At 60.1% G+C, this 115343-nt stretch carries 104 protein-coding genes and 1 tRNA gene (1 of these 105 running past the window's edge); 38 read left to right on the top strand and 67 right to left on the bottom strand.

What is annotated here, in order from left to right; all coding sequences use genetic code 11:
- Positions 1-13 carry the 3' end of a pilus assembly protein gene (locus ACQAYK_RS00525; RefSeq protein ID WP_483167717.1) on the top strand. It extends 3479 nt beyond the left edge of the window, so 13 of the gene's 3492 nt are visible here — the last part of the coding sequence; the start codon falls outside the window, past its left edge; it ends in the stop codon at positions 11-13.
- A 471-nt stretch (positions 14-484) separates the two neighbouring features.
- Here the strand turns inward: ACQAYK_RS00525 and ACQAYK_RS00520 are convergent.
- The 7 genes from ACQAYK_RS00520 to ACQAYK_RS00490 all read right to left on the bottom strand — a co-directional run bounded on the left by ACQAYK_RS00520 (position 485) and on the right by ACQAYK_RS00490 (position 4065).
- Positions 485-561 (bottom strand) — tRNA-Met (locus ACQAYK_RS00520).
- A gap of 134 nt (positions 562-695) precedes the next feature.
- On the bottom strand, positions 696-1022 hold the full coding sequence (locus ACQAYK_RS00515; protein ID WP_215871373.1) for a type II toxin-antitoxin system PemK/MazF family toxin: 327 nt from the start codon (positions 1020-1022) through the stop codon (positions 696-698).
- The gene (locus tag ACQAYK_RS00510; protein ID WP_215871374.1) at positions 1019-1276 is read right to left on the bottom strand and encodes an AbrB/MazE/SpoVT family DNA-binding domain-containing protein; all 258 of its coding nucleotides are present in this window, start codon (positions 1274-1276) and stop codon (positions 1019-1021) included. Before ACQAYK_RS00510 ends, ACQAYK_RS00515 begins: the two co-directional genes overlap by 4 nt.
- A 66-nt stretch (positions 1277-1342) precedes the next feature.
- Complete coding sequence (locus tag ACQAYK_RS00505; protein ID WP_215871375.1) at positions 1343-2116, bottom strand: ABC transporter permease; 774 nt, start codon at positions 2114-2116, stop codon at positions 1343-1345.
- Positions 2116-3045: an ABC transporter ATP-binding protein gene (locus tag ACQAYK_RS00500; RefSeq protein ID WP_255789924.1), complete on the bottom strand. Its 930-nt coding sequence runs from the start codon at positions 3043-3045 to the stop codon at positions 2116-2118. The genes ACQAYK_RS00505 and ACQAYK_RS00500 overlap by 1 nt, the downstream gene beginning before the upstream one ends.
- Positions 3026-3754: an alpha/beta hydrolase gene (locus ACQAYK_RS00495; protein ID WP_215871376.1), complete on the bottom strand. Its 729-nt coding sequence runs from the start codon at positions 3752-3754 to the stop codon at positions 3026-3028. The genes ACQAYK_RS00500 and ACQAYK_RS00495 overlap by 20 nt, the downstream gene beginning before the upstream one ends.
- Positions 3754-4065: a (2Fe-2S) ferredoxin domain-containing protein gene (locus tag ACQAYK_RS00490; RefSeq protein WP_215871377.1), complete on the bottom strand. Its 312-nt coding sequence runs from the start codon at positions 4063-4065 to the stop codon at positions 3754-3756. The genes ACQAYK_RS00495 and ACQAYK_RS00490 overlap by 1 nt, the downstream gene beginning before the upstream one ends.
- A 63-nt stretch (positions 4066-4128) precedes the next feature.
- Here ACQAYK_RS00490 and coq7 point away from each other — a divergent pair, with 63 nt between their 5' ends.
- On the top strand, positions 4129-4758 hold the full coding sequence (gene coq7 / locus ACQAYK_RS00485; protein ID WP_215871378.1) for a 2-polyprenyl-3-methyl-6-methoxy-1,4-benzoquinone monooxygenase: 630 nt from the start codon (positions 4129-4131) through the stop codon (positions 4756-4758).
- Between the two features lie 16 nt (positions 4759-4774).
- On the opposite strand, the gene ACQAYK_RS00480 is transcribed toward coq7, so the two are convergent.
- The 17 genes from ACQAYK_RS00480 to ACQAYK_RS00400 all read right to left on the bottom strand — a co-directional run bounded on the left by ACQAYK_RS00480 (position 4775) and on the right by ACQAYK_RS00400 (position 20963).
- Complete coding sequence (locus ACQAYK_RS00480; protein WP_215871379.1) at positions 4775-5263, bottom strand: RrF2 family transcriptional regulator; 489 nt, start codon at positions 5261-5263, stop codon at positions 4775-4777.
- Complete coding sequence (locus ACQAYK_RS00475; protein ID WP_215871380.1) at positions 5264-5689, bottom strand: OsmC family protein; 426 nt, start codon at positions 5687-5689, stop codon at positions 5264-5266.
- Positions 5690-5846: 157 nt separating this feature from the next.
- Complete coding sequence (gene trpC, locus ACQAYK_RS00470; protein ID WP_215871381.1) at positions 5847-6641, bottom strand: indole-3-glycerol phosphate synthase TrpC; 795 nt, start codon at positions 6639-6641, stop codon at positions 5847-5849.
- Between the two features lie 23 nt (positions 6642-6664).
- The gene (gene trpD, locus ACQAYK_RS00465) at positions 6665-7684 is read right to left on the bottom strand and encodes an anthranilate phosphoribosyltransferase (protein WP_215871382.1); all 1020 of its coding nucleotides are present in this window, start codon (positions 7682-7684) and stop codon (positions 6665-6667) included.
- On the bottom strand, positions 7681-8250 hold the full coding sequence (gene pabA, locus ACQAYK_RS00460) for an aminodeoxychorismate/anthranilate synthase component II (RefSeq protein WP_215871383.1): 570 nt from the start codon (positions 8248-8250) through the stop codon (positions 7681-7683). The genes trpD and pabA overlap by 4 nt, the downstream gene beginning before the upstream one ends.
- A gap of 4 nt (positions 8251-8254) precedes the next feature.
- Positions 8255-9751 carry an anthranilate synthase component I gene (trpE, locus tag ACQAYK_RS00455; protein WP_215871384.1) on the bottom strand — a complete coding sequence of 499 codons (1497 nt, stop codon included), beginning with the start codon at positions 9749-9751 and terminating at the stop codon, positions 8255-8257.
- 120 nt (positions 9752-9871) lie between these two features.
- Positions 9872-10543: a phosphoglycolate phosphatase gene (locus tag ACQAYK_RS00450; RefSeq protein ID WP_215871385.1), complete on the bottom strand. Its 672-nt coding sequence runs from the start codon at positions 10541-10543 to the stop codon at positions 9872-9874.
- A gap of 10 nt (positions 10544-10553) precedes the next feature.
- Positions 10554-11216, bottom strand: coding sequence for a ribulose-phosphate 3-epimerase (gene rpe, locus ACQAYK_RS00445; RefSeq protein WP_215871386.1), 663 nt, complete (start codon positions 11214-11216; stop codon positions 10554-10556).
- A gap of 86 nt (positions 11217-11302) precedes the next feature.
- Positions 11303-12373, bottom strand: coding sequence for a class II fructose-bisphosphate aldolase (gene fba / locus ACQAYK_RS00440; protein WP_215871387.1), 1071 nt, complete (start codon positions 12371-12373; stop codon positions 11303-11305).
- A 39-nt stretch (positions 12374-12412) separates the two neighbouring features.
- On the bottom strand, positions 12413-13849 hold the full coding sequence (pyk, locus tag ACQAYK_RS00435; RefSeq protein ID WP_483167716.1) for a pyruvate kinase: 1437 nt from the start codon (positions 13847-13849) through the stop codon (positions 12413-12415).
- Positions 13850-13855: 6 nt separating this feature from the next.
- Positions 13856-15052: a phosphoglycerate kinase gene (locus tag ACQAYK_RS00430; protein WP_483167715.1), complete on the bottom strand. Its 1197-nt coding sequence runs from the start codon at positions 15050-15052 to the stop codon at positions 13856-13858.
- Positions 15053-15067: 15 nt separating this feature from the next.
- Entirely contained in the window at positions 15068-16075 is a 1008-nt protein-coding gene (gene gap, locus ACQAYK_RS00425) for a type I glyceraldehyde-3-phosphate dehydrogenase (protein ID WP_483167714.1), read from the bottom strand.
- A 32-nt stretch (positions 16076-16107) separates the two neighbouring features.
- A complete protein-coding gene (gene tkt / locus ACQAYK_RS00420) occupies positions 16108-18108 on the bottom strand; it encodes a transketolase (protein ID WP_483167713.1) in 2001 nt (666 codons plus the stop codon).
- 59 nt (positions 18109-18167) lie between these two features.
- Positions 18168-19115 (bottom strand): class II fructose-bisphosphatase, encoded by a 948-nt coding sequence (glpX, locus tag ACQAYK_RS00415; RefSeq protein WP_483167712.1) that lies wholly within the window; start codon positions 19113-19115, stop codon positions 18168-18170.
- A gap of 160 nt (positions 19116-19275) precedes the next feature.
- Entirely contained in the window at positions 19276-19614 is a 339-nt protein-coding gene (locus tag ACQAYK_RS00410; protein WP_483167711.1) for a type II toxin-antitoxin system HicB family antitoxin, read from the bottom strand.
- Positions 19611-19865 carry a type II toxin-antitoxin system HicA family toxin gene (locus ACQAYK_RS00405; RefSeq protein ID WP_483167710.1) on the bottom strand — a complete coding sequence of 85 codons (255 nt, stop codon included), beginning with the start codon at positions 19863-19865 and terminating at the stop codon, positions 19611-19613. Before ACQAYK_RS00405 ends, ACQAYK_RS00410 begins: the two co-directional genes overlap by 4 nt.
- 267 nt (positions 19866-20132) lie before the next feature.
- Positions 20133-20963, bottom strand: coding sequence for an inositol monophosphatase family protein (locus ACQAYK_RS00400; protein ID WP_483167709.1), 831 nt, complete (start codon positions 20961-20963; stop codon positions 20133-20135).
- Positions 20964-21040: 77 nt separating this feature from the next.
- Here ACQAYK_RS00400 and ACQAYK_RS00395 point away from each other — a divergent pair, with 77 nt between their 5' ends.
- Positions 21041-21772: a 16S rRNA (uracil(1498)-N(3))-methyltransferase gene (locus tag ACQAYK_RS00395; protein WP_483167708.1), complete on the top strand. Its 732-nt coding sequence runs from the start codon at positions 21041-21043 to the stop codon at positions 21770-21772.
- A 52-nt stretch (positions 21773-21824) separates the two neighbouring features.
- The gene (ispH, locus tag ACQAYK_RS00390; protein WP_483167707.1) at positions 21825-22775 is read left to right on the top strand and encodes a 4-hydroxy-3-methylbut-2-enyl diphosphate reductase; all 951 of its coding nucleotides are present in this window, start codon (positions 21825-21827) and stop codon (positions 22773-22775) included.
- Here ispH and ACQAYK_RS00385 read toward each other — a convergent pair.
- From ACQAYK_RS00385 to ACQAYK_RS00360, 6 genes are all read right to left on the bottom strand, one after another.
- Positions 22723-24270: a DNA recombination protein RmuC gene (locus ACQAYK_RS00385; protein WP_483167706.1), complete on the bottom strand. Its 1548-nt coding sequence runs from the start codon at positions 24268-24270 to the stop codon at positions 22723-22725. The genes ispH and ACQAYK_RS00385 overlap by 53 nt on opposite strands.
- 15 nt (positions 24271-24285) lie before the next feature.
- Positions 24286-24738, bottom strand: coding sequence for a large conductance mechanosensitive channel protein MscL (gene mscL / locus ACQAYK_RS00380; RefSeq protein ID WP_483167705.1), 453 nt, complete (start codon positions 24736-24738; stop codon positions 24286-24288).
- Positions 24739-24823: 85 nt separating this feature from the next.
- Positions 24824-25357, bottom strand: coding sequence for a hypothetical protein (locus ACQAYK_RS00375; protein WP_483167704.1), 534 nt, complete (start codon positions 25355-25357; stop codon positions 24824-24826).
- Between the two features lie 46 nt (positions 25358-25403).
- A complete protein-coding gene (locus ACQAYK_RS00370; RefSeq protein ID WP_483167703.1) occupies positions 25404-28496 on the bottom strand; it encodes an efflux RND transporter permease subunit in 3093 nt (1030 codons plus the stop codon).
- Positions 28493-29629, bottom strand: a complete 1137-nt coding sequence (locus ACQAYK_RS00365; RefSeq protein ID WP_483167702.1) for an efflux RND transporter periplasmic adaptor subunit — start codon at positions 29627-29629, stop codon at positions 28493-28495. The genes ACQAYK_RS00370 and ACQAYK_RS00365 overlap by 4 nt, the downstream gene beginning before the upstream one ends.
- Positions 29626-31053 (bottom strand): TolC family protein, encoded by a 1428-nt coding sequence (locus ACQAYK_RS00360; RefSeq protein WP_483167701.1) that lies wholly within the window; start codon positions 31051-31053, stop codon positions 29626-29628. Before ACQAYK_RS00360 ends, ACQAYK_RS00365 begins: the two co-directional genes overlap by 4 nt.
- Before the next feature lie 195 nt (positions 31054-31248).
- Here ACQAYK_RS00360 and ACQAYK_RS00355 point away from each other — a divergent pair, with 195 nt between their 5' ends.
- The 3 genes from ACQAYK_RS00355 to ACQAYK_RS00345 are packed head-to-tail and all read left to right on the top strand — an operon-like array spanning position 31249 to position 33748.
- Positions 31249-31761 (top strand): hypothetical protein, encoded by a 513-nt coding sequence (locus tag ACQAYK_RS00355; protein ID WP_483167700.1) that lies wholly within the window; start codon positions 31249-31251, stop codon positions 31759-31761.
- On the top strand, positions 31758-32486 hold the full coding sequence (locus tag ACQAYK_RS00350; RefSeq protein ID WP_255789921.1) for a response regulator: 729 nt from the start codon (positions 31758-31760) through the stop codon (positions 32484-32486). The genes ACQAYK_RS00355 and ACQAYK_RS00350 overlap by 4 nt, the downstream gene beginning before the upstream one ends.
- Positions 32483-33748, top strand: coding sequence for an ATP-binding protein (locus ACQAYK_RS00345; protein ID WP_483167699.1), 1266 nt, complete (start codon positions 32483-32485; stop codon positions 33746-33748). The genes ACQAYK_RS00350 and ACQAYK_RS00345 overlap by 4 nt, the downstream gene beginning before the upstream one ends.
- Here the strand turns inward: ACQAYK_RS00345 and ACQAYK_RS00340 are convergent.
- A complete protein-coding gene (locus ACQAYK_RS00340) occupies positions 33728-34084 on the bottom strand; it encodes a hypothetical protein (protein ID WP_483167698.1) in 357 nt (118 codons plus the stop codon). The two genes, ACQAYK_RS00345 and ACQAYK_RS00340, sit on opposite strands and share 21 nt — an antisense overlap.
- 20 nt (positions 34085-34104) lie before the next feature.
- Entirely contained in the window at positions 34105-36231 is a 2127-nt protein-coding gene (locus ACQAYK_RS00335; protein WP_483167697.1) for a UvrD-helicase domain-containing protein, read from the bottom strand.
- A 100-nt stretch (positions 36232-36331) separates the two neighbouring features.
- Between ACQAYK_RS00335 and ACQAYK_RS00330 the strand changes: the two genes are divergently transcribed.
- The gene (locus ACQAYK_RS00330) at positions 36332-37273 is read left to right on the top strand and encodes a DnaJ C-terminal domain-containing protein (RefSeq protein WP_483167696.1); all 942 of its coding nucleotides are present in this window, start codon (positions 36332-36334) and stop codon (positions 37271-37273) included.
- A gap of 3 nt (positions 37274-37276) precedes the next feature.
- On the opposite strand, the gene ACQAYK_RS00325 is transcribed toward ACQAYK_RS00330, so the two are convergent.
- Positions 37277-39175, bottom strand: a complete 1899-nt coding sequence (locus ACQAYK_RS00325; protein WP_483167695.1) for a sensor domain-containing diguanylate cyclase — start codon at positions 39173-39175, stop codon at positions 37277-37279.
- Between the two features lie 20 nt (positions 39176-39195).
- Complete coding sequence (locus tag ACQAYK_RS00320; protein WP_215872367.1) at positions 39196-39864, bottom strand: SIMPL domain-containing protein; 669 nt, start codon at positions 39862-39864, stop codon at positions 39196-39198.
- Between the two features lie 191 nt (positions 39865-40055).
- On the opposite strand from ACQAYK_RS00320, the gene ACQAYK_RS00315 reads away from it, so the two are divergent.
- The 3 genes from ACQAYK_RS00315 to ACQAYK_RS00305 all read left to right on the top strand — a co-directional run bounded on the left by ACQAYK_RS00315 (position 40056) and on the right by ACQAYK_RS00305 (position 42536).
- Complete coding sequence (locus ACQAYK_RS00315; RefSeq protein ID WP_483167694.1) at positions 40056-40433, top strand: hypothetical protein; 378 nt, start codon at positions 40056-40058, stop codon at positions 40431-40433.
- Positions 40434-40606: 173 nt separating this feature from the next.
- Positions 40607-41680 carry a linear amide C-N hydrolase gene (locus ACQAYK_RS00310; RefSeq protein WP_215872365.1) on the top strand — a complete coding sequence of 358 codons (1074 nt, stop codon included), beginning with the start codon at positions 40607-40609 and terminating at the stop codon, positions 41678-41680.
- 31 nt (positions 41681-41711) lie between these two features.
- Positions 41712-42536, top strand: coding sequence for a copper resistance protein NlpE N-terminal domain-containing protein (locus tag ACQAYK_RS00305; protein WP_215872364.1), 825 nt, complete (start codon positions 41712-41714; stop codon positions 42534-42536).
- Between the two features lie 47 nt (positions 42537-42583).
- On the opposite strand, the gene dinB is transcribed toward ACQAYK_RS00305, so the two are convergent.
- Positions 42584-43708, bottom strand: a complete 1125-nt coding sequence (dinB, locus tag ACQAYK_RS00300; RefSeq protein ID WP_483167693.1) for a DNA polymerase IV — start codon at positions 43706-43708, stop codon at positions 42584-42586.
- Between the two features lie 534 nt (positions 43709-44242).
- On the opposite strand from dinB, the gene ACQAYK_RS00295 reads away from it, so the two are divergent.
- Positions 44243-45763: a SulP family inorganic anion transporter gene (locus ACQAYK_RS00295; protein ID WP_483167692.1), complete on the top strand. Its 1521-nt coding sequence runs from the start codon at positions 44243-44245 to the stop codon at positions 45761-45763.
- A gap of 244 nt (positions 45764-46007) precedes the next feature.
- On the opposite strand, the gene glmS is transcribed toward ACQAYK_RS00295, so the two are convergent.
- The 21 genes from glmS to def all read right to left on the bottom strand — a co-directional run bounded on the left by glmS (position 46008) and on the right by def (position 67369).
- Positions 46008-47843 carry a glutamine--fructose-6-phosphate transaminase (isomerizing) gene (glmS, locus tag ACQAYK_RS00290; protein WP_483167691.1) on the bottom strand — a complete coding sequence of 612 codons (1836 nt, stop codon included), beginning with the start codon at positions 47841-47843 and terminating at the stop codon, positions 46008-46010.
- Positions 47844-47864: 21 nt separating this feature from the next.
- Complete coding sequence (gene glmU, locus ACQAYK_RS00285; protein ID WP_215872110.1) at positions 47865-49244, bottom strand: bifunctional UDP-N-acetylglucosamine diphosphorylase/glucosamine-1-phosphate N-acetyltransferase GlmU; 1380 nt, start codon at positions 49242-49244, stop codon at positions 47865-47867.
- A gap of 84 nt (positions 49245-49328) precedes the next feature.
- Positions 49329-49754 carry a F0F1 ATP synthase subunit epsilon gene (locus ACQAYK_RS00280; protein ID WP_215872111.1) on the bottom strand — a complete coding sequence of 142 codons (426 nt, stop codon included), beginning with the start codon at positions 49752-49754 and terminating at the stop codon, positions 49329-49331.
- Positions 49755-49759: 5 nt separating this feature from the next.
- On the bottom strand, positions 49760-51169 hold the full coding sequence (atpD, locus tag ACQAYK_RS00275; protein ID WP_215872112.1) for a F0F1 ATP synthase subunit beta: 1410 nt from the start codon (positions 51167-51169) through the stop codon (positions 49760-49762).
- A 28-nt stretch (positions 51170-51197) separates the two neighbouring features.
- Positions 51198-52064 carry a F0F1 ATP synthase subunit gamma gene (atpG, locus tag ACQAYK_RS00270; RefSeq protein ID WP_215872113.1) on the bottom strand — a complete coding sequence of 289 codons (867 nt, stop codon included), beginning with the start codon at positions 52062-52064 and terminating at the stop codon, positions 51198-51200.
- 9 nt (positions 52065-52073) lie between these two features.
- Positions 52074-53618, bottom strand: coding sequence for a F0F1 ATP synthase subunit alpha (gene atpA, locus ACQAYK_RS00265; RefSeq protein ID WP_215872114.1), 1545 nt, complete (start codon positions 53616-53618; stop codon positions 52074-52076).
- Positions 53619-53632: 14 nt separating this feature from the next.
- Positions 53633-54172 (bottom strand): F0F1 ATP synthase subunit delta, encoded by a 540-nt coding sequence (locus ACQAYK_RS00260; RefSeq protein ID WP_215872115.1) that lies wholly within the window; start codon positions 54170-54172, stop codon positions 53633-53635.
- 11 nt (positions 54173-54183) lie between these two features.
- Entirely contained in the window at positions 54184-54663 is a 480-nt protein-coding gene (locus ACQAYK_RS00255) for a F0F1 ATP synthase subunit B (RefSeq protein WP_215872116.1), read from the bottom strand.
- Positions 54664-54707: 44 nt separating this feature from the next.
- Positions 54708-54962: a F0F1 ATP synthase subunit C gene (gene atpE, locus ACQAYK_RS00250; protein ID WP_215872117.1), complete on the bottom strand. Its 255-nt coding sequence runs from the start codon at positions 54960-54962 to the stop codon at positions 54708-54710.
- Between the two features lie 44 nt (positions 54963-55006).
- Positions 55007-55756: a F0F1 ATP synthase subunit A gene (atpB, locus tag ACQAYK_RS00245; protein WP_215872118.1), complete on the bottom strand. Its 750-nt coding sequence runs from the start codon at positions 55754-55756 to the stop codon at positions 55007-55009.
- Positions 55757-55759: 3 nt separating this feature from the next.
- Complete coding sequence (locus ACQAYK_RS00240) at positions 55760-56155, bottom strand: ATP synthase subunit I (protein WP_226827225.1); 396 nt, start codon at positions 56153-56155, stop codon at positions 55760-55762.
- 49 nt (positions 56156-56204) lie between these two features.
- Positions 56205-57062, bottom strand: a complete 858-nt coding sequence (locus tag ACQAYK_RS00235; protein WP_215872119.1) for a ParB/RepB/Spo0J family partition protein — start codon at positions 57060-57062, stop codon at positions 56205-56207.
- The gene (locus tag ACQAYK_RS00230) at positions 57059-57814 is read right to left on the bottom strand and encodes a ParA family protein (protein WP_215872120.1); all 756 of its coding nucleotides are present in this window, start codon (positions 57812-57814) and stop codon (positions 57059-57061) included. The genes ACQAYK_RS00235 and ACQAYK_RS00230 overlap by 4 nt, the downstream gene beginning before the upstream one ends.
- A 24-nt stretch (positions 57815-57838) precedes the next feature.
- On the bottom strand, positions 57839-58546 hold the full coding sequence (rsmG, locus tag ACQAYK_RS00225; RefSeq protein WP_255789877.1) for a 16S rRNA (guanine(527)-N(7))-methyltransferase RsmG: 708 nt from the start codon (positions 58544-58546) through the stop codon (positions 57839-57841).
- The gene (mnmG, locus tag ACQAYK_RS00220) at positions 58547-60421 is read right to left on the bottom strand and encodes a tRNA uridine-5-carboxymethylaminomethyl(34) synthesis enzyme MnmG (RefSeq protein ID WP_215872121.1); all 1875 of its coding nucleotides are present in this window, start codon (positions 60419-60421) and stop codon (positions 58547-58549) included.
- Between the two features lie 114 nt (positions 60422-60535).
- Positions 60536-61057 (bottom strand): molybdenum cofactor biosynthesis protein B, encoded by a 522-nt coding sequence (gene moaB / locus ACQAYK_RS00215; RefSeq protein WP_215872122.1) that lies wholly within the window; start codon positions 61055-61057, stop codon positions 60536-60538.
- On the bottom strand, positions 61057-62454 hold the full coding sequence (locus tag ACQAYK_RS00210; RefSeq protein ID WP_215872123.1) for a sigma-54-dependent transcriptional regulator: 1398 nt from the start codon (positions 62452-62454) through the stop codon (positions 61057-61059). The genes moaB and ACQAYK_RS00210 overlap by 1 nt, the downstream gene beginning before the upstream one ends.
- Complete coding sequence (locus ACQAYK_RS00205; protein WP_215872124.1) at positions 62451-64676, bottom strand: sensor histidine kinase; 2226 nt, start codon at positions 64674-64676, stop codon at positions 62451-62453. The genes ACQAYK_RS00210 and ACQAYK_RS00205 overlap by 4 nt, the downstream gene beginning before the upstream one ends.
- Complete coding sequence (gene rsmB / locus ACQAYK_RS00200) at positions 64673-65941, bottom strand: 16S rRNA (cytosine(967)-C(5))-methyltransferase RsmB (RefSeq protein ID WP_215872125.1); 1269 nt, start codon at positions 65939-65941, stop codon at positions 64673-64675. Before rsmB ends, ACQAYK_RS00205 begins: the two co-directional genes overlap by 4 nt.
- Positions 65938-66873, bottom strand: coding sequence for a methionyl-tRNA formyltransferase (gene fmt, locus ACQAYK_RS00195; RefSeq protein ID WP_215872126.1), 936 nt, complete (start codon positions 66871-66873; stop codon positions 65938-65940). Before fmt ends, rsmB begins: the two co-directional genes overlap by 4 nt.
- Positions 66866-67369 (bottom strand): peptide deformylase, encoded by a 504-nt coding sequence (def, locus tag ACQAYK_RS00190; protein ID WP_215872127.1) that lies wholly within the window; start codon positions 67367-67369, stop codon positions 66866-66868. The genes fmt and def overlap by 8 nt, the downstream gene beginning before the upstream one ends.
- Positions 67370-67444: 75 nt before the next feature.
- Here def and ACQAYK_RS00185 point away from each other — a divergent pair, with 75 nt between their 5' ends.
- Genes ACQAYK_RS00185 through corA form a run of 9 tightly spaced genes read left to right on the top strand, consistent with a single transcriptional unit; the run spans position 67445 to position 75732 of the window.
- Positions 67445-68497: a LysM peptidoglycan-binding domain-containing protein gene (locus tag ACQAYK_RS00185; protein WP_215872128.1), complete on the top strand. Its 1053-nt coding sequence runs from the start codon at positions 67445-67447 to the stop codon at positions 68495-68497.
- A complete protein-coding gene (gene dprA, locus ACQAYK_RS00180) occupies positions 68494-69567 on the top strand; it encodes a DNA-processing protein DprA (RefSeq protein WP_215872129.1) in 1074 nt (357 codons plus the stop codon). Before ACQAYK_RS00185 ends, dprA begins: the two co-directional genes overlap by 4 nt.
- A gap of 9 nt (positions 69568-69576) precedes the next feature.
- Complete coding sequence (locus tag ACQAYK_RS00175) at positions 69577-70017, top strand: Smg family protein (protein WP_215872130.1); 441 nt, start codon at positions 69577-69579, stop codon at positions 70015-70017.
- A gap of 3 nt (positions 70018-70020) precedes the next feature.
- Positions 70021-72474: a type I DNA topoisomerase gene (gene topA, locus ACQAYK_RS00170; RefSeq protein WP_215872131.1), complete on the top strand. Its 2454-nt coding sequence runs from the start codon at positions 70021-70023 to the stop codon at positions 72472-72474.
- 3 nt (positions 72475-72477) lie between these two features.
- Positions 72478-72810, top strand: coding sequence for a ferredoxin FdxA (gene fdxA, locus ACQAYK_RS00165; RefSeq protein ID WP_215872132.1), 333 nt, complete (start codon positions 72478-72480; stop codon positions 72808-72810).
- Positions 72811-72827: 17 nt separating this feature from the next.
- Positions 72828-73520, top strand: coding sequence for a septum site-determining protein MinC (gene minC, locus ACQAYK_RS00160; RefSeq protein ID WP_215872133.1), 693 nt, complete (start codon positions 72828-72830; stop codon positions 73518-73520).
- 16 nt (positions 73521-73536) lie between these two features.
- Positions 73537-74346, top strand: a complete 810-nt coding sequence (gene minD / locus ACQAYK_RS00155) for a septum site-determining protein MinD (protein ID WP_215872134.1) — start codon at positions 73537-73539, stop codon at positions 74344-74346.
- Position 74347: 1 nt separating this feature from the next.
- The gene (gene minE / locus ACQAYK_RS00150; protein ID WP_215872135.1) at positions 74348-74608 is read left to right on the top strand and encodes a cell division topological specificity factor MinE; all 261 of its coding nucleotides are present in this window, start codon (positions 74348-74350) and stop codon (positions 74606-74608) included.
- Between the two features lie 11 nt (positions 74609-74619).
- On the top strand, positions 74620-75732 hold the full coding sequence (gene corA, locus ACQAYK_RS00145; protein WP_215872136.1) for a magnesium/cobalt transporter CorA: 1113 nt from the start codon (positions 74620-74622) through the stop codon (positions 75730-75732).
- 38 nt (positions 75733-75770) lie between these two features.
- On the opposite strand, the gene dhaM is transcribed toward corA, so the two are convergent.
- Genes dhaM through glpD form a run of 6 tightly spaced genes read right to left on the bottom strand, consistent with a single transcriptional unit; the run spans position 75771 to position 83689 of the window.
- Positions 75771-78071, bottom strand: a complete 2301-nt coding sequence (gene dhaM / locus ACQAYK_RS00140; protein WP_215872137.1) for a dihydroxyacetone kinase phosphoryl donor subunit DhaM — start codon at positions 78069-78071, stop codon at positions 75771-75773.
- Complete coding sequence (gene dhaL / locus ACQAYK_RS00135) at positions 78068-78673, bottom strand: dihydroxyacetone kinase subunit DhaL (RefSeq protein WP_215872138.1); 606 nt, start codon at positions 78671-78673, stop codon at positions 78068-78070. Before dhaL ends, dhaM begins: the two co-directional genes overlap by 4 nt.
- 10 nt (positions 78674-78683) lie before the next feature.
- A complete protein-coding gene (gene dhaK, locus ACQAYK_RS00130) occupies positions 78684-79685 on the bottom strand; it encodes a dihydroxyacetone kinase subunit DhaK (protein WP_215872139.1) in 1002 nt (333 codons plus the stop codon).
- Positions 79682-80656, bottom strand: a complete 975-nt coding sequence (locus ACQAYK_RS00125) for an MIP/aquaporin family protein (RefSeq protein WP_215872140.1) — start codon at positions 80654-80656, stop codon at positions 79682-79684. The genes dhaK and ACQAYK_RS00125 overlap by 4 nt, the downstream gene beginning before the upstream one ends.
- Position 80657: 1 nt before the next feature.
- Complete coding sequence (gene glpK / locus ACQAYK_RS00120) at positions 80658-82163, bottom strand: glycerol kinase GlpK (protein WP_215872141.1); 1506 nt, start codon at positions 82161-82163, stop codon at positions 80658-80660.
- 23 nt (positions 82164-82186) lie between these two features.
- A complete protein-coding gene (gene glpD / locus ACQAYK_RS00115; protein ID WP_215872142.1) occupies positions 82187-83689 on the bottom strand; it encodes a glycerol-3-phosphate dehydrogenase in 1503 nt (500 codons plus the stop codon).
- A gap of 174 nt (positions 83690-83863) precedes the next feature.
- On the opposite strand from glpD, the gene ACQAYK_RS00110 reads away from it, so the two are divergent.
- From ACQAYK_RS00110 to ACQAYK_RS00030, 17 genes are all read left to right on the top strand, one after another.
- The gene (locus ACQAYK_RS00110; protein ID WP_483167690.1) at positions 83864-85486 is read left to right on the top strand and encodes a MutS-related protein; all 1623 of its coding nucleotides are present in this window, start codon (positions 83864-83866) and stop codon (positions 85484-85486) included.
- Positions 85467-86936, top strand: a complete 1470-nt coding sequence (locus ACQAYK_RS00105) for a MutS-related protein (RefSeq protein ID WP_483167689.1) — start codon at positions 85467-85469, stop codon at positions 86934-86936. The genes ACQAYK_RS00110 and ACQAYK_RS00105 overlap by 20 nt, the downstream gene beginning before the upstream one ends.
- A 222-nt stretch (positions 86937-87158) precedes the next feature.
- Complete coding sequence (locus tag ACQAYK_RS00100) at positions 87159-88076, top strand: ribokinase (RefSeq protein ID WP_483167688.1); 918 nt, start codon at positions 87159-87161, stop codon at positions 88074-88076.
- A complete protein-coding gene (locus ACQAYK_RS00095; RefSeq protein WP_483167687.1) occupies positions 88073-88981 on the top strand; it encodes a substrate-binding domain-containing protein in 909 nt (302 codons plus the stop codon). The genes ACQAYK_RS00100 and ACQAYK_RS00095 overlap by 4 nt, the downstream gene beginning before the upstream one ends.
- Before the next feature lie 10 nt (positions 88982-88991).
- A complete protein-coding gene (locus ACQAYK_RS00090) occupies positions 88992-89750 on the top strand; it encodes an ATP-binding cassette domain-containing protein (RefSeq protein ID WP_483167686.1) in 759 nt (252 codons plus the stop codon).
- Positions 89743-90699: an ABC transporter permease gene (locus tag ACQAYK_RS00085; RefSeq protein ID WP_483167685.1), complete on the top strand. Its 957-nt coding sequence runs from the start codon at positions 89743-89745 to the stop codon at positions 90697-90699. Before ACQAYK_RS00090 ends, ACQAYK_RS00085 begins: the two co-directional genes overlap by 8 nt.
- A 48-nt stretch (positions 90700-90747) precedes the next feature.
- Positions 90748-92205, top strand: coding sequence for a hypothetical protein (locus tag ACQAYK_RS00080; RefSeq protein ID WP_483167684.1), 1458 nt, complete (start codon positions 90748-90750; stop codon positions 92203-92205).
- 23 nt (positions 92206-92228) lie between these two features.
- Positions 92229-93509: an ABC transporter substrate-binding protein gene (locus ACQAYK_RS00075; RefSeq protein WP_483167683.1), complete on the top strand. Its 1281-nt coding sequence runs from the start codon at positions 92229-92231 to the stop codon at positions 93507-93509.
- Positions 93510-93581: 72 nt separating this feature from the next.
- A complete protein-coding gene (locus ACQAYK_RS00070) occupies positions 93582-94472 on the top strand; it encodes a carbohydrate ABC transporter permease (RefSeq protein WP_226827294.1) in 891 nt (296 codons plus the stop codon).
- Positions 94472-95314: a carbohydrate ABC transporter permease gene (locus ACQAYK_RS00065; protein WP_483167682.1), complete on the top strand. Its 843-nt coding sequence runs from the start codon at positions 94472-94474 to the stop codon at positions 95312-95314. Before ACQAYK_RS00070 ends, ACQAYK_RS00065 begins: the two co-directional genes overlap by 1 nt.
- A gap of 3 nt (positions 95315-95317) precedes the next feature.
- Positions 95318-96433 (top strand): ABC transporter ATP-binding protein, encoded by a 1116-nt coding sequence (locus ACQAYK_RS00060; protein WP_483167681.1) that lies wholly within the window; start codon positions 95318-95320, stop codon positions 96431-96433.
- A gap of 25 nt (positions 96434-96458) precedes the next feature.
- Positions 96459-97808, top strand: a complete 1350-nt coding sequence (locus tag ACQAYK_RS00055; protein ID WP_483167680.1) for a sugar porter family MFS transporter — start codon at positions 96459-96461, stop codon at positions 97806-97808.
- Between the two features lie 130 nt (positions 97809-97938).
- A complete protein-coding gene (locus ACQAYK_RS00050) occupies positions 97939-99510 on the top strand; it encodes a type I restriction-modification system subunit M (protein WP_215885370.1) in 1572 nt (523 codons plus the stop codon).
- Positions 99507-100547, top strand: coding sequence for a PDDEXK nuclease domain-containing protein (locus ACQAYK_RS00045; protein WP_215872153.1), 1041 nt, complete (start codon positions 99507-99509; stop codon positions 100545-100547). The genes ACQAYK_RS00050 and ACQAYK_RS00045 overlap by 4 nt, the downstream gene beginning before the upstream one ends.
- Positions 100544-101728, top strand: coding sequence for a restriction endonuclease subunit S (locus ACQAYK_RS00040; RefSeq protein WP_215872154.1), 1185 nt, complete (start codon positions 100544-100546; stop codon positions 101726-101728). Before ACQAYK_RS00045 ends, ACQAYK_RS00040 begins: the two co-directional genes overlap by 4 nt.
- Positions 101725-102330 (top strand): protein adenylyltransferase Fic, encoded by a 606-nt coding sequence (fic, locus tag ACQAYK_RS00035; RefSeq protein ID WP_215872155.1) that lies wholly within the window; start codon positions 101725-101727, stop codon positions 102328-102330. The genes ACQAYK_RS00040 and fic overlap by 4 nt, the downstream gene beginning before the upstream one ends.
- Before the next feature lie 79 nt (positions 102331-102409).
- Positions 102410-105535 (top strand): type I restriction endonuclease subunit R, encoded by a 3126-nt coding sequence (locus tag ACQAYK_RS00030; RefSeq protein ID WP_215872156.1) that lies wholly within the window; start codon positions 102410-102412, stop codon positions 105533-105535.
- 41 nt (positions 105536-105576) lie between these two features.
- On the opposite strand, the gene ACQAYK_RS00025 is transcribed toward ACQAYK_RS00030, so the two are convergent.
- The 5 genes from ACQAYK_RS00025 to dnaA all read right to left on the bottom strand — a co-directional run bounded on the left by ACQAYK_RS00025 (position 105577) and on the right by dnaA (position 115246).
- Complete coding sequence (locus ACQAYK_RS00025; protein ID WP_226827296.1) at positions 105577-109056, bottom strand: FAD-dependent oxidoreductase; 3480 nt, start codon at positions 109054-109056, stop codon at positions 105577-105579.
- Between the two features lie 59 nt (positions 109057-109115).
- A complete protein-coding gene (gene gyrB / locus ACQAYK_RS00020; RefSeq protein WP_215872158.1) occupies positions 109116-111515 on the bottom strand; it encodes a DNA topoisomerase (ATP-hydrolyzing) subunit B in 2400 nt (799 codons plus the stop codon).
- Positions 111512-112558 (bottom strand): DNA replication/repair protein RecF, encoded by a 1047-nt coding sequence (gene recF / locus ACQAYK_RS00015; RefSeq protein WP_215872159.1) that lies wholly within the window; start codon positions 112556-112558, stop codon positions 111512-111514. The genes gyrB and recF overlap by 4 nt, the downstream gene beginning before the upstream one ends.
- On the bottom strand, positions 112558-113655 hold the full coding sequence (gene dnaN, locus ACQAYK_RS00010) for a DNA polymerase III subunit beta (protein ID WP_215872160.1): 1098 nt from the start codon (positions 113653-113655) through the stop codon (positions 112558-112560). The genes recF and dnaN overlap by 1 nt, the downstream gene beginning before the upstream one ends.
- 241 nt (positions 113656-113896) lie before the next feature.
- The gene (gene dnaA, locus ACQAYK_RS00005; protein WP_215872161.1) at positions 113897-115246 is read right to left on the bottom strand and encodes a chromosomal replication initiator protein DnaA; all 1350 of its coding nucleotides are present in this window, start codon (positions 115244-115246) and stop codon (positions 113897-113899) included.
- Positions 115247-115343: the final 97 nt, after the last annotated feature.

The following is a 115343-nucleotide window of genomic DNA, read 5'->3' as shown; positions in this document are numbered from 1 at the left end:
GCTGACGCAATGATGGGTATCCTGCTAGCGGAAGCGCCAGAGGACACCTCGCCCGAGAACTGCCGGAAGCGGTTAGCTCGCGCGGCGTGCCCCTGAGATTTATGCTCGCGATGCAGTCGCTTTGTGCCGGGAAGAACGCCGCTCGGCGAGCGGTTATGCTTAGACCGCCCTGTCAGGCCACCTGAATGATCTGATTCAGGATGCCGCACACCTGTCCAAAAACGGCATCCGATACGGTTTTCATCGGATGAGGGGCTGCCTGCCTTGCCCTCCAGTCAAAGGACTTTGGTTGATGGCACAGAATGAAACTGGTTTTCCCTGCCTTCCGCCTAGAGGCAAGGCCCGCAGCAATCGCGAATGGGTTGGGAGAAGGCTGGGAAGCCTACACCCGAAGCCTCACAGAGGAAGCGCTTTGGGTTTTGGTCTGATCAAAGCAGGGTGCCGAAAAAGAAGCTGGAGAGACAATCTCCATTTGTTGCTTTATTGGTGGCGCTTCAGGGACTCGAACCCCGGACACGCGGATTATGATTCCGCTGCTCTAACCGACTGAGCTAAAGCGCCATTGCAGGCCCGCTATTTAAGCCGCTCGGGCAAATCCTGTCAATAGGAAGTCCGCGCCAAGAAATGGGCGCGGACTGCGCGGAAGAGCAGCCGTTGCTTGACCGGTGTTTGCGCGCGCGTTTGCCAGTCGCCAATCACTGGAAAAGTGTGACGACCCTTGCCAACACCTCGTCCATGAGCGCTGCGGGCAAGGTATCCACCTTGCGGGCATGGCGTGCTGCCAGGTCAATGACGCGCGGCTGGTCACAGCGCACAATGCCGGTAGTTTTGATCCCGGTCAGCGGTACGGCGAAGCCAAGGCGGCGGCTGAACTCGCCGCCGTTGGTAATCGGCAGGATAACGGGCAGCCTGGTTACTTCGTTGAATTCCGCTGGGGATACGATCAGTACAGGACGACTCCCGCTTTGCTCATGCCCCGTAGTCGGATCGAGCGACACGAGGTAAATATCACCCCGCTTCACAGCAATTCATTACCCACAGCGGGCGCATCGACCCATTCGCGCTCATCGGCGGGCTGCGGCTGTGAATAGTCCGACGCAGCCAACAACTCCGCAAGCGTGTAGCGCGGACGTGGATGGGGATTGACCACCAGGCAACCATGATCGACCACAAGGCCGACCGTTGCGCCAACTTGCAGATGCAGCTGATCGAGAAAGGCGGGCGGTACGGCCAGCATGACCGAGCCGCCAACCTTGCGGAGACTGGTTGTGTGCATAATGTAACCCCAAGAATCAAGTTATATTGAAGTATAACTACGCGGTTTTTCGCCTGCAAGGAGAAATCAACGCAGTAGGCGCCGCCGCAACAGAACGGTGGCGAGGACATAGGCGCTGAGTGCGTAGGCCAGCAGGACGGCAAGATGCAGCGCCACCTGCGTAGGCGCGTGCCCGGTCAGGAGCGGACGCAAGAGCAGCACGGCATGGGTGAGAGGCAGGACTGCGGCGATGTTCTGCGCAAAGGCCGGCAGGGTATGCAGCGGATAGAAGACGCCACAAAAGAGGAACATGGGCGTCACCGCCAGGGTGAAGTAGTACATGAAAAAATCATAGCTACGCGACAGGGCAGTAAAGGCCAGGGCGATGGCACCAAAACTCAAACCCGTGAGCAGAATGACCGGCAGGGCGAGAAGGACCTGCCAGTGCCAGTCGATGGCACCGAAAAAGCTCGCCACGATGATGATCGCCAGGGCACTGATGGCCCCCTTCAGCGCACACCAAAGCAGCTCGCCGGTGACGATGTCGCCCATCTGCAGGGGCGTCGCCAGAATCGAGAGATAGGTATTCTGCACCGCCATGCGCGTGTACGCCGAGTAGAGCCCCTCGAAGGTTGCGGTGTTCATTGCCGAGCTGGCGACGATCCCCGAGGCAATGAAGGTGATGTAGGGCATGCCTTCCATCCGCCCGACGAAGTGCCCCAGTCCGTAGCCGAGCGCCAGTAGATAGAGCAGCGGGTCGACAAAATTGCCGAGCAGGCTGGGCAGGAGCAACTTGCGCCAGACCAAAAAATTCCGCCGCAGTACCGCCAGGGCGCCCCAGCTGGGCAGAAACCAGGCCATCAGCCTTCTTCCTCCCGCAGTTCGCGTCCGGTCAGACGCAGAAAGACATCCTCCAGGGTCGCCGGGCGCTGCAATAACTGGTACTGCGGATCAGCGGCAAAGTGGGCGCGGGCGGCATCAAGCCGGGCATCGAAGAGCAGCAGGGTATCGCCGGCGCGTTCGGCCGCAGCTACCCGCCCCTGGTGCCAGTTTTCCGGATCAGGCAGGCCACCATCGCGGCGGCGTAGCTCCAGCACCTCCCCGGGGATGTGCGCCCGGATCAGGCCCTCGGGGGAATCCTCCGCGCGGATGCGCCCACCATCAAGGATCCCCACGCGATCCGCCAGGCGTTCCGCCTCGTCCAGGTAATGGGTGGTGAGCAGCAGGGTAACGCCGCTGCGCTGCAGCTCCCGCAGTCGCTGCCAGAGCAGATGGCGGGCCTGCGGATCGAGGCCAGTGGTCGGCTCGTCGAGGAGCAAAAGCTGCGGCTCGTGCATCAGGGCGCGGGCCACGGAAAGACGGCGGCGCATCCCACCGGAAAGGGCCTGGATGGGACGGCGGGCAAAATCTTCAAGGGCCAGAAAAGCCAGCAGCTCTTTGCTGCGACGACGGATCTCGGCGGCCGGCAGGCGAAAGTAGCGTCCGTAGATCCAGAGGTTTTCTTCGACCGTGAAATCAGGATCGAGCTGATCGCTCTGCGGCACCACACCAATCCGCCCGTGCCCCCCTGCCGGCCATTGCGTCAGCGGCCGGCCATCGAGGCGGATCTGGCCAGCATCAAAGGGCGTCAGGCCCTGAATGCAGCGTACAGAAGTGCTCTTGCCAGCACCGTTGGGGCCGAGCAGGGCGTAGCACTCGCCAACGCCCACGGCAAAAGACAGGCCGCGCAGCACGGGACGCCCGCCATAGGCCTTGGCGACGGCATCGAGCTCAAGCCGGGGAGAAGGCACGGCAGGGCTTGGCGTTGGGTATTTCTTCTCCTAGCTGCAACTGGAAGCGGTCGAGCAGGGCGTTTTGCAGTAGATTCAGCTTGCCGTGGAAAAAATGATCAGCGGGTAGGTCGATCCGTTCCGGCTGGGCCGCGAGCCCTGCCAACCAGGCGCTGACATCCTTGGCCGGCACCAGCTCGTCATTCTGCCCCTGTACCACGGTCCAGGGACAGCGGGGGACGGGCGCCACCGAAAAATCAAAGAGATTGACTGGGGGCGCCACCGTCAAGAGGCGCTCGACGCGGGTATCGCGGCTGGCCGCCTGATAGGCGACAAAGGCACCAAAGGAGAAACCTGCGAGCCAGATGGGAAAGCCGGGACGTCGCCCTGCCACCCAGTCGAGGACCGCCAGGCAATCCTCTACCTCGCCACGTCCGGCATCATAGTGCCCGGCGCTCTTGCCCACCCCACGAAAATTGAAACGCAGGGAGGGAATGCCAAGGAGATTGCAGGTGCGGCTCAGATAATGCACCACCTTGTTATTGAGGGTGCCCCCGTAAAGGGGATGCGGGTGCAGAATCACCGCAACGATGCCGCGCGTCTCTTTCTCCGGACACGCGGTCAGGCCTTCCAGCATCCCGACCGGACCGGGGATCTCCACCGCCTCGCCGACGCATTCGAGGGCGAGTTCCTGGCCGTCATAGAGGTGACTGCGATCGATGGGCAGCATCAGATGCGTAACCGCTCCACCGGCTTACCGTCGCGCAGGTGCGATTCGACAATCTCTTTCACATCCTCGGCGTCGACGTAGGTGTACCAGACCGCGTCCGGATAGACGACGGCCACCGGACCCTCGCTGCAACGTCCCAGACAACCGGCACGGTTGACGCGCACCTGCCCGTCACCGTGAATGCCCAGCTTCTTGGCGTGTTTTTTGGCCTGATGAAAGACCTCTTCTGCCAAGCCGCCGTTGTTGCAGGCTTGCTCGCCATTTTCGCGCTGGTTCAGACAGAGGAACAGATGGCGCTGATAAAAACTCATGTTTGACCCTCCACTGGCATGGCGCCATGATAACCCGAAATGGCAGCTCGGGTCAGATAGCTTATGGATTTCCTCGATCAGGCAATACTCTCTGTCGACAATGCCTTGCGCACCCTCAGCGGGCAAAGCCGGGGCAGCGGTCGCGCCAATCCCGCCGCCGCGTCACCCGACACGCTCTTGCGCCCTTGGGAGCGTCGCCGTGCCGGGCGCATGATGCGCGTCAACCACGCCGGCGAGGTCATGGCCCAGGCACTCTATACTGGTCAGGAAGCTGGCAGCAGCGACCCGGAATTGCGCGCCGTGCTGCGCAAAGCGCGCAGCGAGGAAGAAGATCATCTGCGTTGGTGCGAGGAGCGCCTGCGCGAACTCCACAGCCGCCCCAGCCTGCTCGGGCCGCTCTGGTACGCCAGCGCCTGGGGTATGGGCTATGCCGCCGCGCGCCGCGGTCGCGGGGCCAACCTGGGCCTGGTCGTGGCCGTGGAAAATTTGGTCGAGGAACATCTCAAGGAGCATCTACAGGATCTCTCCCCGGAAGACGAACGCAGTCGCCGTATCCTGGAACAGATGGAGTGCGACGAGGTGGGGCACGCCGAGAAGGCCGAAGAACTGGGCGCTGTGGATTTGCCCCGCCCCCTGCGCATGGCCATGCAGGGCCTGTCTCGGGTGATGACCCGCGGCGCTCTCTGGATTTAGGGAAATCCGGGCGAAGCTAGGCGGAGGCCTTGACCCGCAGCGTGCTGCCGCCGGGCAAATGGATGCGATACTTGCCCGCACGCACAGCCTCCGCCATGCTGCCGATGGTCTGCTGGCTGAGCAGCTCGATGACCTCGGCCTTGAGAGGCTTCCAGGCATAGTGTACCGGGCAGGCGGTGGCGTCTTCGCACTTTTTCAGACCCAACACGCAGCCTTGCCCCAGGGGTTTGCGCTCAACGATTTCCACCACATCCAGAATGTTCTTGTCTTCTGCCCCCGGCGCCAACACAAAACCACCGCCGCGACCCTTGCGCGATTCGAGAATGCCGGCCTTGCTGAGGTCCTGCAGGATCTTTGCCAGATATTGGCGCGGTGGCACGCGCGGGTCGTCCGGATCCTTGAGGTACTCCCAGATTTCGCCGCTCAGCACCAACTCTCCCGGCGGCTGGGTGGCAAGATAAATCAGGGCCTGCAGGGCATATTCGCTGGTTTTGCTGAGTAACATTCAGTCTACCGCCGTAAGGGTATAGTCGTGGGTGATTTTGGCCGTCTTGGCCAGCATGATGCTCACCGAGCAGTACTTGTCCGCGGAGAGCTGAATGGCATGGGCAACGCGGCGCGGATCGAGGTCTTTGCCGGTCACGAAAAACTGGAGATGGATTTCGGTAAAGACCTTGGGGTCTTGCTCGGCGCGTTCGGCGCTGATCTCGACCCGGCAGGAGCGAACGTCCTGGCGCGACTTCTGCAGAATCATCAGCACATCGATGCTGGAGCAACCGCCCAGTCCCATGAGGACCATTTCCATGGGCCGCGCGCCGAGATTGTGCCCACCGATGTCGGGCGAGCCATCCATCACCACGCCATGGCCGCTGTCGGCATGGGCTACGAAGGCCACCCCTCCCGAACCCGTCCATTCTACCGTCGCCTGCATAGATTTCTCCTAGGTTACTGCACTCCCCGATTACACTACCACAGCGGGAAAGATGCAATCGCAGGATCTGCAAGAGGCGCGCGCCGAGGGCCAACGCCTGCAGCAGTTCGCCGCCGACATTACGCCGTAGGCTTCCTATTCCGCGAGCAGGGCCAGGTTACTCGCCGGCAAAAAGCTCCTGCAGTGCCTGACCCGGCTGCGCTACGCGCATCAGCCCCTCGCCCACGAGGAAGGCATGAATACCGGCGCTACGCAGGGTTTGCACGTCCGCCGGCTGGCGGATGCCGCTTTCGCTGATCAGCAGTCGCCCCGTGGGAATTTGCGGCAAGAGTTCGATGCTGCGCTGGATATCGGTGACGAAAGTCCGCAAATCGCGATTGTTGATCCCCATCAGGGGGGTCCGCAGGCGCAAGGCGCGGTCCAGCTCTGCGGCATCGTGCGATTCGACCAGTACGCTCATCCCCAGCTCCAGGGCACACGCCTCCAGTTCCGCCATCTGCGCATCGGCTAGCGCCGCCACGATGAGCAGAATCGCATCCGCACCGATGGCGCGCGCCTCCCAGACCTGATAGGGATCGATGAGAAAATCCTTGCGCAGCAGCGGCAGCGCACAGGCCGCGCGCGCCGCCGTCAGATAGCTGTCGCAGCCCTGGAAGAAGGACTCATCGGTGAGCACCGAGAGGCAAGTGGCGCCATGCGCAGCGTAGTCGCGGGCGATTTCCACCGGGTTGAAGTCCTCGCGAATGACCCCTGCCGACGGCGAGGCTTTTTTGATCTCGGCAATGACCGCGGCCTTGCCCGCCCCTGCCCGGTCCAGCAAAGCCTGCGCAAAGGGCCGTGGCGGCGAGGCCAGACGTGCCGCCGACTGGAGATCGGCGAGTGGCAGACGCCTTTGCCGCTGCGCCAGCTCGCGGCGTTTTTCCGCCAGGATTTTTTGCAGTATGTCTTCCATATTTCCTCAGCTTTCGCGGCCCCTCAAAGCTCGCGAGCGCAGTGTAACAGGGCTTCCCATTTCGCCCAGGCGGCACCGCTATCCATCGCCGCGCGTGCGCGCTCTACCCCCGTTGCCAGATCGGGAACCACATCGGCGGCGTAGAGGGCCGCTCCGGCATTGAGGAGGACGATGTCGCGGCGCGGGCCGGGCTCGTTGCGCAAAACCGCCAGGAATACCTGCGCCGCCTCCTTCACATCGGCGATCTGCAGCGCCGCCAGCGGCGCCGCCGGTAGTCCGAATTCCGAAGGTTGCAGACGGTAGCGATGCACCTCACCGGCGCGCAACTCCGCCACTTCCGTGGGGCCAGAGAGGCTGATCTCGTCGAGTCCGTCGTGCCCATGTACCACCAGCACGTGACGCGCGCCCAACTCCCGCGCCGCCTCGGCCAGGGGGGTCAGCCAAGCCTCGCTATACACCCCAAGGACCTGATGCGGGGCACCCGCCGGATTGCTCAGCGGGCCCATGAGATTGAAGAGGGAGCGTATGCCCAGCTCCTTGCGCGGACCGACCGCATGACGCATGGCGCCATGATGGGCGGGGGCGAACAAGAAACCAATGCCAACACTCGCAATACAGGCCGCTACCTGCTCGGGGCGTAGATCCAGGTTGAGGCCAACGGCCTCCAGCACATCGGCGCTGCCACTGCGCCCCGACACCGCACGGTTGCCATGTTTGGCCACCCGCGCCCCAGCCGCAGCGGCCACCACTGCAGCGGCCGTGGAGATATTGAAGGTGCCGCAGGCATCGCCGCCGGTGCCGCAGGTATCCACCAGGTGGCTGTCATCGACCTCGACACGGGTCATAAACGCGCGCAGTGCACGCGTCGCGCCCACCAGCTCCTCCACCCGCTGCCCCTTCATGCGCAGGCCCATGAGCAGGGCCCCCAACTGCGCCGGGGTCCACTCACCGCGCATGATGGCCGCGAAGGCCTCTTCCGCCTCCCGCGCCGAAAGGTCCTGTCCCGCAATGATCCCCTGCAGGATTTCCGGGATCGCTCTCATCGTCCCACCTCCAGGAAATTGCGCAGAAGCTCCTTGCCGTGGCTGCTGAGAATGGATTCGGGATGGAACTGCACCCCTTCCACGGGCAGCTCGCGATGGCGCAGGCCCATGATCTCGCCCTCGGCGGTCCACGCCGTCACCTCCAGACAGTCGGGCAAGGTGTTTCTGGCAACGATCAGGGAATGGTAGCGGGTTGCCGTAAACGGGTCGGGCAAGCCGGCAAAAACGCCCTGCCCGCGATGGTGGATGGGAGAGGTCTTGCCGTGCATCACTTGCTGCGCGCGCACGACCTCGCCACCAAAGGCCTGGCCGATGGCCTGGTGCCCAAGACAGACCCCAAGGATGGGAACCTTGCCGGCAAATTCGCGGATGGCAGCGAGAGACACGCCCGCCTCGTTGGGCGTGCACGGCCCCGGTGAGATACAGATGCGCTCGGGTGCCAGGGCGGCGATGGCCGCCAGGTCGATGGCATCATTGCGTTCCACTCGCACCTCGGCGCCAAGCTCGCCGAAATACTGCACCAGGTTATAGGTAAAGCTGTCGTAATTATCGATCATGAGCAGCATCGGCTTATCTCCCCTCGGGATCGAGACCGTTCTCGGCCATATCCACAGCGCGAAACATGGCGCGGCGCTTGTTCAGGGTCTCTTCCCACTCGGCGGCAGGCGCAGAATCGGCCACGATTCCGCCACCGGCCTGGATGTGTAACTGCCCGTCCTGTACTACTGCCGTGCGGATGGCAATGCAGGTATCCATGTTGCCATTCCAGCCCCAATACCCGACGGCGCCGGCATAGACCCCACGTGCCACCGGCTCTAGCTCGCGGATGATCTCCATGGCGCGGATCTTGGGGGCACCGGATACCGTCCCGGCAGGAAAGGTAGCGCGCAGGGCGTCCATGGCATCGAGCCCGGGGCGCAGACGACCGGTGACCTGCGAGACGATGTGCATGACGTGGGAGTAGCGTTCGATGGCAAAGGAGTCCGTCAGCTGCACAGTACCGGTACTGGCAATCCGCCCCACGTCGTTACGAGCGAGATCGATGAGCATCAGGTGCTCGGCACGCTCCTTGGGATCCGCCAGCAGTTCTTCTTCCAGGGCCTGATCGGCTTCTGCCGTCTTGCCGCGCGGGCGCGTGCCGGCAATGGGCCGCACGGTGACCTCGCCATCCTCCACGCGCACCAGGATTTCCGGCGAGGAACCCACCAGCTGCGTGCGCCCCAGATCCACATAGAACAGATAGGGCGAAGGATTGATACGGCGCAGGGCGCGATAGAGATCCAGGGGCGGCGCGGCGAAGGGGATCGACAGGCGCTGCGAGGGCACGACCTGCATCACATCGCCGGCGCCAATGTATTCGCGAATCCGCTCCACGGCGGCCATATAGCCCGCGCGGCTGAAGCTTGCCTCAAAGTCTTCTTCGTCTACCCGCCCACGCCGCTGCGTCTGGCTCGCGGGTGGCAGCGGACCACGCAGGCGTTCCTCCAGCTCGGCGAGGCGGGCCTGCCCAGCGCTATAGGCATCGGGACGTTGCGGATCGAGTTGCAGCAGAAGTCGCAGGGTACCACGTAGATTGTCGAAGAGCAGGATCTCGTCAGCCACCAGCAACTGGATCTCGGGGAGGTCGAGGGGATCGGGCAGGGGTTCCACCCGCGCCAAACGCGGCTCGATATAGCGGACGATGTCGTAACCAAAATAGCCCACCAGACCGCCGGTAAAGCGGTCGGCGAGATCGTCCGAGGGTGCCGCGCGGAAGCGCTGTCGGAATTCGCTGACCCAGACGAGGGGGTCTGGATGACGGCATTCTTCCTGCAAGACCCCGTCTACGAAGCGCTGGATTCGCTGCCCACGGATCTCGATGCGCTCCCGCGCGGGCAAGCCTATGATGGAATAGCGCCCCCATTTTTCGCCGCCCTGCACCGACTCGAAAAGGTAGGCATAGGGTCCATCTCCGACTTTGAGAAAGGCGGAGAGGGGAGTATCGAGATCGGCAGGGATCTCGCGACTCAGGGGAATACGGTTGTAGCCCTCATGGGCCAGGAACTGAAAACGCTCGGCACTCAGCACGGGTCACCTCGAAATTTGGCAATGAAAATCACAGACCGCCTGCAATCAGCAGCCGCGCCATCGCCAAGCTTTCGTCGCGTACCCGAGAGGTTTCATAGCATCAGAAATTCCAAACCGTCGCTACCGCAACAGGGGTAGCAGTTGCGGCAGTGTATCGATAACGGCATCGGCTGCCAAGTCTGCCAGGGGCATATCGCCACGATAGCCATAACTGACCGCCACCACCGGCATCCCGGCGGCACGGGCGGCCTGGGTATCGTTGATCGAGTCGCCAACCAGCAGGCCACTGTCCGGCCCCACGCCAAAATGCTCCGCCGCGTGCAGAAGGGGCAAGGGATCCGGCTTTTTGCGCGGCAGGCTGTCACCCGACAGAACCAGATCAAAATAGTCGCACAGCCCCAGACGCTCGAGCAGCGGAGCGGTAAACTGCTCCGCCTTGTTGGTGATGCAAACCAGTTTGCGTTGCTGTTCCCGCAGGGTCCGCAGGGCATCCTCTACCCCCGGGTACACGACACTATGGGCCGTCAGATGCGCGCCATAATACGCAGAAAACTCCTGCATGGCGGCATCGAGTTCGGCCTCACTGGGCTCATCCTGAATGGCCAGGGCCCGCCGCATCAGCTCCCGCACGCCATTGCCAATAAACCCGCGAATGACAGGCATGGCTGCCGGCTCTCGCCCCAAGCTGTGCAGGGCGTGATTGGCCGCCCCGGCAAGATCTGGGGCCGTGTCGATGAGGGTGCCATCGAGATCGATCAGCACGATGTCTGCGGCGAAGCTTGCCTGGCTCATCCGCAAGCCCTCAGCCGGCCAGCGCTGCCCGGAAGGCAGCGATGGTGGCCTTGTAATCCGGGGTATTGTAGATGGCACTGCCAGCGACAAACACATCGGCACCAGCGTCGGCCACCTGCCGCACGTTGCTCACCTTCACACCACCATCAACTTCCAGCTCGATGGCCTTGCCGGTAGCGTCGATCCGTTTGCGGATGGCTTCGATCTTGCGCAGACTGTAGTCGATGAAGCTCTGCCCGCCAAAACCCGGATTGACACTCATCACCAGCACCAGATCGATGCTTTCGAGGACGTAATCGAGCACTTCCAGGGGCGTTGCCGGGTTCAGCGATACACCGGCCTTGCATCCAACGCTATGGATGAGCTGGATGGTGCGATCCAGGTGGATGGTCCCCTCCGGATGCACGGTGATGATGTCCGCACCGGCCTTGGCAAACTCCGGAATGATGGCATCCACCGGCGAAATCATCAGATGGACATCGAGCGGCTTCTGGGTATGCGGCTTGATCGCCGCCGCCACCAGCGGTCCGATGGTAAGGTTGGGAACGAAGTGGTTGTCCATCACATCGACGTGGATGTAATCGGCGCCGGCCTCGTCCACCGCGCGCACTTCCTCACCCAGACGGGCGAAGTCGGCCGACAGGATCGAGGGGGAAATCTTGTACTGAGGCATAATACGGCTCCTTGCAAAACGGCTGGAGCGCCCGGAGGCGCCCCAGCACAGCATGCCACCCGCAGGCGGCAGAGGGGCGCAAAGGCTTAGACGCCCTTGACCCGCGGATCGAGATCACCCGCCTTGTACTTCTTGACCATGGTATCCATGGGGATCGCCTTGATCTTGCTGGCCTGACCGGCAGAACCGAAGGCCTCGTAGCGCGCCTTGCAGATGTCACGCATGGCGTCCAGAGAGGCGGTCAGGAACTTGCGCGGATCGAAGTTCTTGGGATTCTTGTACAGGCTCTGGCGCACCGCACCGGTTGCGGCCAGACGCAGATCGGTGTCAATGTTGACCTTGCGCACGCCATACTTGATACCTTCCTGAATCTCTTCCACGGGCACGCCATAGGTCTCGCCGATGTCGCCACCAAACTCGTGAATGATCTTCAGCCAGTCCTGCGGCACCGAGCTGGAGCCGTGCATCACCAGGTGGGTGTCGGGGATGCGCTCGTGGATCTCCTTGACACGGTCGATGCGCAGGATCTTGCCGGTCGGTGGCTGGGTGAACTTGTAGGCGCCGTGACTGGTACCGATGGCGATGGCCAGGGCATCCAGCTTGGTCGATTTGACGAACTGCGCAGCCTCTTCCGGATCGGTAAGGAGCTGGTCATGGCTCAGGCAACCCTCGGCGCCGACGCCATCCTCTTCACCGGCCATACCGGTTTCCAGGGAGCCCAGACAACCCAGCTCACCTTCGACAGTCACGCCCACGGCATGCGCCATTTCCACCACCTTGGCGGTCACCGCGACATTGTAGTCATAGCTGGCGGGGGTCTTGGCGTCTTCCAGCAGGGAGCCGTCCATCATAACGCTGGTGAAGCCAGAACGGATGGCCTGGATGCAGACGGCGGGGCTGGCGCCGTGGTCCTGATGCAGCACCACCGGAATGTCCGGATATTCCTCGACCGCTGCGAGGATCAGATGCCGCAGGAAGGGCTCGCCCGCGTATTTACGGGCACCCGCCGAGGCCTGCAGGATGACCGGCGCGTCGACGGCAGCCGCCGCTTCCATAATCGCGCGCACCTGCTCCAAGTTGTTGACGTTAAAGGCAGGAATGCCATATCCGTGCTCGGCGGCGTGATCGAGCAGTTGCCGCATAGATACCATTGCCATCGCTGTTACCTCACTAGCAGTAGAAAAAACAGTTACGGTTCAAATCTGGCTGGCCGCGCCCACGCGCACCAGCTTCAGGGTATTCGTCCCCCCCGGCGCACCAATCGGCTCACCGATGGTAATCAGGATCAAATCGCCATCCCGCACGACGCCGCGGCGGCGCAACTCATCTTCCGCCGAGCGCATGACCTGCAAGGGATCATCGTGACGACTCTGCGGAAAATTGACCGGATGTACCCCACGATACAGGGTCACCTTGCGTCGCGTATAGACCTGCGGTGTGAGCGCGTAGATCGGCACCCGCGAGTCGGCCCGCGACAGCCACAATGCCGTCGAGCCGCTCTCGGTGAAGGCGGCAATGGCCGCAATTGGCGCGCGTTGGGTGGCAAGGATGGCGGCAGCAGCAATGGTCTCGTCCACCCGCTCCAGAGTTCGGTCGAAGAACGGTTCATCGACATCACAGGGCATCTGCCGCTCGACTTCGAGACAGGTACGCGCCATGGCCGCCACCGCCTCCACAGGATACTGACCGGAGGCCGTCTCGGCGGAGAGCATGACCGCGTCAGTACCATCGAGGACGGCATTGGCAACATCCGATACTTCTGCCCGCGTCGGAATCGGCTGATGGATCATCGATTCCATCATCTGCGTTGCGGTGATGGTGATGCGATGATAGCGATGTGCCATGGCGATGATGCGCTTCTGCACTGGCGGCACCGCAGCATCGCCGATTTCGACGCCCAGGTCTCCGCGGGCGACCATCACCGCCTCGGAAGCCTTCAGGATGTCCTCGATGGCCTCCACCGCCTCGGCGCGTTCGATCTTGGCCACCAGTGCACCATGACCACCGGCTTCCCGAAACAGCCGCCGCGCCTCGTCCATGTCGGCGCCACTGCGCGGAAAGGAAACCGCAAGATAATCCGCCTCCAGCTGCGCAGCGGTAATGATGTCCTGCCGGTCCTTGTCGGTGAGGGCGGGAGCCGTCAGCCCGCCGCCCGCCCGGTTGATGCCCTTGTTGTTGGAGAGTTCGCCACCCTGCACCACGCGAGTGTGGATTTCGTTGCCCTGCACCTTGTCCACCCAGAGCACGATCATGCCGTCGTTGAGCAGCAAGGTCGCGCCGCGCTCGACGTCCTTGACGAGTTGCGGATAGGTCACCCCCACCCGGGTCTGGTCACCAAGTTCGCAGTGGATATCGAGGATAAAGGGGTCCCCCTCGCGTAATTGGATCTTGCCCTCGGCAAACTTGCCGATGCGGATCTTCGGTCCCTGCAGATCGGCGAGAACACCGATGGCACGGCCATGGGCCCGTGCCCGTTCCCGCACCAGTTCCGCCGTGCGCAGGTGCCCCTCGGCGCTGCCATGGGAGAAATTGAGACGCACGACATCCATGCCCGCCTCAATCAATCGGTCGATGACCTCGGCGGAGCTGCTCGCCGGTCCTAACGTCGCAACAATCTTGGTGCGGCGAATCATATGGGCCTACCCCCGGGCACGAGCCTCTAGAATCTCGAAGGCCGGCAGGGTCTTCCCCTCGAGTACCTCGAGGAAAGCGCCACCACCGGTAGAGATGTAACCGACGCGATCGGCAATGCCGTACTTGGCAATTGCGGCCAAGGTATCGCCACCACCGGCGATGGAAAAACCATCACTAGCCGCAATGGCCTCGGCAATGGCCTTGGTACCGCTGGCGAAAGCGTCGAACTCAAACACGCCCACCGGACCATTCCACACGATCGTACCGGCCTTCATGAGCTGATCGGCAAGATGAGCGGCTGTCTTCGGCCCGATGTCCAGGATCATGTCATCGGCGCTGACGTCTGTAGCGGCCTTGACCGTGGCCTTGGCGTCGGCGGCAAAGCGATCCGCGACCACCACGTCGACGGGGATCGGCACTTCCGCACCGCGCGCCTTCATCTTGGCGATGACTTTCTTCGCTTCCTCGACAAGATCGGGCTCCGCCAGGCTTTTGCCAATGGGCAGACCAGCGGCAAGCAGGAAGGTGTTGGCGATACCCCCGCCGACAATCAGCCCATCAACCTTGTCCGCCAGGCTCTGCAGGATGGTGAGCTTGGTCGAGACCTTGGAACCGGCGACAATGGCTACCAAAGGCCGCTTGGGATTGGCAAGGGCGCGATTGATGGCATCGATTTCTGCCGCCAGCAGGGGGCCAGCGCAGGCAATCGGCGCGTACTTGGCGATGCCGTACGTGCTGGCCTCGGCGCGGTGAGCGGTACCGAAGGCGTCGTGCACAAAGATGTCGCAGAGCTTGGCGTATTTCTGCGCCAAGGCATCGTCGTTCTTCTTCTCGCCCTTGTTCAGGCGGCAGTTTTCCAGCATGACGACTTCACCCGGATGCAGCGCAAAGCCACCATCCACCCAATTCTGCTCCAGCCGCACCGGCTTGCCGAGCAACTCGGACAGGCGTTTCGCCACGGGCGCCAGGGAGTCCCGCTCCTGGAATTCGCCTTCCGTGGGCCGTCCAAGATGCGAAGTGATCATCACTGCCGCACCAGCGTCCAACGCCATCTGCACCGCCGGGGCCGAGGCCCGCACCCGGGTATCCTCGGTGATTTCCCCAGCATCGTTCAGCGGGACGTTGAGGTCGGCACGAATGAAGACGCGCTTCCCCTGCGCGTCACCGCGCTTGCACACTTCCGCAAAGGTCAGGATCTGCATGGGCTACCTCCCGCCTCAGTGGCTCGCCACGTGATTGACGAAGCGCAGCATATTGCAGGTGTAGCCGTACTCGTTGTCATACCAGGACACCACTTTGACGAAGGTCGGATCCAACTGAATACCGGCCTTGGCGTCGAAGATGGAAGGAGAGGAGAAGCCACGGAAGTCCGTCGAGACCACAGCATCTTCGGTATAGCCCAAAACACCCTTCAGGGCGCCCTCACTGGCGGACTTCATCGCCTTGCAGATATCTTCGTAGCTGGCCTCTTTGTTCAGCTCCGCAGTAAGATCCACGACCGAAACATCAGAGGTGGGCACGCGGAACGCCATGCCGGTCAGCTTCTTGTTGAGCTCGGGGATCACCTTGCCCACTGCCTTGGCAGCGCCAGTGGAGGAAGGGATGATATTTTCGAGGATGCCGCGGCCGCCGCGCCAGTCCTTGGCAGAAGGACCGTCGACGGTCTTCTGGGTGGCCGTGGCCGCATGCACAGTGCTCATCAAGCCGCGCTTGATGCCGAAGTGGTCGTTCAACACCTTGGCCACCGGTGCCAGACAGTTGGTGGTGCAGGAGGCCGCGGAGACAATCTTTTCGCCCGCATATTTGGCGTGGTTGACGCCGTAGACGAACATCGGAGTGTCATCCTTGGAAGGCGCCGATTGCACTACCTTTTTGGCACCCGCATCGATATGCTTCTGACAGGTCTCGGTGGTCAGGAAGAAGCCCGTGGATTCGATGACGACATCCACATCCACATCGCCCCACTTGAGCTCCGCCGGATCCTTCTCTGCCGTCAGGCGGATGGTCTTGCCGTTGACGATCAGGCTATTCCCCTCGACGCGCACGTCACCAGCGAAACGGCCATGCACGGAATCGTACTGCAACATATACGCCAGATAGTCGGCAGATAGCAGGTCGTTGATGGCGACGACTTCCAAATGAGCAAATTCGGCTTCCTTGGCAATCGCACGGAAGGCCATGCGGCCGATACGCCCAAATCCATTGATACCCACACGAATCGTCATTGCAAACTCCTCAGATTTTTAAAATGAAAGTCTTACAGGGTCTGGAACCGTGCGACGACGTTATCCACGGTAAACCCGAATTTATCGAAGAGGGTCGGCGCCGGGGCCGAGGCGCCGAAGTGATCGATCCCGACCACCGCGCCCTGCAGGCCCACGTACTTGTACCACAGGCCCGTGGTGCCGGCCTCGACCGCCAAACGCTTGCTCAGGGCAGCGGGCAGCACACTCTCGCGGTAGGCCGCATCCTGCGCATCGAAGAGCTCCTGGCAGGGCATGGACACCACGCGTACCTCGACACCCTGCTCGGCCAGTTTGCTCTGCGCCGCCAGCGCCAGTTCCACTTCGGAACCGCTGGCAATCAAAATACCAGCGGGCTTGCCACTCGCGGTATCCTTGACGACATACCCGCCGCGACGAGCGCCATCGACCGTGGCATCCGTATGCGCCAGAGCAGGCAAATTCTGACGACTCAGGGCCAGCAGGCTGGGAGTCTTCTCCTGCCGCACCGAAGATTCCCAAGCAACCGCGGTCTCTACCGCGTCGGCCGGACGCCAGACATGCAGGTTGGGGATCAAGCGCAGGCTGTTGACCTGCTCGATGGGCTGATGGGTCGGACCGTCTTCACCCAGGCCAATGGAGTCGTGGGTCATGACGTAGACAACGCGCAATCCCATGAGGGCCGACATGCGGATGGCATTGCGGCTGTAATCCGAGAAGATCAGGAAGGTGCCACCAAAAGGCAGGAAGCCACCATACAAGGTGACGCCATTCATGATCGCCGACATGCCGAACTCACGCACGCCGTAGTGGATGTAATTACCGTCCACCTTGTTCTTGCCGATGTCTTCCGCTTCCTTCCAGCGGGTATTGTTGGAAGGGCTCAGATCGGCAGAACCGCCTATGAATTCGGGCAAAGAGGCAGCGATGCCCTGAATGGTCTTGCCAGAGGCCACGCGGGTGGCGATTTTGGGCGACTCGGCACGGAAATCGGCAATGACCTTGGCGATGGCTGCGTCAAACTCTGCGCTCGGCTTGCCCTGCAACCGGCGCTCGAATTCTGCCGCTTCTTTGGGGAAGGCCGCCTGGTAGGCAGAAAATTTCTCCTGCCAGTTCGATTCCGCAGCCTTACCCTTGGCACGTGCATCCCAGTCCTGGTAGATCTCCTGCGGCACAAAGAAGGCCTCGTCGGACTTCCAGCCGAGATGCTTGCGGGTGGCGGCAACTTCGTCAGCGCCGAGCGCCGCACCGTGCACGTCATGGGTTCCGGCCTTGTTCGGCGAGCCCTCACCGATCACCGTCTTGCAGCAGATCAGCACGGGCTTATTCTTCTGGGAACGCGCCTCGACAATGGCCTTCTTGACCGCCTCAGAGTTATGGCCGTCGATATTGCGGATCACGTGCCAGCCATAGGCCTCGAAACGCGCTGGGGTATCGTCGGCGAACCAGTTGTCCACGTGGCCATCGATGGAAATGTTGTTGTCGTCATAAAAGCAGATAAGCTTGTTCAGACCCCAAACCCCGGCCAGAGAACAGGCCTCGTGGGAGACCCCTTCCATGAGGCAGCCATCGCCCAGGAAGACATAGGTGTAGTTGTCGACGATCTCGTGACCGGGACGGTTGAACTGCTTAGCCAGCAGGCGCTCGGCCAGGGCCATGCCGACGCCGTTGGCTACCCCCTGACCCAAGGGACCGGTGGTGGTCTCGACTCCCGGCGTGTCGCGATATTCGGGATGACCAGGCGTCTTGCTGTGCCACTGACGGAAGGCCTTGATGTCGTCGAGGGAGAGATCGTAGCCGCTCAGGTGCAGCAAAGCGTACTGCAACATGGAACCATGGCCGTTGGAGAGCAGGAAGCGATCACGCCCCGCCCAATGCGGATTGGCGGGGTTGTGGACCAGGAAGTCGTTCCAGAGTACTTCGGCGATATCCGCCATTCCCATGGGCATGCCGGGATGGCCGCTGTTGGCCTTCTGCACGGCATCGATGGCAAGGATACGGATGGCGTTGGCGAGTTCGGTACGAGATACGGTCATATAGGCTCCTCAGAGAGGCGACCAGCGTGAAGCCGGGCGCCGCAGCTAGTTTCAAAAAATCAGTCGTCGGCCCGCTGGTGGGTGCGCACCCGGCGGAGGATGCCGTCGTGACCAGAAATCACGAGGCTTTCGCTCTCGACGAAGAAATGCGAGCGGGATACACCATCCAGGATATCGCCGCTGGTCAGGCCGGTGGCAACAAAGAGAACGTCATCGCTGGCCACCAGCTCATCGCGGCCAATCCATTGGCCTACCTTGAGACCGGCCTCGGCGATGGCTTCTGCCTCACCTGGCTTCTGCGGCGCCAGTGCACCAAACATATCGGCGCCCATGGCGCGCGCGGCACAGGCGGTGATCACGCCCTCGGGGGTGCCACCAACACCCATCATCGCATCCACTTTGGTGCCAAGGGCAGCCATGATGCCGCCACTCACGTCGCCATCCGTCTGCAGGCGCACCGTGGCGCCGGCGGCCTGAATTTCCTTGATCATGCCATCATGACGCGGCTTTTTCAGCAAAAAGATGCGCAGCTCCTTGACATCCTTGCCCAGCGCCTTGGCCAGCGCGTGCAACTTGTCCTTCATAGGAGCCTCAGGATCGATCTTGCCACGCGCCGGCGCCGGAACCACCAGCTTGTCCATGTAGAAGGCCGGGCCAGGGCGGAACATGCTGCCCTTGGGAGCGGCGGCCAGCACGCAGATGGAACCCGGCATGCCATACGACATGAACGTGGTCCCTTCTACCGGATCGACGGCGATATCGACCTCGGGACCCGTACCGGAGCCGACGGTCTCCCCATTGTAGAGCATCGGGGCTTCATCTTTCTCGCCCTCACCGATGACCACCGTACCGCGCATGGGCACTTGCGCCAGAGCGGCACGCATCGCGTCCACCGCAGCACCATCCCCCTGCTCTTTTTCTCCCCGCCCAATCCAGCTGCTAGCAGCGCGCGCTGCCGTTTCGGTAACAGGGAGGAGGCTCAGAGCCAAATTGCGGATGGTGGCCATAGGGGACGTCCTTGAGGTGGCGATAGAAATAGACCCAAGGATAAATCAAGCGGGACTGTTTGGGAACTCAATCGGTTGACAGGGTCCGCTCCGGACAGATCGTGCGGCAATCGCCGCGTGAACCCACGCGGCAGCCGCCAATCGTGTTCATACCCCCCGGTCAATGATGCGCAGCCGCTTCGGCCAGCACTTTCGCAACCCACTTGTTCATGCTCTGCCCCTCTCGCGCGGCGGCTTTCGCAGCTGCGGCATGGATGCCAGGATCGATGCGCACCATCAATTTGCCTGAAGCGGGCTTATCCGCGGGCTGGCCCAGCTCGGCGCAAGCGGCGATGTAGTCGTCAAGCGCCTCGTGGAAAGCTGTCTTGATCTCGGCTACGGACGTGCCATGAAAGCCGATGATGTCGGCAATGCCCAGCACGCGACCCACCAGGATGTCGTCCTCCGGGTCGTAAGTGACGCTGGCGGTGTAGCCCTTGTACGTCATCGCGTTGTTCATGGGGTCACTCCAATCTTCTCCAGATACTCCCGCGCCAGCCTGACGCGGTACTTCAATGCCTCTTTCTCGGGGTGCGGACGATGAAAATACGCGCGCAATCCGTCTTTCTCGAACGTCACGGAAGACCCGCTTCCCTCAATCGCCCGGCATCCCACCAACACAAGCAACGGCTCGATCCGGCCCCACGCCAGATTTCCGTTGACCGGATCGGCAAAGATCGCTTCGAGCGTCTTTTTATGCTTGCTGTTCATAGCGCAATGGTAGCACTGTGATAGCTTCTTTCAAGATTGTGCTATCAACTCATCTGCCGCATCGGCGCACCCCCGCGTCTCGCCATGTGGCAATCCTGCTCAGCGCTGTGAAGGGGATCGCCTGGACGTTTTCTGATCGTCATGGCGTACTTCGCCGCCGGGAGTTATTGTTTTCCTGCGTAAGTGCGGAACCCTCATGCTACCAATACTTCCTCGCGAGTGATGTACAGACGGATCATGTCTCTAGCCAGACTTACTTTACTTAAACTACGTTGCTTTCGAGTAGAACATCGATTCGGAACCGGCGGTAACAAGGTATTCCCGCCAAGCGGCGTGTAACTGCGGATCCAAGGTGGCCAGCACCGAGGTCTTCTGTAGATCCCGCAGTGGCAGGGCTACAGCGTCCAGGGTGCTCATCTGGCCGCCCGCTTCCTGCAGAATCAGCGACCCCGCCGCGCGGTCCCAAAGCTGTTGTGCTCCGTGCAGGTAGAAGTGATAGTACCCGGCCGCCAGCCAGCTCCACTCCAGCACGCAGCTGCCAAAATTGCGCTGGCTGTGAAACGGTTGCTGTGTCAGCAAACGCAGCGCCAGCTCCCGCGCTAGGCGTTTATAATCCACTACGCCAACCGTGGCCCGCAGGTCTGGAGCCTGGCGCGTGTGCAGAGGCGTGCCATTCACGAAGGCGCCACCATCGCGCCGGGCGGTAAACAGGGTTTCGCGCATGGGATCGTAAATCCACGCCTGTAAGGGCCCGGCGGCGTCCAGAAGCGCCAGACTGATGCCGAAGACCGGCACTCCGGCAGCAAAATTGCTGGTCCCATCCAGGGGGTCGAGACACCAGAGAAGCTCAGCACTGCGCAGCAGTTCGGACTGTTCGGCAGCGCTCATCTCCTCCCCCAGCAAGGGGATCTCTGGGTAGCGACGAAGCAGGGCTTCCTGCAGGAAACTCTGGCTGTCAAGATCGGCACTGGTGACGATACTGCCATCCGGCTTGCGCGAACTGGCCACCCGTTGATAGCCGGGCAGTATGATGGTCTCGGCACAGCGGCGTAGCTGTTGTCCGATCCAGTCACCATCGATTTGCTGCAAGTCTTTCATGCCGCAAGGATAGATCAGTGTGCGGCTGAGGTCATCCCGATCTTTGCGGGAACGGACAAATCGCCCACAATAGGTTCATGCCTCGCATCCATCTCTACAGCGAAGTCACGCCCCAGCTAGGCGAATTTGCCCTGGCCGAAGCACCCAGCCATCACCTGCTGCGCGTGCTGCGCGCCCGTCGCGGACAGGAGCTCACTCTGTTTACCGGCGATGGAAGGGAGTATGCCGCGACACTGACCGGGGTGACGGGGAAGGCCGCGCTCCTGGCAGTGGAAGAGGCAAGATTGCGCGATACCGGCAGCCCCCTGGCGCTGACCCTGGCGGTGCCCGTGTTGCGGGGCGAGCGCTGGGATTGGTTGCTGCAAAAGGCTACCGAACTTGGCGTGGCGCGAATCCAACCGCTGCACAGCCGCTACTGCCAGGTTCCGCTGGCGGAGGCGCAAGGCGAAAAAAGGCAGAAGCGTTGGCGGGAGATCCTCATCGCCGCGGCCGAACAAAGTCAGGCTACCCGCCTGCCCGCCCTCGCCCCAGCACTGTCCCTGGCTGACTATCTGCAACAGCCGCATGCGCCCACCTGTTTGGTATTTGATAGCGCCGCAGAAGAGGGCCTGAATACAATGTCCCGCCCCCAGGTGACCCAGGTGGAGCTATTGACGGGCCCCGAGGGCGGTCTGGCTCCGGAGGAACTCCAGGCAGCCCAAGATCGAGGGTTTCCGCTGCGGCGCTGCGGGCCACGCATCCTGCGGGCAGAAACCGCTCCCATCGCCGCGCTGGCGATTTTACAGGCCCGCTGGGGCGATCTTGGTTGACAGCGCGGCCGTTGCGCCGGACCATGCAGAAAATTGTCTGGAGCCGAACTCGATGGATATCCTCTTAGCCAATCCGCGGGGTTTTTGTGCCGGTGTCAATCGTGCCATCCAAATTGTCGAACGGGCATTGGAGCTGTTCGGCGCCCCGATCTACGTGCGTCACGAGGTGGTGCACAACCGCCATGTGGTGGATGACCTGCGCAACCGTGGGGCGGTTTTCGTCGAAGAGCTCGACGAGATTCCCGACGGCGCAACGGTCATCTTCAGTGCCCACGGCGTCCCCCTGGCCGTGCGGCAGCGGGCGGAAGAGCGGGGCTTGACGGTTTTCGATGCTACCTGCCCCCTAGTGACCAAGGTGCATATGGAGGTCAAGAAATACAGTCGGGAGGGCATGGAGATGGTATTGATCGGCCACGCTGGCCACCCGGAAGTGGAGGGCACCATGGGCCAGGTCGAATCCGGCATGATGTACTTGGTCTCGGACGTGGCCGATGTACAGCGTCTGCAGCCTCGCAACCCCGAGCGCCTCGCGTATATCACCCAGACCACGTTGAGCATGGATGACACCGCGGAAGTGATCCTTGCTTTGCGAGATCGCTTCCCCGCGATTCAAGGCCCAAAGAAGGATGATATCTGCTATGCCACCCAGAATCGTCAGGATGCGGTAAAAAAACTCGTGCCCGAGGTCGACATCCTGTTGGTGGTCGGGGCACCCAACAGCTCCAACTCCAGTCGCCTTGCCGAACTGGGGCAACGCCTCGGCACCGCCACGCATCTGATTGAAGATGCCAGCCAGCTGCGCCAGGAGTGGTTTGCCGGCAACCCGAGTATTGGCATCAGCGCCGGGGCCTCGGCGCCCGAATCCTTGGTGCAGGACATCATCAACACGCTGGCCTCCTGGGGTGCACAACCACCGCAGGAGCTGCCCGGCGTCGAAGAAAAGGTAACCTTCAGTCTTCCTCTGGCTCTGGCGCAGGCGAAACCCTTGCTGGAGCGCTCGTAATTCCGGCTTCCCCTGCCTCGTGCTGCTGCAAGTCGCGCACTTGCAGCTCCACTGGTTCGAGTAGCGAGAGTTCCCGATCGCCGCTGGTCGCCCCCAGCTCGGGAAATTTGCGCGCGGAGACCAGAACCCTGGTTTCCAAGGACGCAGTAGCCTGGTTGTAGGACTGCACAGCGCTGTGCAGATTTCGTCCAAGCTTAGCCCAATGCCCGGTGAGAGTAAGCAGGCGATCATGCAGCTCCCGGCCCAACGCACTGACGGCCTGGGCATTGGCAGCAACCGCTTCTTGCCGCCAGCCGTAGGCGGCGGCACGCAACAGGGCAATCAGAGTGGTCGGCGTCGCGACGATCACCTTCTGCTCCATCCCATATTCAATCAGGCCAGGATCCGCCTGCAACGCCGCGCTAAAAAAATCCTCGCCAGGCAGGAACAGCACGACAAATTCGGGGCTCCCCGGCAGTTGCTGCCAATAGCCCTTCCTGCCCAACTGTTGCAGATGCGTGCGCAGCTCTGCGGCGTGCTTGTGCAGATGTCCTTGCCGCTCGGCATCGTCGCGCGCCTCGACCGCCTGCAGATAGGCGTTCAGGGGAGCCTTGGCATCGACAACGATCTGTTTGTCACCGGGCAGGCGTACCAACAGATCTGGACGTTGAATCCCTTCCTCGCTGGACATCGATGCCTGTTCGACGAAATCGCAATGGGCAACCATCCCCGCCATCTCCACCACGCGCCGCAACTGCATTTCGCCCCAACGCCCGCGTGCGGCTGGTTGCCGCAGCGCTTTCACCAATGCCGCGGTTTCTTCATGCAGGCGCGGCAGATGGTCTTGCACCAGCCCGCGCAATTGCTCCATGAGGGCACTGTAGGCGGAAGTCCGTACCTGTTCGAGCCCATCCAGGCGCTCGTTCATTTTTCCCAGAGACTCGCGCAGGGGCGCAACAAACTGACCGAAGGCAGTTTGCCGACCCTCCAGATCCTGCCGCGCCTGTTCCTGAAAGCGGGCCAGATTCTCCTGCGCTAGCCGGAGAAAGTCCTCGTTATTGCGGCGCAGGGCAGCGCCGGAAAGGGCAGCAAAGGACTCGCGCAGGCGCTCTTCGGCCTGGCTGAGCAATTGCTGTTTTTCCTCGGCTTGCCGACGTTCCTGAAGCAGACGTTCCTGCAGTTCGGCCAGGCGCGCGTTTTGTCGGGTGACTTCCTCCTGCAGCCGCGCCTGCTCGGCGCGCAGTGGCGGCAGTTGCGAGAGACTCGCCTCAGCAGAGGCCAGGGCAATCCGGCTTTCCTGTAGCTGAAGGGAGAGCGTTCGGACTTCTTCGCGCGTCTGTCGCAGCGCATTTTCCGCCTGCAACTGGATTTCCTGCTGCCCGACTAGCCGCTGCTCTGCCTCACTGAGCTTAGATTGAAAGAGCCGCTTCTCGCCTCGCCACCAGAACCAAAACGAGAGCACCCCGAGCAAGACGCCGATGCCAAAGGCAGCGACGATCCATGCCGGGGCAGACACGGGCTACCGATCCCCTCAGGAGCTCAACTGCGACGTGCAGTTGGGACAACGACTGGCCGCCAGGGGTATGGCCGTTGCACAAAACGGACAGTCTTTGGTCGTGACCGGGGCAGCCGGTTTCGGATAGAGACGATTAATGCTATGAACCAAGAGAAAAATCACGAAGGCGATGATCAGGAAGCTAATAATGGACATGATGAATAGACCATAGTTCCAGGTCACCGCACCGGCCTTTTCGGCGGCCACAAGGGTGAGGTATGGTCCTGGCGTCTTGCCCTCGTGCAGCACAAGAAAGAGGTTGCTGAAGTCCACTTTTCCCAGCACCAAGCCGATCGGCGGCATCACGATGTTTTTCACCAGCGAAGTGACAATGGCGGAAAAGGCACTACCCACGACAAAGGCTACGGCAAGGTCGATGACATTACCGCGCTGCAAGAACGTTTTGAAATCCTTGAAAAACTGACTCATCTTTCCCCCCTTGTTTCTGTTGGACTGCTACCTGAGTTTAGCAAGCTAGCAGCGGGCAAAACAGGGGGAAAGTCTCGTTCCTGCTCTAGTCATGGGAGCCAGATTGTGCTGCACAAAAGCGGTTGACCGCGGCTTTTTGCGCCTGCATCGACGATTGATCGGCCTCCTGCAGGCAAGCTTGGATATTGCCACGGCAATTTTGTGCCCAGGCCTGCGTCTGTTGAAAGAAACTCCCCGCTGCCTGGGCCGGCTCGGCGTACGGGTGTCCGGCGAACAGACGTTGCAGCGCAGAGTAGTATTCGCCTTTTGCCCCTGCCCAGTTGGCAACGGCATCCCAACAGGCCCCTTGCTGTTCCGGCGATGCATGGACACAGCCAATGGCGTCACGACGGACGAGATCAAGGGAACGTTGCCAAGAGGAACAAAATTGCTTCTCGGCAGCCCTCCGCTGCGTCGCCACCGCTGCGAGCCTCTCCTGAGCCAACTGCGCTGCCTGATCGGCCTGCGACGCACGGGACTGCGCCAACGCTGTGTAGTTGGGGCCGGGTGCCGGGATTTGCGCGCAGGCTCCCAACAGGCCTGTAGCAAGAAGAAATAGCGGTACTTGTAATTTGCGCATGAAAGTTCCTCATCCTTTCGTTAGCGCCGCCTTTATAGCATAGTTTTTATGAGCTTGCGTCCTCCACCGGCGAAGAACTGCGATGTCGCGCGAAACGCTGCGAGAATCGCTCCTTGAGCCCCTCGAAGAACACATAGAAAGCCGGCGTCACAAAGAGGGTGAGAAACTGGGACACAATGATGCCACCCGCCACCGCCACCCCTAGCGGCACCCGCGATTCGGCTCCGGCGCCAATGCCAATGGCGATTGGCAGAATTCCCAGCACCGCCGCCAGATTGGTCATCATAATCGGGCGGAAGCGGGTAACGCAGGCATCGACCATTGCCTCCACCGCCGAGGCCCCTTCCCGGCGCCGATGGATGGCAAAATCCACCATGATGATGCCGTTTTTCTTCACCAGCCCCACCAGCATAATGATCCCCACAAAACTGAACAGATCGAGTTCCTGATGAAAAATCCACAGCGCCAGCAAGGCGCCAAAGCCCGCTAGTGGTAGTGCGGTCAGTATGGTCAGTGGATGAATGAAGTCCTCATAGAGGATGGCGAGAATGGCGTAGATCAAAGCGATGGTGGCCAGCAGCAAGAGCGGCAGGGACGAACTGGACTGCTGGAAGGCCTGTGCCGACCCACCGAAATCGCCCTGTACTCCCGCCGGCAAAACTTGGGCGGCCACCTTCTGCACCGCCTGCGTCGCCTGCCCTATGGAGGTTCCCTGCGCCACGTTGAAAGAGACCGTTACGCTGGGGATACCATCGTAGTGGCTGATGCTCAGGGGACCGACCCCGTAGCCGAAGCTCGCCACCGCCGAGAGCGGCACCAGACCAGCGGTACCCGGCAAGGTGATCGCCCCCAAGGCGCCGATGTTCTGCTGAAAACGCCGCGCCAGATCAAGGATGACCTCATACTGATTGGTGGACGCATAGATCGTCCCGACCTGGGTTCCGCCGAAGGCAAAATTGAGCGCCTGTTCGATGGCTTGCGGCGTCACCCCCAAGGCCTGGGCCCGGCGATGCAGCACATGGACGTCAATCTGCGGATTGGCTATCTGCAAGTCGCTGTTGACGGCCTGTAGGCCAGGAACCTTACGCAGGGCCGCCACCAGCTTCGGAACGGCCGCATCGAGTGCATCCTGATCTTCGCTCTGCAAGGTGTACTGGTAGTTGGACTGCGAAGAGACGGGTCCCATCTGGATCGCGGGAGGCAGCATGAAACTGGCCTCCACTCCTGGAAAATGCTGCACCGTGCGCCGCAACTGGGCAATGACGGTCTCGCCGCCGGGCCTGTCCCCCAAGGGCTTGAGACGAATGATGAGACGTCCGGTATTGGACGAGCCGAAGGCGCCCGCCCCTTGGCCGGCACTGGACATCACCGACTCGATAGCGGGATTCTTTCCGACCGCTGCCGCCACCCGCTGCTGCTCGGCCTCCAGCTGGCTGAAGGAAATCCCCTGCGGATATTGCAGATTGCCCATGATCATGCCGCTGTCTTCCCGGGGAATGAAACCTTTGGGAAGCAGAAAGAAAAGTCCGATCATGGCCAACAGGCTCAAACCCGCGCCCAGATAGATCCATCCTCGGTGTTCAAGACTGCTTCGCAGGCTGCGCCCATACCAAGCCCGCAGTCGCGCAAACCAGCGTTCAAAAGCCGACGGGCTGGAGTGTTTGACCTGCAGGTAGCGGGCACAAAGCATGGGGGTGAGGGTCAGCGAGACCAGACCAGAGAGCAGGATCACTACCGCGATGGTCACGCCAAACTCCCGAAACAGGCGGCCGATGATGCCGCCCATGATCAGGAAGGGCAAAAATACTACCGCCAGCGAGATCGTCATCGACAGTACCGTGAAACCGATCTCGGAGCTGCCGGCATAGGCCGCCTGCTCCGGCTCTTCCCCCTGCTCCTCATGGCGGGCAATGTTTTCGAGCATGACCACCGCATCATCCACCACAAAGCCGACGGACAAGGTCAGGGCCAGCAGGGTCAGGGTATTGAGGGAGTAGCCCAAATAGGAAATGACGGCAAAGGTACCGAAGATAGAGGTAGGAATTGCCAGGGCACCGATCAAGGTCGGACTGCCGCGACGCAAGAAGAGCCACAGCACCCCCGCTACCAAGAGGGATGCAAGAAGCAAGGTGTACTCCACTTCCTGCACGGCCGCACGGATGTAATCGGCCTTGTCGTAGATGATTTGCAGCTTGGCGCCGCCGGGCAAGCCGGAAGTAAAACTGGGCAGGCGTTTCTGGATGGCGTCGGAGATGGCCACCGTATCGGCGTTGGGTTGACGGACCACGGCCAAGATCAGGGCCCGCTGGCCACCCAGCCAACTAGCAATCTGGTCATTGTCGACACCATTTTTGACGGTAGCAACGTCGGCCAGCGGCACCACCGCGCCGCCGTTCTGCTGCACGGGCATCTGGCTGAAGGCCTCGGCATCATGCAGCTGGCCATGCACATTGACGGCATAGTTGCGTGCCGTACCGAGCAAGGTACCCTGGGGCAAATTGACATTGTGGCTGGTAATCGCCGAGCTCAGGGCCTGCAGCGATAAACTATTGGCCTGTAGAGAAAAGGGATTGGCGTGGATGCGCACGGCATAATTCTGCTCGCCAAAGATCTCCACCTGCGCCACTCCGGGAATCCCGGAAATTGCCGGCACCACCTTGTCGACCGCGTAGGCATTGAGCTTGTAGATCGGCATATCCGGCGCGGTCAATGCAATGAACTCGACGGGTGCGGCCGACGGGTTCATCTGCTTCACAAAGGGCAGGCTGGGCATGCCCGGCGGGAGAAGGTGCTGCGCTTGGGTAACGGCGTTCTCCACATTCTGGGTGGCGACGTCGATGTTCTGGCTGAGATCGAATTGCAGGATGATGCGCGTCGACCCAAGACTGCTGGTGGAACTCATCGCCGACAATCCGGGGATACTCGAAAACTGCTTCTCCAGCGGCGTTGCCACACTGCTGGCCATGGTCTGCGGACTCGCGCCAGGCAGGCTGGCGGAGACCAGCACCGTCGGAAAATCCACACTCGGCAGCAGGGCCACGGGCAGACTCTGAAAGGCGAAGATACCGTAGATGACCAGCGCCAGACTGAGGATGATGGTCATCACCCTCCGGCGGATGAATAGCGCCGAAATATTCATGCACCACCCCAAGCATGATGGTGACCATGCCCCGTAACCGCCGCAGCCTTCTGGCCCGGCAGGAGGACATGGACACCGGCATAGACTCGGGCGGGCACCGGATCGATGATCTGGGCGTTGGCCGGCAGACCAGAAATCACGGCGGTCTGGCCATCTTCCCAGAGTACCTGCACCGGGGTTGCCTCAACGACACCCTTGGGCGCCTGATAGACGAAATTGCCGTTAGTCCCCTGCTGCACCGCCGCCACTGGCAGGGTCATGGCCTGTGCGACCCGCTGCACCGGTAGCTGGACCTCCACATACTCCCCGGGCCAAAGAGCCGCACTGGCATTGTCCGCCTGTGCCTGCACGCTGACCGTCGCAGAGGTCGAGGCGACGCTATTGTCGATGACCTGCAGCGTGGCAGTAGCCAGGGTCTTGCCCTGCTTTTCATCCTGGATGAGCAGCTTCCAGGCCTGATCCTTCGCGTTGCGCGCCGCCCCCAGCAGACTCTGGGGAATCTGGAAATTGATACCAATGGGGCTGATCTGGTTGATGCTGGCCAGTTGTGTCTGATTCGCCACCACCAGATTGCCAGGCTTGACCAATGCCATGCCGATGCGACCGCTGATCGGCGCGGTGATGCGCGTATACCCCAGGGTGATCGCTGCCTGCTGCACGGCCGCCGCATCGGCGGCCACCTGCGCCTGACTCGCCTGCGCCTGGGATACCGCCTGCGCAAAGCTTTGCTTGGTGATGAAATCCTTCTCGACCAGGGGGCGATCCTGTTCTACCAGGGTCTGGTTGTAGCGCGCCGTGGCCTGGGCCGCAGCGAGGTTGGCCCGCGCTTGTGCCAGGGTAGCGGCCGCCTGGGCTGGGTTGATGGTGAACAGCGTCTGACCTTTCTGCACCATCCCTCCTTGGATAAAGGACAGGCTGGCGAGCTGGCCCGAGGTCTGCGGGATGATGGTTACCGTCTGCAGAGGCGTTACCGTGCCCAGAAAACTCTGGTAATGGACCATGTCCTGCAGCTTGGGCTGGACCAGTGTCACCCGCACGGGCGGCGGCCCGCCTCGCTCGGTCTTCTGACAACCGGTCAGGACGAGAGGCAAAAACAGGATCAGGGTAGCGGCGCCCCAGCGCTGTGCTTTCACGGTTGTGTTGCTCCTACGGGCATGCCCACGGCCTGACTCAACTGTGCCAGCGCCACGTAGCTGTTGACGAGATTTGCGATGAGGGTATAGCGGGACTGCGCCAGGGTGGATTCGGCCTGCAGTACATCCTGAATGGTCGCCTGTCCCACCTTGTATTGCGCCAGGACCACTTCGAGGGCCTTGCGCGCGTTGGCAAGGCTGCTGGACGCACCCGGATAGGCCGCCAGATCGCCCTGAAAGCCATGGTAGTCCTGCCAGATGCTTGCCATGGTGCTGTTGCGCGTTGCCGCCAGGGTATCCGCATCCTGCCGCGCCGTGGCCTCGGCTTCGCGCACGGCATAATGGTTATTGAAGCCGGTGAAGAGCGGGACGGTCAGGGTCAGGCCCACACTCCAGGTATCGCCCGGCTGAAAACCGCCCTGAAACTGATAGCCGTAGGAACCCGTCACCCCCAGGCTGGGCAGGCCCTGGGCCTGGGCCGAGCGCACGTTGGCCAGGGCGACGGCCACCTGGGCACGCGCCTGCTGCAGAGCAGGGTTTGCCGTTTCCGCCGCATGCATCAAGTCCTCTACGCCACTACTGAGGGTACTGGGGGGAGCGCTATCTGGCCCCAGCGGGCTGATGCGGATGACGCTACTGGCCGGTAAGCCCAAACTACTGGCCAGGGTACCCTCCGCACTGCGCACGGTCTGCTCCTGCGCCGCGTACGTAGACTGCGCGGTAGCCAGGGACGCGCGCGCCTGATAGAGGTCGCCAATGGTGGCCTGCCCCGCCTGATGCAAAACCTCGGCAGCCTCCAGGGCCTTCTGGTTTTCCGCCACCGTCTTGGCGTCTGCCGCCAGCAGGGCCTGGTCCCCCAGAAGCTGGTAATAGGCCTGGGTCACCGTAAAGATTACCGTCTGCAGGGTCTGATTCTGCGTATATCCGGCCACCCACTCCTGCGCACGGGCAGCATCGGTCTTGGCCGCGCGCAGACCGAAGTCCCAAAGGGTATAGCTCAAACTCAGGCTGGGCATGGCGATGTTGCGAGCCGGCACGCTGAAACCGGCCGTCGACACTGCCTGGCGACGCGAGGCACTGGTACTGAGAGTGACGGAGGGTAGCCAGGCACTCTCCGCCATCCCCAGGGCGGCCGCTTGGGCGCGCAGCGCTTCCCAGGCAGCAGCGGTTTGCGGATTGTGGGCGAGGGCCCAGGCCGTCAGCTCCGGGAGGGTCCAGGTCCGATCCGCCAACGCTGCTGGCCAGTCTTGGGAGCTTGGCAGGGCAGGAAGTTGCTGCGCCACCCCTGTCCAGGCCTGTCCAGGGTGCTGCGGCAAGCCACTGTCGGTGTAGAAAGGATCGTCAAAGACCACGCCAATTCCCGCCTGCGCGGCCCCACTCAGCAAAAAGAGGCCGGAGAATATCCACTGCCAACGCATCGCCATGTCATCTCTAGCTGAAAATTTGCCATAGTATCGACGATATCGGCTGGCAACGCAGCTATCCTGCCCCGCGTAAATTGTGTACGTCTGTAACGATGTACGTTGATTTTTGTAAGAATTTTTCACTGGCTTCGAGAGCGGCTGCACGCGTAGGCTGATCACCGAGCGATAGAGCTCGTTTTTCGGAGGTACCCGGTTATGCGCAAAATCACCTTTTCACTCCTTACCCTATCGGCTTTGGCATTGGCCCCGATGGCCAGCATGGCGGCAGACATGCCACCGCCAGCCCATGGCCCCATGCAGCGCCCGATGCACGGTGGCCCTCGCGCCGAGTGGATGAAAAATGCCCCGGTCCCCATGCTCATGCCCATCGTCTGGCGTCACGCCATCGAACTCAAACTGACCCCACAGCAGGAATCGCAATTGGAGACCTGGCGCAAGGACCAGAAGGCGCAGTGGGAGACGCAACGGCAAGCCATGGAGAGTCATAACCACGCGCTGCAGACCGCCCTCCTGCGCGGCGAGACGGGCAGCGCCCTGAAACCCCTGGAAAACGCCGTGCTGGCCGACCATCAGGCCATGCTGCAACGTGGCATCGCCCAGGTCGCCTTTGTCCATAAGTTGCTGAACGCCGAACAATGGCAGAAAGTAACGACAATCTATGCGAAGATGGAAAAAGGTCCGAAGTGGGGAGGGTGGCACAAACCGTGAGTAGCAATGCCCGCATCTTGTTGGTGGATGACGACGCCAAGCTGCGCGCCATTCTGACGCGATACCTGGAGTCGCAGGGCTACACGGTGCACGGCGCCGCTTCGGCGGCGCAAATGGACCGTTTGCTGGAGCGGGAGCGCTACGATCTCCTGCTCCTCGATGTGATGATGCCCGGCGAGGACGGCTTTCAGATTTGTGAACGTTTACGCCAGCAGGAATCTATCTTGCCGATCATCATGCTCACCGCCCGGGGCGATCTCGATGATCGCATCCAGGGCCTGTCCATCGGCGCCGATGATTACGTCGCCAAGCCCTTTGAGCCGGCAGAATTGCTGGCGCGAATCGGCGCGGTGCTGCGCCGCAGTCAGGACAGCGGCACGGTCGAGCCCAGCCCCGGCGCCATCGATTTTGGTCCCTTTCATCTCGCCCTCGATTATCGCCGCCTGTACCGGGGCAAACAGGAAATCACCATCACCGAAACCGAGTTTGCCCTGCTTCGCGCCCTCGCCGAGCATCCCTGGCAAACCCTGTCACGAGACAAACTCCTAGGCATGATCCATGGCCATAGTGAGGACATCCCGGGCCCCCGCGGCATCGATGTCTTTGTCTCCCGCCTGCGCCGGCTGATCGAAGATGACTCGAGCAAACCCCGCTATCTGCAGACGGTCTGGGGGCGTGGCTATGTCTTTGTTCCCGACGCGGGGAGCCCGGACAAACCCGCGTGAAATTCTGGCGTCTCTGGTCCGATACCCTCTTCGGACGGATTTTTTTGCTGATTGGCGCACTGCTGCTAGCCAGTCAGTTTGCGGTCTACTGGTACTTCACCATCTATCTGGGCAATCCCCAGGCGCGTCATCTGGCGCAAAATTGGGCGCAGATACTGACCCTGAGCAGCGCCCTGGATGTCGGGGAGGCGGAATGGCTGGCCCCGCGCCTCGCCAAGATCGGCATTGCCTTCTTTCCCGTAGACGAGATGAGCGGCCATACACCGCGTAATCCCATCCTGCGCAACGCTGAGCACCTGCTGCACGGAATGGGATGGCCCGATGCCCAGGTGCAGGTCGACAATAGGCATCATCTGCTGTGGATTGATCCCGATTCCCACAGCCATGTCGCCGTTGCCATGCCCATTCCCAAACCCCCGCCAGGACCGTCACCACAGTGGTTCAAGCTCAGCGCCATCCTCCTGCTGTCGTTGCTGGGTGCCTACCTCATCGTGCATCAGATTACCGGTCCTTTGCGCCGTCTGGTGCAAGGTCTCAACGCCAGTCGTGGTCGCGAGGGGCCGGTGGTATTGCCGGTAGAGGGACCGGCGGATATCAAGCATCTGGCAGGCGAACTGAACAGCGCCCTGCGCGAACGCCATGAACTGGCGGAAGAGCGCGAGATGGTTCTGCTCGGCGTTTCTCACGATCTGCGCACGCCCTTGACGCGGATGCGCATGCTCGCCGAGTTTCTCCCCAAGGAGGCGGCAGATCTGCAGAAGGATCTGGTCGACAATTTGTGGGAGATGGACGAAATCCTACATCAATTTCTCGATTACGCCCGTAGTGGACGCGAGGAACTGGCCGAAGAGATCAATCTGATCGCTTTCCTGCGTCATTTTGTCAAATCGCAAGGTGACGATGTGCTTCTGCAGGAGCCGGAATCCGAAAGCCTCTATCTCTCTATCACCCCGGTGGCGCTGCGCCGCGTCCTGCAGAACCTGGTGGAAAATGCCCGCCGCCACGGGCGGCCCCCTGTCGAGATCCGCGTCGCGCAGGAGGCGGGTTCCGCAGGTATTGAGGTCCGCGATCACGGCAACGGCATCTCGGCGGAAAACCTGACGCAGCTTGGCAAGCCTTTCGCGCTGGCCGGGCGGGGCGGCGGCACGGGACTGGGCATCGCCATCGTGCAGCGCATCCTGCAACGTCTCGGGGGTAGCATCGAGTTCCACAATGCCACCGAGGGCGGCTTACGGGTGCGCCTAACCTTGCCTTTGCGCTGAGGCTGCCTGCCGCGGACAGAGTTTGCGCAACTCCTGCAGCTCCTTGGGATCGAGTTTTTGCCAAGCAATGTTTCCGCAGCGGCCTTCAATCGCTCCCTCGATGGTACCCTGCTGGGAGATGCCGGGAGCGACGACAAAATCCGGTACCGAAACCGTGCTACCGGTAGGGCTTACCGACTGCAGTGCCGTCGCTGAACTGGCGCTGCTGGCGACGGGCGCGACCCCAGAGCCGGCCGGATGCAGCCACAGAAAGAAAAATCCCACCAAGACGATGATGGCGAGAATCACGATGACCACCGCCATCCACGATGCCTTGCTGTTTGCGTCCGTGCTCATCTACACCCCCGTGCTTCTCTTCAGGATAGTCTTTCCAGACTCACGATACCCAGTGCTAACCATTTAGTGCCGGAACTGAACTGAATCTGTACCCGTCCCTGGCGTCCGCCGGCCTCATAATCCAGTACCGTCCCCTCACCAAACACCGGATGACGGATACGACCACCCAACGGGTAGGGACAATCGCTGCGGCCGCTGCTCGCAGCCGCTAGAGCGGGCGCCAGCGGCCGACTGATGCGCGCGCGCGGGCGCAGCTCCTCGATTTCTTCTGCCGGCAGCTCGCGCAAGAAGCGCGACGCCAACGCCAAACGCTCCGAGCCATGCAAGCGCCGGCTTTCGGCATGACAGAGAACGAGCTGCTGCATGGCGCGGGTCATACCCACATAGCAGAGACGCCGCTCCTCGGCCAGCCCGGCCGGGTCTTCCAAACTGCGTTGATGCGGAAAGAGCCCTTCCTCCAGCCCAACTAAAAAGACCTGGGCAAATTCCAGCCCCTTGGCACTGTGCAGGCTCATCAGTTGCACTGCATCCTCCCAGGCCTCGGCACCGCCTTCCCCCGCCTCGAGGGCAGCATGGGTGAGAAATTCGCTGAGCAGATCGCCGGGTACGGGACTCAGTTCGCGTAAGCCTTCCGAGCCATCCTGGAGGGCAAAACTGCGCGCCGCATTGATCAGCTCCTCCAGGTTTTCCAGGCGTCCTTCACCACGATCGCCATCCCGCGCATGCCAATCGCGCAGGGGAACCTGCTCCAGGACCAGACGCACCTGCTCATCTAGCTCCTGGTGGGTGCAGGCTCCCGCCAAGCGATCGATGAGGGTGAGAAAGACATTGAGCTTGGGCTGCGCCAGCTCCCCGGCGGCTTGCCAGAGCGAAATGCCGCGCTCGCGCGCGAGCGTGCGCAGGCGTTCGAGGGTGACCGCGCCAATCCCGCGCGCCGGCACATTGACCACCCGCTCGAAGGCGGCATCGTCGTGGCGTTGCAATACCAGACGCAAATAGGCGAGGACGTCCTTGACCTCGGCGCGCTCGAAAAAGCGCAGGCCACCATAGACTCGATAAGGCACGCCGGCACGCAGGAGATGTTCCTCAAAGGGCCGCGACTGGGCGTTGGAGCGGTAGAGGATGGCGCAGTCCTCGCGTTTGCCGCCCGCCACCACCCACTGCTCGATGCGACCGACCACAAAGCGGGCCTCATCCTCTTCGTTGTAGGCGCGATAGAGTTGCACCGGGCTGCCTTCGCTGCGCTCCGTCCACAGGGTCTTGCCGAGGCGGTCGTGATTCTGCGCGATGACGGCATTGGCCGCTGCCAGAATGGGCGCCGTGGAACGGTAATTCTGTTCCAGACGGATCAGCCGGGCACCGGGAAAATCGCCCTGGAAGCGGAAGAGATTTTCGACTTCGGCACCACGCCAGGCATAGATCGACTGGTCATCGTCGCCCACCACGAAGAGGTTCTGATGCCCCTCCGCCAGCCGCCGCAGCCACTGGTACTGCACGGCATTGGTGTCCTGAAACTCATCGACCAGAATCTGTTGAAACCGCTCCTGATACTGGGCAAGAAGGGGAGCATCATTCCACAGGCGCAGTGCATAGAGCAGCAGATCGGCAAAGTCGAGGGCGCCGGCGCGCTCGCGCAGCAACTCGTAGCGCTGATAGATCTCCAGTAGCTGCGGCGGCACCGAGCGCTCGCCGGCAAGTTCCTGCGGCCCGAGGCCGCCGTCCTTCCAGCGGCTGATACGCCCAGCGATCTGCCGCGCCGGCCAGTGCTTCTCGTCCAGCTGTAGCTCCCGCACGGCACGCCGCACCAAACGCTGGCTATCGTCCGCGTCGAGGACGACAAACTGCTCCGGCAAATCGACCAGCTCGTGGTGCATCCGCAGCAGGCGATGCGCGATGCCATGAAAGGTTCCCATCCACAAGCCACGCAGATCCATGTCGAGCATGGCCGCGAGGCGCTCGCGCATGGCCCGCGCCGCCTTGTTGGTAAAGGTCACGGCGAGGATCTGCCCCGGATGCAGGCCCCCTTCCAACAAATAGGCGATACGACTGGTGAGTACACGCGTTTTCCCCGAACCAGCGCCCGCCAGAACCAGCGCCGGCCCTGGTGCCAGCAGCACCGCCTCCCGCTGCCGCTCGTTTAGTTCCATACCTGCCTTACCGTACCGGTGACTTGAAAAAACACCTCTGCGCCCCCACAGTCGCATCAGGTTCATCAGATGCCATCGCGGCATGATACGGGGGGTTCCCTTGGAATACAAAGACTACTACCAAATCCTGGGGGTAGCGCGTGACGCCGACGCCGACGCGATCAAATCCGCGTATCGGAAGATGGCGCGCAAATATCACCCGGACGTGAGCAAGGAGGCCAATGCGGAAGACCGCTTCAAGGATTTGCAAGAGGCCTACGAGGTACTGAAGGATCCGGAAAAGCGCCGCACCTACGATCAACTGGGCAGCAATTGGCAAGCTGGGCAGGATTTTCGCCCGCCGCCCGGCTGGGAGCATTTTGCCGGTGGCTTTGGGGGTGCTGGCGGCCCCAATGTGGGCGGCTTCAGCGACTTCTTCGAGGAGCTCTTTGCCCAGCGGGGTCGACGCAGCCCACACGGTGGCGCACCCTTTCGCATGCGTGGGGAAGACAGTGAGGCGGAGATCCAGATTCCCCTGGAGGACGTCTTCCATGGTGCCAAGCGAGAGATTTCGCTGGAGGTGCCCGTACTCGGCCCGGACGGACGCATGCACCGCGAGCGCCGTCAGCTCAGCGTCAAGATTCCCGCCGGTATCGCTGAGGGACAGCGCCTGCGGATTGCCGGGCAGGGACAGCCCGGCCAAGGGGGCGGTCCCCATGGTGACCTCTACCTGCGGGTGCGTTACGCAGCCCATCCGCGATTTCGTGCCGAGGGAAAGGATCTATACCACGACCTTCCTATCAGTCCGTGGGAGGCGGTACTCGGTGCCTCGGTTTCCGTACCGACGCTGGACGGGCAGTTACGGGTGAAGGTCCCGGCTGGCAGCAGCAGCGGGCAGAAGCTACGAATCGGGGGCAAGGGATTACCAGACAGCAAGGGTGCCAAGGTCGGCGACCTCTATGCGATTTTGCAGATTGTTGTCCCCAAAGAAGTCAGTGCAGCAGAGAAGGAGCTATGGGAAAAGCTCGCGGCAGAAAGTCGTTTTCAGCCGCGGAATGACTGACACTCAGGAGCGAGCAAAAAGAACCGCTTGATTGCGCCCGAGCCGTTTGGCCTCGAAGAGCGCATGGTCGGCTGCTTGCAGCAGATCCTTTGCAGAAGCCATCTGTGCATTCCGGCTAGCGGCCCCGATACTGACCGAGACATCTGGTTGCAGGTCAGTCCAGGTATCTGCCGCAGCCAGTTGCGAGCAAATGCGGCGTGCCAACACTTGGACACCCTGCGCGTCGGTGTCTGGACAAATGATCAGGAACTCATCGCCCCCCACCCGACAGGGAATATCCTGGTGGCGAGCAAAGGCGTCGAGAATACTGGAGACCCTTTGCAACACTTCGTCGCCCACGTCGTGGCCGTGGGTGTCGTTGATCAGCTTGAAGTTATCCAGATCAAGAAGCATCAGGGCAAGATTTTTATCGTGGCGTTCTGCGATCGACCACTCTTGTGCCAGCCTCTCGTCGGCATAGCGACGATTGCGCAGGTGGGTCAGCGGGTCGGTAAGTGCCGCTTGTCGCAGATCCCGATTGACATCCGCCAAAGATCCGGTGAATTTGCGCATGCGCTCCTGCCGATGCAGATACTTTTGCCTTGCCTCCCGGCGACGCTGGGCCAATTGCAGGTGTTTTCGCAGATTTTCGGGGAACGAGGGCCTGGGCTCGTAGGCATCGATGCCGAGGCGAAACAGCTCACTTTCACTCTGCGCATCCAGCTTGTCGCCAACGAGCAAGATGTACGGTCCGAGGACCGGGTCCAGGCCGCGTAAATTGGTCGTGATCCACTCCCTGGCATTTTGCTGGTAGGCGACAACCAGCAAATCCAGATTCACAGTATCACTGACATCCGCCATCCGTGGCGACAGCCCAAAACGCGAGAAGATTTCCCTGCACTCCTCGGGTACCGCACTGTCCATAGTCAGGTAAGCGACCCGCAGTGCGAGAGAGTCACTCGCTGGAGTTCGCTCTCGATCCATCAGGAGCTCCCAGTCCAGCGGCTCTGCAAGCAACGACGCCGCCTCTTGCAACAGGCCCTGCCATTGCGGCCAAACCAAAAGGAGGCGGGAGACTTGTTCGCGGACGCGCACGGAGTCCAGGTCAAGCTTGATCATCTCCTCGGCCATTTGCGCTGCGCTAGCGGATCGGCGTGGGTTATCACGCAGACAGAATTCTGCCATGCCAGCCCCAAAACGAAGCAGCCGCGCCAGAAACAGCGCCCGACCCGCGTCTGGAAAGGAGCTCAACTCCTCCGGCGACGCTTGATGAAATATGGCTTCCACGAAAACCATCGGCAATCCCCACTCCTCTACCAGCAGGGAAGATAATTCATCATGATCAATGCCATACTGCTGACGTTCCATTTGCAGCAGCGCATTACCTTCGGATGGTGACACCGTGCCACGCAATTCTACATAATTCTCGGAGAACAGGCTCACCAAGGCCAGTTCGCCGACATTGGCCAAGAGCGCCACAACAAATATTTCGTCTGAATTGACCTGACCAAGTTGCTCAGACAGTGCTTGTACGGCGAGCGCCGACAGCAGCGAAACGGTCCAGAATTTGGCGTAATCGAATCCGCTCACCCGCGGAGTGGTCGACTGAATGAGCGCCAAGGCCAAGATGAGACGTTTGATTTGCGCCTGTCCGAGCACCAGAATTGCGTCCGAGACTGCCACTATGGGCCGTGAGCGCGTGCGAATAGAGACATTCGCGAGCTGTAACAGCCGTGCGTTCGTCGCCGGATCGGATTGCAGCACCCGGACCAGTTCGCGGTTATCGACTTCCTCTTGCTCCAGGAGACGTAACGCTTCCAGATACACCCCTTTCGGTGAGGGAAGTTTACCACCCTGACGATACTGGGATAGCCAATCAATATTCCTCGTTGCCACTGTTTTCCCCAGCTCGTCCTGCGACATTCTCAGTCTCGTATACTAGACTATTTTTTGCAAAATGCCGTCCCCATTAAATCGATTTGACCATGGCTCTCGCTGTGCCCCATCGCCACGGGTGCCGGCACGGCTCGCTCCGCTGCCAAGAAGACTGGGGCAATGGGCTGCACAGGCACGCCACTCTGGATACTCACCCGCTCCACCCCAGACCAAGACAGGCCCAAGGCCGTGCAGGCATTGCGGGCGTCCTCTACAAAGCGATGCAACACCGTAGTGCTGGCCTGCCGCTGTGCGGTGGCAATGGCCGAAGCCGCGGCCTCTGAATGCAGAGAGCGCAACTGCAGACGGGACTGCAGCGTGGCCAGAACCGGCAGCAGCACTTTGGGGTCGGCGCGTAGCGACAGATCCCCTGCCACCTGCCAGTCTTTGTCGCTCTGGCGGTTACTGCTGTACCCTGCAAGCTGCCAGCGGATCTGCGGATAGGCAGCCAGTTGCTGTTCTGCCCAGCGCAGATCTTCGTTTACCACACTGGCGGCACTGCTCGCCTGCGGTTTTTCCGCAGTGGCCTGGAGTTGCGCCACCAGTTCACTGTTGGGGACCGTATATTTCTGCGCAAGCCGCAATTCCACCTGTGGCAGGGAATTCTGAGTATCTGCCGAGGCGGTCGGAGCGATACAGCAGGCCAGCACCGCCAAACTGCTACGCAGTTTTTTCATGGTTTTCTCCATGGCCTAGTTTCCGAGGCAGTATAGTTCATGTCATAGCCTATTGCTCTTGGGGGGCGGCCGCTCAGGGAAAGGGGTCGACTCTTCAAGGTAGAAAGGATAATTGTACGAGGAGTGGAAATGTTCCATGATTTTTCAGAGCTCGGCATATTTCCTATTCCCTTAGCAGAGGAGGTGATCCATTGAAAACCCAACCGTCCGGCAGCAAACCTATCCATGATCCCATCCTACTGCGCACCTATACCGAGTTTTTGTGGCACCAGGCCAGATATACTCTGGCCGGAATAACCTTCCTGATTCTCTCTCTCGGTATGGGAATCGCTGGATATCACATCTTTTGCAAACTGGACTGGCTCAACAGCCTGCTGAATGCCAGCATGATATTGAGCGGTATGGGGCCCGTTTCATCGCTCCACGGCGGTGCGGCAAAGCTCTTTGCCAGCGCATTCGCACTATATTCTGGCATTGTGTATCTTGCGGTATCGGCAATATTGCTTTATCCCTTGGTGCTGCGCATGCTCAAAATCCTGCATCTCCAGGCTTTACACACGCCCCAATAGGCTTGTCGCTACTACCTCCGCACAGCCGGAAAATATCTTCCGGGGGACCATTGCTGCGCTTTATCGCATTACGACAAAGGTGCATCATCCTCTGCCGGAGGACGCCGCACTATCGCTGACAGGCATCCCCACCAGGTGTTTTTGCGTATCCCATCACCCAAAGGAGGCACCACATGTGTGTTCGAAAGATTTTTTCCATCCTTCTCGGCTCCGCGCTGACCCTCATTGCCGTCAATGGCGAGGCCTGTACCCGGGTGGTCTACCACGGTGAGGATGGCCTGACCATTACCGGTCGCACCATGGACTGGAAAGATCCCATGAACACTCGCTTATGGCTTTTCCCCGCGGGTCTGAAGGAAAACGGTGGGGCGGGCAAGAATGCAGCGGCATGGACTTCGCGCTACGGCAGCGTCGTTGTCACTTCGCTCAACGCCGCCGTGTCCGATGGAATGAACCAAAAAGGCTTGGTAGCCAACATGCTGTGGCTGAATTCCAGCAAGTACCCCGATCACTGCGGGGCCGACGAAAAACGTCTCGCGATCAGTGCCTGGGCACAGTATTTTCTCGACAACTTCGCGACGGTGCGGGACGTCCTTCACTCTCTAAAGACGCATCCCGTTTGTCTGATTTCGGCACCCATCCCCGGCACGGATCGCTTTACCACTCTGCACCTGTCGCTGTCGGATAGCAGCGGCAACAGTGCCATCCTGGAGTACATCGACGGCAACTTGGTGATCCACGAAGGCCGGCAGTATCAGGTACTGACCAATGATCCGGAATATTCGCAGCAACTCGCCGTTGCGAGATATTGGGAAGGGATTGGCGGCACCCGCTTCCTGCCCGGCAGCAATCAGGCTCCAGATCGCTTCGCGCGGGCGAGCTTCTACATTCACGCCATCCCCAATACCGCCAGCAACCGGGTCGGGGTAGCCCAGGTGTTCAGCGTGCTCAACAACATCTCCGTACCCATGGGTATCTCCACTCCGGGGCACCCCAATATCTCCACCACCCGCTGGCGGGTCGTGGCCGATCAAAAGGACCTGAAATACTATTTCAACTCGACCTCCTCCATGGATCTGTTCTGGGTTGACCTCAATAAGGCCGACCTGAAGCCCGGCGCCCCAGTGCGGATGCTGCCCATGGGCCAAGGGGAGACTTACAATGGTGACGTGGTTGACAAATTTGTGCCCAGCAAGCCCTTCCAGTTTGCCCCGGTGCCGCCGGAGGTCTTGGCAGCGTACCGCTGACGCAGCAATTTTTACTGACAAGGAAGCGCCCATGAAGATTTCTGCCAGGTTGTTTTTCCTGTTGCTTCCCGTGACGTTAGCGGGTTGCGCCGCTGCGGCGCCGTCTCGTCAGGACAGCCATCCCCAGCCCCCGGATAAGAGCACGGCAAAAACCTCCCTCGACTGGTCCGGCAGTTATGCAGGAAATCTGCCCTGCGCCGACTGTGCGGGCATCCGCATGACCATCAGTCTGCGCAACGATGATCATTATCTGTTGACGCGCCAATATGCCAGCAACAAGGCGGAAGGCATCTTCCGCAGTCAAGGCAGCTTTCATTGGCTGCCGGGAGCTTCGGAAATCGAGCTGTCCTCTGCGGATGGGTCCGGAGAAAGGTTTCAGGTCGTGGAGAATGCGCTGGTACCGCTTACCGGCGAAGGCAAGGCGCTAGAGCTGGGAGGCAAGCGCTGGGTACTGCACAAGGTCAGCAGCCAGGACTCCGCGCAGGCGCTCTACGCCAGTTACCGCTGGCAGCTGAGCAAGCTTCCGGGCTACCAGACCGTCGCCACGGCCAACGGCAAGAAGCCCTATCTGGTCTTCGATCCCGCGGAACGCTCGGTATCCGGCTGGGATGGCTGCAATCGCATTGCCGGACGGGTCGCCCTCGGCGCGGAGAATACCCTACGTTTTCCCGCCCTGGTATCGACGCGCATGGCCTGTTTAGGCAGCAATGCAGGACTGGAGACGGCTTTTTCCACCGCGCTGAACGCAACACGCTCATTCACCTGGCATGGCAATCTGCTCGATCTGCAAGGGGAAAACGGAAAACGACTCGCCCAGTTCACCGAGCTTGCCGAGCCGGAATCTTCAGGCCACTAAGACTTTGCTTTTCCCACAGAAAGCGCATCCTGCCACTTGCCATATTCCTACCGCAGATCGGGGTTTCCGTCCAGCAAGTTCAGCTGGCGGGCGCCGCGGCTCGACGCCTGTATTTGGACGAGACCGCTCACTGTGATTCCTAGTAGGCGCACGGACGCGCCCTGGGGAACAGCCTGATCCAGTAGTTCTGGTAGCCAGGCGATGATGGTTTCCGTATTCGTGATGACCTCGGTCGCCGTATGCGCCCGAGTGACCGTGGTAAAGTCGTGAAAACGTGCTTTGACGTTCACCGTGTAACCCACCAAGGCGAGTGCGTGGAGACGGGCAGCAACCTGCCCGGCCATCTGCTGTAAGGTAGCCAGCATGGTCCTTCGGTCCTCCAGATTTACTGAGAAGGTCCGCTCCGTCCCCACCGACTTCCGTTGGCGAGTCGGCTGCACGGGTCGTCTATCGATCCCTCGCGCCACTTCATAAAACCAAGCTCCAGCCTTACCGAAAACCGCAATCAACTGCTCTTGCGCCATCTTCCGCAAATCCGAGATGGTCTCGACACCTATAGCGGATAGTTTTTTTACCGTGGCTGGGCCCACGCCATGCAGTTTGCCAACGGGTAGCGGTGCCAGGAAGTCGAGCCCGCGTTCAGGCGGAATAACGAACAACCCGTGCGGCTTCCGCCAGTCGGAGGCCAACTTGGCCAGCAACTTGTTGTAAGAGACCCCTGCCGAAGCGGTCAACCCGGTTTCTCGATGAATTCGGTCCAGAACCTCACGAGCGATCTCGACCGCCAGGGTGCCACCGGCGGTAGCAGCGGTCACGTCCAGAAAGGCTTCATCCAACGACAGGGGCTCCACCAGGGCTGTGTAGCTGCGCAGGATTCCCATGACCTGTCGGGAAGCCTCTCGATAGGCCTCCATACGGGGGCGGACAAATATCGCCTGGGGGCAGAGTGACCGTGCCCGCGCCGCCGACATGGCAGAATGAATCCCAAAACGTCGGGCCTCGTAGCTGCAGGTGGCAACGACTCCCCGCCCTTTGGGATCGCCACCAACGACGACGGGCAGACCGCAAAGCTCCGGCTTGTCGCGTTGTTCTACGGCCGCAAAGAAGGCATCCATGTCCACATGGATGATCTTGCGGAGATCAGGGTTACTCTCTGGCACCAGTTCTGGCAATCGATGACCTCCTCGTCTGCCCAGTGTACCAGAGGGCGCCCGACGACAGGCGATGAAGGCTCAGGCTCGGTGTGGACGCCAGTCGAGCCGGTAAAGACAGCGCTGGCACCAGAAAGCCGGCCTTGCCTGCCTCCGCTATATACGACAAGCATCCGGATCACGCGACCAAATTGCGGGTCTTGTTGACCGCCTTGGATGCAGCAGAACCTTGGGAACAGATGAAAGCACCCGGATAGCATCAATGCAGGCATGGCGCTCCGCCTGGAGGCTGCTTTGGGGATAGAGGCAGGGTTCTGGCTACGTATGCAAATGGCGTCCGATAAGTGGTGGACACACACATATACTTGACCGATGAGCGCTACTTCATTAGTATGCATTGATTTCCTAAACAGATTTTTCAATAGGAACATGTAACATCTTATTGTTCTCATCCGAATAGTCACTCGGAACTCCCTTAATCTGCTGTTTCTAGATGATGTCGTCGATATGGCGGCCGCACACAGAATACGCACTCTCTAACTGGAGAAGGCTTTCATGCGCGAGACATACTCATTTTCCGAAGTAAAAAACAACGTACTGAGTGGGTTGCTAATTTCTCTGGCCCTAGTACCCGAAGCTATCGCCTTTTCTCTTGTAGCTCATGTACCTCTGATTTCTGGTTTGTACGGTGCCTTTTTTATGGTGCTGATTACTTCGGTGTTGGGTGGCAGACCCGGTATGGTTTCCGCTTTCAGCGGTGCCACTGCCGTAGTAATGACAGCACTTATGCTGAAATATGGGATTGATTATGTCTTCGCTGCGGTAGTGCTGATGGGCATCATTCAGATCATTTTTTCTCTGGCCAAACTTAGTAAGTATGTGCGCATCATTCCTCGACAAGTAAACCTTGGATTTATCAATGGCTTGGCTGTGGTAATCTTTCTGGCCCAACTCGATCACTTCAAGGTGCCCGTTCCATCGGGAGGAGAACAGTGGATGCATGGATCCCAGCTGTACATCATGCTGGGTTTGGTTGCCCTGACCATGGCAGTCATCTATCTCTTGCCACTTTTGACCAAAGCGATTCCTGCGACGCTGAGCGGGGCCGTGGTCACCACCCTGGCAGTGATCTTCTTCCATATCCCCACCACGACCGTGGGAGATATCGCTCACTTGGCTGGCAATTTACCAACCTTCCACATCCCCGATGTGCCCTTCTCCTGGCATACCCTATACATTGTCGCACCGTACTCGTTCATTCTCGCAGCCAATGCGTTGGTAGAGACCTTGCTGACCCTAAATCTCATTGACGAAATGACGGATAGTCGCGGCCAGCCCAACAAAGAATCGATGGCCCAGGGATTGGGTAACTTGGTCAGTGGATTTTTTGGTGCCACGGGTGGTTGCGCCCTACTCGGGGAAAGCATCATCAACGTCACCAACAATGCTCTGAAAAGACTGTCGGGAATTACGACCGCTATTGCTCTTATGGCCATCATCCTCTTTGCTTCACACTGGATCGAACAAGTACCCATTGCTGCTCTTGTAGGTATCATGTTTGTAGTAGTGGAGAAAACCTTTGAGTGGAGTAGCCTACGATTTTTTGGAAAATTACCTGCTGCTGACGTTGCCATCGGTATTTTGGTCGCAGCAATTACCATATTTGTCAACATTACTCTAGCGGTTCTAACCGGAGTTATCTTGTCGGCATTGCTCTTTGCTTGGGAACACGCGAAACACATGAGCATAAAAACACGAGATGATGAGCAGGGCAGAAGAATCTATGAAGTAGATGGCACTTTGTTTTTTGCTTCAGCCCACCAGTTTTCCGAACTGTTCAACCCGAAGGAAGATCCAGAGAACGTTATAATCGACTTCAAAAATGCACGCATCATCGACCACTCTGCCATACAGGCCATCGATTCCCTAGCGGAGCGCTATAAACGGCGTGGAAAAATGGTGCAATTACGGCATCTCTGCAAAGATTGCATGGATCTTTTGACTAATGCCAAAGATTTATGCATCTTCGATATTGATGATCCGCGCTATCACGTAGCCGACGACAAAATCAGCTAGCATTATCGAAATGCATACCATAATGCCATCGTATATTTAAGGGCATAGTTACTGAGTAATGGCCGATGTGCGTCGCATGCGCCAGCCTGCCAGTTTTTATCGATCTCGAAGCCACCTATTCTATCTAGAGGATATTGCGACTCGCGCCATCCCGGATGATGAAAGAGATAGGATTTTCTTACAGATCGGCTTGATGAGCGACCGCTTCCGCTGCAAAGCAGTCGCTCGTCTCGGATACCGGTAGTTACTCGACAGTCACGGCCTTTGCCAGGTTGCGCGGGCGGTCGACGTCGGTACCCTTCACTAGGGCGGCGTGGTAGGCGAGAAGCTGCACCGGAATGGCATGGAGGACGGGTGACAGCAGCCCGGCGTGGCGGGGAAGGCGAATCACATGCACCCCCTCTCCGCCTTCATAGTGGCTATCGAGATCGGTAAAGACGTAGAGCTGCCCACCACGGGCGTGGACCTCTTGCATGTTGGCAGCGACCTTCTCGAAGAGCTGATCGTTGGCGGCAATCACCACCACGGGCATCTGACGATCGACCAGCGCCAGGGGCCCATGCTTCAACTCGCCGGCAGGGTAAGCCTCGGCATGGATGTAGGAAATCTCCTTGAGCTTCAGCGCTCCCTCCAGGGCAATGGGATAGTGCAGTCCCCTGCCGAGGAATAGGGCATGTTCCTTGTCCGCAAAGCGATTCGCCCAGAGCTGGATTTGTGGTTCCAGATTGAGGGCCTGCTGCAGGCTGCCCGGCAGTTGCCGCAAGGCCTCGCGATGCGCCTGCAATGCGATCGCATCTACCTGGCCACGCAGCACGCCGAGACTGAGGGCGAGCAGGTAGAGAGCAACAAGCTGAGTGGTAAAGGCCTTGGTAGAGGCCACACCGATTTCTGGTCCGGCGCGAGTGAGAAAACGCAGGGCCGACGCCCGCGGGATGGCACTCTCCGCGACGTTGCAGATCGACAGGGTGTGCAGATGCCCCAAGGCCTGCGCGTGCCGTAGCGCCTCGTAGGTATCCAGGGTCTCACCGGACTGCGACAGGGTAACGATGAGCTGGCGCGGATCGGGAATGCTCTCGCGGTAGCGGTACTCGTGTCCAAGTTCTGCCGCTGCCGGAATGCCGGCAATGGATTCGATCCATTGACGCCCCACCAGACTTGCATAATGACTGGTTCCCGAGGCCAGCAACAGGACACGATCGACTTCTTGCAGTCGCTCCGTCGCCCCCTTTCCCCACAACTGGTCGATGGAAAAACCCCCATCCAGCGCCGCTTCCAGGGTGTCAGCGACGGCGCGCGGCTGCTCGTAGATTTCCTTCTGCATGAAGTGGCGGTACGGTCCGAGGTCGATGGCTGCCGAGCTCAACTGGCTCCAATGCTCTTCCCGCTGTACCAGCACTCCCTCGACATCCTGCAGAGATGACGCATTCTGCTGGAGCCGGGCAAAATCGCCATCTTCGAGATAGATCACCCGCCGTGTCACCGGCAACAGTGCCGCCACATCTGAGGCAAAAAAGTGTCCCTGCGCCGCGATGCCCAACAAGAGGGGACAACCCTTGCGATGCAGTATCAGCTCCTGCGGATCGCGCCGACTGAGCACGGCGAAGGCGTAGGCACCCTGTAACTCACGACTGGCCGCCTGTACCGCCGCAAGGAGGGTAGGAAGCTGCTGACGATACCAGTGCACCAGATGGGCGATGACTTCGGTATCGGTCTCGGAAGTAAAGCGGTAGCCCAGGGACTGCAGACGACTGCGTAAGTTCTGATAATTTTCGATGATGCCATTGTGGACTACGGCAATCTCGTCATGGGAGATCAGCGGATGGGCATTGTGCTCAGCAATCCCGCCATGGGTCGCCCAACGGGTGTGGCCGATGCCGATCGTGGCTCGGAACTCTTCCTTGGTTTGCAACGCCGCCAGCTCCGCGACACGCCCGACGCTGCGCCGCCGCTGCAACTCACCCTGCGCGTCGACAAAGGCCAGGCCGGCCGAGTCGTAGCCACGGTACTCCAGACGCCGTAAGCCCTCGAGAATGACTGGGACCACATCGTCTGCCGCAATTCCACCAACAATTCCACACATTGCTCCGGTCCTCCGGCTCGTTCAGGATGGTGTACAGGATTTTTTGGGACCCTGCCAGTGTGGAATCGTCTTTTGTGGCGTCCGGCTAAGAGTCAAGCCACCTTCCGGTACCGCCTTGGTGATGGTGCTTCCCGCACCGATGGTGGCACCTTTTCCCACAGAAACCGGAGCCACCAGCTGCGTATCAGAGCCTACGAAAACATCGTCACCAATCTCGGTGCGATGTTTGTGTACGCCATCATAGTTGCAGGTGATCACGCCCGCACCAATATTCACGCCCTTGCCGATCTCTGCGTCGCCGAGATAACTCAGGTGATTGGCCTTGCTTCCTTCTCCCAGAAGGACCTTTTTGGTTTCCACAAAATTGCCGACATGGGCACGCGCGCCGATGTCACTTCCTGGCCGAATGCGGGCAAACGGGCCGACACGGGCCGCCGTGCCAATGCGCGCTTCCTCCAATAACGAATAGGGGAGAATCTCCACATCGTCGCCGATCGTACAGTCACGCAGAATCACGCCAGCACCGACGCGTACACGATCCCCGAGCGAGACCTTGCCCTCGATGATCACTCCCGGTTCCAGCCAGCAGTCCATGCCAAAGTGAAGTTCACCGCGCAGATCCAGACGCGCAGGATCGGCACAGCGCAGCCCGGCACGCTGCAGGGCCTCCACCTGCCGGCGCTGGTAGAAGCGTTCCGCAAAGGCGAGTTGGGCGGGGTCGTTCACCCCCAGGGCCTCCTCCGGTTGCGGCAGGCGAAAGCCGTGCACCGCGACGCCGTCGCTACGTGCAAAGCCCACCAAGTCCGTAAGATAGTACTCTCCCTGCGCGTTACTGGGCTGAAGGCGCGCTAGCCAGTCAGCCAGACGACTCGCGGGGAGGAGCATGATGCCCAGATTGACCTCCCGCAGCAGCCGCTCCTCTACGCTGCAGTCACGCTCCTCGCGAATCCCCAGGACCTCCCCTCGCGAGGAGCGAAGGATTCGACCATAGCCCTGGGGGTCAGTCAGGTCCCCGGTACAGAGCCCGAGGACATCCGCTGGCACGCCATGCAGAAACTGCTGTAGGGTCTCGACACGCAGTAGCGGCACGTCGCCATACAGCACCAGCACCCGCTCGGCCTCCTGCAGAGCTGGCAAGGCCTGGCGTACGGCATCGCCGGTGCCGAGTTGCCGTTCTTGATGGTGCCAACAGATCTCGCCATCGTGCGCAAAGCTCGCCCGCACCAGCTCCGCGCCGTAACCAACAACGACGTGGACCCGCGGGTTTCCCGCTAGCGTCCGCGCCGTATCGAGTACATGCGCCAGTAATGGCTTACCCGCCAATGGCTGCAACACCTTGGGCGACGAGGAGCGCATGCGCGTGCCCTTGCCAGCGGCCAGGATGACGATGTCGATTGTCATATGATTCCCCCAAAAACAAAGGCCCCACTACGCTACTGCGTCGGGGCCTTCGACAAGCTGCGCGGGAAAAGACCGCCCAAAAGGCTAGCGCAGGATACCCTGCTCACGCAGACGCTGCAGGGTGCGCAGGCGTGCGACCTGCTCGAGCAGCTCCGCTTGCGCCGCCGCATAATCCAGCTCGTCCACCTGATTGGCGATGCGCGCCTCTGCCGCCTCCTTGGCAGCCTTGGCCTTCGCCTCATCGATATCAGCGGCACGCTCTGCGGAATCCGCCAGAACCGTTACCACGTCGGGCTGGATTTCGAGGATGCCGCCGTTTACGAAGAGATACTCGGTCTCGGCACCGTGTTTGATGCGCAGCTCCCCCGGACGCAGCCCGGTGAGCAGCGGGGCATGGCGGGGAAGGATACCCAGCTCGCCCATCTGCCCCGGTGCGATCACCATATCCGCCGTGCCTTCGTAGATGCTGCCTTCCGCGCTGACTACCCGCACATCGATGGTCATGGCCATAGCTCTCAGCCTTGCTGCAGCTTCTGCGCCTTGGCCAGCGCTTCATCGATGGTGCCGACCATGTAAAAGGCCTGCTCGGGCAGATGGTCATATTCGCCATTGACAATCGCCTTGAAGCCACGGATGGTCTCTTTGAGCGAAACGTAAGTGCCCGGGCTACCGGTAAAGACTTCGGCAACAAAGAACGGCTGCGACAGGAAGCGTTGGATTTTCCGTGCTCGTCCCACCAGCACCTTGTCTTCGGCAGAAAGTTCGTCCATACCGAGGATGGCGATGATGTCCTGCAACTCTTTGTAGCGCTGCAAAGTCTTCTGACAGGAACGCGCCACGTCGTAGTGCTCCTGACCAACGATCTGGGGATCGAGCTGACGGCTGAAGGAATCCAGAGGATCCAAAGCCGGATAGATGCCCAGCTCGGCGATCTGTCGCGACAGCACCACCGTCGCATCCAAATGGGCGAAGGTGGTTGCCGGAGATGGATCGGTGAGGTCGTCCGCCGGCACGTATACGGCTTGCACCGAAGTGATCGAGCCGACCTTGGTAGAGGTGATCCGCTCCTGCAGCTTGCCCATTTCTTCGGCCAGGGTCGGCTGATAACCCACCGCCGATGGCATACGTCCGAGCAGCGCAGAAACCTCGGTGCCCGCCAAGGTATAGCGGAAGATGTTGTCGATAAACATCAGGATGTCGCGACCTTCATCGCGGAAATGCTCCGCCATGGTCAAGCCGGTAAGACCCACGCGCAGACGGTTGCCTGGTGGCTCGTTCATCTGTCCGTACACCAGCGCCACCTTGTCGATAACGCTGGACTCGGTCATTTCGTGATAGAAGTCATTGCCCTCGCGGGTCCGCTCGCCGACCCCGGCGAATACGGAGTAACCCGTATGCTCGATGGCGATGTTGCGGATCAACTCCATCATCAACACCGTCTTACCCACGCCCGCGCCCCCGAAGAGGCCGACCTTGCCACCCTTGGCAAAAGGACAGACCAAGTCGATGACCTTAACGCCGGTTTCCAAGACCTCGGTGCTCGCCGCCAACTCGTCAAAGGACGGCGCTGGGCGGTGGATCGCCTTGCGCTCTTGCGTCTGCACCGGTCCCTTACCATCCACGGGATCGCCCAGGACATCCATGATGCGTCCCAGGGTTTCATGGCCCACGGGGACGCTGATCGGCGCCCCAGTGCGGCGGACGGAGAGTCCGCGCTTCAAGCCTTCACTGGACCCCATGGCAATGCCGCGAGCTACCCCATCACCCAACTGGGTCTGTACTTCGATGGTAAGATGGCGGTCTTCAACGACGATCGCCTCCATGATTTCCGGCACCTGCCCGCGGGGGAAGGCGACGTCGATCACCGGCCCGATGACCTGGACGATATGGCCAACGGCCTGATCTGCAACTTGCGCTTCGCTCATGCTCTGCATCCTCAAATAATCCAAAAATTTACACTGCCGCGGCGCCGGCGCTGATCTCCGCGATTTCCTGCGTGATTGCCGCCTGACGCGCCTTGTTGTAAGCAAGCTGTAACTCGCCCACGAGCCGCTTGGCATTGTCTGAGGCGTTTTTCATCGCCACCATCCGAGCGCTCTGCTCGCAGGCCAAATGCTCGACTACCGCCTGGTAAATGACCGATTCCACGTAGCGCTGTAACAGATGATCCAGTACCGGTCGCGCTTCTGGCTCGTAGATGTAATCCCAACGCTCGCCTGTCACCACCGTCTTTTCCTCCGGCTTCTTCACCGGCAAGACCTGCTCCAGGGTCGCCCGCTGCAACATGGTATTGATGAAGCGTGAGGAAATCAGGTACAGGGCGTCAATCTCGCCATTCCGATAGGCGTCGGTCATCACCCGAATCGGGCCGACCATATCCGCCAGGCCGGGCCGATCGCCAATGCCGGTGAGTTCCGCAGAAAGGTGCGCACCATGACGCCGCAGAAACCCAACGCCCTTGTTGCCAATCGCAGCCACCTGCACTTCTACACCCTGACTCTGCAAGTCGTGCATTTGCTGCACAACGATGCGCAGGACGTTTACATTCAGTGCCCCACAAAGACCGCGATCGGAACTGACCAGCAGAAACCCAACCCGCTTTCTTGGCCGCTCGGCGAGAAAGGGATGTTGGTACTCAGGGTGCGCCTGCGCAACATGCGCCAGCACTTCGCGGATCTTGTCGGCATAGGGCCGCGATGCCGCCATCCTTTCCTGGGCGCGGCGCATCTTGCTCGCCGCGACCATTTCCATGGCCTTGGTGATCTTGCGCGTATTTTTTACGCTCTTGATCTGGGCGTTGATTTCCTTCGCCTTTGCCATTGCCGTTCCTTAATAACTCGCGGTGGACTTGAATTGCTTCAACGCTGCATCCAATTCCGCCTTGATCTCGTCGGTTAGTGCCTTTTTGGCTTCCAAGGCATCGACGGTCGCCTGATGATTGGAGTGCATATAGGCAAGCAACGCCTTCTCAAAGGGCCGGACCTTGGCGACCTCGACGTCGTCCAGGGCGCCACTGCTGGCCGCAAACAGTGCGATGGACTGCTCAGCGACGGACATCGGCGAATACTGATCCTGCTTCAGTAGCTCTGTTACGCGCTTGCCGCGCTCGATCTGCTTGCGCGTGATCTCATCGAGATCTGAAGCAAACTGCGCAAACGCCGCGAGCTCGCGGTATTGCGCCAAGTCCAGACGAATACCACCGCCAAGCTTCTTGATGACCTTGGTCTGCGCTGCACCGCCGACGCGGGAAACCGAAAGGCCCGCATTGATAGCCGGGCGAATGCCGGAATTGAACAAATCGGATTCGAGATAGATCTGACCGTCGGTAATGGAAATGACGTTGGTCGGCACAAACGCAGACACGTCGCCCGCCTGGGTCTCGATGATCGGCAATGCGGTCAGAGAGCCGGTCTTTCCCTGTACCGCGCCGTTGGTCTTCTTTGCCACAAAGTCGGCGTTGACGCGCGCTGCGCGCTCCAACAAGCGGGAGTGCAGATAGAACACGTCACCCGGGTAGGCCTCGCGACCTGGCGGACGGCGCAGCAACAGGGAGATCTGCCGATAGGCCCAGGCCTGCTTGCTGAGATCGTCGTAGATGATCAGGGCATCCATGCCGCGATCACGGAAATACTCGCCCATCGTACAACCGGCATATGGTGCCAGGTACTGCATTGCCGCAGAATCCGAGGCGTTGGCAGCGACCACGATGGTGTACTCCATCGCGCCGTACTCCTCGAGCTTGCGCACCACACTTGCCACTGTGGACGCCTTCTGCCCGACGGCGACATACACACAGAAGACGTTCTGCCCCTTCTGGTTCAGAATGGCGTCTACCGCGACAGCCGTCTTGCCGGTCTGGCGGTCGCCGATGATCAGCTCGCGCTGCCCGCGTCCGACCGGGACCATGGCATCAATTGCCTTGATTCCCGTCTGCATGGGCTCATCCACACTCTGGCGATCGATGACGCCGGGAGCAATCTTTTCGAGGACATCGTACTCTTCCGCCTCGACCGGGCCCTTGCCATCCAGGGGCTGACCCAGGGAGTTGACGACGCGACCCAGCAAACCCTTGCCAATCGGTACCTGCATGACCTTACCGGTGCATTTGACGACGTCCCCTTCTTCTAGGCCGGAGAATTCGCCCAATACCACGGCACCGACATTGTCACGCTCCAGATTCATCGCGAGGGCATACTTACCCCCCGGCAACTCGAGCATCTCGCCGTACATCACGTCTTCCAGGCCGTGAATGCGGAGAATCCCGTCGCTCAGGCTGGTGATCGTTCCCTGTGAGCGGGTTTCCACCCGCCCCTCGAAACCCGCTATCCGCGTGCGGATCAGGTCACTGATTTCCGAAGGATTCAGTTGTTGCATGCCATTTCCTCAATTCAATTGCGAAGATTTTGCGCCAGTTGCTGCAACTGGCCGCGCACGGATGCGTCAATGGATTCATCACCGGCGCGGATGACCAGACCACCCAGGAGATCAGGGTCTACCGCCTCCCGCAAGATCACGTGCATACCGGGATGCCGGCGTTCCAGCGCAGCGGCTACCGCCGCCTTCTGATCGTCGTCCAAAGCGTATGCGCTGGTAACCAAGACATCGAGTTCCCCTTTCGCACGTCGCACCGCGGCGCGGAAGAGCTCGGCGATTTCTCGGGAAAGAGACCAGCGCTCGTTATCGATGAGCAGCTGGACGAAGCGCGCCCAAGCCTCGTTGTCGACGGCGACCGAGATACCTGCGAGCAAGGCCACCTTGTCGGCATCCAGGCGCTCTGGATCGGCGAGAAAGGCGCGCGCGTCTGCATCCTCGACCCAGAAGGCGAGGGCCTGCAGCGCATCATCCCAAGCAGCCGTTACCGCACCCGCTGAGGCCATCTCGAAGAGGGCTTCAGCGTAGGGCCGCGCCAGGGTAGTAGAATCTGCCATCGTCGCCTCCGTCAGAGCTGGGCAACCATGCGATCAACGATGTCGCGATGATTTTCAGCGTTGATTTCCCGATGCAGAATCTGCTGCGAGCCGTCCACCACCAGGCGCACAACTTCACCACGCAACTGCTCGCGGGCGCGATTGCCTTCGACCTCGATCTCCGCGCGGGCTGCGGCGATGATGCGATCCGCCTCTTCCCGCGCCTTGATTTGCGCTTCTTCACGCATCTCGATATCGCGCCGCTCGGCCAGAGCAATGATTTCGCTCGCTTTGTCTTTCGCTTCCCGAAGAATTTCGGCAGCGCGCTTCTGCGCAAGGTCAAGCTCTTCCTGACCACGCTCGGCGGCAGCCAAACCGTCCGCAATCTTTGTCGAGCGATCGTCCATTACCCGACGCAACGGACCATAAAGATACTTGTAGAGCAAAATCACCAAGATCACGAAGGTGATCAGCTGGATGATCAGCGTTCCATTGATACTTACTGGATTCATGATGTCCTCTCTTGCACGGAGGCCGGCTCAGCCGGCCAGGGGCATTAGCCGACGAAGGGGTTGGCGAAGAGGAACCAGAAGCCAAAGGCGAGAATGATGAAGGGGAAAGACTCCATCAAGCCAGCGAAGATGAAGGTGTTGACCAGCAGCTGCGGGCGCATCTCCGGCTGACGGGTAATGCCTTCGATGGTCTTGGAGGTGATCAAACCCCAGCCAATGGCCGAGCCGAGACCGGCGGCACCAAAGATGATACCCACGGCGATGGCAGTTGCTGCAACGATGATGGTATGTGCGTCCATGGTAAAGACTCCTCAGAATGTCAAAATAAAGCAGAAAAGTGGAATTAGTGGTCCTGCATATTGGCCATGCCCAGGTACACAACCGTCAGCACGGTGAAAATAAAGGCTTGGAGCATAATGATGAGGGATTCGAACAGCGACCAGACCTCGCCCATGATCAGGGTACCCCACCACGGCAAGAGAGCGAGAAGCAGGAATACCAGCTCGCCAGCAAACATATTGCCAAAGAGTCGCAAACCCAGACTCAGGGGCTTGGTGATTTCTTCAATCGCCGTCATGATGATGTTGATGGGCGCCAGGTACTTGCCGAACGGATGGGTGAGGTAGGTCTTGAAGTATGCAAACCCCTTCACGCGCAGACTGGTGAAAATGGTCAGCCCAAAGACCGCCAACGCGACCGCAAAGGTGGTGTTCAAATTTACGGTAGGCGTGATGCGGAAGTGCTCGAGCCCAAACCAACCGGCGACAACTCCAGGCAGATAGGCAGGAATCACGTCCATACTGTTCATCAGCAGGATCCACACGAATACCGTTAGCGCCACCGGTGCAATCAGGGGATCGCGCACCGGAAAACTATCGGTAACCAGCTTATCGATAAATTCTACGGTTCCTTCGAGCCAGGCCTGCATTCCGGCTGGGGCTCCCCGCTGCAGGCGGGCACCGACCACCATGGAGGTGATTACCAGGATGGCAGCCATTACCCAACCAATCAGAATGGTATCGAGATCGAAGGTCCAGAATCCCTGACCAACCGTCCAGTTGACCAGGTGATGGGCGATATCGCCAGATGCCACGTTTCATCTCCTTTTCTTGCTGCGCTCGCGCAACATGAAGCCTAAATACACAAAGTGTGCAAGCAAAAGACCGATGACCAAGCCGACGATCGGCAGGTGCAACCAGGCCAGTGCCAACAGCAAGCCCAAGATGGTGAGCACCCAGCGCTGCAGCACCGCCGCACCCAGCCGCGCGCTGGCGGCAGCCGGTGCAGCGGGGAGCGCCAAGAGGCGGCTTCCCAAAATGAGCATGTTCAATACGCTCAATAAGGCGGCGTAGAGAATGGCCCAGGCCTCTCGCGCATTCCAGAGCCACCCACAGATGACGGCAGCGAGCAAAGCCAACACCAGTACCCACGCAGCAACTCGACCGACATAGGCCGAAAATGCCCAGGAGGCCATGGTTGATTTTTCTGACATCGGCCTCACCGCAAATTGGCAGGGAGTCTAAACACGCAGTCGGACAAGGTCAAGAGACGGGCACCGAATCGTCCGTCACGCCCAGACGTTGCCACAGGCCAGTGGCCTCAGCGGCATTGCGCCAGCGAATGCGCAGCTCTCCCCCTTCACGACGGACCGCGATGCGGACTTGCAGACCCAAGGTCTTTTCCAGCTGGACGAGCAGCGCGGCAAGGTTGGGATCGACCTCCTCGGAGACTCGATTCTCACGATCCTGCACGTTTTTGACTAGAAGTTCGGCTTGGCGAACGCTCAGACCCTTGGCGATGATCTCCGCCGCCGCTTGCCGCTGCGCGGGGGGCGGCAGGGACAGCAGGGTCCGCGCATGGCCTGCAGTCAATCCGCCAGAGCGTAACTGCGGTGCCAAAGAGGGATCGAGACGGAGCAGGCGCAACTGGTTGCTGATGGCCGCTCGCGAGCGCCCCAACGCCTGGGCCAGGGCCTCATGACTCAGGTGGAATTCATCAAGCAGACGCTGCAAGGCCGCAGCTTCCTCAAGGGGGTCGAGATCCTGGCGCTGGATGTTTTCGATAATGCCAATCACCAGGGCCTGCTGTTCGGAGGCCTCGCGGATCAGGGCGGGAATCTCCCGCAGTCCGGCCAACTGTGCTGCGCGCCAGCGCCGCTCCCCGGCCAAAAGCTCATATCGGCCACCGGCCTCGGCTCGCACCAGAATCGGCTGCAGCACCCCTTCGGCGCGAATGGAATCTGCGAGCTCCGCCAGAGCCGCTTCGTCAAAATGTTTACGCGCCTGCTGTGCCCCCGGATGGATGAGGTCGAGCGGCAGATTGCGCAGGGTGCTGGTCTCCCGGTTACCGGCAAACAGGGCGTCGAGACCACGACCTAGCGCGGCAGGTTTTTTACTCATAACCGTTGCTCACGTTGCAAAAACTCTTGCGCCAGTTGGCGGTAGGCGTCGGCACCGGCACACTGCGGATCATAATGAATGGCTGGCTGGCCAAAGCTGGGGGCTTCCGCGAGCCGGACATTGCGGGGCACGATGACGCGGTACATGCGCTCGGGGAAATGGCGCTCCAGCTCCCCACTCACCTCGGTCGAGAGACGATTGCGGGCATCGAACATGGTACGCAGAAGGCCATCGACTTCCAGGCCGGGATGCAATTGTGCGCGCACCCGGCGCAGGGTGTCGAGTAGCTGCGTCAGGCCCTCCAGGGCGAAATATTCGCATTGCATAGGGATCATCACCCGATCGGCTGCAACCAGGGCGTTTAGAGTCAGGAGACCGAGGGACGGCGGGCAGTCGATAAAAACGTAATCCCAGTCCTCTGCGCCCCGCAGAGCGTCGCGCAGACGCAACTCACGTCCTTCCTGCCCGGCAAGCTCTACTTCCAGAGCAGCGAGATCTGGGCTCGCGGCGAGCAAGGACAAGGCTCCACATCCTTGCAGCGCCGCCGCCAGATCGACCTCCCCCAAAAGTAAGTGGTACACATTGGGCCAGCGACCTTTATCGGCACCGAGCCCCGTGCTGGCGTTGCCCTGCGGATCCAGGTCGATCAGCAGCACGCGCTTGTCCAAGGCTGCTACGGCCGCCGCCAGGTTGACCGCCGTGGTGGTCTTCCCGACACCGCCCTTCTGGTTGGCTATAGCCACAACCCGCATCTTATGTCTCTCTCCGCTTCGCGCTTACAGGATACCGACTGCGGGCGGAACCGACCAGTGACTGGATGACGCCGCGCTCTCCAGCTCGGCGCAGAGGGCAAAGCGTGGCGGTTGCCCGGGAACGGTCAATGGCTGCGCCACGAATCGTGCCGCCCAATCCGGTGGCAGTCTACTCATTTCTTCGGCCCAGGACGGTCCTTTGGCGAGCAGCAACGCGACCCCCGGTTGCAGGCAACTCTGGGTCATGACGAGGAACTCCGCCAGCTCAGCGGTGGCGCGACTAACCAGTACCATACCGTCGACGTAGCGTAACTCCTCGGCACGCTGTGCCCGAACTTCTACCTGCTCCAATCCCAGCAGCGACAGCACATGACGCAGAAACGCCACCCGCTTGCCCGCCGGTTCGACCAGCACGAAGGGTTGCTGCGGGCGCGCGACGGCCAGCGGAATGCCCGGCAGACCAGCGCCACTGCCGATGTCATACACCGGTCGATCCTTCGGCAAAAACGGTAACAAGGCCATACTATCGAGCAAATGCCGGTATACGGCCGCCGATGGGTCCCGAATTGCTGTCAGGTTATGGGTCCGGTTCCACGACATCAGCTCTGCCAGATAACGCAAAAGCCGCTCGCGCGCCTGCGGGCTGATTTCCTGGTCCAGGTCCATAGCGAGCAGCCCCTGATCGAGGCTCTGGCGCAGGGCGTTGCCGTCCATCTCGGGAATAGGTGGCACCTAGCTCGCCGCCGCCCAGTGGTGACGTTTCACGTGAATCAACAGCAGGGAGACCGCAGCAGGTGTGACCCCAGGGATGCGGCTGGCCTCCCCCACACTGCGCGGCTGCTGCCGCTGCAGACGTTGCCGCACCTCCGTAGACAGACCGGAAATGACGCCAAAGTCGAGATCCGCCGGAATTTCCATGCTCTCCCAGCGTTGATTGCGTTCGACCTCTTCCTCTTGCCGCTGCACGTAGCCGGCATATTTGCAGTCAATTTCCAGTACCGCGGCAAGGGAGACCGGTAACGGATCGCTGATACCACAGTCTGCCAGCAGTTCGGCGTAACCCAGCTCGGGGCGACGCAACAACTCCCAGAGGTTGTGGTCCCGGCGTAGTGGTTGCGGCAGGCGCAGGGCCAGGTGTTGGGCTGCGGGAGAGTCTTCGCCAATACGGATGGATTCCAAGCGCTGCCGTTCACCGCGCAGCGCTTCCTGCTTGGCGACAAAGCGTTGCCAGCGCTCTTCATCCACCAAGCCAAGCTCTCGGCCTACCGGCGTCAGGCGCTGGTCGGCATTGTCTTCGCGCAGCCGCAGGCGATATTCCGCGCGGCTGGTGAACATCCGATAGGGTTCATCCAGGCCGCGGGTAACCAAATCATCCACCATCACGCCAAGATAGGCCTCATGTCGTGCCGGACACCAGCCTTTTTCGCCGCGCATCCAGCGGGCGGCGTTGATCCCCGCCAGGAGACCCTGCGCCGCCGCTTCTTCGTAGCCCGTCGTGCCGTTGATCTGTCCGGCACAGAAGAGCCCCGGCAGAAGCTGGCTCTGCAACTCTGGGGTCAGAGCGCGGGGGTCGAGGTAGTCGTACTCGATGGCGTAGCCCGGGCGCAACAATACGGCGTTTTCCAGGCCGCGCATGCTGCGTACCAGCGCCTCCTGCACGGCAAAAGGGAGGCTGGTGGAGATCCCGTTGGGGTAGACCTCCTGGGTGCGCAAACCTTCGGGTTCGAGAAAGATCTGGTGTGACGCCTTGTCGGCAAAGCGCACGATTTTGTCCTCGATGGAAGGACAGTAGCGTGGTCCCTTGGATTGAATGTGGCCCCCATACATGGCCGAATGCTGCAAGTTGTCGGCGATGATGCGATGGGTTTCGGCATTAGTATAGGTGATATGGCAGGGGCGCTGTTCGACCTCGATGCGCTCCGTCAGAAAGGAAAAAGGGGGCGCCGGATCATCGCCAGGCTGGATCTCGAGCACGGAGTAATCGATGCTACGCCCGTCGATGCGCGGCGGGGTTCCGGTCTTCAGCCGGGCCACCGGAAACTCGAGGGCACGCAGACGTTCCGCCAGGGCATTGGCCGGGGCGTCACCGGCGCGTCCCGCCGGGTAACTTTGATCGCCAATGTGGATGCGTCCGGCGAGGAAAGTGCCGGTGGTAAGGACCACAGCCGGAGCCCGAAATTCCTGCCCATTCTCCAGGCGCACACCCGCAACCCTGCCATCTTCTATCAACAGATCGCCCACGCTGCCCTGAAACATCTGCAGGAGCGGTAGTTCTTCCAGCAGCTCGCGCACCGCGAGCTTATACAGGCTGCGATCGGCCTGGGCGCGCGTGGCACGCACTGCCGGCCCCTTGCGCGCATTGAGGACGCGGAACTGGATGCCGGCGCGGTCGATGGCACGACCCATGATCCCGCCCAGGGCATCGATTTCCTTGACCAGATGCCCCTTGCCAATACCACCAATGGCCGGATTGCAGGACATCTGCCCGATGGTGTCGATATTCTGGGTCAACAGCAGGCAGCGGCTGCCGCTACGCGCGACGGCCGCCGCTGCTTCAATGCCAGCGTGGCCAGCGCCTACCACAATGACGGGAAAGGTGTTTTTCATGGGCGGATTATCCTGCGACGATTGGCATCGGGCAAGTCCGGGGCAACGGCGCGAAGTACTGCACGTACTGCAGGTCAGTGCAATCGCGATAGAGACCTTATCGCTTGGCGTTCGCTAGACCTCGCCGCGAATCCGTGGCAAGAGCTGGGTGAGATTGCAGGGACGCTGACGGATATCCAACTGGGGGACGATGATCTGGCTGACCCCCGTGCGTACAGCCCCCGTGGAACCAGGCAACAGGAAAAAGAGGGTCCCCGAGCAAACCGCAGCTTCAGCGCGCGACTGTATGGTGCTGGTGCCAATTTCTTGGTAGGAAAGATAACGAAAGAGCTCGCCGAATCCTGGGATGGGCTTGCTGACCAAGGGCGCCATGGCCTCGGGGCAGACATCGCGGCCGGTGAGTCCGGTACCCCCCGTGCTGACGACGACATCGATCTGCGGGTCATCGATCCACGCCTGCATCTGCGCCCGCAGTGCCAGCAGATCATCGGCAACGATGGCACGTCGGACGATCCGATGACCTGCCTCGCGCAGCAAAATATCGGCAGCGTCACCCGACTTGTCGGTTTCGAAGGTGCGGGTGTCCGAGGCCGTGAGGATGGCAATACCCAGGGGTTGAAACGATCGTTCTTCCATCAGTCCTCCAGTTCATCTTCCGGGCGCCGCTCGCCGCGCAGCCCAATCCCCAGATTCTTCAGTTTGCGGTAGAGATGGGTACGCTCGAGACCGGCGGCTTCTGCCGTCCGGGCAATGTTCCAGTCGTTGCGCGCCAGGTGATATTCGAGAAAGGCGCGTTCGAAGCGTTCGCGCGCACGCTTCAGGGTGCCGCCAAAATCATCCGGCGAGGCGTTACCGAGGGGCATCAGACGCTGATCCAGTCCCAACGCGCCCTCCACTTCTTCGGCACTGACTTCGGGACCCTCGCTGAGAATCAACAAGCGTTGCACCAGGTTCTGTAATTCCCGCACGTTTCCGGGCCAGGGATAGTGGCGCAGAACCTCCATGGCCTCCGGCAGAAACTGCCGCCGACTCAGACCCTCGCGCCGGCGATACAGCCCCATGAACTCCTCGACCAGCTCCGGGATATCGGCACTGCGCTGCGCGAGGCTGGGCACTTGCAGCGGCAGCGCCTGCAGGCGGTAGAAGAGATCTTGGCGGAACTGCCCCGCGGCTACCAGTTTTTGCAGATCGCGCGCCGTGCCGGCAATGACGCGGACATCAAGGTCCACCGGCGTCGTCCCTCCCACCCGGAGGATGCGCCGCTCCTGCAGGGCAGAGACCAGACGCGCCTGGCTCTCGACGTTCATGTCAGCAATTTCGTCGATGAAAAGGGTGCCACCGTGTGCCAATTCCAGACGCCCCCGCTGCACACGCCCGTCTTGCTCAGCACCAAACAGCTCGACCGTGACATTGGGCTGAGCGATGACCGCCGCCCGCAAGTCGATGAATGGGCTGTTGACACGGCGGCTGTGGCGGTGCAGGTAGCGCGCCGCGACCTCCTTGCCACTTCCCGCTTCGCCTTGGAGCAGGACCCAGGAGTCTACCGCTGCAACCCGTTTGAGTTGTTCGCGAAACTGCTTGATAGCCGAACTTTCACCGGTAGGTCGCTCGATCACCCCACTCTGCTCGCGCAGTTCCCGGTTCTCGCGCTGTAGCTGGAAGGCTTCGAGGGCGTGCCCCACGCTGAGCAGGGTCTTGTCCAGAGACAGGGGCTTCTCGATAAAATCATAGGCCCCCAGTTTCGTCGCCTGCACGGCGGTTTCGATGGTGCCATGCCCCGACATCATCACCACCGGCTGCTCCAGGCCATTACTCGCGAGACGCCGGAGGAACTGCAATCCATCCTCCCCGGGCATCCAGATGTCGAGCAGAAGAAGATCGTAGAGGCCATCGCGCAGACGCACCTCGGCCTCGGCGGCACTGGCTGCCTGGGTAACACGGTAGCCCTCGTCTTCGAGGATATCGGCCAGCGTGCTACGAATATCCGGCTCATCATCGACGACCAGAATGTTGAGTCTTCCCGCTTCCTTCATGCTTCCTCCGCCACCCCCGCCGCGAGGGGAAACCGCATCACCACCCAAGCCCCGCTTTCTTCCCGGTTTCCAGCCTCGATCTGTCCACCATGCTCCTCGACGATGCGTCGCACAATGGCCAATCCCAGACCCGAGCCCTTGGGTTTACTGGTCACATAGGGCTCGAAGACGCGTGCTAGGAGATCCGCGGGAAAACCGGGGCCATCGTCTTCTACTGTCCATTCTAGCATGGGTTGCTCCGGGCCGAGCAGCATCCGAGTACGAATCCAGATGTGCCGCTGCCCCTCCGTTGCGGGTTCTGCCGTAGCAGCGATGGCATCGATGGCATTGCGCAGCAGATTGTTGAGGATCTGCCGCAGGCGATGGGCATCCGCGCGCAGCAGCGGCAGCTCCGGCGCCAGATCGCAGTGGATTTCCACTCCGGCGCCCTGCCCGCGATACAGCTCGGCGACATCGGCAATCAAGGCGTTCAGATCGATGGGATGCAGGTCCAGCTTTGGCGCTCGGGCGTATTCCGAGAAGGCATCGACCAACACTTTCAGGGCGTCGACCTGCTGGATGATGGTGTGGGTTGCCCGATCCAGCGTTTCTCCCTCGGCGCCAAGCCGTTCGAGATACTTGCGGCGCAGCCGCTCTGCCGAGAGCTGGATGGGGGTGAGCGGGTTCTTGATCTCGTGCGCCAGGCGCCGCGCTACCTCACCCCACGCGGCGCTGCGCTGGGCAGCCAACAGCGGGCTGATGTCGTCGAAGACCAGGACAAAACCCTCGGCCCCGCCCAGCTCGGCAAAGCGCGCGCCGTGCAGCAATAGGGTCTGGGTACCGTCATTCCGTTCGATCTGCAGCTCCCGTTGCATGTCGTTGCGTGGCTGCTGAATCCAGTCCTGCGCCTGCGCCCAGAATGCGGCCAGTTGCGGCTCATTTTCCGGATCCGGCAACCCGCTTTCCGGCAAACGCAGAATCTGCCTTGCCGCTGTATTGACTTCCGAGATCTTGCCATCATTCGCATATATCAGGATGCCGCTGGAAATCTGCGCGAGGATGGTCTCCAGATAATACCGTCGCTGATCGGCCTCCTCCTGCGCCTTGGCCGCCTGCTGCTTGGCGCGTGCGAGCTGTCGCGTCATGTTGTTGAAAGAATGCAGTAAAACGCCCAGCTCATCATTACTGGGAATGATTTGCAGGGGAATGAACTCGCCGCGCGCCACCGCCTGCGTCCCCGCGGCAAGGCGGGCGATGGGGGCGGTCAGGCGCCGGGCCAGGAGCAGGGCGATCCACAGGGCACTGAGCGCGGTCAGCAGGAGAGCGACCGCTAGGGTCATCTGAAAGGCCGTCTTCATGGGCCCGCGCATCAGAGTGAGCTGCCGATAGCGGTGATCGGCATTTTGCACGGCTGCAGCGGCCCGACTGAATTGCTCCGGCACCACCTGCTCCACATAGAGCAGACGATTGCCGCGGCCAAACTGCGGGTTCATCACCGGGATGAGCACGCGCACCAGGAACTGTCCGTTTTCGTCTGCTATTTTGACCAGCGGATGGTTGGCATGGGCGCCAAGCAAAAGGTCGTGGGGCAGGCGAGGGACCAGCTCGAGGTTGTCGCTGCTGGTGGCAATGATGCGATTGCTGCTGGAAAAGAGGGTGACGCTGCTCAGGCGAAACTGGTCACGCATCTGGATGACGGTCAGCACTGCGGCACTGTCCGGCTGCCCGGTGAGCGCTTGGGCAATCGTCTCCGCCGACAGCAGGGTGCTACTGCGGTAGCGGTCTACCCCCGCCTTGGCTACATCTACCGCCTGCTCGAGGGCGCTCTCCACTGCGGCGCTCAACCAGGAGTCGATGCCTTGATTGAGGTAACGCCAGGAGAAGGCAAACACCACGGCCGCTGGGGTTAGGCTGAGGATGGTGATGATCACGACCAGACGGGTGGCCAGCTGACTGCCCACCTCACCGCGCCGCACCCGCAGCAGCAGGCGGGCGACAGCGACCATGACCAACACCAGCAGAAGCAAAACGATGGCCGCCGAAGCGAGGAGCATGGGGATGAAAAAGGGGCTCAGCGGTCCGGCGGCACTGACAAAAAAAGTAAACGCGAGAAAGCCCAGGACCAGAAGGATCAGCAGCACCGCCCACCAGCGCAGGAAGCCGACGTTCCCGTCGGCGCCATCATTCTGACGCAGTGCACGCAACCAGTAGCGGCGCGGCGAAGGGCGCTGACGTTCGCTCATGCCTGCGTACCGACCTTGCGCAGCAGCGCGTAGTAGAAGCCATCCATGTCGTCTTGCCCGGGGAGGCGTTGACCGCAGCGTGGGTCTGCCACCCGCACCGCGTCGCTGTGCCCGGCAAGGAAATCCTGTATCTGCGCTTCGTTTTCTTCCGGCAAAATGGAGCAAGTGCAGTAGAGCAGGCGCCCCCCCGGTCGCAATTGTTGCCAAAGACCGCGCAGCAGACGCGCCTGCTCGTCACGCAAGGCGACGAGGTCCGGTTCGCGGTGCAGGATATCCGGGTGGCGACGAATGATGCCGGTGGCACTGCAAGGCGCATCGAGGAGAATGGCATCGAAAAGTTGCTGGTTGCCCCAGGTCTCCGGCAAGGCGGCATCGGCCTCCCGCAGCTCGGCACTAAGGCCCTGCCGTTGCAACGCCTCCTGCAGGCGGCGCAGACGGGGGGCGGAGCGGTCCAGGGCCAGTATATTTGTGGCCCCCAAGGCAAGCAGATGCGCGGTTTTGCCGCCGGGCGCGGCGCAGGCATCGAGAACTTTTTCCCCCCGCTGGGGCGCGAGAATCTCCGCTGCCAGTTGCGCCGCGCCATCCTGCACCGTGACCCAGCCGGCATCCCAACCCGGCAGTTCGCGGACTGGCAAACTGCCGGGCAGGATCAGGGCGTCCGGCAATTGGGCATAGGTGCGGCTGGGGTGACCGCATTCTTGCAAGCGCCGTTGGTATGCATCGCGACTGAGCTGCTGCCGATTGACGCGCAACCACAGCGGCGCCGGCTGGAGATTGGCGGCGACGATGGCGGGCCAGTCCTCTGGATAGGCCGCCTGCAAGCGCTGCAGCAGCCACGCAGGATGGGATTCCGACGGCGACGCCGCCACGGTGTCGAGCGCCGAACGCTCGCGCAGGTAGCGGCGCAGCACGGCATTGATCAGGCCTTTGGCCCAAGTCTTGCCGATCAGCTGGCTGGCCTCCACCCAGTCATTCACGATGGCAAAATCCGGGCGTTGCCCATGGCGCAATTCGTATAGCGCCAATTGCAGCAGGGCAAGCACCTGCTCATCCTGCTTGCCGGGGCGCAACAGACTCTGCAACGGTTCGCGCAGGGCTTGGCCCTCGCGCAGGGCGCCACTCAGCAACCATTGCAGGCTAGCCCGCTCTGCCCCCTGCAGGCCGGAGCGATCCAGGAGAAAGTCCAAGCGTTCCCCCGCCAACGCTGCCGGATAGGCCAGCAGAGCGGCGCGGCGCAGGCGCTTCCCCTGCACGGCCTCGCTCAAGCGAAAACCTCGCCCGCTTGCGGACGGTAGCCGCGCACGAAATCAGCACCGGAAAGTTGTGCCTTGCCCGCAGGTTGCACCCGGGTCAGCACCAGACTTCCCTGTCCACAAGCGACTTCCGGCCCTTCCGGCGTATTCGTGATCAGCGTGCCTGGTACGCCGCTGGCGCCGCCCAAACGCGCCGCCCAGACGCGTAACGGCTGCTCCCGAAAACTCGTGTGCGCCACCGGGTAGGGATGGTAGGCCCGAATCAGGCGTTCGCTGGTCGCGGCGTCCTGTGACCAGTCGATACGCGCCTCTTCCTTGCGCAGCTTTTTGGCGTAGATCGCTCGTTCGTGATCCTGGGGCTGGGGTCGAAGTTCCCCCAGCCACAGGCGGTCGAGGGCTTCGCAGAGGGCCTCGGCACCGAGTTCCGCCAGCCTGTCGTGCAGGCTGGCGCCGGTATCCGTATCCAGAATCGGCGTGCTGCGTGTCCACAGCACCGGGCCGCTGTCCAGTCCGGCTTCCATCTGCATGATACAGATCCCGGTTTTTTGATCGCCAGCAGCCAGCGCACGGACGATAGGAGCGGCACCGCGCCACGCCGGCAGGAGACTGGCGTGGACATTGATGGCGCCGAGGCGCGGCAGATCGAGCATCGCCTGCGGCAGAATCTGGCCAAAGGCAACGACAATGAGCAGATCGGGGGCCAACTGGGCCAACCAGTCGAGGGTTTCAGGACTGCGGCTGGATTCCGGCTGTAATACCGGCAGCCCCGCCTGCATCGCCAGGGTCTTGACCGGACTCGCCTGCAGCTTGCGCCCGCGCCCCGCAGGACGATCCGGCTGTGTCAAAACGCCGACGACATGGTCCTGACGTGCCAACAGGTGAGCGAGCACGATTTGCGCGAACTCCGGCGTTCCGGCAAAGACGATGCGCCGGTCCTCAGCCATGCTGGCGCACCCGCTTTTCTGCCTTGCGGCGAATCAGGTTCTGTTTCAGGCGGGAAAGATGATCGACAAAGAGCACGCCATTGAGGTGATCGATTTCATGCTGCAGACAGACTGCCAGCAGGCCGTCGGCTTCCAGCTCCAGAGTCTTGCCACTGACGTCCTGAGCGCGCACCTTGACCCGATCAGCGCGGCGCACGGTCTCGAGGACCCCAGGAACAGACAGACATCCCTCCTTCATCTCCTCCTCACCGGATTTCTCGATGATTTCGGGGTTGATGAGGGTCAGCAGCTCGTTGCGTCCATCGGAAACATCGACGACGATCAATCGCTGCCCGGCGGCCACCTGTGGTGCCGCAAGGCCGATGCCCGGGGCATCGTACATGGTTTCCGCCATATCATCCGCCAATTGACGGATTACCCGATCGATTCGTGCCACCGGCTGCGCCAGACCTTTGAGGCGGGTATCGGGATATTCGACAATTTTCAAAAGTGCCATAACCGGTCCGTTCTCGCAAAAATGGTTATCTTGGACTAATACTATGGGGCGCGGAAGTCCCAAGGAGATGAGATCATGCGGAAACGTGTTGTACCCCTGGCTATTGCCTGCGCCCTGCTGGGCCCTCTCGCCCCTGGCCTGGCACTCGCCGAGCCAGCAGCTGTCAGCCAGCAGTTGGGCAGTTATGTCGTACAACCCGGTGATACCCTATGGGGCATCGCCGCTCATTTTCTCAAAAATCCCTGGGAATGGCAGAAGATCTGGCGCGCCAATCCACAGATCCGCAATCCCAATCTGATCTACCCCGGCGATCGTATCGTCCTGTACCGGATGCCCAATGGCGAACCCGCCGTCGAGGTCATTCCCCTGCAACCCCAACTGCAGGTAGCGGCCATTCCCAGTTACCATACGGGTATCATCATGCCCTTTCTGCACAGCCCGGCCATCGTCGCCAACAAGCAGGAGTACGACAAACTGCCCTATCTCGCTGCGGCACTGCATGAGCGTCCCGCCTATACCGCCGGGGACAAGGTCTTCGTCAGCGGCCTCGACCAGGCTGCGGTGGGCACCCGCTACAGCATCGTGCGTCTGGGTACAGAGCTGCATCGCCTGGCCGACCCCAAGCCACTAGGCTACAGCATGGTCAACCTGGGCACGGCAGAGGTACTGCGCAACGGTAGTGAGGCAGAAATTCGTATTCTCTCAGCGCGGCGGGAAATCGATCTGGGCGACCGTCTGGTGCCGATCAGCCAGAGTCCGGCGCCACACTATTTCCCGAGCGCGCCCAAGCGGGCCGTCGCGGCACAAATCGTCGCCAAAACCAACAACGCCGAAGAACTCACGGTAGGGCAGGTGGTCATCCTCGATCAGGGCGCAAATGCCGAGTTGGAACCGGGCAACGTGATGGAGATCGACGACTCGGCACGGATGGGCAAGAATGCCGTCACCGGCAAGGATTTCCCCCTGCCCCCGGAAAAAATTGGTAGCCTGATGATTTTCCGCGTCTTCCCCCAGGTGTCTTATGCCGTCATCACCTCGGCAACGCGCGGCATTCCCTTGGGCGCCAATGTTTATTACCCGGTTGCCGGACCGGCAAAACTGCAGCAAGAGGCTCAACTCACTCCTTGAAACACTCCGCTTGGCTTGCCCTCCTGCGCTGCCCCGGTCTCGGCCCACGACGGCAGCGCCTCTTGCTGGAACAACAGGAGTCTGCGGAGGCATGTTTTGGCGTGCGCCATCCCGATCTCCCTGCCGTCAGTCAGGAGTGGCTGCGCCGGGACCCGGAAGACTGCCTGACGGATGCCGATCGCCAATGGTTGGCAAACGCCGAGCAGGATCTCTGTACCTGGTTCGATGACGATTATCCCCCCTTGCTGCGGGAAATTGCCGATCCGCCCATGGCCCTGTTTCTGCGCGGTCAGCGCGCCCGGCTGCGCGACCCACTTTTCGCCATTGTCGGCAGCCGCAACCCGACGCCGGTGGGGAATGCCACAGCCCGTGCCTTTGCCGAGGAGCTGGGCAAGAACGGACTGGTGATTGTTAGTGGCCTGGCCATCGGCATCGACGCCGCCGCGCACCAGGGTGCCCTGCATTCGGGTACCATCGGGGTACTGGGCACCGGCACCGATCTGATCTATCCGCGCGAAAATCTGGACCTCGCCCGCGCCATTCTGCCGACTGGCCTCATCATCAGCGAACAGCCCCCCGGCACCCGCGTCCATCGTGGCCTCTTTCCCCGCCGTAATCGGCTGATCAGCGGGCTTTGCCTAGGAACTTTGGTGGTCGAGGCAGCGGAAAATAGCGGCTCCCTGATCACCGCCCGTCTGGCCATGGAACAGGGCCGTGAGGTCTTTGCCATCCCTGGCTCGATCCACAGCCCTCTGGCCCGCGGTCCCCATCGTCTGATTCGGGACGGGGCCAAGCTGGTTGAGACAGCACAGGATATTCTCGAAGAGCTGGGACCTCTTTTTGCTGCCAGTCAGAGTGCTACGGTACGGGAACTGCGGCAGCCGGAAGACGAAACAGAACGTCAGGTATGGGCGGCACTGGGACAGGAAACCCTGAGCAGTGAGGAGATTGCCAGCCGCTGCGGATTGACGCTCCCGGCGCTTTCGTCCATCCTCTTGCACATGGAAATCCAAGGATATATCGCCTCCTGCCCTGGGGGGCGTTTCTGTCGCCTTCCCAATACCAACTAGGGGTCTGCCATGGAAGACGTCATCGACATCATCAGTTACCTGCTCGACCACCTCGACGACGACGAGGAAAACAGCGAGATCGAGGAGCAACTGCTCGCCGCAGGGTACCCGGAAGAGGGAATTCAGCGTGCCCTCGACTGGATGGATGGCTTCGACGAAGACCACAGCCCCGAAAACAGCCGCTCTGCCATCCGCAGCTATCAACCCTGGGAAAATCTGCAGTTGTCGGTGGCAACGCGAGGGCAGCTAGCGGAATGGGAACATCTGGGCGTCATCAACAGCAGTATCCGGGAGCGCATTATCGACCGTCTTCTGGCCCTGGAACTGGAAGAAACCGACCTGGAGACCCTCGACTGGGTCGCCTTTCTGGTCATGGTCAACGAGGACGGCCCCGACGGCTACTGGATGGACCAACTTCTCAGCCCCGATGGCCGTCGTATCCTGCACTGACGCATGACCCACTTGCTGATTGTCGAGTCGCCAGCGAAGGCGAAAACCATCCAGAAGTATCTGGGCGGCGACTTTGCGGTGCTTGCCTCCTACGGCCATGTGCGCGATCTGCTGCCGAAGGAAGGGGCCGTCGATACCGAACACGATTTTGCCATGCGCTATGCGGAAATCGCACGCAACGGCAAACATGTCGATGCCATTGCCAGTGCATTGCGCAAGGCCGATAGTCTCTGGCTCGCCACCGACCCGGATCGCGAGGGCGAGGCGATCTCCTGGCACCTAGTAGAGCTGCTGCGCGACAAGAAGTTGCTCGACGGCAAACCGGTACAGCGGGTGGTTTTCCATGAAATCACCCCGCGCGCGGTGCAGGACGCCGTGGCGCATCCGCGTGCGATTGCCATGGATCTGGTCAATGCCCAGCAAGCGCGCCGCGCGTTGGATTATCTCGTCGGTTTCAATCTCTCGCCGCTGCTCTGGCGCAAGGTACGCCCCGGTCTTTCCGCCGGTCGCGTGCAGAGCGCAGCCCTACGCATGATCTGCGAGCGTGAGGCCGAAATCCGCGCCTTCGTTGCGCGCGAATATTGGACCCTGAGCGCAGAGCTGGAGCAGGAGGAAAAGCGTTTTTCCGCACGCCTCAGCCAGTGGCAGGAGAAAAAGCTCGAGCAATTCGACATTCCCGATGCGGCGGCTGCCGAGGCGATACGCAGCGAGATCCTCGCCGACCTCAAGCGCCAGCCGCTCCAGGTAATCAAGGTCGAGCGCAAGCAGCGTCAGCGGCAACCGGCCGCGCCGTTTACCACCTCGACCCTGCAGCAGGAGGCCTCACGCAAACTCGGCTTCAATGCCAGCCGTACCATGCGCGTTGCTCAACAACTTTACGAAGGCATCAGTATCGGTAACGAGACCGTTGGTTTGATCACCTACATGCGTACCGATGCGGTGAATCTCTCCGAAGATGCCATTGCCGCCCTGCGCGACTTCGTGCAACAACACTTTGGCAGCGAATATCTCCCCAAAGAGGCGCGTCGTTTCAAGACCAAGGCCAAAAATGCCCAAGAAGCCCACGAGGCCATCCGCCCCACCGACATCCGCCGTCACCCCGATAGTCTGCAGGGCCGCCTCGACAAGGATCAATGGCGTCTGTACGACCTGATCTGGAAACGCGCCGTCGCCTGCCAGATGGCCGCGGCACAGCTGGATCTGGTAGCCGTTGATTTCACTGCGGAGAGTCACTGGCAACTGCGTGCCAATGGTTCGACGGTCACCTTTCCCGGTTTTCTCGTGGTCTATCAGGAAGGCAAGGACGAGCAGGACGAAGACGACGAGCAACGCCTGCTGCCTGCCCTGCAAAACGGCGATCAACCCGCCTTTCATGGGATCGAAGCCGAACAGCATTTCACCGAGCCGCCGCCACGCTACAGCGACGCAACCCTGGTCAAGACCCTGGAGGCGCATGGAATTGGTCGACCCTCCACCTACGCGAGCATCATCCAGACCCTGCAGAACCGGGAATATGTTGCGGTGGAACAGCGGCGTTTTCACCCTACCGACTTGGGGGAGGTAGTCAACCAGTTTCTGGTGCAGCATTTCGACCAATATGTTGACTATGGCTTCACCGCCGAGCTCGAGGACCAGCTCGATGCTATCTCCCGCGGCGAGAAAGACTGGCAGCCAGTACTGAAGGCCTTCTGGCAGCCTTTTCATGAGCGGCTGGAAGAGAAGGCCAATATCAGTCGCTCCGAGGCAACCAGCGAGGCGATCGACGAAAACTGCCCGGAATGCGGCAAACCGCTACGACTCAAGCTGGGGCGCTACGGTCGCTTCATCTCTTGTAGTGGCTATCCCGACTGCAATTACGCCCGCCCCATCGACGGTCCGCGTGAGGCACCGGAGCCGGTCGGACGCGACTGTCCTGATTGCGGCAAGGCCTTGGTCTATCGCCAGGGGCGCTACGGTCGCTTCATTTCCTGCAGTGGTTACCCCAGCTGCAAATATCTGGAGAGCCTGAACACACCCAAATCCACCGGCGTCACCTGTCCAGACTGTGGCAGCGGCGAGTTGGTGGAGAAGCGCAGCCGCTACGGCAAGGTCTTCTACTCCTGCAACACCTACCCCAAATGCAAATACGCCGTGTGGGGAGAACCCGTCGCCCGCGCCTGCCCACGCTGCACTTGGCCAGTGCTGTATAAAAAGAGCACCAAGCGTCGCGGTGAGGAGTTGGTCTGTCCACAGGCCGACTGCGCCTTCCATTTTCCAGAAGCGGCGGAACCGACCGAAATCGAAGAATTGTTGCGCGACTATCTACCGCCGGAGCCCAAAGCAGAGGAGGAACGGACCGACAACAGCGCGAAAAAGGGCGCGCGTCGAAGCCCGAGCACCGCGAAAAAGGCAAGTAGCAGCAAGAAGTCCGCCGGCGCTAAAAGCACCCGCAAAAAATCCAGCCCTGCCAAGGTTTGAAGCATGACCTACGTTGTCACCGAAAATTGTATCGAATGCAAATATACCGATTGTGCCGAAGTCTGCCCTGTCGAATGCTTTCACGAGGGGCCTAATTTTCTGGTCATCGACCCTGCCGAATGTATCGACTGTGCGGCCTGCATTCCCGAGTGTCCGGCTGACGCGATCTATGCTGAAGATGAAGTGCCTGACGACCAGAAACATTTCACCGCCCTGAATGCAGAACTCACCCGCCACTGGCCTGTCATACTGCGTAAAAAGGCGGCCCTGCCCCAGGCAGAAGAGTTCAAGGGGAAGAAAGACAAGCTGCCGCTGCTGCGGCGCGATCGGCCCTGACCGGTTTCACGTGAAACATGAATCCTACCCCGAAATCGATCCTGCGCCTTAGTGGCGGGGTATTCACCCTCAGCGTCTTGCGTCTGACGGACGCCTCTGTCAAGACCTTGCAGGCAGAACTTGCGGCCCAGGGATCCGCGTTGCGTCTGGTAGAGGGGGCAGCGGTCGTCCTGGACCTGACCGACATCGATCCCTCACTTTCCCTACCTTATACCGAATGGCTGGAGACTCTCCGCGAAGCCGGCTGTTTTCCCATCGGCGTGCGCAATGTCAGCGACGAACAAGCGGAAGCCGCGGCTGCTCTCGGGCTACCCCACCTGCGCGGCAGCGACGCCAAGATCGCCACTGCGCCTTCCAATGTGCCGCTGGTGACGCATGCCGCTGCCGGTAGCGTATTCAGCCAGCCCCTGCGCTCAGGTCAGCGCCAGTACGCGCGGGGTGGCGATCTGGTCTGCCTGGGCGCCGTCAACGCTGGTGCCGAAGTCTTGGCCGACGGGCATGTCCACGTCTATGGCCCCTTACGCGGCCGGGCCCTGGCGGGCGTTCAGGGAGACGAATCGGCACGTATTTTCTGCCAACGTCTGGAGGCCGAGCTGGTAGCCATTGCCGGCGTCTACATGACCCTTGACGCGGAGCACCCTCTTTGGGGCAAAGCTGCACAGGTTTCCCTCGATGGTGAACACCTGCATATAATCGCGTTGGAGAATTAATACAGGAGAGAAACTCGTGGCCCAAACTGTCGTCGTCACCTCCGGTAAAGGGGGGGTGGGCAAAACCACTACCAGCGCCGCCTTCGCCAGCGGCCTTGCCCAGCGCGGGTATCGCACTGTCGTCATCGATTTTGACGTAGGCCTGCGCAACCTCGATCTGGTCATGGGTTGTGAGCGTCGGGTGGTCTACGATTTCATCAACGTCATTCATGGAGAAGCACGCCTGCAGCAAGCGCTGATCCGCGACAAGATGCTGGAAAACCTCTACATCCTGCCGACCTCGCAAACCCGCGACAAAGACGCCCTGACGACAGAGGGTGTGGCTCGGGTCATGGAAGAACTGCAGACACAGTTCGATTACATTGTTTGTGACTCGCCCGCCGGCATCGAAAGCGGCGCCTTGCGGGCGCTGTACCACGCCGATGCTGCGATTGTTGTCACGAATCCCGAGGTTTCCTCGGTCCGCGACTCCGACCGCATCCTGGGCATTCTTGCCGCCCGCTCCAAGCGCGCCGAGGAGGGCGCCGAGCCCATTCGCGAACATCTCCTGCTTACCCGCTATGCACCGAAGCGCGTCCAGGGTGGCGAAATGCTCTCCCTCGACGATGTGCAGGAGCTGCTACGCATTCCGCTGCTCGGCGTGATCCCGGAATCCGAGATCATTCTGCAGGCCTCCAACCAGGGCATTCCGGCGATCCACATGCAAGGCTCGGATGTTGCCCTGGCCTATGAAGACGTCGTGGCAAGGTTTTTAGGCGAAGAGCGACCACTGCGTTTTGTACAGCCTGAAAAAACCGGCTTCTTCAAGCGACTCTTTGGAGGCTGATATGTCGTTTCTCGATTACTTTCTCGGATCGCGAAAAAAGACGGCCAGCGTCGCCAAAGATCGCCTGAAGCTGATCCTCGCGCATGAGCGCAGTGCCGATACACCGGACTTTCTTCCCGCACTGCAGGAAGAGTTACTGACGGTCATCAGCAAATACATGCCCGTCGAGAAGGATCAGATTTCCGTGCACATGGAGCGCCGCGGTGACTTTGAGGTGCTGGAGCTCAACATTCTCTTTCCGGAGCAACATTCGCCAGGCTAACGAGGGAGCAGATGGCCAGACGTCGGCGCGTTTCACGTGAAACCAAAGTTACCGGACAGGTGCAACGCAGCGGGCTCCCGCCGGGAACCTTGTTGGACAAACCGGGCGCTGTCCCGGCCGAGCTACGTCTGGTTGTCTACAGTCCGCAAAACTACTCCGTGGACAAGGAAGCAAACATTGCCAGTGCCGCTGCCAGCAGCGAGGCACATCGCGGGGTCATCTGGCTGCACTTCCATGGTACGCCAGACCGCGCGCAACTAGAGGAATTGGGCACGCGTTTCCAAATCCATCCCCTGACTCTGGAAGACATACAAAGCGCCCAGCAGCACGCGAAACTCGAGCCCTTCGAAAACTATGTCCACCTGCAATGCCAGCAGATATCGCGGCATGGTCACGAGTTCCAGGTCACCCCCTTCCACATCATTCTACGCGAAGGCTTGGTAATCAGTGTGTCCGCCGCGCGCCAGGGGCTGACCACGGTACTACTGGACCGCATACAGAATGACCAGTCACGGCTTCGCCGCAGCGGGGCGGAATACCTCGTCTATGCCTTACTGGATCTGGTGGTGGATCAGGCCTTTCCAGCGTTACAAGGCTTCACCGATGAGGTGGAACGACTGGAGGAAGAGCTCCTGCAACGCACTCACAAAGCGCAACTTGCCGAGATACAGCAGAGCAAAAGGGACCTGATCCTGTTCAATCATGTCCTCTGGCCCATGCAGGAAATGGTCTCGCGCCTGAACCACAGCATCGGCGAGCACCGCCTCCTGCCCGACGGGCTACGTCCCTATTTGAACGACCTCTACGACCATACCATTCAGCTCATGAGCCTGCTGAACAGCGAACGCGACGTGGTCAGTGGTCTGATGGATATCTACTTATCGATGGTGAACAATCGCCTGAGCGACATCATGCGCGTGCTGACCATCATCTCCACCATTTTCATTCCGCTCACCTTCATCACCGGTATCTACGGGATGAACATCGACGGCATCCCCCTACTGCATTATCGCTACGGCTACGATATCGTTGTGGGCTTCATGTGGCTCGTTGCCTTGACCATGATCTGGTATTTCCGCCGCCGCGGTTGGATGTTTCAGCGCGAGAACCACGATCATAGCTAATTCCACGACACTGCCCCTGCACCTGCCCCGCCATATGGCTACGCGACTCGCAATGCCTGCCAGACCCCGGCAAAACTGCGGGGACTCATCGACAGACGGCGAATGCCATGCTCCACCAAGCCCAGGGCGAGCTGTGGGTTCCCAGCAGCTTCCCCACAGACTGAAACCGGCACGTCCAGTCCCTGCAACAGGCCCTGGATCAGACCCAACACCGCCGACGAGCCGGCCCCGCCCAGATTCTGCAGCCGCTCATCGCCACGGTCCGCAGCAAACACATACTGCGTGAGATCGTTGGTGCCCACCGACACAAAATCCACTAGCCCCCGGAAACTGCCAGGCTCCAATAACATCGCAGGAACTTCAGCCATGATCCCCAGTGCTACCGGCCAGGCATGATCGATCTGCTGTTCGAGAAGGGCAGAATGACAGGATGCCAGTACCCTGCGCAGTTCGATAATTTCCTGCACTTGGCTCACCATAGGGGCCATGAGGGCAATGTCCTGCCCGTGACCGGCGCGCAAGATCGCGCGGATATGGATCTGCAAAAAATCGGGGCAAGCCAGCAGGGCGCGGATACCCCGTAGTCCCAGGGCCGGGTTCTCTTCCCTGCGCAGCCTGAGGAAGGGCAGAGGCTTGTCGGCACCGGCATCCAAGAGACGCACGACGCAGCGCCGCCCCGACATGGGCGCGAGTATTTTCTGCACGTGCTGCATCTGTTCCTCTTCGTTGGGACTTTGCCAACGGTCGAGGTACAGAAACTCCGTGCGCAACAAGCCAATCCCGCGCGCTCCTAAGCGTCGTGCTTCCTGCGCCTCGGCGGGGCTGGCCACATTGGCCCAGAATTCGACATGGCTGCCATCAGCGAGAGCCAGCTCACCTGCAAATTCTTCCGGCAGCGCCAGGGTTTCGCTCCTCGTGTAGCGTGCCCGTATGGCGTCGACCTGCGCTTTCTGCGGTGCAACGATGACTGCCCCGGTAGCGCCATCCATCGCCACCTCTATGCCCGCGCGAAGCTCAGGAGCACGCACATTGATCACATAGGGAATACCAGCGCCACGCAGGAGAATCGCGGCGTGGCTGTTGGGAGCACCTTGGCGATCAATCACACCCAGTACTTGCGCAGGATCCATGTTAGCCGCCATGGATGGCAACAAGTCATCAACGAGGAGAATGCTTGGCCTCGCTTCCGCAACCGTCCGTCGCTCTGGATCACCCAAAAGTTCTCCCAGTACCTGGCGTCCCAGATCGCGCCAATCGGCTGCTCGCGCCCGTAACAACGGCTCATGCAGTTGCTCGATTTCCTGGGCGAGTTCCTCCACCGCACCCGCCCAGGCATGCGCTGGCCCCTGCCCGCGTCGGAACTCGGCGTCGAGCTTTTCCTGCAGGCGCGGGTCCACCAGCAGGGCGCGCTGCGCGCCAAGGATATCTTCTTCCTGCGCCCGACTGGCGACAACGGTGATCGCTCGCCGGAGGCGCTCTGCTCCGTCAGGGGTGGCGGCCTCTGCGACGGGGAGCAAATCCTCCAGTCGGAGTCGCGCATCGGCCACCAAGCCCAGGGCAAAACCGGGAACAACCCCCTGCGGGCGCACTTCCGGGAGCGCCTCCGCGGGGTTCCCAAAGAGGCCATCCAGGCGCGTTAGCAAGTCAGGAGCAAGGGCCTCGTTACTGTAGACACAAAGGGCCTCGCCCTGCCGTAATTCGAGGGCTAGCAACCCGCTAAGGCTTTTTCCAGCCACCAAGGGAGTGGCAACCGCAGAACGCCCGACCCAGAAATCCATGCCCGCCTCACCGGCTACCCGCACCAATTCTGCCGCCGGCCGAAGATGCAAACCGGCTGGATCGGACAGCTCGTAACAGCGCCGTTCCATACCGACGTCGACGCGCATCACTGATTCCCGCACCGCGTCACTATCCGCTCCGGGCAAATCGTTCTGCTTGCCGCGTAATGCGTTCTGGGCCTCCCGTGCCACCTCCGGGAGACTGAGGCCGGCCTGGGCTGCCAAAGCTCCTGCCATCGCCCCTTCCACAAAGGGGGCTGGGCAAAGCGCGACGCGCTGCCGATCTTCTTGCGGGAGAAACTCCAGGGCCATCTGTGCACTCAGCACGGCACTCCCCAGATCCAGGAGCACGAGCACGGCGTGGGGGGCCAATTGGGACAGCGTTGCAGCGATGCGCGTCGCATCGGTACCGAGCTCCTCTCCTCCCTCTCCGGCACCAGCGGCAACGGCAATCCGTACCGAGTCTCCGGTGACCTGCCGAAGCAGTGCCTCCGTCGCCTCGGCAAGGGCGCGACTGTGCGAGACAAGCAAGAGGGCGACCACGGGCAAAGATGGACTCATCTAGCCACCTTCACCAAGCACGCAAAAAGCAGGGCGGCGGAGGCGGCACCCGGGTCGGCATGGCCGATGGAGCGCACGCCCAGATAACTGGCGCGACCCTTACGCGCCTGCAAAGGGATGGTTGCAGCTCGGCCGTCTTGCGCGGACTGGGCGGCTGCCGCGACGTCTCCCTGGGATGCCAGCACATCCACGGCAGGAATCAGGGCATCGAGCATGGTCTTATCACCGGCGTTCGCCTTGCCCAAGCGCTGTATGCCCGCCACTCCGCTTGTCAGGCAGCGACCGAGCTCCGCAGCACTGAACGCAGCGGACGCTCCCATGGCCTTGGCAGTCTCCAGGAAAAAGGTGCCATAGAGCGGCCCGGAGGCGCCGCCCACCGTGCCGATCAGCGTCATCGCCACCTCCTTCAGTAGCGCTCCGGGACTTTCTGGAACCCGCTCCCCTAATTTTTCTGCTACCTTGGCGAACCCTCGGGAAAGATTACTGCCATGGTCACCATCACCGATCTCTGCATCGAGGTGGTCGAGCTCAGCTCGTTCCTGCGCTAAGCGTTCCTGTATGCAGCGCATCCAGGCCATCAAGGTCTCGGTGTCATAATTCATGCTCATCTCCTCAGAGCCCCCAGCGCAGCGCGACCGTACAGACCGGGGCATCCCACCAGCGCTGCAGATCCGCTTCCAGCCGCAGGACGGTGATAGCGACCCCGGCCATATCGAGACTGGTCATGTACGGCCCCACCAGGCGTCGTTGGACGTGCAGCCCATACTCCCGCGCCACCGCCTCAGCAGCACGATAGACGATATAGAGCTCAAGCAAGGGGGTTGCCCCCAGAGCATCAACAAATAGCAACACCGGATCGCCCGGATGGAATGGTAGGTCATTCAGGATCGGCTCCATCAACATGCGGGTCAAGGTATCGGCAGGGGCCATGGCCAGCCGCTCCCGACCGGGTTCCCCATGGATACCCACGCCAAACTCAATCTCCTGCTCGCCGAGTTGAAAGCCCTCCTGGCCCGTGCTGGGATTATGGCAAGGGCCCAAGGCCAAGCCCATGGAGCGCGCCTGCCCATTTATCCGTTTACCGAGCGCTGCCAGATCAGCGAGCGCCATTCCTTCGGCCGCGGCCGCGCCGCAGATCTTTTCCGCCAGGACCGTTGCGCCTACGCCCCGCCGTCCGGCGGTGTAGAGCGAATCCTGGACAGCGACGTCATCATCGATCAGCACCTGCTCCACTGCTACGCCCTGGTCCTGCAGGATCTCCGCCGCCATCTGAAAGTTCAGTACATCGCCCGTATAATTCTTGACCAGATGCAGCACTCCGGCGCCGCCATGGGCGGCAAGGGACGCGGCCACAATCTGGTCCGGGGTAGGGCTGGTGAACACCGCCCCTGGACAGGCAGCGTCCAGCATTCCCAGGCCAACGAAGCCGGCATGCATGGGCTCGTGGCCCGAACCACCCCCGGAGATGATCGCCACCTTACCGGAGATCGGCGCATCCTGGCGCAGGACATAACTGGGGTCCGTGTGTACCCGCAGCAGATCCCCATGGGCGAGAGCCATCCCGGCAAGGGATTCGCTGACCACGGCTTCTGGATCATTGATCAATGCCTTCATTGTTTTGCCTCCTCTGCTTCGATTTGCGTGCGCACCTCATCCAGCGCTTTTTGCAACTTTTCCAGCTTGAAACCGAGACCCTTTTGTTCGACGCGCGGCTGTTTTTCCTGCAGGAGCTTGGCCCGGGCACAGAGGGTGCGGCTGATCATCCATTCATAAACATAGACGGCAATCGCCGCGCCGATGAGGGGGCCGACAATGGGTACCCACCAGTAGCCGTGGGGACCGGGAAAGGCATTGGTACCCCATCCCTGCAACCAGCAAAAAAAGCGGGGGCCAAAGTCACGGGCAGGATTGATGGCATAGCCAGTACCTACGCCAAAGGACATACCGATGGCCGCCACCGCAAAGCCGATCATCAGCGGGGCCAGGTTAGCGCCGGGTCCGACATTCATGTTGTCGATGATGGCGAGAACAAAGAGCAGCAGAAAGAAGGTTGCCACCACCTGATCCAACAGGGCGAGGCCCATCTGATTACCGTAGTACGCGGCCGGAAAGGTGGCGAAGATGCTGAAGGTGGTCAGCCCGCCAGATGCCGCCCGGGAGATGACCCCATGGGCGAGATTCCATTTGTCGATGGCGAGAAAATAGTCATAATAAACAATGGCCGCACCGGCAAAACAACCGACCACCTGGGCAATCCAGTACGGTACGACCTTGCGCCAGGGGAAATTGCCGCGCAGGGCAAAGGCCAAAGTCACCGCCGGGTTGATGTGCGCCCCGGAAACACCCCCCGCGACATAGACCGCCATGGCCACCGCCATGGCCCAACCCCAGGTGATCAGGAGCCAGCCGCCGGCCCCCTGGAAAATGACCAGAGTACGATGCGATTCGGTCAGACCGACCACCGCTACCGCGACACAACCGGCACCAAAGGCCAGCAACACAAAACAACCCAAAAACTCGGCGATCATCTCCGCCCAGATGGAGTGCGCCCGCCAACCCGTCTTTACCCCTGCATCCGTGCCCATCTTAGTTGCCCTCCACCCAAGCAAAGGAACGCTCGACCGCCTTCTTCCAAGAGTGAACCAGGCGAGCCCGGTCGCTCTCTTCCATCTGCGGCTTCCAGACATGATCAACGCCCCAGTTGGCGCGGAGATCCTCCGTGCTTTGCCACAGGCCGGTAGCCAGTCCAGCGGCATAGGCAGAACCCAAGGCGGTGGTTTCGACGATACGCGGGCGCTGTACCGGCACGGCGAGCATATCGGCCTGGAACTGCATCAGCAGCTCGTTTACGACCATACCGCCGTCGCTGCGCAGGGCACGTAGCCGAATGCCGCTGTCCAGCTCCATCGCCTCGACCACGTCGCGCACCTGATAGGCCGTCGCTTCCAGAGCAGCCCGCGCTACATGGGCCTTGGTGGCAAAGCGGGTCAGACCAGCGATCACCCCACGGGCATCTTCCCGCCAGTACGGCGCATACAGTCCCGCAAAGGCAGGCACGAGGTAGACATCGCCGTTGTCGGGCACACTGCGCGCCAGCGCCTCGATCTGCTCTGCCAGATCAAAAAAGTGCAGGTTGTCGCGCAACCATTGCACCAGGGCTCCCGCAATGGCGATGGAACCTTCGAGGGCGTAGTGGGTCGGCTCGTCGCCAAAGCGGTAGGCCACCGTACTCAACAAACCAGCCTTGGAATGGACCGCTTCCATACCCGTGTTCATCAGCAGAAAGCAACCGGTGCCGTAGGTATTTTTCGCCTCGCCGGGCGCAAAGCAGGTCTGCCCGACCAGGGCCGCTTGCTGATCCCCAAGCATTCCTGCCAAAACTGTCCCGCGCAGCGGCGCGCTGCGAATCTCCCCATAGACCTCTCCCGAGGAAACAATCTGCGGCAGGCAAGCGGCGGGTATACCAAACTCTGCGAGAAGCTCTTCATCCCAGCTGCAGCGCTGCAGATCCATGAGCAGGGTGCGACTGGCATTGCTGACGTCGGTGATATGCAAACCGCCATCCTTGCCTCCAGTCAGATTCCAGGCCAACCAAGTGTTGATATTGCCAAACAGGGCGTCACCCTGCTCGGCCTTGCGCCGTGCCCCGGGGACATTCTCCAGCAGCCAGAGCAACTTGAGCGCGGAAAAATAAGTGGTCAGAGGTAACCCGGTCTTCTCGCGAAACCAGGAATGTTCCCGCTTTTGTAGAAAGCGACGCATCAACTGATCGGTGCGGGTGTCCATCCAGACGATGGCTGGCGCCAGCGGCTCAGCACTGTGACGGTCCCACAATACGGTCGTTTCGCGCTGGTTGGTGATCCCCACGGCACGCAGATCCGAGCCGCTGAGGTTGGCACGGGCCAGGGCGGCCCCCACCACTTCGTTGCTGTTGTTGAGGATTTCCAGGGGATCATGCTCTACCCAGCCCGGTTGCGGGTAGATCTGCCGGTGTTCCTTTTGCGCCTGGGAAATGATCTTGCCGGCGTGGTCAAAAATGATGAAGCGGGTACTGGTGGTCCCCTGATCGATGGCTCCGACGTAATTGGACATTTTATATTCTCCTCTCTCGTTGCTCAGCGCTTGCTGAGCGCCTTCTCCAGATATTGGCGCAGCCGTTGCTCGGTCCCTGAGGGTACGTGCAGGGAAAGCTTGGAGCGTCGCCAAAGGATGTCCTCGAGGGTGTTCGCCCATTCGTGCGCGACGAGGTACTGTACTTCCGCCTCGTACAGCCCTCCGCCCAAATCCTCGCCCAGCTCCTCTGGTCGCTGGTGGCCTGCCAAAATCCGCTCGGCGCGGGTCCCATAGGCGCGGGCGTAGCGACGCAGCAAGGTGGCCGGAAACTCGGCATATTGACTCAGCAGCTGATGCAGGAAACGGTCGAAGTCAGCACCCGGGAGATCCCCGCCGGGGAGCGGCGCCGTCGCGGTCCAGGGCTGACCAGCGGCCTTACCCAGCGCCGGCTCCAGGAGTTGCAGGGCATGTTCGGCCAGACGCCGATAGGTGGTGATCTTGCCACCAAAGACCGAGAGCACCGGCGCACCGGGTCCTTTCTCGAGATTGAGGACATAATCCCGGGTCACTGCCGAAGCATTGGCGGCATGATCGTCATACAGGGGGCGTACACCGGAATAACTACGCACCACGTCTGCGGGAACGATGGTTTTTCGCAGATAACGGGAAGCGCTGCTGCAGAGGTAGGCGGTCTCCTCGGGACTGATCTGCACCTGCGCGGGATCCCCGTCGTAGGGGATGTCGGTGGTACCGATGAGGCTGAAGCTGCCCTCGTAGGGAATGACGAAAATGATCCGCCCATCGGGATTCTGCAGGATGAAGGCAAAGTCCTCGTCATAAAGGCGAGGGACGATGATGTGGCTGCCCTTCACCTTGCGCACGCTTTTATGGGTGTGCAGACCCAGAGCCGTCCCCAGGATCTCTCCGACCCAGGGGCCGGCGGCATTGACCAGAATGCGCGCAAGCAGCGTTTCCCGCTGGCCGCTGGCCGTCTCGATTTCCGCATGCCAGACTCCATCCACGACGGCTGCCTTGCTCAGCGAGGTATGCAGCCGAATCTCCGCGCCGCGCTCCCGGGCATCGATAGCGTTCAGCACCACCAGGCGACTGTCTTCGACCCAACAATCGGAATAGCTGAAGCCGCGCCGTATATTGTCCGCCAGAATCCCTCCCGCCGGATGTCGGGCAAAACGCAGCGCGCGCGATGCCGGCAGACTCTGTCGTGGCGCGAGATGGTCATAGAGCCAGAGACCAGCGCGCAACTTCCACCCGGCGCGGCTCTCCGGCCCTTCGGGCAGAATAAAGGTCAATGGCCAGATGATGTGCGGGGCGATATGGAGGAGGCATTCCCGTTCCTTGAGCGCCTCGCGCACCAGGCGAAATTCGTAGTATTCGAGGTAGCGTAATCCGCCGTGAATGAGCTTGGTACTGGCGGAAGAAGTGTGAGCGGCCAGGTCATCCCGCTCGATCAGGGTGACGGTGAGTCCCCTTCCGGCAGCATCGCGGGCTATACCCACGCCATTGATACCGCCACCGATGACCAGAATATCTTTTATATCGTTCATATTGACCCCTGGTTTTCATTTTTGCTGAGGAGGCAGCCTGTCATTGTGACAGGTATTTTTAGTGTAGAACAAAAAATCTCGAATATATTTTGTAATTTATCTATATATTCTGATAAGCGCGATTAGCCCTCATTGTCTTATACTGTAAAGAATTTCGCAGCGGCGCTTGGTGGTATGGCAATGACATCGGTAATAAGTCTACTTTGGCCCGAGGGAGAAGCGAAGCAGGACCCGACACCGGAAGCGGCGGTTTTCCATGATCTCCATTTGCAAGAGATCTTTGCTGCCGTCTGCCTGCCGGTACCGGATTTTGCGCTGGTTGATTGGTATCACGCCTTTCCCGGAAAATCGACGGTTATTCGCCATCGCCAGGCCATTCTGCGCGATCTGTTACAGCCATCGATACGCAGCGCCTGGACCAGCTTCACCCAGCGGATGCAGACCCTGCGCCGCCAGCTTGAACAAGCGCAAAAACTCTACCATGATCGCCAACGACAACGGGTTTTTCTGGATGCGATTGGTAACTACCAAACGGTTTTTTCCTCTCTGGTCGATGCGCTCACCGCCGCCAAGCCACGATCGACCGCGCTATGCACCGTTCTCGAGGGTTTGATCCACGAGTTACAGGCACCACAGCGGCAAGAGATGCACGATACCGCAAGGGCATTGCGCCAAGAGTTGGATGCCTTGCGCTACGACCTGCAAATCTCCGGAAGTCATGTGAGCCTCTGGCGCGAATGTTTGCAACGCAATGTAGACGAAGAAATTGTCCATACTTTTTCTCGCTTTCTGGCTGCACCGTCAGGCGAGGAAAACGCGCAGGAGGAGCAAGAGATCGGACAGATGGACCTCGATCCGGTGCAGGCACGAGTCCTCGACGCCATTGCCGAACTGTTTCCCGAGCTGTTTGTCCGTCTCGCCGGTTTTTACCAGCGCTGGGCGCAACCGGACCCCCAAGCCGCAATCGATGCCGTCCCCGCCCTGCGGATGGCCCGCTACCCCTTTGTCTTTGTCCCGCTGCTGCATTGGGAACGGGAGCTACAGTTCTATCTCGCCTTTCTGGATTTTCTCAGCCCCTTGGAGGCGCCGGGCCTGCCAAGCTGCGTTCCCGAGCTCTGTGAGGAGGAAAAACGCACCCATGCCGAGGGCGCTTACGATCTGGCACTGGCTGCGCGCCTACGCCAGGAACAGCAGGAGAATCCTGTGCTGAACGATATCGACCTGCACGGTAGCGAGCGCATTTTGTTGGTCAGCGGCCCCAATCAGGGGGGCAAAACGACCTATGCCCGTTGCTTCGGGCAACTTCATTACCTTGCTGGTATCGGTCTGCCGGTGCCGGCGCAGCAGGCTCAACTCTTCGTTTGCGACGCTATTTATACCCATTTTGAACGCCGCGAAGACGCCGAAAGCGAGCGCAGCAAGCTCGAGGCAGACCTGCTTCGTCTACGCCATGATCTGGAGCGGGCGACGCCACGCAGTATCTTCGTCCTCAATGAGCTGTTTCACTCTACCACCCTCGACGATGCCCGCTTTCTCAGCCAGGAATTGCTCAAGCGCCTACGGCATCTCGACGCGCTGGCACTCTGGGTCAGTTTTCTCGATGAACTCAGCCGCTCCGGCGCCGATGTTGTCAGCATTCTGAGCATGGTCGACAGCGAGGAGGAGGACAAGCGTACGTTTCGCCTCTTACGCAAACCTGCCGATGGTCTGGCTCATGCCCTCTCTCTGGCCAGAAAATTTGGTCTGGACTACCCGCAACTCCTGGCGAGGATTGCTCATGCTTCCCCATCTTCTTGATCCGGAAAAAAGCCTTGCTGCGTTTCCTGCCAGCGCGCAGGAGCAGCATCTGGTCGAGGATCTGGGACTTGCACCCCTGTTTACTGCCATGGCCGAGGACGATGACGAACGCCGGGAGATCGTAGAGAGGGTGATCCTCCGCTGGCGCTGTCGCGATGCCGCAACGGTACGCTACCGCCAAGAGGCCTTGACCGACTTGAGCGCGCAGCCGGAACGCGCCGAAGCCATCTTCGCCATCGCCCAGAACAGTCTGGACTTACCCGGACAGAGTCACCAGTTTCTGCTCTTCAGCAAATCTCCCAGCCGCCGACTGCGCGCCAATACCGCGCTCATGCAGGAATTGCTGCGCCAACTGCAGGCCTTGCGTGACCTGGGCAGCGCCACCTTCCATTCGGACGCCCTGCGCAAGCTTTTCTCCCGCTTGCAGCAGGAGATTGACGAGGGCTTTCTGCAAGCAGCGCAGGAAGCGCTGGCCGCGCTGCAACTGGACGAAGGCGTGCGCAGTACCGCAGGGGCGGACGCCGCAGGGCGCTGTGTTCCAGAGGCCTTACACGGTGGCATTGGCAACCAGGGCTGGTTGGGAAAACTCTGGCGCACCCAGCACGAGGATGCGGGCTTCAGCATTGCTGATCGCGATGAGGCGGGCCAGACAGCGCTCGGTAAACTGCGAGAACAGCTCCTGACCCAAACCGCACAGGTTCTTGATGATGCAGTCGCACGGGTACTGCAGTTTTTTCGCCTGCTCCGCGACGAGCTGCATTTCTATCTTGCTGCCATCACGCTACAGCAGAAACTTCGCCAACAAGGATTGTCTTGTTGTCTGCCGGAAGTGCAGGAAGAAGGCGGACTGCTGAGCGCTACAGAACTCTATTCGCCGCTTTTGCCCCTACGCGGGGAAAGCACGGTGAGCAACGATATTGCTGCCCGCCATACCCCGCTGATCATCATCACCGGTGCCAATCGCGGCGGCAAATCGACCTTGCTGCGCGCCATCGGTATCTCTCAGCTTTGGGCAGAAAGCGGGCTCTACAGTTTTGCGAAAACCATGCACACCAGCCTGTGTCAGGGGATCTTCAGCCATTTTCAGCAGGAGGAGGACGCCAAGCTGCAGCATGGAAAATTTGCCGAAGAACTGCAACGGATGCAGGACATCGTACCCGAGCTCCGGACCGGAAGTCTGATACTTTTCAACGAATCCTTTGCCGCCACCAATGAGCAGGAGGGATCTGAGATTGCCAGGCAGATCACCTTGGCCCTACGCGACGCCGGTGTCCGCGTGATCTTCGTTACCCATCTCTATAGCTTTGCCAAAAATCTTTTTAATAAAGAAGGAGAGAATATTCTATTTTTGCGCGCTAGCGCGGAGCCAGAAGCACAGCGCTTTCAGTTGCTCCCTGGCGCTCCGCAGGCCAGCAGCCTTGCCCGGGAGATCTATCAAAAAATTTTCTGAAGAGCAGAAGAATCGCAATCTATTAATATAATATACTTTAAAATTATTTCCTATATTAAATCATCAATTCTTTCTATAAATGTTTTTCTTGCGCAACATCTCGTCGTGTCCTATACCTAAATCACCTTTCAAAAATGTGACAATATGATACGAACGGGGAGATGATAATGCGGATAAATCAATCCGTCGGGGAATTTTTACCCTATAATCGACTGTACCAAAATGTTGGCCGTCATTGGTAGTTGCAACATCGACCTGCTTTTCCAGCTCGACCGGGTACCGGAACCAGGGGAAACGCGAATTGCCCGCAGTTTCAGCCGGCATCATGGCGGTAAGGGCGCAAATCAGGCATTGGCCGCGCGGCGTGCAGGAGCGGAGGTCCGGCTCATCGCTCAGCTCGGCCAAGACGACGCGGGGGAACTCCTGTACCAAGCCTTGGCGGCCGAGGGAATCGACCTGTGCGGCGTTCAACGCAGTCCGCTACCCACTGGCTCCGCCTGTATCCTGCTGGAAGATTCCGGCGAGAACCGCATCACCATCTACCCGGGTGCCAACCGCGACCGTCTCCCCCACGACCTCGAAACGCAGCTGCGCGACACAGCCTTCGTGCTGGCGCAGCTCGAGATCGACCCGGAATTGGTCCTGCATGCCGCACAGATCTGCCGCGCCAAGAGAATCCCCTTCGTTCTCAATGCGTCGCCAGTGCAAAATCTTTCCGCAGAACTCTTGTCTTTGACCGATTTGCTCGTCGTCAACGCCCAAGAGGCAGCGCAGATTTTAGGCCAGGCGCTTGACCCAAGCAGCGCCTTGGATGCCGCCAAAGCACTGGCGCGCGCACGCATGGGCGCGGTCATTACCCTCGGCGAGCACGGACTGGTCTGGGCCAGCGGCGGCGAAGCGGCACGCCTGCCCGCCTACCCGGTAGCGGTAACCGACAGCACAGGCTGCGGCGACGCCTTTGCCGGTGTTCTGCTTGCCAGCCTGGCAGCCGGGGCATCCCTGTCTGCCAGCGCTCAGCGGGCGAACGCCGCCGCTGCCCTCACGGCAACCGTCATCGGCGCCCAGGACGCGTTGCCACGAAAAACAGATATCGAGCAGTTTCTTGCTTCTCACAACCCGCGCACGGAGGATCGATCATGAAAGCCAAAAAATCCGCTACCCTAATTCTTACCGCCCTCGGCAGTCTCGCTTTGCTTGGCAGCGCTACCGCTGCTCCGCAGTACACCTTCGGTCTGCTGCTCTCGGCCATGACCCCCTATTTCGCCACCATCAAGAGTGGCGCCGAAGGTGAGGCGAAAAAACTGGGGGTACAGCTCCTAGTCGAGAACGGCAACAATGACTCGGCTACCCAGTCCAATCAGGTCGATACCCTCATCGCCCGCAGAGTCAATCTGCTGCTGATCAATCCCACCGACGCCAAGGCGCTCATTCCCGCAGTGGAAAAGGCCAATGCTGCGCACATCCCGGTGGTGTTTATTGATCGCAAGGCAGATGGCGGCCATGCCATCGCCTACTTTGCCTCAGATAATACCCAAGCCGGCGCTCAAGCCTGTCAATTTCTCGCCAATCACCTGCATGGCAAGGGAAACCTCTTCATGTTGCTGGGCATCTCCGGCGCCTCAGCCACCAATGAGCGCAGTGCTGGCTGTGATTCCGTGCTCCAGCACTACCCCAATATTCACGTGGTCGCCCGACAGTCTGGCCATTTCAGCCGCCGCGGAGGCTTGACGGTCATGCGCGACGTCTTGATCGCCCACCCGAATCTAGATGCGGTCTATGCTGAAAATGGACAAATGGCCATTGGCGCCGTACGCGCCGCCGAAACAGCACGCCGCCTCAAAAACCTCACCATCGCCATGATTGGTAGCGGTAGCGCAGGGGAAACCCAACTGGTCAAAGAAGGGAAGATTGCGCTCAGTGTCGCGCAGCAACCTGCCGTCATGGGGGCACTCGGGGTCGAGGCCGGATACAACTACCTGAACACCGGTACTGTATTCGTGCCGGTTCCGTTACACATGGATTACGCCCCCGGCCAACGCCCCTGAGCACGCAGCTATGCCAGAGAACGCTCCTCTCCTGGAACTGAGAAACATCGGCAAGCGCTTTGGTGCCGTCCATGCACTGCGCGGTATTGACCTGCAGATCAGTTCCGGAGAGGTTCTCGCCCTGCTGGGCGACAACGGCGCCGGTAAATCGACTCTGGTCAAGATCATTGCCGGAGCGCATGCCCCGAGCAGTGGGGAAATGTTCCTGGCCGGCAGCAAAGTCTCGCTCTTCGATCCCCGCCATGCCCACGACCTGGGGATCGAAACGATCTACCAGGATCTGGCGGTTGCCGAGAATCTCGATGTCGCGAGCAACATCTTTCTGGGACGCGAGCGCAAGTCGCGCGTGCTGGGATTTCTGCCGGTCCTTGCCCGGCGCGAAATGCGACGGGAGGCGGCAAGCGCGCTGGAGCATCTTGCCATCGAGCTACCGCTGCGCCAGGTGGTGGGGGAACTGTCCGGCGGGCAACGGCAAGCGGTCGCCATCGCCCGCGCTGCATACTGGCAGGCACGCCTGGTCATCATGGATGAACCCACGGCCGCTATCGGCGTTGGCGAGCACGAAGCCATTCTAAAACTCATTCAAAATCTTGCGCGTTCTGGAGTGGCGGTCATTCTGGTAACCCATACCATGCCCGACGTTTGGCAGGTGGCGACGCGCATCGTCGTGCTGACTCGTGGTGAAAAGGCCTTGGAGGGCAAAACCGGGGAATTGACGGAGGAGCGCGTTGTGCGCGCCATGCTCGTCGGGAGAGAATCTGATGCCTAACGAACTGCGCCATCATCCCATTCTGCAGGCCATCGTTGACCAGGGCGTGCTGATCGCCTTTGTGCTCCTGGTGGTATTTCTCGCCTTCGTGGCACCGCACTTCGTCTCTACGGCCAACGCCTTCAGTATCCTGATCGACGCCGCACCCTTGGTGCTCCTCGCCCTCTGCGAACTGGTCGTCATGCTGGTGGCGGGCATCGACCTGGCGGTCGGCGCCATTGCCGGGTTTACCGGTGCCATTGCTGCCACCATGATGCTGCAGGGATTCCCCTGGCCCATTGCCACCCTTCTCGCGCTGCTCGCCGCGATGCTTGCCGGCACCCTGCAGGGGGTCATTATCAACTACCTGCGGGTGACGGATTTCATTACCACCCTGGCGGGCTTGTCGATTTTCTCCAGCCTGACCCTGATCATCACCGATGGCGAGCCGATGAACATCAACGCCAACGGCTTCAATGCTCTGGGCGAGGGCCATCTGCTCGGGGTTCCAACGCAAATCTGGATTGCCGCGTTCATCGTGGTTGTGGTGGCGCTGTGGCTGGGCCTCACCGCATCCGGCATGCACCTCTACGCCATTGGCGGCAACCGTGTTGCTGCCTACCGCGCCGGCATCCGCGTGCGTCGTCTGCGCAGCTTCGCCTATGCCTTCTCTGGGCTCTCGGCGGGCATCGCCGGGGTGATTCTGGCGGCACAACTGGCTACCGCCGATCCCAACGCCGGACGCGGGCAAGAATTACCGGCGATCGCCGCGGTGGTCATTGGCGGCGTATCGCTCTTCGGTGGCCGCGGTTCGGTCTGGGGCGCCGTACTTGGCGCCCTGATTTTGAGCACCATCCTCGACGGTCTGGTGCTTCTCAATATCTCGCCCTTTTTCACCGAACTGGTGGAGGGCGTCGTCATTCTTCTGGCGGTCATGATGGGCCACCTGAGAAAAAGGAGCAGCAACTGATGGCTGCACACGAGGGGAATCCCCTCGCGCAAAACGGAGGAGTACACCATGAAAACAAAAAAACCATGCACACCCAGACTACGGCAGCGCGCCGCTCTCGCCAGCGCAACGCTGGCCGCCACCTTGCTGCTGGGCGGCTTTGCCCTGCCCGCCTACGCAGCCGATAACAGTCACTCGCTGATTCCCAGCAACAAGGTTCTGGAAAGCGATCTCGGCGGTACCAAGATATCGGCCATGCTGGGGCTGATCAATTTCAGCTACCTCAACCATGGACATACCACGCAGGATACCCATTCCATGGCTTTGGGTGGACATCTGTACCTGCATAGCCCGTCCTACGTGGGCTTGAGCCTGGGCGTGGGCGGCGATTTTGCCACCTGGACCGGCTTTTATCAGCATGAAGATCCGGAGCTTACCGGCCCCTACCCCAGCCATGGCATCGCCATCCTGCGCCTGGGCTACCTGCAGTACCATAACGGATCGGTGGTGATCCGTGGCGGACGGGAGTTCATCAACACCCCCTATGCCAACATGGACTACTACACCTACAATCCGCGCGCCTTTACCGGCGTCGCAGCGGTCTGGGACGTGCTTGGACATCCGCAGGATGCCAATTGGGCCGGCAATGGGCCTTTGACGCTGAGTGGCTCGCCTGCCACCGTCAGCGTGATGTTTGCCCGGGAGTTCAGTTACGCCAGTCGCTATAGCTCGACATTTACCACGGGCAACCGCTATACCGATGCCCATACCAATGGCTTTTATACCGTTGGCCTGCGCTATCAGACGCCTTTCCTAGGCAATCATATCGCCGTTCAACTATGGGACTATAATTTCTACGGCTTTGCCAACATGTTCTACGGACAGGCGAATTTTTCCGCTCCCATCGAGCAGAATCTGGCGCTTCTGGCCGGTTTCCAGATGATAGCCGAGGGTAATTCTGGCGCCGGCACCAACTTTCTCCACGCCCTCAACGCCAATTCCGTCGACGCGCACATCTATGGCGGCCGACTCGGCGTGGAATTTGGTACCGAGCATGACACGGTGGCGCTGGTGGGCAATTACAGTCCCATCAATTACAACTCCTTCCGCCACGGCGGTCTGATCCATCCCTACAATGACCTGAGCGGGACGGAATACACCACCACCATGCAGACCGGCATCTCCGATTTTGGCCCCGGATATGCCTATGGCATTGCCAGCAATTTTGGCTTTTTGCAGCACAAGCTGCTGGTCAACGCCAGCTTCATCCGCTACGTGGCGCGCTATGGCTACGGCGGCAGCGCCTATTCTTACAATGGCGCTTATGGCTTCCCCACTGGCGAGGCGGTTCCCGACCAGAAGCTCTGGTCCATGGACGTGGGCTTCTCTTACAACCTGGCGAGTTTGCTGCAAGGCCTGACGGTGGCCGACTACACCGACATCTCCGTCGCCCAGAACCAGGCCAACTATCCGCAGTATCACAATCCCTATTTCAGTAACCGTTTCTATCTGAAATACCACTTCTAAGACGAACAGAGGAGAACACGATCATGAAACAACCTGCAAAACGGGCTCTTGCCCTCGCTATCTTGGGTATGGCTATGCTGGCTGCGGAACCCGCCCTGGCTGACCAGACTTCCTTGAGCGTCATCAACTGGTGGACTGCCGGCTCGGAAGCCAAGGCAATGAATGTGCTGGTGCAGATGATGAAGGCCCAGGGCGTGAACATCAAAAACGATGCAATCGCCGGTGGTGGTGGCGCGCAGGCGCGTACCATCCTGAAAACCCGTCTGATGGAAGGCGAGACGCCCGGGGCGGCGCAAATCAAGGGGGTAGAGATCCAGCAATGGGGCCAGACAGGTCTGCTCGCTAATGTCGATGCCGCCGCCAAGGCGGGCGACTGGGATCAGAACATCCCGACAGAAATCGATAATTACATGAAATACAAGGGGAATTATGTCGCGGCCCCGATGGATCTACATCGTCTGAACTGGCTCTGGTACAACCGCGCGGTGCTCACCAAGGCCGGCATCAAGACGCCACCCAAGGACTGGGATGAGCTGATTGCCGACCTCGCCAAGGTACAGGCCAAGGGGATGATACCAATGGCCGGCGGGGGCAATGGCTGGATGATTGCCACGGAGTTTGATCCCATCGCCCTGGAAACCGGGGGACCGGAGTGGTACCGCGACGTCTTCGTCAAGCTCGATGCCAAGGCCATCGACAGTCCGACCATGGTCAAGGCCCTGGAGCGTCTGCGCCAGATCGAGAAATATACCCCGAAGTCGCTGGCGGGGCGTACCTGGAACTACGACACGGGTCTGGTCGCCCATGGCCAGGCGGCGTTCCAGATCATGGGCGATTGGGCCAATGGTCAGTTCGAGTTTCTGGGGGTGACTCCGGGTGGCCCCAAGGTTGGCTGTGTCGCCTTTCCCGGTACTGCTAATGATTTCATCTACAATGTCGATAGCTTCATCTTTTTCCGCCAGCATAGTGCCGCCGGACGCGAGGCGACGATCAAACTGGCGGAGACCATGACCAGCCCCAAGTTCCAGTTGCTCTTCAACAAATACAAGGGCTCGATCCCCGATTTGATGAATGTGTCGCTGAAGGGCTATAACCCCTGCCAGTTAAAGTCGCGCGCGCAGTTCCTCACCGCCAGCAAGGAGCATAATCTGGTGCCGAGCTTCTCGCAGAACATGTCCACCTATGGTCCGCCAACTGGCGCCTTCATCGACTCTCTCGATCAGTTCTATACTTCTAACGAGAGCCCCCAGGCGGCCGCCGCGGCAATGGCAAAGCGCGTAGAGGTAGCCAAGAGCCAGGACTAGGAAATGCAGTAAAGCGCAGGCATCCCGCCCAGCCGCGGCGGGATGCGCTTCCATCACAAAAAGGGGAGGTTCATGGCACATTCCGTGATGCAGCGTATCGGTGGCAAGGACCAAGTCATAGCGGGTCTGATGCTGTCGCCTACCGTACTGGCGGCCATTTTTTTCATCTACGCCTTCATTCTCTGGACCGTGTGGCTATCTTTGACGCGATCCACGATTCTGCCTAGCAACCACTTCATTGGTCTTGCCAATTATAACGACCTCTTCGGCAGCAGCCGCTGGTGGCGTTCCCTGAGCAACCTGGGAATTTTCGGCGGGCTGTATGTGGCCATATCCATGGCCATCGGTCTGCTGCTCGCCATTCTTCTCGACCAGCGGATCCGTGGGGAACGCCTATTTCAGGTGGTCTTTCTCTACCCCATGGCCATCTCCGCCGTGGTGACCGGGGTCGCCTGGCGCTGGCTGCTCGACCCCAATTTTGGCGTCCAGGCGATCGTTCGCTCCCTGGGCTTCACCCATTTCCAGTTCGCCTGGATCGATGATCCAGACCTCGCCATCTACACCGTGGTCATTGCCGCCGTCTGGCAGACTTCCGGCTTCATGATGGCGATCTTTTTGGCCGGCCTGCGCGGCATCAGTCCCGATATCGTCAAGGCGGCACGCATCGACGGTGCTGGGACTCTGCGCATTTATCGACGAGTGATTCTCCCCAATCTGGCGCCGACATTTTTTGTGGCATTCATCCTCAGCGCGGGACTGGCCATCAAGGCCTTCGGTCTGATCATTGCGCTCACCGGCGGCGGCCCTGGCTACAGCACCAACGTTCCGACGATCTTCATGTATGTTTTTTCCTTTGAGCGCGGCGAGATGGGGGTGGGGGCAGCCAGCGCCTTGATCATGCTGGCCATCATGATGGTGGTGGTGGTTCCCTTTGTGATCCTCGATGCACGGAGGAAAGTCTGATGCGCCGTTTGCCGATCTACTTGCTTCTGACGCTTGCCGCATTGTTTTTTCTATTACCGCTCTACATCATGCTGGTGACGTCCTTCAAAACCATGCCAGAAATCTACAATCAGGGCATCCTGGCTCTGCCCCGGCAGTTTGACCTCTACGCCTGGCGACATGCCTGGAGTGGGGCCACCATCGGCGCCAGCAATCAGGGTATTCATCCGTTCTTTATCAACTCGTTTGAGCTGGTGATTCCGGCGGTCATCATCTCTACCGCAATCGGCGCCATCAACGGGTACATCCTGACCCACTGGCGTTTTCGTGGCGCCGATATCATTTTCTATCTACTACTGCTCGGCACTGTATTTCCATTTCAGATCATCTTGTTGCCGATGGCCTGGGTACAGGGAAAATTGCATATTGCCGGTACCCTGATCCCTGGTTTGGTCATGGTCCATATCATCTATGGTTTGGCATTTACCACCCTCTTTTTCCGCAATTATTATGTCAGCATTCCGCACGATCTGGTGCGTGCCGCGCGGGTCGATGGAGCCGGCTTTTTCCGCATCTTCTGGCGCGTCATGCTACCCCTGAGCACGCCCATCATCATGGTCACGGCGATCTGGCAATTCACCATGATCTGGAACAATTTCCTCTTTGGCGTGGTGTTTACCAACAGCGATCAACAGCCGGTTACGGTTGCCATCAACGACCTGGTAGATACGGTCACCAGCGTGCACATGTGGAATGTCGATATGGCGGCCGCGCTGATTGCCGCTATCCCCACCCTGCTGGTCTATTTATTGGCCGGAAAATATTTCGTGCGCGGCCTGACCGGCGGCGCGGTAAAAGGATAAATCATGGGTAAACTCATTTTGCGCGACATACACAAAAGCTATGGTAAGGAGGAAGTCCTGCATGGCATCAATATCGAGACCGGAGAAAATCAGTTTCTGGTGCTGATTGGCCCATCCGGCTGTGGCAAGACGACCTTGCTCAATATCATCGCCGGTCTGGAACAGGAAAGCGGCGGCGATATTCTGCTCAACGATCGCCGACTGAACGGACTCAGTCCCAAGGATCGGGACATTGCCATGGTCTTTCAGTCCTATGCCCTCTATCCGTCGATGAGTGTGCGCAACAACATCCTTTTTGCCCTGGAAAATCGCAAGGTAGCCAAGGCAGAGCGGGAGCAGATCCTGATGGATGTCGCGCGCATGCTGCAAATCGAACATCTGCTTGATCGCCGACCCCGCCAGCTCTCCGGGGGCCAGCAGCAGCGGGTCGCCATCGGCCGCGCCATTGCCCGCCGCCCCACCCTCTTTCTCTTCGACGAACCCCTGTCCAATCTCGATGCCAAATTGCGGGTGGAAATGCGCAGCGAGATCAAGCGTCTGCACCAGCAGCTGCAAACCAGCATGGTCTATGTCACCCATGACCAGATCGAGGCGATGACCATGGGCGATCTCATCGCCGTGATGAATGAGGGCGTCATTCAACAGCTCGGCAGCCCCGAGAGTATCTACAACGATCCAGCCAACCGCTTCGTCGCGGGTTTCATGGGCTCCCCGTCCATGAACTTCCTCCCGGTGATCCCCCGCGAGGAGGCGTCTGGGCTGTGCCTGCGAGTGGCCGGTAGCGAGGGCGACGGCAACCTTCTGGCCGTACCGGCAAAAATGCAGGGAGCCCTGCGCAGCCAATTGGGAAGGCGCATTACGCTGGGAATCCGTCCTGAGCAGATCACCGATCCCGGCAGTGCGCGCGAGGGCGAGGCCTTGCACAGTATCGAGCTCGACGTGGAGCTGCTCGAGCCCACCGGCCCCGATACCCTGGTCTTCACCCGCCTGGATGGCCACAGCCTGGTGGCACGGGTGCATCCGAGTACCCAGTTACAGATCGGATCCCGCTGTACCCTGAGTTTTCATATGGAGCGGGCGGTCTTTTTCGATCCCGATAACGGCTCCCGGCTGGCGTAATTTTCCTCGTAACAGGGGCATAGCCATGCAACGCGGCGCTACTTCTTTTGCCCTGATTGCCGGCATTGCTGGGCTTGGTGGCCTGCTTTTTGGCTATGGCACGGCCATCGTCGCCGGCGCCCTGCTCTTTCTGCGTCATGTCTTTTCCCTGGATGCCCGCAGTGCCGGCCTCTTTGTCGCCATCGCCTTGGCCGCCGCCGCCCTTGGCGCTGCTTTAGCTGGAGTCCTGGCCGATCGCTTCGGGCGACGACGGGTCATCGCCCTCGCAGCCCTGCTCTTTGCCGTGGGGTCTCTGCTGGCAGCCCTTGCCAATAGCATCCCGCTGCTCTTTCTGGGGCGCGCCTGTCTGGGTCTGGGGATTGGGCTCAGCTCAACGGTCACGCCCCTCTATCTTGCGGAAATCACCCCCGCCCAGCAGCGTGGCGCCATCGTCACCATCAACCAGCTGCTCATTACCGTCGGCATCCTCATCGCCTATCTGATCAATCTGGCTTTTGCCGACAGTAGCGCCGGGTGGCGCTGGATGTTCGCCCTGGGAGCGCTACCAGCGCTCGTTTTGCTGCTCGGCGTTCTGTTCTTGCCGGAAAGTCCGCGCTGGCTGCTGCAGATGGGTCGATCCGAGCCGGCAAGACAGGCCCTGCAAGGCCTGCGCCTCGATCCTGCCGCAGCGCAATGGCAGGAACTGGCCGCCAACACAGGCCAGCGCAGTCTGCCGTGGCGGGCACTCCTGGCGCAACGACGGCCCTTGCAAATCGCCCTGGTGTTGGCCATCTTTCAACAAATCACCGGCATCAACGTGGTGCTCTACTTCGCACCCATCATCTTTCATGCCGCTGGCTTTGCCTCGACCGACGGGGAGATCATTGCCACGGTGGGCATTGGCACCATCAACTTCTTCGCGACTCTACTCGCCCTGCGCTGGCTGGACCGGATCGGACGACGGCCACTGTTGCTGACCAGCTTCCTTGGCATGTTTGCGAGTTTATTGGCCCTTGCCAGTTGCCTGCAGGCACAGGCGCAGGGAGCCTTCCTCTACCTGCTGGCCTTCGCCGTAGCGGCCTATGTCGCCTTCTTCGCCATTGGCATCGGTCCGGTGTTCTGGCTCCTGATCAGCGAGATTTTCCCGACTGGCCTGCGCGGGCGGGCCATGGGGCTCGCGACCATCGTCAACTGGCTCAGCAATATGCTGGTCACCGGGGTATTTCTCAGTTTGATGCACTGGTTGGGCGAGGGCCAGACCTTTTTTCTCTATGCCTTGGCCTCCCTCATTGCCGCTTGGTACACCTGGCGCCGTGTTCCGGAGACCCGAGGCCTGACCCTGGAAGAGATCAGCGCCTCGTTTGCGCGGGACGACTCCAGAGCGCATCAGGAATAACGCTGCCTGCAGATTCCCATCCCACCCTGGACCTTCGGGATCATGGTCCCTAGAGCGCGTCTCTGGTAGATTTTCAGCGCAGAGGAAATCCAGCTGAGAACAAAATGAACGATTCAACAGGACATCGACTATGAGCAGCATTCAACAACGCGCCGAACTGCAACGCCGCATCTGGCAAATCGCGAACGATGTACGCGGCGCCGTCGATGGTTGGGACTTCAAGCAATACGTGCTCGGCAGTCTGTTCTACCGCTTTATCAGTGAAAACTTTGCCGCCTACATCGAAGGCGATGATGACAGCATCAACTATGCCGAGCTGCCCGACAGCGTCATCACACCGGACATCAAAGACGACGCCATCAAGACCAAGGGCTACTTCATCTACCCCAGCCAGCTCTTCGCCAAGGTCGCGGCCAAGGCCAACACCAACGAGAGTCTGAATACCGACCTGGCTGCCATCTTTGCAGCCATAGAAGCCTCCGCGAATGGCTACCCGTCTGAGCAAGACATCAAAGGACTGTTTGCCGATTTCGACACCACCAGCAACCGCCTTGGCAATACCGTCAAAGACAAGAACACCCGCCTCGCCGCTGTGCTCAAAGGTGTGGCCGAGCTGGATTTTGGTGATCTTCATGGGGGCGATTTTGACGCCAGTCACATCGACCTCTTTGGCGATGCCTATGAATTCCTCATTTCCAACTACGCGGCCAATGCGGGTAAATCGGGTGGCGAGTTCTTCACCCCACAGCATGTCTCCAAGCTGATTGCCCAGCTCGCCATGCACGGCCAAACCAGCGTCAACAAGATTTACGACCCCGCCTGCGGCTCGGGCTCGCTGCTGCTGCAAGCCAAAAAGCATTTTGACGCGCACATCATCGAAGACGGTTTTTACGGGCAAGAAATCAACCATACCACCTACAACCTGGCGCGGATGAATATGTTCTTGCACAACATCAACTACGACAAATTCAACATCCAGTTGGGCAACACCCTGATCGACCCCCACTTTAGCGATGAGAAGCCCTTTGATGCCATCGTTTCCAACCCGCCCTATTCGGTGAAGTGGATCGGCAGCGACGACCCCACCCTCATCAACGACGAGCGCTTTGCCCCAGCGGGGGTACTGGCGCCCAAATCCAAAGCCGACTTTGCCTTTGTGCTGCACGCGCTTAGCTACCTCTCGGCCAAGGGGCGCGCCGCCATCGTCTGCTTCCCCGGCATCTTTTACCGTGGCGGGGCCGAGCAGAAGATCCGCCAATACCTGGTCGACAACAACTATGTCGAAACCGTGATCTCGCTCGCGCCCAACCTGTTCTTTGGCACCACCATTGCGGTGAATATTCTGGTGCTGTCCAAACACAAAGCCGACACCCGCACCCAGTTCATCGACGCCAGTGGCCTGTTCAAGAAAGAAACCAATAACAATGTGCTGCTGGACACGCATATCGAGCAGATCATGGCGGTGTTTGATAGCAAGGCGAACATCGAGCACTTCGCGCAATCCGTACCCTTCGAGCAGGTGGCCGCCAACGATTACAACCTGTCCGTCAGCAGCTATGTCGAAGCCAAAGACACCCGCGAAGCGGTGGACATTGCCCAGCTCAATGCCGAGCTGAAAACCACCGTTGCCCGAATCGATAAGCTGCGCAAGGAGATTGATGCCATCGTCGCCGAGATTGAAGGTGCGGAAGTAAACGGATGAGCGACATGCCCCCCACACTGTTGCCCGCGCCCGCAGGCTACGCCGACTGGCTCAGTGAGTTAAAAGCCAGAATCCACAGCGCCCAGCAGCGGACCGCGCTGGCCGTTAATCGCGAACTGGTGTTGCTGTACTGGCAAATGGGTCAGGATATTTTGCTCCGGCAACAGGAACAAGGTTGGGGCGCAAAAGTAATTGAACGGCTGTCGCACGATTTACGCGCCGCCTTCCCCGACATGAAAGGGTTTTCGCCGCGCAATCTCAAATACATGCGTGCCTTCGCAGAGGCTTGGCCCGATGCCGAATTTGTGCAAGCGGTGCTTGCACAACTGCCGTGGTATCACCAATTGGCGCTGCTGGACAAGCTGTCCAGCCCCGAAGCGCGCCGTTGGTACGCCGCAAAGGCCATTGAGCACAACTGGTCGCGCAATGTGCTGGTGATGCAAATCGAAACCCGCCTGCACGAACGCAGCGGTTCAGCCATCACCAACTTTGATGCCCATTTGCCCAAACCCCAGTCCGATCTGGCACGCGAATCCCTCAAAGACCCTTACCGTTTCGACTTTCTGAGCCTGACCGACGAAGCGCAAGAACACGAGGTTGAGCGTGCCTTGGTCAAACATATCACCGAATTTCTGCTGGAGTTGGGCGCGGGCTTTGCCTTCGTCGGTCGGCAGGTGTTGCTGGATGTGGGGGGTGACGAATTTTTCATTGACCTGCTGTTTTACCACCTAAAATTGCGCTGCTATGTGGTGGTCGAACTCAAGGGAGGCAAGTTCAAACCCGAGCATCTGGGGCAACTAGGGTTTTACATGACCGCTGTGGACAAGCAGGTGAAGCACGAACTGGACAACCCCACCATCGGCCTGTTGCTGTGCAAGAGCAAAAACAAGGTGGTGGCCGAATACGCCCTGGGCGACAAAAGCCAACCGATGGGTATTGCCGAATACAAACTGATCCAATCGCTGCCCGACCCCCTCAAAACCAGCCTGCCCAGCATTGAGCAGATCGAGCGGGAATTGCAGGGAGGTGAGGCATGAGTCGGATTGATGAATTGATCGAGGAGTTGTGCCCGGATGGGGTGGAGTTCAAGGCCGTAGGAGACATTGCTAGTGTCGGCACTGGCAGCAGTGACCGCAAAGATGCGACTGACGACGGAGAATTCCCGTTTTACGTGCGCTCTAGAGAAGTTCTTCGCATCGCCAAATATGAGTTCGATGAAGAAGCAGTCCTGATTCCAGGCGAAGGTGGAATTGGCGAAATTTTCCACTACGTATCTGGCAGATACGCCTTGCATCAGCGTGCCTACCGAATCAGTTTTAACTACAACCAACTCGACACGAAGTTTGCCTACTACTATTTCGCGGTTCATTTCAAGGCTTTTATTCTGTTGAAGGCGGTCAGCGCCACAGTTACTTCGATTCGCAAACCGATGATCACCGACTTCCGCATTCCCATCCCACCCCTCGGAATCCAGCGCGAAATCGTGAAAGTGCTGGATACTTTCACCGAGCTGACCGCCGAGCTGACCGCCGAGCTGACCGCCCGTAAAAAACAATACCACTACTACCGCGATCAGTTGTTGAGTTTTGAAGAGGGGGAGGTGGAGTGGAAGCCGCTTGGGGAGATCGGTGAGTTCATCCGCGGCAAGCGGTTCACTAAGGCCGACTACGTGGATGACGGAATCAGCGTGATCCACTATGGCGAGATATACACGCAGTATGGCGTGTGGACGGATCACGTCATCTCACAAGTCCGACCCGATATGGCCAACACCTTGCGCTACGCCAAGCCCGGCGACATAGTGATTACCGACGTGGGCGAAACCGTCGAGGATGTCGGTAAAGCCGTTGCATGGCTGGGCGATAAGGAAGTCGCCATCCACGACCACTGCTATGCCTTCCGCCACACGATGAACCCGAAATTCATTTCCTACTATATGCAGACAACTTCGTTTATTGCCGAAAAAGCAAGGTATGTGGCTCGCACCAAGGTCAACACTCTGCTGATTGACGGTTTCTCGAAAATCAAGATCCCTGTCCCGCCACTCGAAGAACAAGCCCGCATCGTCGCCATCCTCGACAAGTTCGACGCGCTGGTGAACGACCTCTCCTCCGGCCTGCCTGCCGAAATCAAGGCACGCCGCCAGCAATACGAGCACTACCGCGACCGGCTGTTGAGCTTTCCGCAGCAGACTGACCACCAAGGAGGCATGGCATGATTCTGGAAAACAAACTCAACATTAATCATCAGGTTGAGCTCGCCAGAGCCGAAGAAAAACTCAGCAAAAAAAAGGCCAAACAACTGTTTGACTCGGGCGACATCGAAAAAGTGGCGGTCGGCACCTTCCCCGGCCTGTCGTTTATCCATACCTATTTATTCAGTGACATATATCACTTTGCTGGTCAGATTCGTGATGTGAATATCGCCAAAGGAAATTTTCGCTTTGCATCCGTGCTTTATCTCGATGCCGCCCTGCAGCGGATCGATGCCATGCCACAAGGCACCTTCGATGAAATCATCGAAAAATATGTGGAGATGAATGTCGCCCACCCGTTCCGGGAGGGTAACGGTCGGGCCACTCGCATCTGGCTGGATCTGATGCTTAAAAAAGCGATTCGGCAGGTGGTGGATTGGAATTTGGTGGACAAGACCGAATACCTCTCCGCGATGCAGCGCAGCGTGGTGAAAGACCTGGAAATCAAGACGCTACTCAAACAGGCGCTCACGGACCAGGTGGACGATCGCGCCCTGTTCATGAAAGGCATCGATGTGAGCTATTACTACGAGGGTTATAGCGAATTCAAAACCGCTGGGCTGTAGCGCACAGGCTCAGCCCACAATCTTTTGTCCCACAGGCTGCGGGAAAATATGACTTTTGTTATAGCCAGGAACAATACCGATGACCGACTACAAAACTATCGCTGAATCCAATCACTTCATTGTTCTGGATAAATACAGCCGCGACTGGAAGGTGGCCGAAAGTTACCAGAGTGAATACGACTTGGAACGCGAGTTGATCGTGGACTTGCAGAATCAGGGCTATGAATACCTGCCCAGCCTAAGTACCCCCGAAGCCTTGCTGGCCAATGTGCGCGAGCAACTGCAAACGCTCAATAATGTGCATTTCCTTGATGGCGAGTGGCGGCGTTTTGTGGAAACCTGGCTGGACAAGCCGAGCGATGGCATTGTCGAGAAAACCCGCAAGATTCACGACGATTACATTCACGATTTTGTGTTTGACGATGGGCGCATCCAGAACATCTACCTGCTGGATAAGAAGAACATCGCCCGCAACAAGGTGCAGGTGATTAAGCAATTCGAGCAGACCGGCAGCCACGTCAACCGCTATGACGTGACGATTCTGGTCAATGGCCTGCCGCTGGTGCAGGTCGAGCTGAAAAAGCGCGGCGTGGCGATTCGGGAAGCCTTCAATCAGGTGCACCGCTACAGCAAGGAGAGCTTTAACAGCGAGCATTCGCTGTTCAAATACTTGCAGTTGTTCGTGATCTCTAACGGCACCGACAGCCGCTACTTTGCCAATACCACGCAGCGCAACAAGCACAGCTTCGACTTCACCATGAACTGGGCGAGGGCGGATAACAGTCTGATCAAGGATTTGAAGGACTTTACCGCCACTTTCTTGCAGAAAGGAACCCTGCTCAATGTGTTACTGCATTATTCGGTGTTCGATGTGAGCGATACCTTGCTGGTGATGCGCCCCTACCAGATTGCTGCCACCGAGCGCATTTTGTGGAAGATCAAGAGCAGCTATCAGGCCAAGAACTGGAGCAATACGGAGAGTGGTGGTTTCATCTGGCACACCACCGGTAGCGGCAAAACCCTGACCAGTTTCAAGGCGGCGCGTCTGGCTACCGAGTTGGATTTCATCGATAAGGTGTTTTTTGTGGTGGACCGCAAGGATCTGGACTACCAGACCATGAAGGAATACCAGCGCTTTTCACCGGACAGCGTGAATGGCTCGGACAGCACGGCGGGACTGAAGCGTAATCTGGACAAGGACGACAACAAGATCGTTGTCACCACCATCCAGAAGCTCAATAACCTGATGAAGAGCGAAGGCAACCTGCCGATCTTTGGCAAGCAGGTGGTGTTCATTTTTGATGAGTGCCACCGCAGCCAGTTTGGCGAGGCGCAGAAAAACCTGAAGCAGAAGTTCAAGAAGTTTTATCAGTTTGGTTTTACCGGCACGCCAATCTTCCCCGAGAACGCGCTGGGCGCGGAAACCACTGCCAGCGTGTTTGGCCGTGAGCTGCATGCGTATGTGATCACCGATGCGATTCGTGACGAAAAGGTGCTGAAGTTCAAGGTGGACTACAACGATGTGCGCCCGCAGTTCAAGGCCATTGAAACCGAGCAGGATGAGAAAAAACTCAGCGCGGCAGAAAACCGGCAGGCTTTGCTGCACCCGGATCGCATCTGCGAGATCACTCAGTACATCCTGAACAACTTCCGCCAGAAAACCCACCGCCTGCATCCCGGTAACAAAGGCTTCAATGCCATGTTCGCGGTCAGCAGCGTGGACGCGGCCAAGCTGTATTACGAGTCGTTCAAGACCTTGCAGAAGGATAGCGACAAGCCGCTGAAGGTGGCGACCATCTTTTCCTTTGCCGCCAATGAAGCGCAGGATGCGGTGGGCGATATTGCCGACGAGAGCTTTGATGTCTCGGCCATGAACAGCAGCGCCAAGGAGTTTTTGAGCGCGGCCATTGCCGACTATAACGCACTGTTCAAAACCAATTTCAGCGTGGATAGCAATGGCTTCCAGAACTATTACCGCGACCTGGCCAAAAGGGTTAAAGCCAAGGAGATCGACCTGCTGATTGTGGTCGGCATGTTCCTCACCGGCTTTGACGCGCCCACGCTGAACACCTTGTTTGTGGATAAAAACCTGCGTTACCACGGCTTGATGCAGGCTTATTCGCGCACCAACCGCATTTTTGATGCCACCAAAACCTTCGGCAATATCGTTACCTTCCGCGATCTGGAGCAGGCGACCATAGCCGCCATTACCCTGTTCGGTGACAAGAACACCAAGAATGTGGTGCTGGAGAAGAGCTATAGCGAATACATGGAAGGCTTCACCGATGAGGTCACCGGCGAGGCGCGGCGCGGCTTTGTGGCGGTGGTGAAGGAGCTGGAAACGCGCTTCCCGGATCCTGCCGCCATTGAAAAAGAGTCGGACAAAAAGGCTTTCGCCAAGCTCTTTGGCGAATATTTGCGCGTTGAAAACATCCTGCAAAACTTCGATGAGTTCGCCAGTCTGAAGGATTTGCAATGCATTGATATGAGCGACCCGGCGGCGGTGGCGGCGTTCAAGGCCAAGCATTATCTGAATGATGAGGATCTGGCCGCGTTGCAAGAGATCAAGATACCTGCCGAACGCAAAATCCAGGATTACCGCTCGAGCTATAATGATATTCGCGATTGGTTGCGGCGGGATAAGGCCTCCGCCGAGAAGGAAAAATCCAGCATCGACTGGGATGATGTGGTCTTTGAAGTGGAATTGCTCAAATCCCAGGAGATCAACCTAGACTACATTCTGGAGTTGATTTTTGAGCACCACAAGAAGGTCAAGAGCAAATCGGAATTGGTGGATGAAGTGCGTCGGGTCATTCGCGCCAGCCTGGGCAACCGCGCCAAGGAGAGCCTGCTGGTCGATTTTATCAATCAGACCGATCTCGATCAGATTGGCGATAAGGCGAGCGTCATCGATGCCTTCTTCACCTTTGCCCAAGCGGAACAACAGCGCGAGGCGGAAGAACTGATCAGCGCCGAAAATCTGAATGTCGAGGCCGCCAGGCGCTATATCACCAGCTCGCTCAAACGGGAATTTGCCAGTGACAGTGGCACGGAGCTCAATGCCGTACTGCCCAAGATGAGCCCGCTGAATCCACAATACCTGTCCAAAAAGCAGAGCGTTTTTCAGAAAATCGCGGCGTTTGTAGAGAAGTTCAAAGGCGTCGGCGGGCAGCTTTGCGATTTGCCCCGGAAACCCGAGGCCTGACCCTGGACGAGATCAGCGCCTCGTTTGTGCGGGATTGATCCTCAGGCGTCGGCGCGCGCCAGTACATGGTCCAGCCAGTGGCTGGAAAGCCGTTCGAGCAGACGGTTCTGCCCCTGCCGGGCGGTGAGGTTGTCGAGATCGACCCAGGCCAGAGGTTGATCCTGACCGGCACAGGTGAACACCGCCTGGGTGCGTTTGCCGGTTTCCGGATCGACCTGCCATTGCAGGCACTGGGCACAGACACCCTTGAGCATGCACTGCATGGGGCTGCCCACGGTGGCAACCGCTTCCAGATGGGCCGGGAACAACGACCCGAGATCGCCGCGCAGAGCGCTCTGGAAGCCCTTGAGCAGGCCGGTGGAGCCCATCACCATCAGACGATCGACCTGCTGCAGGGGGATCCCATCCCCGGCCTGTCCGGGCAATTGTCCGGCGGCGTACTCACGGAGCAACTGTACCATGTCCGCCGCCTCGACACTGAGGTCTTGCGATCGCCGCGCGGTAATCTTCGGACCCCGAGCCGTACACCAGAGAATCTGGTCGGCGGCGGCCTCCAGTTCGTCTTGGTGGTCGAGCTCGCTGGCCTGCGCGAAGGCTGCCACATAGAGCACACGATTACCGGCGGCGCGCAGGGCGGGGCCGATATCGAGCATCACTGCTGCCCCCCAGCGCCCGGCGACCACGGCGATGGTCTTGCCTTGGGGAATGTCCGTGGGTGCCCCCGTCGGACCCATGAGTAGGACGGGATCGCCTTCCTGCAGGCGTCCGGCAATGCGCGGCGCCGTACCCCATTGCAGCACCATCAGCCGGATCAAGTCGCCTTCCACTCCGGCGCCGCTGACCGTCAGTACCGGGATCTGCAAGCGGGTATCTTCGACCACGGGGCTGCCGGTCTCGAAGCTCTGCAGGCGGAAGAACTGCCCCGGCTGAAAATTACTGGCCGCTGCCGGGGCCTCGACCCAAAGCTCGCAGACCGCCGGGTTGCTGCGGTCGATACGACGAATCCGGGCGCTGAGCCGAGACTTCAGGCGCTCCTGGAACGCAGAGAGATCCTTCCGTGGCGCCGGGGGGAGAATTTCCATCGCCGCCAGCACATCGGGATAGCTCCGCTTGGCAGAGGCGATGGCCTTGACCACGCTGCCGTGATAGACCGGATGGGTATCGCCAATGAAGCTGACCCGATGACCGACGCCATCCTGGTAGGAAGTGAAAGGACCGGGCTCGGGCGATTTACAGTGCTCCGCTACCTGCACCTCCTGCACACTGCGGTCCGGGTGCGCCAGATGCGGCTGGAAATGATCGCCATCGAGCTGCAGGGTACCCGGATATTCCCGCTCATAGATGGTATTCGGCACCGTTCCGGCGGCCACGAAAACACTGCGGGCGGGCAGGCAGAGTTCCTCGCCCGTCGCGACCCAGCGGCCATCCTCTTCGCGCAGCTTGCGGAAAACCATGGCCTCGACATGCCCAAAGCCATCGAGATCGGCCCGTAGTGGATCTGCGCCTTCCTGGTAGAAAAGCCCCTCTTCCATGGCCTTGATCAGCTCTTCGTGGTTGCGGGTATAGGCAGGGGACTGGCGCATACCCTTGCGATAGGCCAGGGTGACGCCACCCCAGGCATGCAGCAGGGGAATGAAATTGGGTTCCTCGCCCTTCGCCGCCGCCCGCTCGCGTTCTGCGCGTACTGCCCGACCGTGGGCAAGAAATTCATCGAGGATGCCGGCGTCCTCTTCGGACAATCCTGCCCGCAGCTTTTCCTCGCCCATCTCGGGCAAAAGCGCCTCATAGCGCGCCAGGACTTTTTCGACCTGGCGAATATAGTAGGCCTGCACCTCGGTGGCGGTATCCACCGCCGTCAGACCACCTCCGATGACCACGGCGGGCAGCCGCACCTGCAGATTGGCCAGGCTGCTTTTCTTGCCGGCACCGGTGAGCTGCAGGGCCATGAGGAAATCACTGGCCTGGCGCATGCCGCGCGCCAGACTGCCGGGCAAGGATAGCACCCGGGGCAGGCCAGCGCCGGTGGCCAGACAGACATGATCAAAGCCCAGTTCCCAGGCATCTTCCAAACGCAGAGTGCCGCCGAGGCGCACGCCGCCAAAGATCTGGAACCCCGGCCGCCGCAGCAGGCTGAGATAGATCAGCTTGAGAAAGTTCTTGTCCCAGCGCACGGTGATGCCGTATTCGGCAACGCCGCCAAAACCGAGCAGGATGCGCTCATCAAGGTCTTCCTGCAGGGCCGACCAATCGCGCACTGGCGCCGTTTGCAGGCCATCGGGTAAGGGTTCGATCTTGAGCCCATCGACCCCGACCACAGTACAGCCCGCCTGCAGGAGGTGGTGGGCCATGGTGAAGCCTGCCGGCCCCATGCCAGCTACCAGGACTTTGCGGCCGTTGTCGTTGGTGGCAACGAATTGTTCCTGGCGCAGCGGATTCCAGCGCGTCAGCAGGTCATAGATCTCCACGCCCAAGGGCAGTTCCAGCACGTCAGTAAGGATGCGCGTTTCCACCTGGGGAATGTTGACCGGGTCTTGTTTCTGATAGACGCAGCCCTTCATACAATCATTGCAGATGCGGTGGCCCGTCGCCGGCACCATGGGGTTGTCGACCATGATCATCGCCAGGGCGGCAATGCTGAAGCCATCCCGCCGCAGAATCTGCATCTCGGAGATCTTTTCTTCCAAGGGGCAGCCAGTCAGGGTCACGCCGAGGGGATCGACCTTGAAGCCCAACTCGGGTACGCCCTTTTTCTCCGGGAAGCCGCGCGAGCAGAAATCGCCGTCGTGGTCGTGACAATAGAGGCAGTAATGCACCTCGCTTTGCACGCTGCGCAGGTCCATGCGCTGGTCAGTGAGATGGAAGGCATCTCGACGTCGCCAATTTTGCGGGTCGGCCGCCAGGGGATGATCGGCGCGCTCGGCATGTACCAGCGGCACCAGGTTCTCATGATCCATCCGTTCGGGTAGGCGAAAACTCGACCATCCCTCTACGGCAAGCTTGGCCGACGGATCACTCAGGGCCAGGGCACACCACTGGGTTAGCCGCTGAATAGCCTCGGCGTGCGCGGCCTCATCGGCCAACCAGCCCATCCCCAAGCGGGCAATCGACCACTCGCGATCGTCGGCGGGCAGACCGCTGGCATGCATCTGCTGATCCAACCAGCTTTGCAGGTCGCTGAAACTCTCGGCGAATTCGCCGCGAAAGCGTCGGCCGCGGCGCAGGACAAACTGCTTTTTGAAGTCCATGACCACGTCCTGATCACGGATCTTGGCTTGCAGGGCCTGGTTGGCATCGGCAATGGCAAAAAACTCGACGAGGAAATTTTCCAGATGCGGCGCAAGCGCAAGCAACAACTCGCTGCGTTCTTGGCCGTCCTGTGCAGCGCGTCCGGCGCGATGATCGAGCAGGCGCTGCGCCAGATCGGTGTCCCGCTCCCGCAGTGCATCGAGAAAGGCGGTATCCAGCTCTTGCGTCGTTTCCGCCTGCAGATAGTTTGAAAATGCGAAATCACTCAGCTTCAAAAAAGGTACTCCCTGCTTTCCCCGCCGACCGAAGCCGGCCATTTTGCCCTTCCCTGTACTTAGATGTCGAGTCGCGAGACGTAGCGGGCATTCTCTTCGATAAAGCGACGGCGTGGCTCCACGGCATCCCCCATGAGCATGGAAAAGACCTCGTCGGCAGCGATGGCATCTTCCACATCCACACGCACCAGGCGCCGGTTTTCGGCATTCATGGTGGTTTCCCAGAGCTGTTCCGGGTTCATCTCACCCAAGCCTTTGTAGCGCTGGATTTCGACGCCACGCCGGGCATCCGCCAGCAACCATTGCATGGCCTCACGAAAGCGCCGCACGTCGCTGCCTTTTTCCCCACGCTCGATACGCGCTCCCTGCCCCAGTCCCGCTTCGACCTCGCTGGCATATTTGCGCAAGTGCCGGAAATCACTGCTGAAAAAGTACTGGCTATCAAGATAACGTTGTTCACGGCTGCCATGTAGCTGGCGGCTGACCAGCAAGCGCGGTTCCTCGGCGGTGCCCAGCCATTCGATCTGCCAGTTTTCCCCCGCCAGGGCAGTTACCTCCATCTCCGCCGCTAGGGCTTGGGCATAAGCCGCCCACTGCGCGTCGCTGGCGTCCTCCAACGGTGCCGGCACGCTGGCCATTGCCCAGAGCAGCGCTTGCGGATAGCGGCGCTCCAAGCGGGCCACCAGGGCATCAATCGTCTGATACTGACGCATCATGGCGGCGAGGGTCTCTTCCGTGACGCTACGTCCCGTCTCGGCATGGAAGGCCGCGCCCTGCATGGCCAGCTCCCGCAGATACGCCGCCAGCTCGTTGTCGTCCTTGATGTAGCGCTCGTCCCGCCCCTTCTTGACCTTGTACAGCGGCGGCTGGGCAATATAGACATGGCCCCGTTCAACCAGCTCCGCCATTTGCCGGTAGAAGAAGGTAAGCAGCAGGGTGCGGATATGGCTGCCATCGACATCGGCATCGGTCATGATGATGACGCGGTGATAACGCAGTTTGGCCACGTCGAAGTCTTCCTTGCCGATCCCGGTGCCGAGGGCGGTGATCAGGGTGCCAATCTCGTCCGAGCCCAACATCCGATCGAAACGCGCGCGTTCGACATTGAGGATCTTGCCCTTGAGGGGGAGGATGGCCTGATGGCGACGATCGCGGCCTTGCTTGGCCGAGCCACCGGCGGAATCCCCTTCGACCAGATAGATTTCACATTTGGCCGGGTCTTTTTCCTGACAGTCGGCCAGTTTCCCTGGCAGATTGGCGACATCCAGGGCGCCCTTGCGCCGCGTCAGTTCCCGCGCCTTGCGCGCCGCCTCCCGTGCCCGCGCCGCCTCGATGATCTTGGCAGCAATCGCCTGCGCTTCCTTGGGATGTTCATCGAGGAAGATGGTCAGGGCCTCGGTCATCGACGATTCGACAATCGGCTTGACCTCACTGGATACCAGTTTGTCTTTGGTCTGCGAGGAGAATTTGGGGTCTGGAACCTTGACCGAGAGCACCGCCGTCAGACCCTCGCGGGCGTCGTCACCACTGGCGGCAATCTTCGCCTTGGCCAGCAGTCCTTCGCGCTCCATGTACTGGTTCAGGGTGCGGGTCAGGGCTCCGCGCAGGCCGGCCAGATGGGTACCGCCATCGGCCTGTGGGATGTTGTTGGTAAAGCAGAGCACCGTCTCGCTGTAGCTGTCGCTCCATTGCAGCGCCGCTTCGACGGTGACGCCATCGCGCTCTCCGGTCAGGGTGATAATGGAGGGATGGATGGCGCTGCGGTTGCGATTGAGATGTTCGACAAAAGCACGGATGCCGCCTTCATAATGAAAATTTTCTTCGCGCCCTTCACCGCGCTCGTCGACCAGACGAATGCGCACACCGGAGTTCAGAAAGGCCAGTTCGCGCAAGCGTTTGGCGAGGATTTCGAAATGAAAGCGGGTTTGCGCAAAAATTTCCGGAGAAGGCAGGAAGCGGATCTCGGTACCATGCTTGCGCGACGCCTCCCCCTGGGCCAGCGGTGCCAGTGGCTCGCCATCGCGGTATTCCTGGGTCCAGACATGGCCATCGCGCTGAATGCGCAAGCGCAGCCAACTCGACAGGGCATTCACTACCGAAACACCAACGCCATGCAAACCACCGGAGACCTTGTAGGCGTTGTCGTCAAATTTGCCGCCGGCATGGAGCACAGTCATGATCACTTCTGCGGCCGAGCGTCCTTCCTCGGCGTGGATGTCTACCGGGATGCCGCGGCCATTATCGGTCACACTCAGCGACTCATCCTCATGGATGCTGACGACGATCTGGTCACAATAGCCCGCCAGGGATTCATCGATGGCATTGTCGACCACTTCAAATACCATGTGATGCAGGCCACTGCCATCGTCGGTGTCGCCAATGTACATGCCCGGACGCTTGCGCACCGCTTCCAGCCCGCGCAAAACCTGAATGCTGGAAGAATCGTAGTTTTTCGTCATTGCATTTCCTCGATCAATTGACCTGCGTGCAGATAAAAAAGGGTATCGCCGGGCTCGGCGGGTGGCTCGGTGCCGGCGGCGAAAATCTGCGTCTGTAGTGCCTGGAGCTCCTGCATCCACCATCGACGCGCTCGCGAGTCGAGTTCCGCAGCAAAATCGTCGATGAGAATCACCGGCAAGGCTGCCCCGGCATCGCGTTGCACGGCAATCTGCGCCAGCCGGAAGGCAATCCCCAGCAGGCGCAACTGGCCGCGCGACAACTGCTCTGCGGCTGCCCGCCCCTGGACGCGAAACTGCAGGCGGGCGCGGTGCGCACCGCTATGGGTATAGGCGAACTGCTGATCGATACTGCGATCGCGTTCCAGGGCCTCTGCAAGATCGCCATTCCATCCCGGATGGAGAACAAAATCCACTTCCTGATCGGCCTGCGGGCTGGTGGACCAGATGCGCTGAAAATGGAGCTGCAAGGCCTCAACGTGGATGCTGCGTTGATCCTGAATGCGCTCGCCGAGGCGGATCACGGCGGCATTCCAGGCCTCCGGTGGAAGCCCCTGGCGCAAGGCTGCATTGCGCTGGCGCAAAGCCTGGCGATATTCGCGCAGGCTTACACCGTAACGGCGATCGGCATAGTACAGACCCCAGTCGAGGATGCGGCGACGCTCTTCGGCCGTACCGGAAACAAAGTGCGCATTGCCTTCGTGCCATGCTTGCAGCGGCAGAGTGTCGAGCAATTCCCAGGCACTGTGGATGCGTTCACCGTCCCGGGCGATTTCCCGTTCTTCCCCCTGCCGCCGCATCCCGACAAATTCTGCAATGCTGTCACTCAGGCGAGCACCCAGCCGATAATGCTCTGCTCCATCGCGAATCAACTGCCGCTGTCCACGCCGCCAGCTTTGTCCTGTGGCCAGCAGGTGCAGGGCTTCCAATACGGTGCTTTTGCCCACGCCATTGGCGCCGAGCAGCCAGTTCCAACCCGGTTGTGGCCGTAGCGTCAGCTGGGAGATGCTGCGCAAATTTTCGATCTGCAGCTCCACGATGGGCATTACAGACGAATGGGCATAACGATATACAGGGGATTATCGCTTTCTTGGGTGCGGATCAGTGCGCTGCTGGCACTGTCCCGAACCTGGATCAGTAATTCGTCGCTGGCAAAGATGTTTTGTGCATCCAGCAAGTAGCGAGTGTTGAAGGCAATTTCTGTGGCATCGCCATGTAGCGCGGCCGGTATACTGATTTCCCCCTCTTCCTGCTCTTCATTGCGGCTGCGGAGCACGAGGTTTTCCGCTTGGAAGTGCAGTGTGCAGACTGGGTTCTTGTCGCTGGCGATAACGTCGATCTGTTGCAGGGCAGTTTTCAGCGTTGGCCGGTCGATGATGCAATGGGTAAATTGGCCAACAGGGATGACCCGACGATAATCTGGATAGTTGGCATCCACCAGTCGGCTGGCAAATTCCTGTGATCCCTGTTGCATGCGGCAGCCTTGTTCATCAAAGCTCCAGGCGATATCGCCACTTCCCACGATGCGTAGCAGTTCCAGTACCGTTTTGCGGGGCAGGATGCCGTGGTAGGGCTCGGCATCGGAGCTATGAGCGAAGGCAATTTCCACCCGCGCCAGGCGATGTCCGTCGGTGGCGACGAGGCGCATCTTTTGCTCGCCAATCTCGACAAAAACGCCGTTGAGGAAATAGCGGGTGTCGTTGTGTGCCATGGCAGTGGAAGCCGCAGCCAGAGCGCGTTGGAAATCTTCGCCATCGCAGTTACCGGAGATGCGCGCAGCGCGCTCTTCCATGATGGGAAAATCCTGCGCAGGCAGGGTCGGTAGCGTAAATCGGGCGGAGCCGGACCGTAGGGTCAGACGCTCCCCGTTTTTGTGCAAGAGAATCTCGCTGCCATCCGCCAGGGTGCGACAGATGTCATAGAGCTTGCGTGCGGGAATGGCGGTTTGTCCGCCTTCTTCCACGCTGAGTTCCAGTTCTCCACGAAGCTGGATTTCCCCGTCGCTGGCAACGAGCTGCAGCCCTCTTTCGGTGCTGCGCAGTAACAGATGCGACAGGATCGGTTGTACCGGCCGGCGATTGGCAATGTTGGCCATGGCCGCGAGGAGGGGCAGGATCTCATCTTTCTGCACACGAAGCTTCATCGGGTTGTCTCCCAAGAGAATAATAAATTTTCTTTCTTTTTCTTATAGTGATTATTAAGGGGAATTTTGCCTGTGGATAACAGGCTTACCCTATTGATCAGTATGCCCCATGCAGGGGGACAGGAGGGACGGACAGCCTGTGGAAAAGCCGGTATCTTTGGGGATGATTTTCCGTGCGGATTCCATCCCCAAGCCAGTACCGGACTTGTTCCGGGGGTTACCCACAGCTTGTTCCGGCGCCTCATCCGCCCAGCACCCGCAGGATATTGTTGTAGTCCTCGGCAACCTGAGGGTCACTCTGCCGCAGTTTTTCGATCTGCCGACAGGCATGCAGGACCGTGGTGTGGTCGCGACCACCAAAGGCATCGCCAATCTCCGGCAGGCTGTGTGAGGTGAGTTCCTTGGTCAGGGCCATGGCCATCTGCCGTGGGCGGGCGATGTTGCGGCTGCGCCGCTTCGACTGCATCTCCGAGCCACGAATGTGAAAGTACTCGGCGACCACTTTCTGGATGTTGTCGAGGCTGATCATGCGCTTTTGCACGTCGATCAGATCGCGCAATGCCGCCCGCGCGGTCTCGACACTGTAGGGCTTGCGGGTGAAATTGACGTGCGCGATGACGCGCCGCAGCGCACCTTCCAGCTCCCGCACGTGCGAGCGGATCTTCTCGGCAATGAAAAAAGCTACTTCCTGGGGCAGTTCGATCCCCGCTTCTTCCGCTTTACATAAAACGATGGCCATGCGCGTTTCCAGATCGTGGGGTTCGATAGCCACCGTCAGGCCCCAACCGAAGCGCGATTGCAGACGTTCTTCCAAGCCCTCGACCTCTTTGGGATAACGATCACAGGTGATGATGATCTGACTGCCGCCGTCGAAGAGGGCATTGAAGGTATGGAAAAATTCTTCCTGGGTACGGTCCTTGTTGGCGAAGAATTGGATATCGTCGATGAGGAGGGCATCGAGCTTACGGTAGCGCTGCTTGAATTCGGCGGTGCTGTTGTGCTGGAGGGCGCGCACCATGTCCATGATGAAGCCCTCGGAGCTGATATACAGGATCTTGGCTTGCGGATTCGCACGCAGGATTTCGTTACCCACGGCATGCATCAGGTGGGTTTTGCCCAGACCGACGCCACCATAGATGTACAGCGGATTGTAGGATTTTCCCGGATGTTCAGCCACCTGGCGCGCTGCCGCTACCGCGAGCTGGTTCGACTTACCCTCGACATAGGCCTGAAAGGTAAAACCGTTATTGAGATGATGACCGTTGAGATGATGAGCGTGTCCGCGACGCTCCGGCTGGCTCGCTGGCCTTTCGTCGCTGATGGGCGCAGGCGCCTGCTGCAGGGCAACGCGCAAGCACAAGCCCGGAAGGATTTCATTCAGCTCTTTTTCCAGCAGTTCGCGGTAATGATTCTGCACGCGATCGCGGACAAAGCTGTTGGGTGCCAGGAGCAACAGTTCTTCGGCGTGCAATTCGGCCTGCAAAGGCCGCAGCCAAGTATTGTACTGCTGGGTGGACACCAACATTTCCATGCGGACGCTGAGGGCGCTCCATAGCGCTGCACCATCCTGGCTTGCCGTTTCGTTACTCATGGGGTCCTTGTCACAGGTACGGAATACGTTTCCCTGCAGCGTTCGGCACGCTACGCTAGCCACCACTGCTTGCTCCGGAGTATACGCCATGGCCCTT

This window comes from Acidithiobacillus sp. AC3, assembly GCF_050261095.1.
Lineage (GTDB): Bacteria > Pseudomonadota > Gammaproteobacteria > Acidithiobacillales > Acidithiobacillaceae > Igneacidithiobacillus > Igneacidithiobacillus copahuensis.
Note: the sequence above shows the minus strand (reverse complement) of the source record. Positions and strands in the feature narration are given on the sequence as shown.

Excerpts from the sequence above, each read along its gene's own strand:
- ACQAYK_RS00240 (WP_226827225.1), bottom strand. The coding sequence starts at position 56,155 with ATGTCAGAAAAATCAACCATGGCCTCCTGGGCATTTTCGGCCTATGTC.
- ACQAYK_RS00255 (WP_215872116.1), bottom strand. The coding sequence starts at position 54,663 with ATGAATCCAGTAAGTATCAATGGAACGCTGATCATCCAGCTGATCACC.
- ACQAYK_RS00030 (WP_215872156.1), top strand. The coding sequence starts at position 102,410 with ATGACCGACTACAAAACTATCGCTGAATCCAATCACTTCATTGTTCTG.
- ACQAYK_RS00070 (WP_226827294.1), top strand. The coding sequence starts at position 93,582 with ATGGCACATTCCGTGATGCAGCGTATCGGTGGCAAGGACCAAGTCATA.
- pabA (WP_215871383.1), bottom strand. The coding sequence starts at position 8,250 with ATGCTGCTCATGATCGATAATTACGACAGCTTTACCTATAACCTGGTG.
- trpD (WP_215871382.1), bottom strand. The coding sequence starts at position 7,684 with ATGAGAGCGATCCCGGAAATCCTGCAGGGGATCATTGCGGGACAGGAC.
- ACQAYK_RS00405 (WP_483167710.1), bottom strand. The coding sequence starts at position 19,865 with ATGAACAGCAAGCATAAAAAGACGCTCGAAGCGATCTTTGCCGATCCG.
- ACQAYK_RS00075 (WP_483167683.1), top strand. The coding sequence starts at position 92,229 with ATGAAACAACCTGCAAAACGGGCTCTTGCCCTCGCTATCTTGGGTATG.
- ACQAYK_RS00340 (WP_483167698.1), bottom strand. The coding sequence starts at position 34,084 with ATGAGCACGGACGCAAACAGCAAGGCATCGTGGATGGCGGTGGTCATC.
- ACQAYK_RS00490 (WP_215871377.1), bottom strand. The coding sequence starts at position 4,065 with ATGAGTTTTTATCAGCGCCATCTGTTCCTCTGTCTGAACCAGCGCGAA.
- ACQAYK_RS00395 (WP_483167708.1), top strand. The coding sequence starts at position 21,041 with ATGCCTCGCATCCATCTCTACAGCGAAGTCACGCCCCAGCTAGGCGAA.
- ACQAYK_RS00280 (WP_215872111.1), bottom strand. The coding sequence starts at position 49,754 with ATGGCCATGACCATCGATGTGCGGGTAGTCAGCGCGGAAGGCAGCATC.
- minE (WP_215872135.1), top strand. The coding sequence starts at position 74,348 with ATGTCGTTTCTCGATTACTTTCTCGGATCGCGAAAAAAGACGGCCAGC.
- ACQAYK_RS00325 (WP_483167695.1), bottom strand. The coding sequence starts at position 39,175 with ATGTCGCAGGACGAGCTGGGGAAAACAGTGGCAACGAGGAATATTGAT.
- glpD (WP_215872142.1), bottom strand. The coding sequence starts at position 83,689 with ATGAACGATATAAAAGATATTCTGGTCATCGGTGGCGGTATCAATGGC.
- tkt (WP_483167713.1), bottom strand. The coding sequence starts at position 18,108 with ATGACCGTATCTCGTACCGAACTCGCCAACGCCATCCGTATCCTTGCC.
- ACQAYK_RS00495 (WP_215871376.1), bottom strand. The coding sequence starts at position 3,754 with ATGCTGCCCATCGATCGCAGTCACCTCTATGACGGCCAGGAACTCGCC.
- ACQAYK_RS00210 (WP_215872123.1), bottom strand. The coding sequence starts at position 62,454 with ATGAAGGAAGCGGGAAGACTCAACATTCTGGTCGTCGATGATGAGCCG.
- ACQAYK_RS00080 (WP_483167684.1), top strand. The coding sequence starts at position 90,748 with ATGAAAACAAAAAAACCATGCACACCCAGACTACGGCAGCGCGCCGCT.
- ACQAYK_RS00375 (WP_483167704.1), bottom strand. The coding sequence starts at position 25,357 with ATGCGCAAATTACAAGTACCGCTATTTCTTCTTGCTACAGGCCTGTTG.
- atpG (WP_215872113.1), bottom strand. The coding sequence starts at position 52,064 with ATGGCAAAGGCGAAGGAAATCAACGCCCAGATCAAGAGCGTAAAAAAT.
- glpK (WP_215872141.1), bottom strand. The coding sequence starts at position 82,163 with ATGTCCAATTACGTCGGAGCCATCGATCAGGGGACCACCAGTACCCGC.
- ACQAYK_RS00510 (WP_215871374.1), bottom strand. The coding sequence starts at position 1,276 with ATGCACACAACCAGTCTCCGCAAGGTTGGCGGCTCGGTCATGCTGGCC.
- ACQAYK_RS00310 (WP_215872365.1), top strand. The coding sequence starts at position 40,607 with ATGTGTGTTCGAAAGATTTTTTCCATCCTTCTCGGCTCCGCGCTGACC.
- fba (WP_215871387.1), bottom strand. The coding sequence starts at position 12,373 with ATGGCAATGGTATCTATGCGGCAACTGCTCGATCACGCCGCCGAGCAC.
- minC (WP_215872133.1), top strand. The coding sequence starts at position 72,828 with ATGAATCCTACCCCGAAATCGATCCTGCGCCTTAGTGGCGGGGTATTC.
- ACQAYK_RS00480 (WP_215871379.1), bottom strand. The coding sequence starts at position 5,263 with ATGTTACTCAGCAAAACCAGCGAATATGCCCTGCAGGCCCTGATTTAT.
- ACQAYK_RS00185 (WP_215872128.1), top strand. The coding sequence starts at position 67,445 with ATGCGGAAACGTGTTGTACCCCTGGCTATTGCCTGCGCCCTGCTGGGC.
- mnmG (WP_215872121.1), bottom strand. The coding sequence starts at position 60,421 with ATGAAAAACACCTTTCCCGTCATTGTGGTAGGCGCTGGCCACGCTGGC.
- ACQAYK_RS00450 (WP_215871385.1), bottom strand. The coding sequence starts at position 10,543 with ATGAGCCAGGCAAGCTTCGCCGCAGACATCGTGCTGATCGATCTCGAT.
- corA (WP_215872136.1), top strand. The coding sequence starts at position 74,620 with ATGGCCAGACGTCGGCGCGTTTCACGTGAAACCAAAGTTACCGGACAG.
- gap (WP_483167714.1), bottom strand. The coding sequence starts at position 16,075 with ATGACGATTCGTGTGGGTATCAATGGATTTGGGCGTATCGGCCGCATG.
- dhaM (WP_215872137.1), bottom strand. The coding sequence starts at position 78,071 with ATGAGTCCATCTTTGCCCGTGGTCGCCCTCTTGCTTGTCTCGCACAGT.
- ACQAYK_RS00050 (WP_215885370.1), top strand. The coding sequence starts at position 97,939 with ATGAGCAGCATTCAACAACGCGCCGAACTGCAACGCCGCATCTGGCAA.
- ACQAYK_RS00110 (WP_483167690.1), top strand. The coding sequence starts at position 83,864 with ATGGCAATGACATCGGTAATAAGTCTACTTTGGCCCGAGGGAGAAGCG.
- ACQAYK_RS00335 (WP_483167697.1), bottom strand. The coding sequence starts at position 36,231 with ATGGAACTAAACGAGCGGCAGCGGGAGGCGGTGCTGCTGGCACCAGGG.
- rpe (WP_215871386.1), bottom strand. The coding sequence starts at position 11,216 with ATGCCTCAGTACAAGATTTCCCCCTCGATCCTGTCGGCCGACTTCGCC.
- glmS (WP_483167691.1), bottom strand. The coding sequence starts at position 47,843 with ATGTGTGGAATTGTTGGTGGAATTGCGGCAGACGATGTGGTCCCAGTC.
- fmt (WP_215872126.1), bottom strand. The coding sequence starts at position 66,873 with ATGGCTGAGGACCGGCGCATCGTCTTTGCCGGAACGCCGGAGTTCGCG.
- ACQAYK_RS00095 (WP_483167687.1), top strand. The coding sequence starts at position 88,073 with ATGAAAGCCAAAAAATCCGCTACCCTAATTCTTACCGCCCTCGGCAGT.
- fic (WP_215872155.1), top strand. The coding sequence starts at position 101,725 with ATGATTCTGGAAAACAAACTCAACATTAATCATCAGGTTGAGCTCGCC.
- ACQAYK_RS00125 (WP_215872140.1), bottom strand. The coding sequence starts at position 80,656 with ATGGGCACGGATGCAGGGGTAAAGACGGGTTGGCGGGCGCACTCCATC.
- topA (WP_215872131.1), top strand. The coding sequence starts at position 70,021 with ATGACCCACTTGCTGATTGTCGAGTCGCCAGCGAAGGCGAAAACCATC.
- ACQAYK_RS00100 (WP_483167688.1), top strand. The coding sequence starts at position 87,159 with ATGTTGGCCGTCATTGGTAGTTGCAACATCGACCTGCTTTTCCAGCTC.
- trpC (WP_215871381.1), bottom strand. The coding sequence starts at position 6,641 with ATGGAAGACATACTGCAAAAAATCCTGGCGGAAAAACGCCGCGAGCTG.
- dnaN (WP_215872160.1), bottom strand. The coding sequence starts at position 113,655 with ATGAAGCTTCGTGTGCAGAAAGATGAGATCCTGCCCCTCCTCGCGGCC.
- ACQAYK_RS00320 (WP_215872367.1), bottom strand. The coding sequence starts at position 39,864 with ATGAAAAAACTGCGTAGCAGTTTGGCGGTGCTGGCCTGCTGTATCGCT.
- fdxA (WP_215872132.1), top strand. The coding sequence starts at position 72,478 with ATGACCTACGTTGTCACCGAAAATTGTATCGAATGCAAATATACCGAT.
- recF (WP_215872159.1), bottom strand. The coding sequence starts at position 112,558 with ATGCCCATCGTGGAGCTGCAGATCGAAAATTTGCGCAGCATCTCCCAG.
- glmU (WP_215872110.1), bottom strand. The coding sequence starts at position 49,244 with ATGACAATCGACATCGTCATCCTGGCCGCTGGCAAGGGCACGCGCATG.
- ACQAYK_RS00260 (WP_215872115.1), bottom strand. The coding sequence starts at position 54,172 with ATGGCAGATTCTACTACCCTGGCGCGGCCCTACGCTGAAGCCCTCTTC.
- ACQAYK_RS00235 (WP_215872119.1), bottom strand. The coding sequence starts at position 57,062 with ATGAGTAAAAAACCTGCCGCGCTAGGTCGTGGTCTCGACGCCCTGTTT.
- mscL (WP_483167705.1), bottom strand. The coding sequence starts at position 24,738 with ATGAGTCAGTTTTTCAAGGATTTCAAAACGTTCTTGCAGCGCGGTAAT.
- ispH (WP_483167707.1), top strand. The coding sequence starts at position 21,825 with ATGGATATCCTCTTAGCCAATCCGCGGGGTTTTTGTGCCGGTGTCAAT.
- ACQAYK_RS00105 (WP_483167689.1), top strand. The coding sequence starts at position 85,467 with ATGCTTCCCCATCTTCTTGATCCGGAAAAAAGCCTTGCTGCGTTTCCT.
- ACQAYK_RS00305 (WP_215872364.1), top strand. The coding sequence starts at position 41,712 with ATGAAGATTTCTGCCAGGTTGTTTTTCCTGTTGCTTCCCGTGACGTTA.
- ACQAYK_RS00400 (WP_483167709.1), bottom strand. The coding sequence starts at position 20,963 with ATGAAAGACTTGCAGCAAATCGATGGTGACTGGATCGGACAACAGCTA.
- ACQAYK_RS00060 (WP_483167681.1), top strand. The coding sequence starts at position 95,318 with ATGGGTAAACTCATTTTGCGCGACATACACAAAAGCTATGGTAAGGAG.
- ACQAYK_RS00430 (WP_483167715.1), bottom strand. The coding sequence starts at position 15,052 with ATGCAGATCCTGACCTTTGCGGAAGTGTGCAAGCGCGGTGACGCGCAG.
- glpX (WP_483167712.1), bottom strand. The coding sequence starts at position 19,115 with ATGGCCACCATCCGCAATTTGGCTCTGAGCCTCCTCCCTGTTACCGAA.
- ACQAYK_RS00475 (WP_215871380.1), bottom strand. The coding sequence starts at position 5,689 with ATGCAGGCGACGGTAGAATGGACGGGTTCGGGAGGGGTGGCCTTCGTA.
- ACQAYK_RS00085 (WP_483167685.1), top strand. The coding sequence starts at position 89,743 with ATGCCTAACGAACTGCGCCATCATCCCATTCTGCAGGCCATCGTTGAC.
- ACQAYK_RS00370 (WP_483167703.1), bottom strand. The coding sequence starts at position 28,496 with ATGAATATTTCGGCGCTATTCATCCGCCGGAGGGTGATGACCATCATC.
- ACQAYK_RS00360 (WP_483167701.1), bottom strand. The coding sequence starts at position 31,053 with ATGGCGATGCGTTGGCAGTGGATATTCTCCGGCCTCTTTTTGCTGAGT.
- atpE (WP_215872117.1), bottom strand. The coding sequence starts at position 54,962 with ATGGACGCACATACCATCATCGTTGCAGCAACTGCCATCGCCGTGGGT.
- ACQAYK_RS00040 (WP_215872154.1), top strand. The coding sequence starts at position 100,544 with ATGAGTCGGATTGATGAATTGATCGAGGAGTTGTGCCCGGATGGGGTG.
- dhaL (WP_215872138.1), bottom strand. The coding sequence starts at position 78,673 with ATGAATTATGACACCGAGACCTTGATGGCCTGGATGCGCTGCATACAG.
- def (WP_215872127.1), bottom strand. The coding sequence starts at position 67,369 with ATGGCACTTTTGAAAATTGTCGAATATCCCGATACCCGCCTCAAAGGT.
- atpD (WP_215872112.1), bottom strand. The coding sequence starts at position 51,169 with ATGAGCGAAGCGCAAGTTGCAGATCAGGCCGTTGGCCATATCGTCCAG.
- dhaK (WP_215872139.1), bottom strand. The coding sequence starts at position 79,685 with ATGAAGGCATTGATCAATGATCCAGAAGCCGTGGTCAGCGAATCCCTT.
- coq7 (WP_215871378.1), top strand. The coding sequence starts at position 4,129 with ATGGATTTCCTCGATCAGGCAATACTCTCTGTCGACAATGCCTTGCGC.
- ACQAYK_RS00295 (WP_483167692.1), top strand. The coding sequence starts at position 44,243 with ATGCGCGAGACATACTCATTTTCCGAAGTAAAAAACAACGTACTGAGT.
- ACQAYK_RS00505 (WP_215871375.1), bottom strand. The coding sequence starts at position 2,116 with ATGGCCTGGTTTCTGCCCAGCTGGGGCGCCCTGGCGGTACTGCGGCGG.
- ACQAYK_RS00355 (WP_483167700.1), top strand. The coding sequence starts at position 31,249 with ATGCGCAAAATCACCTTTTCACTCCTTACCCTATCGGCTTTGGCATTG.
- ACQAYK_RS00055 (WP_483167680.1), top strand. The coding sequence starts at position 96,459 with ATGCAACGCGGCGCTACTTCTTTTGCCCTGATTGCCGGCATTGCTGGG.
- ACQAYK_RS00410 (WP_483167711.1), bottom strand. The coding sequence starts at position 19,614 with ATGAACAACGCGATGACGTACAAGGGCTACACCGCCAGCGTCACTTAC.
- ACQAYK_RS00175 (WP_215872130.1), top strand. The coding sequence starts at position 69,577 with ATGGAAGACGTCATCGACATCATCAGTTACCTGCTCGACCACCTCGAC.
- ACQAYK_RS00045 (WP_215872153.1), top strand. The coding sequence starts at position 99,507 with ATGAGCGACATGCCCCCCACACTGTTGCCCGCGCCCGCAGGCTACGCC.
- dnaA (WP_215872161.1), bottom strand. The coding sequence starts at position 115,246 with ATGAGTAACGAAACGGCAAGCCAGGATGGTGCAGCGCTATGGAGCGCC.
- ACQAYK_RS00090 (WP_483167686.1), top strand. The coding sequence starts at position 88,992 with ATGCCAGAGAACGCTCCTCTCCTGGAACTGAGAAACATCGGCAAGCGC.
- atpA (WP_215872114.1), bottom strand. The coding sequence starts at position 53,618 with ATGCAACAACTGAATCCTTCGGAAATCAGTGACCTGATCCGCACGCGG.
- moaB (WP_215872122.1), bottom strand. The coding sequence starts at position 61,057 with ATGGAAGAACGATCGTTTCAACCCCTGGGTATTGCCATCCTCACGGCC.
- pyk (WP_483167716.1), bottom strand. The coding sequence starts at position 13,849 with ATGATTCGCCGCACCAAGATTGTTGCGACGTTAGGACCGGCGAGCAGC.
- gyrB (WP_215872158.1), bottom strand. The coding sequence starts at position 111,515 with ATGACGAAAAACTACGATTCTTCCAGCATTCAGGTTTTGCGCGGGCTG.
- ACQAYK_RS00065 (WP_483167682.1), top strand. The coding sequence starts at position 94,472 with ATGCGCCGTTTGCCGATCTACTTGCTTCTGACGCTTGCCGCATTGTTT.
- ACQAYK_RS00230 (WP_215872120.1), bottom strand. The coding sequence starts at position 57,814 with ATGCGGGTTGTGGCTATAGCCAACCAGAAGGGCGGTGTCGGGAAGACC.
- ACQAYK_RS00205 (WP_215872124.1), bottom strand. The coding sequence starts at position 64,676 with ATGAGCGAACGTCAGCGCCCTTCGCCGCGCCGCTACTGGTTGCGTGCA.